This is a genomic window from Pseudomonas sp. HOU2 (assembly GCF_040729435.1).
Taxonomy (GTDB): Bacteria; Pseudomonadota; Gammaproteobacteria; order Pseudomonadales; family Pseudomonadaceae; genus Aquipseudomonas.
On sequence record NZ_CP160398.1, the window covers coordinates 4,649,902 to 4,761,444 of the forward strand.

The 111,543-nt window shown below is 60.5% G+C and carries 113 protein-coding genes and 2 tRNA genes (2 of these 115 cut by a window edge); 64 read left to right on the forward strand and 51 right to left on the reverse strand.

The window, feature by feature from the left end; translation table 11 throughout:
- Positions 1-817, reverse strand: the 5' portion of a protein-coding gene (locus ABV589_RS20920) for a hypothetical protein (protein WP_367083382.1). Its footprint begins 743 nt before the window's first position; the window shows 817 of its 1,560 coding nt (coding positions 1-817); the start codon lies at positions 815-817; the stop codon falls past the left edge of the window.
- A gap of 11 nt (positions 818-828) precedes the next feature.
- Positions 829-2,325 (reverse strand): MBOAT family protein, encoded by a 1,497-nt coding sequence (locus tag ABV589_RS20925; protein ID WP_367083384.1) that lies wholly within the window; start codon positions 2,323-2,325, stop codon positions 829-831.
- A 282-nt stretch (positions 2,326-2,607) separates the two neighbouring features.
- Here ABV589_RS20925 and ABV589_RS20930 point away from each other — a divergent pair, with 282 nt between their 5' ends.
- From ABV589_RS20930 to recX, 37 genes are all read left to right on the forward strand, one after another.
- Positions 2,608-2,820 carry a hypothetical protein gene (locus ABV589_RS20930; protein ID WP_367083385.1) on the forward strand — a complete coding sequence of 71 codons (213 nt, stop codon included), beginning with the start codon at positions 2,608-2,610 and terminating at the stop codon, positions 2,818-2,820.
- A 2-nt stretch (positions 2,821-2,822) separates the two neighbouring features.
- Positions 2,823-3,989 (forward strand): phage tail protein, encoded by a 1,167-nt coding sequence (locus ABV589_RS20935; protein ID WP_367083387.1) that lies wholly within the window; start codon positions 2,823-2,825, stop codon positions 3,987-3,989.
- Positions 3,989-4,495 (forward strand): phage major tail tube protein, encoded by a 507-nt coding sequence (locus ABV589_RS20940; RefSeq protein WP_007964324.1) that lies wholly within the window; start codon positions 3,989-3,991, stop codon positions 4,493-4,495. The genes ABV589_RS20935 and ABV589_RS20940 overlap by 1 nt, the downstream gene beginning before the upstream one ends.
- A 151-nt stretch (positions 4,496-4,646) precedes the next feature.
- Positions 4,647-5,228: a phage tail assembly protein gene (locus ABV589_RS20945; RefSeq protein ID WP_367083389.1), complete on the forward strand. Its 582-nt coding sequence runs from the start codon at positions 4,647-4,649 to the stop codon at positions 5,226-5,228.
- Between the two features lie 128 nt (positions 5,229-5,356).
- Positions 5,357-7,831, forward strand: a complete 2,475-nt coding sequence (locus ABV589_RS20950; RefSeq protein ID WP_367083391.1) for a phage tail tape measure protein — start codon at positions 5,357-5,359, stop codon at positions 7,829-7,831.
- A complete protein-coding gene (locus ABV589_RS20955; RefSeq protein WP_007964328.1) occupies positions 7,828-8,211 on the forward strand; it encodes a phage tail protein in 384 nt (127 codons plus the stop codon). Before ABV589_RS20950 ends, ABV589_RS20955 begins: the two co-directional genes overlap by 4 nt.
- Positions 8,204-8,416 (forward strand): tail protein X, encoded by a 213-nt coding sequence (locus tag ABV589_RS20960; RefSeq protein WP_007964330.1) that lies wholly within the window; start codon positions 8,204-8,206, stop codon positions 8,414-8,416. The genes ABV589_RS20955 and ABV589_RS20960 overlap by 8 nt, the downstream gene beginning before the upstream one ends.
- Before the next feature lie 9 nt (positions 8,417-8,425).
- On the forward strand, positions 8,426-9,454 hold the full coding sequence (locus tag ABV589_RS20965; RefSeq protein ID WP_367083393.1) for a phage late control D family protein: 1,029 nt from the start codon (positions 8,426-8,428) through the stop codon (positions 9,452-9,454).
- Between the two features lie 159 nt (positions 9,455-9,613).
- Positions 9,614-10,198, forward strand: a complete 585-nt coding sequence (locus tag ABV589_RS20970; RefSeq protein ID WP_367083394.1) for a hypothetical protein — start codon at positions 9,614-9,616, stop codon at positions 10,196-10,198.
- Positions 10,195-10,374, forward strand: coding sequence for a DUF2635 domain-containing protein (locus tag ABV589_RS20975; RefSeq protein ID WP_027611066.1), 180 nt, complete (start codon positions 10,195-10,197; stop codon positions 10,372-10,374). The genes ABV589_RS20970 and ABV589_RS20975 overlap by 4 nt, the downstream gene beginning before the upstream one ends.
- Positions 10,374-11,870, forward strand: coding sequence for a phage tail sheath subtilisin-like domain-containing protein (locus ABV589_RS20980; protein WP_367083396.1), 1,497 nt, complete (start codon positions 10,374-10,376; stop codon positions 11,868-11,870). The genes ABV589_RS20975 and ABV589_RS20980 overlap by 1 nt, the downstream gene beginning before the upstream one ends.
- A 67-nt stretch (positions 11,871-11,937) precedes the next feature.
- Positions 11,938-12,285: a phage tail tube protein gene (locus ABV589_RS20985; protein WP_007964335.1), complete on the forward strand. Its 348-nt coding sequence runs from the start codon at positions 11,938-11,940 to the stop codon at positions 12,283-12,285.
- On the forward strand, positions 12,282-12,578 hold the full coding sequence (locus ABV589_RS20990; protein WP_003222226.1) for a phage tail assembly protein: 297 nt from the start codon (positions 12,282-12,284) through the stop codon (positions 12,576-12,578). Before ABV589_RS20985 ends, ABV589_RS20990 begins: the two co-directional genes overlap by 4 nt.
- Positions 12,579-12,708: 130 nt before the next feature.
- Positions 12,709-14,607 carry a phage tail protein gene (locus ABV589_RS20995; RefSeq protein WP_367083399.1) on the forward strand — a complete coding sequence of 633 codons (1,899 nt, stop codon included), beginning with the start codon at positions 12,709-12,711 and terminating at the stop codon, positions 14,605-14,607.
- A complete protein-coding gene (locus ABV589_RS21000; RefSeq protein ID WP_367083401.1) occupies positions 14,594-15,829 on the forward strand; it encodes a DNA circularization N-terminal domain-containing protein in 1,236 nt (411 codons plus the stop codon). Before ABV589_RS20995 ends, ABV589_RS21000 begins: the two co-directional genes overlap by 14 nt.
- A gap of 3 nt (positions 15,830-15,832) precedes the next feature.
- Entirely contained in the window at positions 15,833-16,876 is a 1,044-nt protein-coding gene (locus ABV589_RS21005; protein WP_367083403.1) for a phage baseplate assembly protein, read from the forward strand.
- A 159-nt stretch (positions 16,877-17,035) separates the two neighbouring features.
- On the forward strand, positions 17,036-17,545 hold the full coding sequence (locus tag ABV589_RS21010) for a phage baseplate assembly protein V (protein ID WP_007964341.1): 510 nt from the start codon (positions 17,036-17,038) through the stop codon (positions 17,543-17,545).
- On the forward strand, positions 17,545-17,943 hold the full coding sequence (locus ABV589_RS21015; RefSeq protein ID WP_007964342.1) for a phage GP46 family protein: 399 nt from the start codon (positions 17,545-17,547) through the stop codon (positions 17,941-17,943). Before ABV589_RS21010 ends, ABV589_RS21015 begins: the two co-directional genes overlap by 1 nt.
- On the forward strand, positions 17,933-18,979 hold the full coding sequence (locus ABV589_RS21020; RefSeq protein WP_367083404.1) for a baseplate J/gp47 family protein: 1,047 nt from the start codon (positions 17,933-17,935) through the stop codon (positions 18,977-18,979). Before ABV589_RS21015 ends, ABV589_RS21020 begins: the two co-directional genes overlap by 11 nt.
- Positions 18,967-19,566, forward strand: coding sequence for a putative phage tail protein (locus ABV589_RS21025; RefSeq protein WP_007964344.1), 600 nt, complete (start codon positions 18,967-18,969; stop codon positions 19,564-19,566). The genes ABV589_RS21020 and ABV589_RS21025 overlap by 13 nt, the downstream gene beginning before the upstream one ends.
- A 14-nt stretch (positions 19,567-19,580) precedes the next feature.
- Positions 19,581-20,459 (forward strand): phage tail protein, encoded by an 879-nt coding sequence (locus ABV589_RS21030; RefSeq protein WP_367083406.1) that lies wholly within the window; start codon positions 19,581-19,583, stop codon positions 20,457-20,459.
- A gap of 17 nt (positions 20,460-20,476) precedes the next feature.
- Positions 20,477-20,896: a tail fiber assembly protein gene (locus ABV589_RS21035; RefSeq protein ID WP_367083408.1), complete on the forward strand. Its 420-nt coding sequence runs from the start codon at positions 20,477-20,479 to the stop codon at positions 20,894-20,896.
- Between the two features lie 71 nt (positions 20,897-20,967).
- A complete protein-coding gene (locus ABV589_RS21040) occupies positions 20,968-22,119 on the forward strand; it encodes a phage tail protein (protein WP_367083410.1) in 1,152 nt (383 codons plus the stop codon).
- Positions 22,116-22,631 (forward strand): phage tail protein, encoded by a 516-nt coding sequence (locus ABV589_RS21045; RefSeq protein ID WP_367083411.1) that lies wholly within the window; start codon positions 22,116-22,118, stop codon positions 22,629-22,631. The genes ABV589_RS21040 and ABV589_RS21045 overlap by 4 nt, the downstream gene beginning before the upstream one ends.
- A 136-nt stretch (positions 22,632-22,767) precedes the next feature.
- The gene (locus tag ABV589_RS21050) at positions 22,768-23,865 is read left to right on the forward strand and encodes a phage tail protein (RefSeq protein ID WP_367083413.1); all 1,098 of its coding nucleotides are present in this window, start codon (positions 22,768-22,770) and stop codon (positions 23,863-23,865) included.
- 7 nt (positions 23,866-23,872) lie between these two features.
- Positions 23,873-24,439: a tail fiber assembly protein gene (locus ABV589_RS21055; RefSeq protein WP_367083414.1), complete on the forward strand. Its 567-nt coding sequence runs from the start codon at positions 23,873-23,875 to the stop codon at positions 24,437-24,439.
- Positions 24,440-24,461: 22 nt separating this feature from the next.
- On the forward strand, positions 24,462-25,388 hold the full coding sequence (locus ABV589_RS21060; protein WP_367083416.1) for a hypothetical protein: 927 nt from the start codon (positions 24,462-24,464) through the stop codon (positions 25,386-25,388).
- On the forward strand, positions 25,388-25,861 hold the full coding sequence (locus ABV589_RS21065) for a phage tail assembly chaperone (RefSeq protein WP_367083418.1): 474 nt from the start codon (positions 25,388-25,390) through the stop codon (positions 25,859-25,861). The genes ABV589_RS21060 and ABV589_RS21065 overlap by 1 nt, the downstream gene beginning before the upstream one ends.
- Entirely contained in the window at positions 25,861-26,748 is an 888-nt protein-coding gene (locus tag ABV589_RS21070) for a phage tail protein (protein ID WP_367083419.1), read from the forward strand. Before ABV589_RS21065 ends, ABV589_RS21070 begins: the two co-directional genes overlap by 1 nt.
- Positions 26,749-27,195, forward strand: coding sequence for a phage tail assembly chaperone (locus ABV589_RS21075; RefSeq protein WP_367083421.1), 447 nt, complete (start codon positions 26,749-26,751; stop codon positions 27,193-27,195).
- Positions 27,196-27,213: 18 nt separating this feature from the next.
- Positions 27,214-28,374, forward strand: a complete 1,161-nt coding sequence (locus ABV589_RS21080) for a hypothetical protein (RefSeq protein WP_367083423.1) — start codon at positions 27,214-27,216, stop codon at positions 28,372-28,374.
- Positions 28,374-28,628: a hypothetical protein gene (locus ABV589_RS21085; RefSeq protein ID WP_367083424.1), complete on the forward strand. Its 255-nt coding sequence runs from the start codon at positions 28,374-28,376 to the stop codon at positions 28,626-28,628. Before ABV589_RS21080 ends, ABV589_RS21085 begins: the two co-directional genes overlap by 1 nt.
- 33 nt (positions 28,629-28,661) lie before the next feature.
- On the forward strand, positions 28,662-29,228 hold the full coding sequence (locus ABV589_RS21090; RefSeq protein ID WP_027611082.1) for a glycoside hydrolase family 19 protein: 567 nt from the start codon (positions 28,662-28,664) through the stop codon (positions 29,226-29,228).
- A complete protein-coding gene (locus ABV589_RS21095; RefSeq protein WP_367083426.1) occupies positions 29,207-29,725 on the forward strand; it encodes a lysis system i-spanin subunit Rz in 519 nt (172 codons plus the stop codon). The genes ABV589_RS21090 and ABV589_RS21095 overlap by 22 nt, the downstream gene beginning before the upstream one ends.
- A 68-nt stretch (positions 29,726-29,793) precedes the next feature.
- Positions 29,794-30,294 carry a CinA family protein gene (locus ABV589_RS21100; RefSeq protein ID WP_367083428.1) on the forward strand — a complete coding sequence of 167 codons (501 nt, stop codon included), beginning with the start codon at positions 29,794-29,796 and terminating at the stop codon, positions 30,292-30,294.
- An 83-nt stretch (positions 30,295-30,377) separates the two neighbouring features.
- Entirely contained in the window at positions 30,378-31,436 is a 1,059-nt protein-coding gene (gene recA / locus ABV589_RS21105; RefSeq protein ID WP_003222269.1) for a recombinase RecA, read from the forward strand.
- Positions 31,437-31,444: 8 nt separating this feature from the next.
- The gene (recX, locus tag ABV589_RS21110; RefSeq protein ID WP_003222270.1) at positions 31,445-31,915 is read left to right on the forward strand and encodes a recombination regulator RecX; all 471 of its coding nucleotides are present in this window, start codon (positions 31,445-31,447) and stop codon (positions 31,913-31,915) included.
- Positions 31,916-31,970: 55 nt separating this feature from the next.
- Here recX and ABV589_RS21115 read toward each other — a convergent pair whose 3' ends face one another.
- Entirely contained in the window at positions 31,971-33,089 is a 1,119-nt protein-coding gene (locus ABV589_RS21115; RefSeq protein WP_367083430.1) for a TIGR00730 family Rossman fold protein, read from the reverse strand.
- Between the two features lie 352 nt (positions 33,090-33,441).
- Here ABV589_RS21115 and ABV589_RS21120 point away from each other — a divergent pair, with 352 nt between their 5' ends.
- Positions 33,442-33,636 carry a hypothetical protein gene (locus ABV589_RS21120; protein WP_007964369.1) on the forward strand — a complete coding sequence of 65 codons (195 nt, stop codon included), beginning with the start codon at positions 33,442-33,444 and terminating at the stop codon, positions 33,634-33,636.
- On the opposite strand, the gene ABV589_RS21125 is transcribed toward ABV589_RS21120, so the two are convergent.
- Positions 33,637-34,062, reverse strand: coding sequence for a PA3611 family quorum-sensing-regulated virulence factor (locus tag ABV589_RS21125; RefSeq protein WP_007964371.1), 426 nt, complete (start codon positions 34,060-34,062; stop codon positions 33,637-33,639).
- 189 nt (positions 34,063-34,251) lie between these two features.
- Here ABV589_RS21125 and ABV589_RS21130 point away from each other — a divergent pair, with 189 nt between their 5' ends.
- From ABV589_RS21130 to ABV589_RS21140, 3 genes are all read left to right on the forward strand, one after another.
- The gene (locus ABV589_RS21130) at positions 34,252-34,998 is read left to right on the forward strand and encodes a tRNA-uridine aminocarboxypropyltransferase (RefSeq protein ID WP_367083432.1); all 747 of its coding nucleotides are present in this window, start codon (positions 34,252-34,254) and stop codon (positions 34,996-34,998) included.
- A gap of 225 nt (positions 34,999-35,223) precedes the next feature.
- Positions 35,224-35,874, forward strand: a complete 651-nt coding sequence (gene erdR, locus ABV589_RS21135; protein WP_367083434.1) for a response regulator transcription factor ErdR — start codon at positions 35,224-35,226, stop codon at positions 35,872-35,874.
- A gap of 74 nt (positions 35,875-35,948) precedes the next feature.
- The gene (locus tag ABV589_RS21140) at positions 35,949-36,311 is read left to right on the forward strand and encodes a diacylglycerol kinase (RefSeq protein WP_003222276.1); all 363 of its coding nucleotides are present in this window, start codon (positions 35,949-35,951) and stop codon (positions 36,309-36,311) included.
- Here ABV589_RS21140 and ABV589_RS21145 read toward each other — a convergent pair.
- Positions 36,308-37,234, reverse strand: a complete 927-nt coding sequence (locus tag ABV589_RS21145) for a LysR family transcriptional regulator (RefSeq protein ID WP_007964377.1) — start codon at positions 37,232-37,234, stop codon at positions 36,308-36,310. The genes ABV589_RS21140 and ABV589_RS21145 overlap by 4 nt on opposite strands.
- 133 nt (positions 37,235-37,367) lie before the next feature.
- Here ABV589_RS21145 and fpr point away from each other — a divergent pair, with 133 nt between their 5' ends.
- Positions 37,368-38,147 (forward strand): ferredoxin-NADP reductase, encoded by a 780-nt coding sequence (gene fpr / locus ABV589_RS21150; RefSeq protein WP_007908723.1) that lies wholly within the window; start codon positions 37,368-37,370, stop codon positions 38,145-38,147.
- Positions 38,148-38,324: 177 nt separating this feature from the next.
- On the opposite strand, the gene tsaA is transcribed toward fpr, so the two are convergent.
- The 5 genes from tsaA to rimO form a co-directional block, all read right to left on the reverse strand.
- Positions 38,325-39,023 carry a tRNA (N6-threonylcarbamoyladenosine(37)-N6)-methyltransferase TrmO gene (tsaA, locus tag ABV589_RS21155; RefSeq protein WP_367083437.1) on the reverse strand — a complete coding sequence of 233 codons (699 nt, stop codon included), beginning with the start codon at positions 39,021-39,023 and terminating at the stop codon, positions 38,325-38,327.
- A gap of 204 nt (positions 39,024-39,227) precedes the next feature.
- Entirely contained in the window at positions 39,228-39,695 is a 468-nt protein-coding gene (locus ABV589_RS21160) for a DUF1456 family protein (protein WP_007964379.1), read from the reverse strand.
- A gap of 73 nt (positions 39,696-39,768) precedes the next feature.
- Positions 39,769-40,479, reverse strand: a complete 711-nt coding sequence (locus tag ABV589_RS21165; protein WP_367083439.1) for an rRNA pseudouridine synthase — start codon at positions 40,477-40,479, stop codon at positions 39,769-39,771.
- 189 nt (positions 40,480-40,668) lie between these two features.
- A complete protein-coding gene (locus tag ABV589_RS21170) occupies positions 40,669-41,142 on the reverse strand; it encodes a GNAT family N-acetyltransferase (protein ID WP_367083441.1) in 474 nt (157 codons plus the stop codon).
- 204 nt (positions 41,143-41,346) lie between these two features.
- A complete protein-coding gene (gene rimO, locus ABV589_RS21175) occupies positions 41,347-42,684 on the reverse strand; it encodes a 30S ribosomal protein S12 methylthiotransferase RimO (RefSeq protein ID WP_007964382.1) in 1,338 nt (445 codons plus the stop codon).
- Between the two features lie 289 nt (positions 42,685-42,973).
- On the opposite strand from rimO, the gene ABV589_RS21180 reads away from it, so the two are divergent.
- Complete coding sequence (locus tag ABV589_RS21180) at positions 42,974-44,875, forward strand: potassium transporter Kup (protein WP_007964383.1); 1,902 nt, start codon at positions 42,974-42,976, stop codon at positions 44,873-44,875.
- Positions 44,876-45,037: 162 nt separating this feature from the next.
- Here the strand turns inward: ABV589_RS21180 and ABV589_RS21185 are convergent, their stop codons facing one another.
- From ABV589_RS21185 to ABV589_RS21205, 5 genes are all read right to left on the reverse strand, one after another.
- A complete protein-coding gene (locus ABV589_RS21185; RefSeq protein ID WP_367083444.1) occupies positions 45,038-45,349 on the reverse strand; it encodes a DUF3077 domain-containing protein in 312 nt (103 codons plus the stop codon).
- 749 nt (positions 45,350-46,098) lie between these two features.
- Positions 46,099-47,391 carry an AcvB/VirJ family lysyl-phosphatidylglycerol hydrolase gene (locus ABV589_RS21190; RefSeq protein ID WP_007964390.1) on the reverse strand — a complete coding sequence of 431 codons (1,293 nt, stop codon included), beginning with the start codon at positions 47,389-47,391 and terminating at the stop codon, positions 46,099-46,101.
- Positions 47,391-50,030 carry a bifunctional lysylphosphatidylglycerol flippase/synthetase MprF gene (mprF, locus tag ABV589_RS21195; protein ID WP_007964392.1) on the reverse strand — a complete coding sequence of 880 codons (2,640 nt, stop codon included), beginning with the start codon at positions 50,028-50,030 and terminating at the stop codon, positions 47,391-47,393. Before mprF ends, ABV589_RS21190 begins: the two co-directional genes overlap by 1 nt.
- Positions 50,031-50,309: 279 nt before the next feature.
- Positions 50,310-50,386, reverse strand: a tRNA-Met gene (locus ABV589_RS21200).
- 220 nt (positions 50,387-50,606) lie between these two features.
- A tRNA-Met gene (locus ABV589_RS21205) sits at positions 50,607-50,683 on the reverse strand.
- Between the two features lie 280 nt (positions 50,684-50,963).
- Here ABV589_RS21205 and dinB point away from each other — a divergent pair.
- The gene (dinB, locus tag ABV589_RS21210; RefSeq protein WP_367083447.1) at positions 50,964-52,025 is read left to right on the forward strand and encodes a DNA polymerase IV; all 1,062 of its coding nucleotides are present in this window, start codon (positions 50,964-50,966) and stop codon (positions 52,023-52,025) included.
- Between the two features lie 109 nt (positions 52,026-52,134).
- Here dinB and ABV589_RS21215 read toward each other — a convergent pair whose 3' ends face one another.
- The 4 genes from ABV589_RS21215 to ABV589_RS21230 all read right to left on the reverse strand — a co-directional run bounded on the left by ABV589_RS21215 (position 52,135) and on the right by ABV589_RS21230 (position 56,907).
- The gene (locus ABV589_RS21215) at positions 52,135-53,088 is read right to left on the reverse strand and encodes a hypothetical protein (protein ID WP_367083449.1); all 954 of its coding nucleotides are present in this window, start codon (positions 53,086-53,088) and stop codon (positions 52,135-52,137) included.
- A 17-nt stretch (positions 53,089-53,105) separates the two neighbouring features.
- The gene (locus ABV589_RS21220; RefSeq protein ID WP_367083451.1) at positions 53,106-54,821 is read right to left on the reverse strand and encodes a proline--tRNA ligase; all 1,716 of its coding nucleotides are present in this window, start codon (positions 54,819-54,821) and stop codon (positions 53,106-53,108) included.
- A gap of 129 nt (positions 54,822-54,950) precedes the next feature.
- A complete protein-coding gene (locus ABV589_RS21225; protein ID WP_367083453.1) occupies positions 54,951-56,510 on the reverse strand; it encodes an AmpG family muropeptide MFS transporter in 1,560 nt (519 codons plus the stop codon).
- A gap of 43 nt (positions 56,511-56,553) precedes the next feature.
- Positions 56,554-56,907, reverse strand: a complete 354-nt coding sequence (locus ABV589_RS21230; protein WP_367083455.1) for an MGMT family protein — start codon at positions 56,905-56,907, stop codon at positions 56,554-56,556.
- A 165-nt stretch (positions 56,908-57,072) separates the two neighbouring features.
- On the opposite strand from ABV589_RS21230, the gene ABV589_RS21235 reads away from it, so the two are divergent.
- On the forward strand, positions 57,073-58,080 hold the full coding sequence (locus ABV589_RS21235) for a DUF481 domain-containing protein (RefSeq protein WP_367083457.1): 1,008 nt from the start codon (positions 57,073-57,075) through the stop codon (positions 58,078-58,080).
- 142 nt (positions 58,081-58,222) lie between these two features.
- Here the strand turns inward: ABV589_RS21235 and ABV589_RS21240 are convergent, their stop codons facing one another.
- Positions 58,223-58,432 (reverse strand): cold-shock protein, encoded by a 210-nt coding sequence (locus ABV589_RS21240; RefSeq protein ID WP_002554837.1) that lies wholly within the window; start codon positions 58,430-58,432, stop codon positions 58,223-58,225.
- Positions 58,433-58,785: 353 nt separating this feature from the next.
- On the opposite strand from ABV589_RS21240, the gene dcd reads away from it, so the two are divergent.
- Both dcd and ABV589_RS21250 read left to right on the forward strand, forming a co-directional pair.
- Complete coding sequence (gene dcd / locus ABV589_RS21245; protein ID WP_003222308.1) at positions 58,786-59,352, forward strand: dCTP deaminase; 567 nt, start codon at positions 58,786-58,788, stop codon at positions 59,350-59,352.
- 103 nt (positions 59,353-59,455) lie between these two features.
- Positions 59,456-59,662 (forward strand): hypothetical protein, encoded by a 207-nt coding sequence (locus tag ABV589_RS21250; protein WP_003222309.1) that lies wholly within the window; start codon positions 59,456-59,458, stop codon positions 59,660-59,662.
- 45 nt (positions 59,663-59,707) lie between these two features.
- Here the strand turns inward: ABV589_RS21250 and pdeM are convergent, their stop codons facing one another.
- The 10 genes from pdeM to ABV589_RS21300 form a co-directional block, all read right to left on the reverse strand.
- Positions 59,708-60,364 carry a ligase-associated DNA damage response endonuclease PdeM gene (gene pdeM, locus ABV589_RS21255; protein WP_367083461.1) on the reverse strand — a complete coding sequence of 219 codons (657 nt, stop codon included), beginning with the start codon at positions 60,362-60,364 and terminating at the stop codon, positions 59,708-59,710.
- Entirely contained in the window at positions 60,361-62,850 is a 2,490-nt protein-coding gene (locus ABV589_RS21260) for a ligase-associated DNA damage response DEXH box helicase (RefSeq protein ID WP_367083463.1), read from the reverse strand. Before ABV589_RS21260 ends, pdeM begins: the two co-directional genes overlap by 4 nt.
- Positions 62,851-63,019: 169 nt before the next feature.
- Positions 63,020-63,784: an ATP-binding cassette domain-containing protein gene (locus ABV589_RS21265; protein ID WP_329698346.1), complete on the reverse strand. Its 765-nt coding sequence runs from the start codon at positions 63,782-63,784 to the stop codon at positions 63,020-63,022.
- Positions 63,785-63,797: 13 nt separating this feature from the next.
- Entirely contained in the window at positions 63,798-64,916 is a 1,119-nt protein-coding gene (locus tag ABV589_RS21270; protein ID WP_367083465.1) for a succinylglutamate desuccinylase/aspartoacylase family protein, read from the reverse strand.
- An 11-nt stretch (positions 64,917-64,927) separates the two neighbouring features.
- Positions 64,928-65,638 (reverse strand): ABC transporter permease, encoded by a 711-nt coding sequence (locus ABV589_RS21275; protein WP_367083466.1) that lies wholly within the window; start codon positions 65,636-65,638, stop codon positions 64,928-64,930.
- The gene (locus ABV589_RS21280; protein ID WP_003222319.1) at positions 65,635-66,363 is read right to left on the reverse strand and encodes an ABC transporter permease; all 729 of its coding nucleotides are present in this window, start codon (positions 66,361-66,363) and stop codon (positions 65,635-65,637) included. The genes ABV589_RS21275 and ABV589_RS21280 overlap by 4 nt, the downstream gene beginning before the upstream one ends.
- A gap of 57 nt (positions 66,364-66,420) precedes the next feature.
- Positions 66,421-67,203, reverse strand: a complete 783-nt coding sequence (locus ABV589_RS21285; protein WP_003222321.1) for a transporter substrate-binding domain-containing protein — start codon at positions 67,201-67,203, stop codon at positions 66,421-66,423.
- Positions 67,204-67,590: 387 nt separating this feature from the next.
- Positions 67,591-69,279 (reverse strand): ATP-dependent DNA ligase, encoded by a 1,689-nt coding sequence (locus tag ABV589_RS21290; protein WP_367083467.1) that lies wholly within the window; start codon positions 69,277-69,279, stop codon positions 67,591-67,593.
- Positions 69,276-70,310, reverse strand: coding sequence for a ligase-associated DNA damage response exonuclease (locus ABV589_RS21295; RefSeq protein WP_367083469.1), 1,035 nt, complete (start codon positions 70,308-70,310; stop codon positions 69,276-69,278). Before ABV589_RS21295 ends, ABV589_RS21290 begins: the two co-directional genes overlap by 4 nt.
- A gap of 266 nt (positions 70,311-70,576) precedes the next feature.
- Positions 70,577-73,027, reverse strand: a complete 2,451-nt coding sequence (locus ABV589_RS21300; protein ID WP_367083470.1) for a penicillin acylase family protein — start codon at positions 73,025-73,027, stop codon at positions 70,577-70,579.
- 446 nt (positions 73,028-73,473) lie between these two features.
- Here ABV589_RS21300 and ABV589_RS21305 point away from each other — a divergent pair, with 446 nt between their 5' ends.
- Entirely contained in the window at positions 73,474-74,031 is a 558-nt protein-coding gene (locus ABV589_RS21305; protein ID WP_367083471.1) for a cysteine hydrolase family protein, read from the forward strand.
- 192 nt (positions 74,032-74,223) lie between these two features.
- Here the strand turns inward: ABV589_RS21305 and ABV589_RS21310 are convergent, their stop codons facing one another.
- The 4 genes from ABV589_RS21310 to ABV589_RS21325 form a co-directional block, all read right to left on the reverse strand.
- Complete coding sequence (locus tag ABV589_RS21310; protein WP_003198420.1) at positions 74,224-74,427, reverse strand: SEC-C metal-binding domain-containing protein; 204 nt, start codon at positions 74,425-74,427, stop codon at positions 74,224-74,226.
- Positions 74,424-74,918, reverse strand: coding sequence for an LEA type 2 family protein (locus ABV589_RS21315; RefSeq protein WP_367083473.1), 495 nt, complete (start codon positions 74,916-74,918; stop codon positions 74,424-74,426). Before ABV589_RS21315 ends, ABV589_RS21310 begins: the two co-directional genes overlap by 4 nt.
- A 112-nt stretch (positions 74,919-75,030) precedes the next feature.
- On the reverse strand, positions 75,031-75,507 hold the full coding sequence (locus ABV589_RS21320) for a YchJ family protein (RefSeq protein ID WP_367083475.1): 477 nt from the start codon (positions 75,505-75,507) through the stop codon (positions 75,031-75,033).
- A gap of 4 nt (positions 75,508-75,511) precedes the next feature.
- Positions 75,512-76,009, reverse strand: a complete 498-nt coding sequence (locus tag ABV589_RS21325; RefSeq protein WP_367083477.1) for a DUF6231 family protein — start codon at positions 76,007-76,009, stop codon at positions 75,512-75,514.
- Positions 76,010-76,206: 197 nt separating this feature from the next.
- Between ABV589_RS21325 and ABV589_RS21330 the strand changes: the two genes are divergently transcribed.
- The 4 genes from ABV589_RS21330 to ABV589_RS21345 all read left to right on the forward strand — a co-directional run bounded on the left by ABV589_RS21330 (position 76,207) and on the right by ABV589_RS21345 (position 78,904).
- The gene (locus ABV589_RS21330; RefSeq protein WP_007961897.1) at positions 76,207-76,902 is read left to right on the forward strand and encodes an OmpA family protein; all 696 of its coding nucleotides are present in this window, start codon (positions 76,207-76,209) and stop codon (positions 76,900-76,902) included.
- Between the two features lie 90 nt (positions 76,903-76,992).
- Entirely contained in the window at positions 76,993-77,715 is a 723-nt protein-coding gene (locus ABV589_RS21335; protein ID WP_108590261.1) for an OmpA family protein, read from the forward strand.
- A gap of 162 nt (positions 77,716-77,877) precedes the next feature.
- Positions 77,878-78,153 carry a DUF1145 domain-containing protein gene (locus ABV589_RS21340; RefSeq protein WP_007961894.1) on the forward strand — a complete coding sequence of 92 codons (276 nt, stop codon included), beginning with the start codon at positions 77,878-77,880 and terminating at the stop codon, positions 78,151-78,153.
- Positions 78,146-78,904, forward strand: coding sequence for a collagen-like protein (locus tag ABV589_RS21345; RefSeq protein WP_367083480.1), 759 nt, complete (start codon positions 78,146-78,148; stop codon positions 78,902-78,904). The genes ABV589_RS21340 and ABV589_RS21345 overlap by 8 nt, the downstream gene beginning before the upstream one ends.
- 1,202 nt (positions 78,905-80,106) lie before the next feature.
- Here the strand turns inward: ABV589_RS21345 and ABV589_RS21350 are convergent.
- Positions 80,107-80,571, reverse strand: coding sequence for a DUF2269 family protein (locus ABV589_RS21350; RefSeq protein WP_367083482.1), 465 nt, complete (start codon positions 80,569-80,571; stop codon positions 80,107-80,109).
- Positions 80,572-80,670: 99 nt separating this feature from the next.
- Between ABV589_RS21350 and dinG the strand changes: the two genes are divergently transcribed.
- The 5 genes from dinG to pdxH all read left to right on the forward strand — a co-directional run bounded on the left by dinG (position 80,671) and on the right by pdxH (position 88,510).
- Entirely contained in the window at positions 80,671-82,815 is a 2,145-nt protein-coding gene (dinG, locus tag ABV589_RS21355; protein ID WP_007968875.1) for an ATP-dependent DNA helicase DinG, read from the forward strand.
- A gap of 94 nt (positions 82,816-82,909) precedes the next feature.
- Complete coding sequence (locus ABV589_RS21360; protein WP_367083484.1) at positions 82,910-85,252, forward strand: beta-galactosidase; 2,343 nt, start codon at positions 82,910-82,912, stop codon at positions 85,250-85,252.
- 190 nt (positions 85,253-85,442) lie between these two features.
- Positions 85,443-86,588, forward strand: a complete 1,146-nt coding sequence (locus ABV589_RS21365) for a serine hydrolase domain-containing protein (protein ID WP_098967554.1) — start codon at positions 85,443-85,445, stop codon at positions 86,586-86,588.
- 113 nt (positions 86,589-86,701) lie between these two features.
- Entirely contained in the window at positions 86,702-87,838 is a 1,137-nt protein-coding gene (locus ABV589_RS21370; protein ID WP_367083486.1) for an OmpA family protein, read from the forward strand.
- A 24-nt stretch (positions 87,839-87,862) separates the two neighbouring features.
- The gene (gene pdxH / locus ABV589_RS21375; RefSeq protein ID WP_367083488.1) at positions 87,863-88,510 is read left to right on the forward strand and encodes a pyridoxamine 5'-phosphate oxidase; all 648 of its coding nucleotides are present in this window, start codon (positions 87,863-87,865) and stop codon (positions 88,508-88,510) included.
- Positions 88,511-88,515: 5 nt separating this feature from the next.
- On the opposite strand, the gene ABV589_RS21380 is transcribed toward pdxH, so the two are convergent.
- Positions 88,516-88,752: a hypothetical protein gene (locus ABV589_RS21380; protein ID WP_367083490.1), complete on the reverse strand. Its 237-nt coding sequence runs from the start codon at positions 88,750-88,752 to the stop codon at positions 88,516-88,518.
- 167 nt (positions 88,753-88,919) lie between these two features.
- Between ABV589_RS21380 and ABV589_RS21385 the strand changes: the two genes are divergently transcribed.
- Positions 88,920-89,384 carry a glycine zipper 2TM domain-containing protein gene (locus tag ABV589_RS21385; RefSeq protein WP_007969461.1) on the forward strand — a complete coding sequence of 155 codons (465 nt, stop codon included), beginning with the start codon at positions 88,920-88,922 and terminating at the stop codon, positions 89,382-89,384.
- Between the two features lie 75 nt (positions 89,385-89,459).
- Here the strand turns inward: ABV589_RS21385 and ABV589_RS21390 are convergent, their stop codons facing one another.
- Complete coding sequence (locus tag ABV589_RS21390) at positions 89,460-89,711, reverse strand: pyocin S6 family toxin immunity protein (RefSeq protein WP_367083492.1); 252 nt, start codon at positions 89,709-89,711, stop codon at positions 89,460-89,462.
- Between the two features lie 11 nt (positions 89,712-89,722).
- Positions 89,723-90,916, reverse strand: a complete 1,194-nt coding sequence (locus tag ABV589_RS21395; RefSeq protein WP_367083493.1) for an S-type pyocin domain-containing protein — start codon at positions 90,914-90,916, stop codon at positions 89,723-89,725.
- 331 nt (positions 90,917-91,247) lie between these two features.
- Here ABV589_RS21395 and ABV589_RS21400 point away from each other — a divergent pair, with 331 nt between their 5' ends.
- Entirely contained in the window at positions 91,248-92,348 is a 1,101-nt protein-coding gene (locus tag ABV589_RS21400; protein ID WP_367083495.1) for a PLP-dependent cysteine synthase family protein, read from the forward strand.
- A gap of 133 nt (positions 92,349-92,481) precedes the next feature.
- Here ABV589_RS21400 and ABV589_RS21405 read toward each other — a convergent pair whose 3' ends face one another.
- From ABV589_RS21405 to ABV589_RS21415, 3 genes are all read right to left on the reverse strand, one after another.
- Positions 92,482-94,095, reverse strand: coding sequence for an NAD(P)/FAD-dependent oxidoreductase (locus tag ABV589_RS21405; protein WP_135295099.1), 1,614 nt, complete (start codon positions 94,093-94,095; stop codon positions 92,482-92,484).
- 97 nt (positions 94,096-94,192) lie between these two features.
- On the reverse strand, positions 94,193-94,846 hold the full coding sequence (locus ABV589_RS21410; RefSeq protein ID WP_367083497.1) for a hypothetical protein: 654 nt from the start codon (positions 94,844-94,846) through the stop codon (positions 94,193-94,195).
- A 59-nt stretch (positions 94,847-94,905) separates the two neighbouring features.
- Positions 94,906-95,505, reverse strand: a complete 600-nt coding sequence (locus ABV589_RS21415) for a short chain dehydrogenase (protein WP_367083498.1) — start codon at positions 95,503-95,505, stop codon at positions 94,906-94,908.
- Between the two features lie 103 nt (positions 95,506-95,608).
- Between ABV589_RS21415 and ABV589_RS21420 the strand changes: the two genes are divergently transcribed.
- Positions 95,609-96,523, forward strand: a complete 915-nt coding sequence (locus ABV589_RS21420; RefSeq protein ID WP_108590247.1) for a LysR family transcriptional regulator — start codon at positions 95,609-95,611, stop codon at positions 96,521-96,523.
- Between the two features lie 145 nt (positions 96,524-96,668).
- Here ABV589_RS21420 and ABV589_RS21425 read toward each other — a convergent pair whose 3' ends face one another.
- From ABV589_RS21425 to ABV589_RS21440, 4 genes are read right to left on the reverse strand one after another with little or no spacing between them, the layout of a single operon-like run.
- Entirely contained in the window at positions 96,669-97,145 is a 477-nt protein-coding gene (locus tag ABV589_RS21425) for a DoxX family protein (protein WP_367083500.1), read from the reverse strand.
- A complete protein-coding gene (locus tag ABV589_RS21430; protein ID WP_367083502.1) occupies positions 97,142-97,897 on the reverse strand; it encodes a DNA-binding domain-containing protein in 756 nt (251 codons plus the stop codon). Before ABV589_RS21430 ends, ABV589_RS21425 begins: the two co-directional genes overlap by 4 nt.
- The gene (locus ABV589_RS21435; protein WP_367083504.1) at positions 97,894-98,781 is read right to left on the reverse strand and encodes a DUF692 domain-containing protein; all 888 of its coding nucleotides are present in this window, start codon (positions 98,779-98,781) and stop codon (positions 97,894-97,896) included. The genes ABV589_RS21430 and ABV589_RS21435 overlap by 4 nt, the downstream gene beginning before the upstream one ends.
- 25 nt (positions 98,782-98,806) lie before the next feature.
- The gene (locus tag ABV589_RS21440; protein WP_007969475.1) at positions 98,807-99,115 is read right to left on the reverse strand and encodes a DUF2282 domain-containing protein; all 309 of its coding nucleotides are present in this window, start codon (positions 99,113-99,115) and stop codon (positions 98,807-98,809) included.
- Positions 99,116-99,328: 213 nt separating this feature from the next.
- On the opposite strand from ABV589_RS21440, the gene ABV589_RS21445 reads away from it, so the two are divergent.
- Both ABV589_RS21445 and ABV589_RS21450 read left to right on the forward strand, forming a co-directional pair.
- On the forward strand, positions 99,329-101,032 hold the full coding sequence (locus ABV589_RS21445) for a DUF2599 domain-containing protein (protein ID WP_367083505.1): 1,704 nt from the start codon (positions 99,329-99,331) through the stop codon (positions 101,030-101,032).
- Between the two features lie 34 nt (positions 101,033-101,066).
- Positions 101,067-102,305: a DUF2599 domain-containing protein gene (locus ABV589_RS21450; protein ID WP_367083506.1), complete on the forward strand. Its 1,239-nt coding sequence runs from the start codon at positions 101,067-101,069 to the stop codon at positions 102,303-102,305.
- A gap of 174 nt (positions 102,306-102,479) precedes the next feature.
- Here the strand turns inward: ABV589_RS21450 and ABV589_RS21455 are convergent, their stop codons facing one another.
- The 5 genes from ABV589_RS21455 to ABV589_RS21475 all read right to left on the reverse strand — a co-directional run bounded on the left by ABV589_RS21455 (position 102,480) and on the right by ABV589_RS21475 (position 107,480).
- On the reverse strand, positions 102,480-103,181 hold the full coding sequence (locus ABV589_RS21455; RefSeq protein WP_367083507.1) for an ABC transporter ATP-binding protein: 702 nt from the start codon (positions 103,179-103,181) through the stop codon (positions 102,480-102,482).
- Positions 103,182-103,949: a high-affinity branched-chain amino acid ABC transporter ATP-binding protein LivG gene (gene livG / locus ABV589_RS21460; RefSeq protein WP_007969480.1), complete on the reverse strand. Its 768-nt coding sequence runs from the start codon at positions 103,947-103,949 to the stop codon at positions 103,182-103,184.
- The gene (locus tag ABV589_RS21465) at positions 103,946-105,202 is read right to left on the reverse strand and encodes a high-affinity branched-chain amino acid ABC transporter permease LivM (protein ID WP_007969481.1); all 1,257 of its coding nucleotides are present in this window, start codon (positions 105,200-105,202) and stop codon (positions 103,946-103,948) included. The genes livG and ABV589_RS21465 overlap by 4 nt, the downstream gene beginning before the upstream one ends.
- Positions 105,199-106,122, reverse strand: a complete 924-nt coding sequence (gene livH, locus ABV589_RS21470; protein ID WP_027614381.1) for a high-affinity branched-chain amino acid ABC transporter permease LivH — start codon at positions 106,120-106,122, stop codon at positions 105,199-105,201. Before livH ends, ABV589_RS21465 begins: the two co-directional genes overlap by 4 nt.
- A 230-nt stretch (positions 106,123-106,352) precedes the next feature.
- Complete coding sequence (locus ABV589_RS21475; protein ID WP_367083509.1) at positions 106,353-107,480, reverse strand: branched-chain amino acid ABC transporter substrate-binding protein; 1,128 nt, start codon at positions 107,478-107,480, stop codon at positions 106,353-106,355.
- Positions 107,481-107,831: 351 nt separating this feature from the next.
- Between ABV589_RS21475 and ABV589_RS21480 the strand changes: the two genes are divergently transcribed.
- The gene (locus tag ABV589_RS21480; protein ID WP_367083511.1) at positions 107,832-108,152 is read left to right on the forward strand and encodes a DUF2288 domain-containing protein; all 321 of its coding nucleotides are present in this window, start codon (positions 107,832-107,834) and stop codon (positions 108,150-108,152) included.
- A 304-nt stretch (positions 108,153-108,456) separates the two neighbouring features.
- On the opposite strand, the gene ABV589_RS21485 is transcribed toward ABV589_RS21480, so the two are convergent.
- Positions 108,457-110,655, reverse strand: coding sequence for a hypothetical protein (locus ABV589_RS21485; RefSeq protein WP_367083513.1), 2,199 nt, complete (start codon positions 110,653-110,655; stop codon positions 108,457-108,459).
- A gap of 197 nt (positions 110,656-110,852) precedes the next feature.
- Here ABV589_RS21485 and ABV589_RS21490 point away from each other — a divergent pair, with 197 nt between their 5' ends.
- Positions 110,853-111,543 carry the 5' portion of an NAD(P)-dependent oxidoreductase gene (locus ABV589_RS21490; protein ID WP_367083514.1) on the forward strand. It continues 206 nt past the right edge of the window, so the window shows 691 of its 897 coding nt (coding positions 1-691); it begins with the start codon at positions 110,853-110,855; the stop codon falls past the right edge of the window.

Below are 111,543 nucleotides of genomic sequence, written 5' to 3' on the forward strand. Positions count from 1 at the left end.
CGCCTTTGGTCAGTGTTTTTTTGCTGTCGAAATCAATCGTCGTCGTCGTGATCGCTAGTGTCGAGGCACTGATAACGGGTTCTTCATCATCCAGGCTAGCGCTCAAACGAAGAAAATTGGCCAGGTCTCCACCTTTTCTCAGCGGTGTCTCAACGATGGCGTACGCCGTCGGCGATGGCCACACAATGGTTGGGTCGGATATGGCTATAGTTTGCGCAAATGCGCGGAATCCGACGGCAGCGCCGACAGCGTTCCAGTGGGTGTCCGTTTTGTAGTAGAGAGCATGTGGCAGTGTGTTTTTTGCTTCAAGCAACGGAGCACGTAAATCGACGAAACGATTCCCGGAGTCCTGCGAGATCAAGGCATCGGTTGGATTATGCGGAGCAGGTCGGGCCCACTCGGGTAAGTGTTCGGGATAGATCGTGCCTTTGTTGGGACCGATCATGAGCCGAAAGACTTTGACGCCCTTACCTGTCAAATAAGCATCCCAGGCGGACATCGCAGCTCCGATCTGCTTGCCGAGCGCCAGATCTGTTTCGGATGCAGCGCGTCGGTCTTCGGACAGTGTACTGAGGTACATGTCTCCAAGGTATAACCAGCCGTCTTTTCCGATGATGACCTGTTGCGGGTCAGTGCTTATGCCTAAAGGGTAAAGAACGGCAGCTGCCCATCTGGGAGCGAAATCCATGTTATAGAGGAATGCCTTGCTCTTCCAATTGATAGCACCACGATTGGGCGCCTCAAAGATATTGATTGCGGGTATGGAGAGAAGCACCAACAAGTTGAGCGCAATAAAAAAGATTACTTTAGGTTTCATGATTGTTGGCATCAAAAATTAAAGTAAAGGAAAACGGTGCTGGTAGCGGCCAACGAGAAGCACATTGCGATCGAAAACAGAGCCGCACCATACAATGTTCTCCATCTTCCGATGGTCCCGTTTGCCATTTCCATTGAGTTTTTCCGGCTGATCAGCACGAACGCAAGCATGATCGCTACATAGGTCGGTATAAGGCCAATCGAGCCGGTCGGCAGATAGCGGATCAGGACGTCGGACAGCCAGCCTCCCCAAGCCAGCTCGTGGGTGGATAAAGCGGCAATTTGTTGGCCGGCAGCAGATTTGAAGTCGACCATTCCGCTGAGTACTCGCATGGCATCGTCCAGAGTCTTGGCCCGGAAGAAGACCCAGGTGATGTTGACGAACATAAACGTCACGATCCAGGCGAGTGCAGTGGGCATAGGGCAGCGCAGCTGTTTCCAGAATCTGTGGATGACCAGCGCTGCGCCGTGCAGAGCTCCCCAAATGACAAACATCCAGGTTGCGCCATGCCATAGGCCACCCAGTAGGAAAGTGGCGAACAGGTTTATGTACGTGCGGAACTCACCGGAGCGGTTGCCCCCGAGCGGTATATACAGGTAATCGCGTAAAAAACTGCTGAGCGTGATGTGCCAGCGGCGCCAGAAGTCCTGGATGTCGAGGGCTTTGTAGGGGGAGTTGAAGTTTATTGGCAGCCATATATTGAAAAGTAACGAGGCACCGATCGCCATGTCGCAATATCCGCTGAAATCAAAATACAGCTGAAATGTATAAGACAGGCTGGCCGCCCACGCTGAATAAAAGTCGAGAGCATGGTTGCCATCAAAACCGGCAGTGGCCCACACCGCAAAACTATCGGCAATGACAACTTTCTTGAAGAGCCCTATTGAAAATATAAATAACCCCTTGATGATGTTTGAGTATCTGATGCTCAGGGTCCAGCGAGACGCGAATTGCGGCATTATTTGTCGGTGATGAACAATCGGGCCGGCAATGAGGTGGGGGAAAAAAGTGACGAAAAGTGAGTAGTTAAGAAGATCGTACTCTGCAGTCTCTCCTCGGTAACTGTCCACCAGATATACAATTTGTGTGAAGGTGAAAAAGCTGATCGCCAAAGGCAGTAATATGTGCGGCAGAGGATAATCTGTGCCCAGTACGGTATTGATATTGCTGAGTAGAAAGTCCGTGTACTTGAAGTACCCGAGCAACAGTAGGTTGGCCGCAATGCCTGTGGTTAATACGACTTTTCTGTTGATTGCGTGATGTGGTTTTCTATTTTCCTGGGCTGGCAGGTAGGCTTGAGCGAGCCCGGTGCCAATGGCGAAGTTCATGAAAATCGATCCCAATATCAAAGGCAGATACTGGATATCCCAATACGCATAGAAAAACAGGCTTGCGGCTACCAGCCAGACCTTTCCGGCAATAATCAGGCGCCGATGGTTCAGCCAAAAATAAACGAAAAATGAAATAGGCAAGAAAAGAAGTATAAATTGCCATGAACTGAAAATCATGTTTTGAAAAGGCCATTTTGGGCTAGATGACCTAGCCAGGTTTTTTATGATGTCGAATCAGCTTCAAATATCGCTGGCAATTTAACCGAATTATCTTGGGTGGAGCAAATCGCGTCGACACCAAGCAGTCGTCAACATTTGAATGAGGCGTGTAATACAGCGCGTCTGATCTGCAACAAATAAGCAGCAGCGCCCACGTACTCTGGGCCATCCCTTTATCCAATAGCCCCTGACAGCCCCTTCCTCAAACAAGGGGCTTTTTTGTATCTGGAGAAAACCGAAATGGCACACCGCCAAACTTACACCGTGCTCATTCCATTTCCTACCGGAAATGGACACTGGTCGAGCGCCGGCCAGCAACTTGACCTGCTCGACGTGGAGGCCAGTGCTTTGTTCACTGCCGGTCGCCTTGCGCTGAGCGACAACAACGGGGTCGATCAGTCGACCGCAATGACTAACCAGGCCAAAAAGGCCGCTGCCAAGAAGGCTGACTGAACATGGCTGAGGTTTTGAACTTCGAGCACAACGGCATTACCGTCAATGCCACCGAATCCCCCGAGGCCATGGGTGGCCTGGGTGACAACGTCATCGGTCTGGTCGGCACCGCGCCGAAAGCCGATCCGCTGATTCCGCGCAACGCACCGTTCCGCATCAACAGCTTCACCACCCACGCGCTGCTCGATCCGACCGGCGCTGAAGAGGGCACGCTGTACCACGCGGTTTACCAGATCCTCAAAGTGGTCAAGGTGCCGGTGTACGTGGTGATCGTCGAAGCGGGCGCGACTCCGGCCGACACCGTTAACGCAGTGATCGGCGGTGTTGATCCAACCACCGGCCGCAAGCTCGGTCTGGCGGCACTGGGCAGTGTCCCGGAAGACCTGACCATCATCGGCGCGCCAGGGTTCACCGGCACCAAAGCGGTGGCCAGCGAGTTCGCCTCGTTCGGCAAGCGCATCAAGGCCCGTGTGGTGCTGGACGGCAAGGACGCCTCGGTCGCTGATCAAGTGACCTTCAGCCAGGAACTGGGCGGTGCCGACCTCGGTTTTGACCGTTGCCTGGTGGTGCACAACATGCCGGCCGTGTACTCGAAAGCGGCGAAGAAAAACGTCTTCCTCGCGCCGTCGAGCCTGGCGATTGCCGCACTGGCCAAGGTCAAGCAGTGGGAGAGCCCGGGCAACCAGGTGACCTACGCCGAAGACGTGTCTCGGGTCGTTGAATACAACATTCTCGACACTTCCACCGAAGGCGATCTGCTCAACCGCTACGGCGTGAGCTACTACGCCCGCACCGTGCTCGGCGGTTTCTCGCTGCTGGGTAACCGCTCGATCACCGGCAAGTTCATCAGCTACGTCGGCCTCGAAGATGCGATCAGCCGCAAGCTGGTCAAGGCCGGCCAGAAAGCCATGGCCAAGAACCTGACCAAGTCATTCATGGATCAGGAGGTCAAGCGCATCAACGACTGGCTGCAGACCCTGGTCGCCGACGAAACCATTCCTGGCGGCAGCGTCTACCTGCACCCGGAACTCAACAGCGTCGAGAAGTACAAGAACGGCACTTGGTACGTGGTCATCGACTACGGCCGCTACGCGCCGAACGAACACATGGTTTATCAACTCAACGCCCGCGATGAAATCATCGAGCAGTTCCTGGAGGACGTTCTCTAATGTTTACCAACCGCGTAAGACAGGCCATCGCGGCCACCCTGCAAGGCCTGCCGTTGTCGGCGACCGTCGAGGAGTTCACTCCGCCGAAGATCGACTTCGACATGGAAAACATGACGGGCGGGCGCTTCATCGTTGAGGAAATGGCCAAGAGCGCCAAGCCGCTGAATGCTCAGATCAAGCTGCAAGGCACCGGTGCTGAAGTGTTGCTGGCGATGGGTGTAAAACTGGGCGACGACATCCTGCTGAACGTGCGTGAAGCCGGTCAGGATCAGGACGGCAACACCTGGTTCACCTACCACACCATCGGCGGCAAGCTCAAAACCATGGGTGAAGACGCGATCAAGATGGGCGGCAAAGCCCTGACCACGCTGGACTTCTCCTGCCGCACCTACAACCGCCTGGAAAACGGCGTACCGGTGATCGACATCGACGTGCGCACCCAGAAATTCGTGCTCAACGGTGTAGACATCCTCGGTGATGCGCGCCGTGCGGTGCTGATGCCGTAACCCCGTTTTACAGGCAATCATAAAACCCTGTGGGAGCGAGCTTGCTCGCGAAGGCGCCAGGTCAGTGGACATCAATGCTGAATGTCAGGCCGCTTTCGCGAGCAAGCTCGCTCCCACAGTGGATCTAAAAGAATCACCAAGGAATTCATACATGTCGTGGATGCCACCCCAGCATGACCTGCTGTCGCCGATCACCGGCGACGACGGCACGCAGATCGAACAGATCCAGCTCAAGCCGCTGTTCTACGCCGCGCAGAAAGCAGCGCTGGAACGCGCCGGCGATGATGAGGACGATCAGTTCTTCGAACTGGCGCTGCTCGCCACCGGCCTGTCGGTCAAGGAACTCGACCAGCTGAAACGCCCGGACTACGTGAGCATCGCCCAGTATGTGCACGAGATGTCGACCCGTCCGGCGTCGTACTTTCTGGAGCAGGTCGAGGACGCGGAAAAGTCCGACGATCCTGACCAGGTGCAGCTGCTGCAACCGCTCGCCGTGACTGGCCGCACCGTGACCTCGCTGTCGCTGGAAATGCCCGCACTGCGCGCCACCAAAGTGATGAAGAAACTGAAAACGGCCAAGGAACGCGCCGAGTTCATCACCGCGCATTGTACCGGTCTGATGATCCCTGATCTGGCCCAGCTGAGCGTCCCTGACTGGACCCAATTGCAGGTGCGCATCGACGATTTTTTAAACCAGCCGGCGGCCTACTTTCGGAACGCGACATCGAAGTAATCCTCGATATCGTCCCGCTCATTTACCCGGTAAGTGAGGCGGAGATTCTGGAGTGGGACGCCGAAAAGGCGTTGCGCCGCTACGACATAGCGATCACTCGCCTTGGCGTGAAACAGGAGTAGAGCGGCATGGCAGACATATCGTTTTCGCTGATGTACGCCGCGCAAACCGGCGGCGCGGGTTCCGGTTTGTCGGCAGGCGGATCGGCCACAGACAGCCTGATCAAACCACTGTCCGAACTGAAAGAGGCGCTGCTCACGGCCAGCCTGGACATCCGCAGTCTGGTGCGTGAACAGATCAAACTCGGCGCCGTTGTCCTGGGGCTGAACACGGCCCTGGCATCGTTCAAGGTGCCAATGGTAACTGCCGCACCGGCGGCTGGCGGCGAGAGCAAGTCAAAGCTCAAGGCTGAGATTGAACAACGCTCGCCTCCGGCCTACCTGCAATCGGCCATGGCCCTGGAAACCGCCATGGCCCAGATCAAGCAGGTTCAAGGCCTGGGTGGCGACCTCGACACGCTGTCGAAAGCCAACCTTGAACTGGCCACCGACAAACGAGTTGCCGGCAGTGGGGCGACGGTCGTGGATCTGGTGCAGGTCGAAGTCGCGGCTGGCCGATCCGGGATTGGCGCGGGTCTCAAGGGCGCCGACAAGGAACAGGTGCTGCTGGACTTTGCCCAGGATGCAGCGGTCAATGCGTCGGCGTTCGGCATCAGCCTGAAGTCGGCCGGTGAAATGCTGTCGGCCTGGCAATTGTCGATGAAACTGGATCGCACTCAAGGTCAGCTGCTGGCCGATGCGACTCAGCATCTGGGCAACAGCGGACTGAACGCGACGGCTGCCGACATCGGCTCGGTCGTGCAGCAATCCGGCGAGTCGGCCGTTGCAGTGGGGATCCTGCCCGAGCAGTTGGCGGCGCTGTCAGCCGCGTTGCTCAACGCTGATGTCGACAAGGCCGGTGCCGGCGCGGCGGTGAAAAGTATCAGCGCAGCCCTGGGCAAAGGCACCCAAGGCTCGGCGGCCGAGCAGTCGGCGTGGAAGGCGTTGGGCCTTGATCCCGGCAAGTTGACTGAAAACGTACCGGACAACCTTGTCAAAGCGTTGGCGGCATTGAAGCAACAACCGGCAGAGCAGCAAACGGAGCTGGTCAAGACACTTTTCGGTGGCGACGACGGTGTTCGCAAACTGCTGGCGAAACCCGAAGACCTGCAAAAAGCATTTTCGCTGGTCGCGCCGGCCAAACTGGAAGGAACGTCGACGCTTGTGCCGTCGCAAGCGACCCAGGGCAGCCTCGCATCGCCATTCAACGGTGAAGGGGGCGTGCGCCAGTGGATGGGCAAGCCCGGGGAGGCTCAGACGCCGCTTTCATTGCTCAAGCCTGATGATCCACTGACGCCGGCTTACAGCGGCGCGATTGAACGCAGCGCCGAGCCTGCGGGCAAAGACCCGCAGCGAAGCTGGAACGCGTTCGATGCCAGTCTCAATCGTTTGATCACGGCATTGGCGCCGGATGCGACCGGCACGCTGGACTCGCTGACGAATATGACCAATGGCGTGGCCGATATGGCTGAAGCCCATCCCAAGACCTCGACGGCATTGGCCCTTGCGGGCGTTGGACTGTCGGCCATCGTGGTGGCGGTGATGGCCAAGGCATTCGGCAATTTCACCGACAAACTGCTCAAGGGCGTCGCTTCAAAATTGCCGCTCGGTCTTGGCGGTTTGATTGCCGATATTGAAGACCCGAAAGCCAGGAAAACGTCTGCCGGAAATAGCGCGGGCCATGACTGCTGCTGCAAACCGCTAGGCGGCGGGACAGGCGACAAACTCAAGCCTCGCCGGTCAAGCACCAAGCCTCGAGTCAGACGTGAACAAACCGGTCGAGGCGGGAAAAGCCCCCGCACAGTACCCCCTCGGCCACTACGGATCAGTGCACCGCCGGCGTCGCCGGCACGACCCGTTCTGCCCCGCCTGTCCGCCACGTCCTGGCCGGCAAGCATGACCGCATTTGCAGGGTCATCAGCCGTCAGTCCTGCCCCGGCCGCTTCACTGTCCGGTTCTTACGCCAAGGCAGGCAGACTGCTTGCCAAACGGGCACCGCCGCTGCGGTTGCTCAGTGCCGGATATGAAATGGTCACCGGCGTCATGAAGGGCGATACGCGTACCGTCGTGTCGTCCGGTGCCTCGTTCGCCGGGTCTTCTGCTGGGGCCGCCGTCGGTGCAGCACTTGGCACGTTGATTTTGCCCGGTGTGGGCACGGCAATTGGCGGGTGGCTCGGAAGCATGGCGGGGGGCGCGATCGGTGAATCCCTGGGCGACAAGCTAGGGACACAAGTCGATCGACTCGGCTCACCTGCACAGGTCAGCAAAGACCTTATCGCGACTTCGGCGATTTCCACGATCCCCGGGGCACTTGCCACCCCAGCCGCCAACCAGCCGGTCACGTTCAACTCAACCATTAACATCAATGGTCAGGACCAGACCAGCGCCCAGACACTGGCCAATCTGGTGGTGCAAACCACCATGGGGCAGTTGGGCCAGATCATGCCGACCAATTCCCTCGCCACACGACGTGACGCAGCCCTGACCGATGGAGTCGCCACATGAAACAACAAATGGCCCTGGGCAGTTTCATCTTTGGCCTGTCACGCGGCTTTGCCTACAGCAGTTTTCTGCGCAAGTCCGACGGCGGCTGGACGGAACTGCAGATTCTCACCAGCAAACCCAAGTCCCATCAAATTGGCCAGAAACCCGAAACCCTGACCATCACCGGTAAATCAATGTACGCGGTGGCCATGGATCGGCTGGATGAGCTGCGGGCGCTGCAAGCCCTTCGTGTGCCGCTACCTCTGATTGATGGCATCGGCCGTAATTGGGGCCTGTGGCGAATCACCATGGTTCAGGAAACCCAGACCTGCATCATCGATGATGGTACGGCAATGGTGGTCGACTGGACCCTTGAACTGGCGGAGTTCAACAATGCGTAAGGTACGAAGCATGGCCGGCGATTCGGTGAATCTGTTGCTCTACCGCGAAACCGGTCGCAGCGATGACAGCGCCGAAGAAGCCCTGTGGAAACTCAACCCGACCTTGGCCGAACGTGGTCCGATTCTCCCGGCAGGTGTCTGGGTGACACTGCCGGAACTCGACAGCAAACCCGCCGCGATCAAACCGGTTCTGGCCTGGGACTAAGGAGGTTGCATGACACAGGGATTCACCCCGGCGATCGAAATCTACGGGGCCAACAAAGACTTGCTGAATCAGCGTCTGATCAGTTGGGAGCACGTTGATGCTGCCGGGATGGAGTCCGATCAACTGACACTGGTGATCGACCTGGAAGGCCTCGAAGGCTTGCCGACCCTGGGCGGAACCATCGGCCTGCGGGTGGGTTATCTGGAATCCGGGCTGGTCGAAAAGGGCCAATTCAAGGTAACCAGACTGACACCAACGCTGTTCCCGCTGCGCCTGACGCTGGTCGCTACGGCCGCGCCCTTCAGCGGCAAGGACGAAACCGGATTCAAGGAACGGCGTACGGCCAGTCATGGCCCCACCACCCTTGGCGCACTGTTTCGCGAACTGGTCTCGCGGCACGATTTTTCGCCGCGCGTCGATCCTGAACTGGCGCTGATCCGGATTGCTCATGTCGACCAGTCGAACGAAACCGACATGAGCTTCATCACGCGACTGGCAAAGAAGTACGACGCGGTGGCCAAACCGTTCAACAACCTCTACGTGCTGGCTAAACCGGCGCAGCTGAAAAACCTCTCGGGCCAGGTGATACCGGACGTCAGGCTGTCGGTGACCAGCAACAATCGACCGGGTGATCACGCCTTTATCAGCGCGACACTGGAAGAGACTGCCCGCACCCAGAATCAGGGTTGCAAGACCTGCTTTTGGGACGGTGCTCTTGGCAAGCTGCAGGAGGTAATCACCGGTTCCGCACCCTACAAGGTCATTCGCCAGAAACAGGCGAGTGAAGAAGAAGCCAGGGCCATCGGCGAAGCCGAAGTGCGCAAGATGCTGCGCGAGAAATACAAGCTGAAGGTCACTTGCCCGGGCGATCCGCTACTGGCTGCCGAAGGCCTGTTGGTACTCGATGACACCTGGCCAGACTTCATGCGCGGTCGCTGGTCGATCGAAAAAGTCACCGCCAGCGGCAAGCGCGAGGAAAGCTATCGCTGCCTGATCGAAGCAACCGGCCTCGATCACAAGGCGGACGCCAAAGCCTGATCTCACAGCCCGCGAGTTCCCTGCAGGAGTGAGCCTGCTCGCGATGGCGGTGTGTCAGGCACATTGATTGTGAATGTGCCATCGCCATTGCGAGCAGGCTCACTCCTACAGTGGATTCGCGGTGTTTTCTGCACCTCATCTCAATTCTGGAACACCACCATGAAGATCACCCCGATCCTCACGCAACTGCGTGGGCAATGCCCAAGCCTTGCCAATCACATTGCGGTGGGTGTCGATCTGGCGTTGCTGCAAGGCACTGCCGATCTGCCGACACCCTCGGCCCATGTGCTGCCGCTGGCCGATGTCGCCAGCAACAGCACCGCACAAAACCTCACCGCCCAACCGATCCGCGACCGCTTCGAAATCGTCCTGGCGCTCGACGCCAGCGACAGCACAAAAGCGCTGGATCTGTTGCACGACCTGCGCGCCGAACTGTGGCGCGCGCTGGTGGGGTTCAAGCCGGGCACCGACTACAGCGCCATCGTCTATGACGGCGGCGAGATGGTCTCGATCAACAGCAGCCGCGCCTTCTATCGGCTGCGCTTTTTTGCCGAGTTCCAGCTCGGCCGCAATCTGCCCAGTCAGCCTGCGGAGAGTTGGCACGAACGTGAACTGGACGGTTTGTCGTCCTTTACCGGGGTCACCGTGCGGGTCGATGCGATCGACCCCGCCGACCCCAATCTGAAACACCCGGGCCCTGACGGGCGCGTGGAACTGACTTTCTCTGGAGACGTAACCCCATGAGCAATCGCATCACCGTACTGCCGGCCGCTGGCCGTGCCGTACCTGACCCGGAAGCGGGCGATCTGCTGCCCAAAGAAGGCCGTGAAGTGCTGGACAGCGCCTGGTGGCGCCGACGTCTGGCCGACGGCGATATCACCCTCAAAACCGTAAAAGTCAAAGCACAGGGAGCCAAATAATGGCGATCGGATTCAGCAACATCCCCGCGGACATTCGTGTACCGCTGTTCTATGCCGAAATGGACAACTCGGCCGCCAATAGCGCGACTTCGGCCATGCGCCGTCTGATCGTCGCTCAGGTCAACGACAACATCGCCCCGAGCGAAGTCGGCAAACTGGTGCTGGTCTCCAGTGTTGCGCTGGCAAAAAGCATCGGTGGTCAGGGCTCGATGCTCGCCTCGATGTACGAGACCTTCCGCAAGGCCGACCCGATCGGCGAGATCTGGTGCCTGCCGCTGCACAACGCTGAAGGCGCCATCGCCAAAGGCGTGCTGACCCTGACCGGCACCGCGACTCAGGCCGGCGTGCTCAACCTGTACGTCGCTGGTGTGCGGGTGCAGGCCACCGTGGTCAACGGTGCCACCGCTGCTCAGGCGGCTACCGCTCTGGCGCAGAAAATCAACGCCACCGCCGATCTGCCGGTGAGCGCTGCGGCTGCCGAAGGTGTGGTCACCCTGAACGCCAAGTGGACCGGCGACAGCGGTAACGACATCAGCCTGCAGTTCAATCGTCTGGGCAAGAGCAATGGCGAAGAAACCCCGGCCGGCCTGACCACCGCAGTCACCGCCATGACCGGCGGCGCCGGTGTGCCGGACCAGGTCGCAGCCGTGGCTGCACTGGGCGACGAGCCGTTCGAGTTCATCGCGCTGCCGTGGTCGGATCTGTCGACCCTCAACACCTGGCAAGCGGTGATGGATGACAGCACCGGTCGCTGGTCCTGGGCCAAGCAATTGTTCGGTCACGTTTACAGCGCCAAGCGCGGCACCGTCGGCACACTGGTTGCTGCTGGCCAGGCACGCAACGACCAGCACATGACCATTCAGGCGCTGGAGCCGGGCGTACCGCAACCGTTCTGGGTACAAGCTGCCGCACTGGCTGCGCGCACCGCGGTGTTCATCTCCGCCGATGCCAGCCGTCCGACTCAAAGCGGCAGCCTGCCGGGCGTCGACCCTGCACCGGCCAGCGAGCGTTTCACCCTGACCGAGCGTCAGTCGCTGCTCAACTACGGCATCGCCACCGCGTACTACGAAGGCGGTTACGTGCGCATCCAGCGTTCGATCACCACCTACCAGAAGAACGCTTACGGGCAGGCCGACAACTCCTACCTGGACAGCGAAACCATGCACCAGTCGGCGTTCATCGTGCGTCGTCTGCAAAGCGTGATCACCAGCAAATACGGTCGCCACAAACTGGGTTCCGACGGCACCCGTTTCGGCGCCGGCCAGCCGATCGTGACGCCAGCGACCATTCGCGGCGAGCTGATCGCGCAGTACGCCAAGCTGGAACTGGAAGGCCACGTGGAGAACGCCGAGCTGTTCGCCGAGCACCTGATCGTCGAGCGTGACGTGCAGGACCCGAGCCGCGTGAACGTGCTGTTCCCGCCGGATTACATCAACGGTCTGCGCGTGTTCGCACTGCTCAACCAATTCCGTCTGCAATACGACGACGCGGCCTGATAAGCGCGTTTGGCCGTAAGCATTCAGCCCACCTCGGTGGGCTTTTTTATTTGAAGGGAGTAACACCATGGGTCAAGTGATTGCAGGCACCTGCTACGTCAAAGTCGACGGTGCACAACTGACTATCAACGGCGGCTGCGAAGCCCCGCTGATGGCCGTCAAACGCGAAACCGTCGTACCGGGTTTCTACAAGGAAACCGATGTCGCGCCGTCGTTCAAAGTGACCGCGCTGCACACCGCCGACTTCCCGCTGAAGAAGCTGATCGAAGGCACCGACATCACCGTCACCTGCGAATTCAGCAACGGCAAGGTCTACGTGCTGGCCGGTGCCTACCTGGTCGAAGAGCCGGTTTCCAAGGGCGATGACGCCACCATCGAACTGAAATTCGAAGGCATCAAGGGGACCTGGCAATGAGCGGCGCCGTGAAGCTTCAGGTTGCGATCGAAGCTCACGGCGAGCCCCTGACCGAACTCGTCCTGCGCCGTCCGACGGTGCAGGAAGTGCGAGCGATCAAGGCGCTGCCGTACAAGATCGACAAGAGCGAAGAAGTCAGCCTCGACATGGACGTGGCGGCCAAATACATCGCCGTGTGCGCCGGTATTCCACCGTCGTCGGTCAACCAGCTCGATCTGGCTGACCTCAACGCGCTGAGCTGGGCCGTTGCGAGTTTTTTCATGAGTGCGGCGTCGGAGCCATCACCGACCTGATCGCAGTCGCCTATGACCTGGCCTGGTTCTGGAAGGTTGACCCCGAACAGATGATGGCCAGGCCACTGGATGTGCTCCGCGAATCGCTGGAGCACGCGCAACGGATCAATGCGATGCAGCAGGTGCAGTGATGGCAGACGAAGAAAAGAAAGTGCAAACACCGGTGCTGATCACGGGCATCGATGAACTGTCGCCCAAACTCGGCGCCCTGCGAGTAAAGGTCGAGAGCTTCAAGAAAAATCTCGAACAGACCGGCCTCGGCAAACTGGACATCAGCGGTCTGTTCAAGGGCGGCAGCGTGATCACGCCGTTCGTGGACGGGATCAAATCGGCGGCGGCGTTTCAGGGCAAATTGACGGAAGTCAGCGAGACGGCGAAAACCGTGGATCTGCCCGCCGCGCCGAAAGCCGCTGCGCAGAACATGAACGTGTTCAGTGCGTCGATGGAAAAGGTTTCCGCCGCTGTCGACGCGGCGCTGGTGCCGGCAGTCGGTGCGTTGGTCGTCGGGCTTGAGCCAATGCTGACTCAGTTCGGCAGCCTGCTTGCCGACAACCCGAAACTGGTGGAAGGCCTGGCTGCGGGGGCCATTGCCTTCTCGGCGATGCAAACCGCGGTCACCGGCGCCACGCAAGTGTTCGATGTCATGAGCATGGTGCTCAAGACCAATCCGATCATGCTGATCGCCATGGGCATCGCGGTGGCGGCCGGTTTGATCTATGCCAACTGGACGCCGATCAGCGCGTTCTTCAAAGGCATGTGGGAGGGCGTGAAAAACATTGGTGCGAGTGCGATGGCGACGTTGCGCTCGGTCCTTGACTGGCGACCACTCGATGCACTGGCGGCGCTGTGGTCACCGGTTGCGGGATTTTTCTCGGGCATCTGGGAAGAGGTCAAAGCCGTCACTGCGCCGGTCATCGACTTCTTCAAATCGGTGTTCTCGTGGACGCCCGCCGGCATGATCCTGGAAAACTGGGCACCGCTGACGGGGCTGTTTTCGGCGATCTGGGAACTGCTCAAGGCCTTGAGTGTGCCGGTGATGACGTTCCTCAGAAACCTGTTCGATTTCTCGCCGATGCAGATGATCAACAGTGCGTGGGGCGGCGTTGTCAGGTTCTTCGAGCCGATGTTCGATGGCCTGCGAAAAGCTGCGCAGCCGGCTAAAGAGTTTCTGGTGTCGTTGTTCGATTTCTCACCCATGCAGATGATCACCAGCGCCTGGGGCGGTGTTGTTGCGTACTTCCAGCCGCTGTGGACGACGCTGCAATCGGCTGTGCAAAGCACCCGGGATACATTGCGGGCATTGTTCGATTATTTCCCGATGGAAATGATCACCAGCGCCTGGGGTGGTGTCGTCGGGTACTTCGAACCGATCTGGACGGCACTGCAAACATCAGTGCAGCGGGTCAAAGGCTTTTTCACCAGCCTGTTCGAGTGGTCGCCGCTGGAGCAGATTGCGCAGTACTGGCAGCCGGTCGGGGAAGTCTTTTCGGCGCTGTGGGATGTTGTGCTGGCGGCGTCTGCACCGGTCGTGGACTTTCTGCACACCCTGTTCGAATGGAAACCTCTGGACCAGATCATCGAGAGCTGGGGGCCGATTGTCGGGTGGTTCGGCGAGTTGTGGCAAAAGTTGCAAACCGTCATTGCGCCGATCAAGGAGCTGTTCGACGGAGGTTTCGCCGGGTTGATCGCCAAGGTCACCGGCAAGGTCGAAACGCTGACCCAGGCGCAGCGCCAGACCAATGCCGAAGGCAAGGGTGAGCTGGCGCCGGCGTTCTTTGGCGCGAGTCCCGCGCCTGCTGGAAACGGGGCGTTGCAGGGCGGATCGCTGCCACAAACCTCCAGCGCCCTGATCCAGCAAAGCGCCGCCAACAACCGCACGCAACTCGAAGGCGGCCTGACCGTGCGCTTCGAAAATGCACCGCCGGGGCTGCGCACCGATCAACCACAAACCAATCAACCGGGCCTGGCGCTGTCTTCGCGCATCGGCTATCGCTCGCTGTCGGCAGGAGGTTCCAATGAACTGGCGTGACCGCTTGTTGCCGGCATCGTTTCGCGGTGTCGGGTTCTGGATCGATCAGGCGAAAACCCCGGTCGGTCGCAAAGGTCAGTTGCACGAATACCCGCAACGTGACCTGCCGTATTTCGAGGATCTCGGCCAGCAGGCCAAGACCCACGACATCACGGCGTTCATCATCGGCGCCGATTGCCTGGAGCAGCGCGACAAGCTGCTCAAGGCCCTGGAGGCGGGCAGTGGTGAACTGGTGCATCCATGGCTCGGACGCTTGCAGGTCAAGGTCGGCGAATGCGACATGACCCACACCCGCCAGGACGGCGGGCTGGTGACGTTCAGTCTGAAGTTTTACCCGGACCGGCCGTTGCCGTTTCCGACCGCCACGGTCAGTACGCAAAAAGTTCTGTTGGCCAAGGCTGACACTCTGTTGGGTTCTGCGGTGGCGCGCTTCGAGCAGGCGATGACGTTGATCAAGGCTGCGCGGATCGGCATTGCCAATCTGCGCAACAGCCTGACCGGGGTCTATGAGGTGATCAAGGAGCAGCTCAAACCGCTGATCGAGCAGTACAAGCAGATCACTGAACTGGTCAAGGCCGTCAAGGAATTGCCCAAGGAAGTGGCTGCGGAGTTCAAGGGCTTGCTCGGCGATATCAAGGAACTCAAGGCATTCGCGAAGGAGGGCTACCGTGGCGTGATTGCCGACGTGTCCCAACAACTCGAAGCCATTCGCAAGGCCGATGCGCCGAAGATCACCACCGGCAAGGACACCAACGCGGCGGCGCAAGCCATGGCTGATCTGGTGCAGGACACCATGCTGGTGAAAGTGGCGCAGTGGGTCGCGTCGATGCCGGTGGCGACTCCGACGGTGAAGCTGTCGTCGACACCTTCGGTGGCGCATCAGGCGGATCAACCGGTGACTCGTCAGGAGGTGCCGGTGACCGACGAAATGAAAGCGCTGCAGCAGGCGGTCGGGGTGGCAATCGACCCGATGCTGGACAAGGCCGATCCCAAACATCACCAGGCAATCAACGATGTGAAGGAAGCGCTGATTGCGCATCTCAAGGCAGTGGCGTCATCCGGTGTGCGCCAGGTCACCAAATCGTTTCAGGAAAGCCTGCCGGCGCTGGTGGTGGCCTACAAGCAATTTGCCGACGCCACACGGGTGACTCAAGTGACGCAGAGCAACGCGATGAACCATCCGGGCTTTTCTCCCAACGATGTAAAAGTGTCCAGGGAGTGAGCCATGAGCGAGATGGATAACCATGTCACGCTGACCGTCAACAACATGGAATACGGCGGCTGGAAAAGCGTGGAAATCACCGCCGATCTGGAGCGCCAGTTCCGCACCTTCAAACTCGACATCACCTGGCAGTGGCCGGGGCAGACGGTGGATCAACGGATCAAGCCGGGTGACCCGTGCGAAGTGAAAATCGGCCAGGATCTGGTGCTCACCGGCTACGTGTTCAAGGCGCCGATCAGTTACGACGGACGCCGGATCAGCCTGAGCATCGAGGGTAGCTCCAAGACTCAGGATCTGGTCGATTGCGCAGCCACCAACCGGCCGAACCAATGGCAGGAGCAACCGCTGCTGAGCATCGTCCAGGCTCTGGCGGCGGAATACTCGCTGTACGTGGTCAACGAAATTCCGGAGACCGCGCGGCTCGCCAAACACACCATCGTGCCGGGCGAAACGGTGTTCCAGTCGATCGATCGTCTGCTCTCGCTGTTCCGGGTGTTTTCCACTGATGACGAGCAAGGCCGTCTGGTTCTGGCCAAGCCCGGTAGTGGTGGTCGGGCCAGTGACGCGCTGGAGTTGGGCAAGAACATTCTGTCGGCGAACGCGCCGATGGATCAAAGCCAGGTGTTTTCTGAATACCGAGTGATCGGTCAGCAGAAAGGCTCGGACAAGAAGAGCGGGGCGGCCGTCAGCGAGGTTCAATCCAGCGCGGCTGATCTGAGCTTCAAGCGCCGCCGCACCACGATCATCAACGAGGGCACCGCACTGACGTTCGAGTTGGCCCAGCAACGCGCCCAATGGGAAAGCGCCACCCGCATGGGCCGGGCGCAGACCACGACCTATCAGGTGCAGGGCTGGCGTCAGTCCAATGGCGATCTGTGGCGCCACAACACGCTGGTGAAGGTCACGGATCCGGTGCTCGGCTTTGACGGCGACATGCTGATCTCCAAAGTGACGTATTCGCTCTCGGCGCAGGGCTCGGTGACCACGCTGCAAGTGGCGCCACCGCATACCTTCGATCCTGATCCCACACCCCCGAAAAAAACCTGAGCCTGACACCCAACCCGACTGGCACCACCTGTTCCTGTGGGAGCGGGCTTGCCCGCGATAGCGGTGGTTACCGCAAACACTTCTTTGCCTGACACGCCGCCATCGCGGGCAAGCCCGCTCCCACAGGTTTTGTGTTGGCAAAGTATCGAGGATCAATTCATGAGCCTACTGACACGCCTGCTGGCGCGCGGCACTGTCGTGCTCGCCAACTCGGCATCCAAGCTGCAATCGCTGCAAATGCGCCTCACCGCTGGCGAAGTGAACGACGACCTGGAGCACTTCGAACCCTACGGTTTCACCAGCAACCCGCTGGCCGGCGCCGAAGGCATCGTCACTTTTCTCGGCGGTGACCGTTCCCACGCCATCGCTCTGGTGGTCGCCGACCGCCGCTATCGCTTGCAGTCGCTGGCCTCTGGCGAGGTGGCGATCTACACCGACGAGGGCGACAAGATTCACTTCAAGCGCGGGCGGATCATCGACATCGAAACCGCCACGTTGAACATCCGCGCCAGCAGCGCGGTGAACTTCGACACGCCGGTGATCAACCAGACCGGCAAGATCGTATCCACCGGCGACCAACTCGCCGGCGGCATCAGCCAGATCAAACACGTGCACGTCGGCGTGCAGGCCGGTAGCGGCCAGACCGGTGCGCCGGCAGGAGGCAAATAATGCTTGTCAGCCAGAATCTCCATGCCGCACTGACCCGCGCCGTGCTCATCAGCCTGTTCACTTGGCGCCGCGCCGCCGATGACGACGCCCTCGATGACGAGGAGCGCTTCGGCTGGTGGGGCGACAGCTTTCCCACCGTCGCCGACGACCGCATCGGTTCGCGGCTGTGGCTATTGCGTCGGGTCAAGCTGACCCGGCAGACCCAGATGGACGCCGAGTTCTATGCCCGCGAAGCCTTGCAATGGCTGATCGACGACGGCCACTGCAGCGCCATCGACATCATCAGCGAACGCCTCGACGCCCAGCGCCTGAACCTGCGCACGGTCCTGACCCTGGCCGACGGCGAACGTCTGGACATCAACCCCGATAACAGTTGGCAGGTGATCTATGCCGTTTGAAACCCCTTCGCTGCCGGTGCTGATCAAGCGCACCCAAAGCGACCTGGCCGGCGATTCGCTGCGCCAGTCCGATGCGCAAGTGCTGGCCCGCACCCTCGGTGGCGCCGCCTATGGCCTGTACGGTTATCTCGACTGGATTGCCGAGCAGATCCTGCCGGACAAGGCCGACGAGTCGACCCTTGAGCGCATCGCCGCCCTGCGCCTGAACCAGCCGCGCAAACCGGCGCAAGTCGCCACCGGCAGCGTCAGTTTTACCGCCACTGCCGGCGCGGTGCTCGACGTCGACACGCTGCTGCAAGCAAGCGATGGCCGCACTTACAAAGTCACCGCCGCACGCACCACCGTCAATGGCAGCAATACCACCACCATCGCCGCGCTCGACGCTGGCAGCCTGGGCAATGCCGACGCCGGTCTGGCGCTGAACCCGGTGCAGCCGATCGCAGGCGTCGTCGGCAACAGTTTTGTGGTGCTCGCGCCCGGCCTCAGTGGCGGTGTGGCGCGGGAAAGTCTGGAGTCGTTGCGCTCGCGGGTGATCCGTTCCTATCGCGTGATACCCCACGGCGGTTCGGCCAGCGACTACGAGACCTGGGCGCTGGAAGTGCCGGGCGTGACGCGCGCCTGGTGCCGCGGTGGCTTCCTTGGTCCGGGCACGGTGACGGTGTTCATCATGCGTGACGAAGACCCGCAACCGGTGCCCAACGACGAACAACTGGCGGAGGTTCAGGAGTACATCGAACCGCTGCGCCCGGTGACCGCGGAAGTACACGTGCAGCGGCCGATTCAGGTGCCGGTGGTGTATCGCTTCAAGAGCGTCAATCCGGACACCAGCGCTGTGCGCGCCGCCGTCGAAGCGCAACTGCGCGACTTGCACAACCGCGAGGCCGATCTCGGTGTGCCGCTGCTGATCAGCCATATCCGCGAAGCCATCAGCAGCGCCGGCGGTGAATACGATCACACGCTGACCGCGCCGGCCGCTGACGTGCCTGCCGGACAAAGCGAACTGCTGACCTTCGGAGGCTGCGTATGGGGGGCATAAGAACCGCCGCGCAATATCAGGCGCAGCTGCGCGCGTTGCTGCCCAGCGGCCCGGCGTGGGACCCGGAACGCGTCCCGGAACTTGAGGAAGTGCTGCAAGGCGTCGCCGTCGAACTGGCGCGCCTCGATGCCCGCGCCGCCGACCTGCTCAACGAGATGGATCCGGCGGGCGTCAGCGAACTGGTGCCGGACTGGGAACGGGTGATGGAACTGCCCGACCCGTGCCTGGGCGCCACTCCGCTGTTCGACGACCGCCGCCTCGCCGTACGCCGCCGCTTGCTCGCGGTCGGCAGTCAGGCTGTCGGTTACTACCTCGACATCGCCAAAAGCCAGGGCTACCCCAACGCCAGCATCACCGAACACGAAGCCCCACGCATGGGCCGCTCGCGTTTCGGCGCAGCGCACTGGGGCACCTGGGAAGCGCAGTTCATGTGGACGCTCAACACCGGTGGCCGGCTGCTGCTCGGTCGGCGCTATGGCGCGAGCTACTGGGGCGAGCGCTTTGGCGTGAATCCGGGCTCGGCGCTGGAGTGCTTGATCCATCGCAGTGCGCCGGCGCATACCAAGGTGCACATCAATTATGACTAGGGAGGAATGACGGGATGGATTATCCGAAAAGCATGCCCGGTGTCGGTCTGGTCAACAGCCGTTTTGTCGATGAAAACCCGATCACCGGAACCCCCGGATCGTTGATTCCCGCGGAGTGGGGCAACGCCCTGACCGAGGAGGTTTTGACGGTTATCAAAGCTGCCGGGATCGAACCCACCGAGGGGCTCAACACGCAATTGCTGGAGGCGCTGCGCGGCAAGAAACTGTATGAAACGCCACCGCAGTTCGATGTCAGTCAGAAGGTTGCGACGACAGAATTTGTTCAGCGCGCGCTGGGCAGTCTGGCAGGGCAGACCAACTATGTAGGGGATGTCACGCTGACGGCTGCTGATGTGGGCAAGCTTTCAGTCTTCACTGGCCCCTGTACGGTGACTCTGCCTGATTGGTCCAGTGTTTCTCCTGGTGGACTGGTCAGGATTCTGAGCAGCACCGGTAGTTTGACGGTAAAGGCTCGTAGTGGTGAAAGTCTGAGCACCATCAATGGGGTACCCACTACCTCCTTGTCATTTGCAGGAGGGTGTTTCGTAACCTTCAGGCGACTGCTATTGGGTGGGGGGTGGGGGCTGGACTCCGGCGATGGCGCGCTCAAATATTCGCCGATGTTCACCGCTTCACTGGGTACAAGCGGGGGCTACCAACGTCTTCCCAGCGGCCTGATTTTGCAATGGGGCCTTGCCACCGGTGGTGCATTGAGTGAAACCATCACCTACCCGATTGCCTTTCCGAACTCGGTGCTTTTTCTGTCCGGCAGCGATATCTCACCGGGATTCGCGGATATACGTTTTTCTTTTTACAGACTCTCGCTGAGCCAGTTCCAGCGCTTCTCCAATATCGATCCTGGTGGCTGGAACTGGTTCGCCATGGGCTTTTGAAATCGGAGGTGAACACCATGAAATACATTGATTTCGATGCCCAGGGCGAACTTCTTGGGCGATACGACTCGGCTATCCACCTGCAGATTCCTGTCAGCGCGGTGGAAATCTCCGAAGAACTGTTCCTGCGCACGATTGAAGAGCGTGACGGCATCTGGCGATACACCGACGGCAAGGTCGCCAAACATTCTTTGCCGAACGCCTCGCAAGTGGTTGATGGCGAGCGAAGAGCTGCCGCTCTGGCGCGCCGGGATGAGTTGTTGGCCGAAGCCGATCAGCAAACCGTCGGCATGGCGGACGCCTACATCGCGGGCCTGCTCGACGCAGACGATATGCAGCGATTCAAGGCATTCGCCACCTACAAACTGGCGCTGAACAAGATCGACAAGCAGCCGGGCTATCCGCAAAACGTGGTCTGGCCTGTGCTGCCCGCCTGAGGCCTGTTCCGGTCGGAAGCCTGAAAACCTGTCTAAAAAATCCATCACTCTGAATAACGGGAGGTCCGTCCGTGGACTATCCAAAAAGTGTGCCCAGCGCCGGTCTGGTGAACGGCAAGTTTATTGATGAAAACCCGCTGACCGGGACGCCGGGGTCACTGATCCCGGCAGACTGGGGCAACGGGGTTACGCAGGAAATTCTCAACGTGATCAAGGCCGGGGATCTGACTCCGGACGAGAAGAAATACGATCAGTTGTTGCAGGCGATTCAGAGCGTTTCGGCCAAGGGCTGGAATCTGGATTCGGCGTTACCGATCGGGTCTTTGCCGACCGCTACCGTTGCTACGGCAGACGGGCGACTGCCGATCACACCAGCAGCAGTTGCCACCAGTGGCGGGCGAGTCTCGATTCCGGCCGGCGTGCTGATCAGCCTCGGTCAGGAAGTGGTGGCCGGGCAGTTGGCTCGTCCGCGCACATTTACGACACAAGCCTGGAGCAGTGCCGATCTGTTGCCTAACTCTAATTACTTTCTGCGTGCGCAAGTAGTTGCCGGTGTGCTGACCTTTTACACGCAGCGCGGCATTATCTATGACGCTACGCCCGACGGCTTGAAGGGCACGATCAATGGTGCGGCGGGAGGCGGTTTTCAGTCGACGCCGCTGGATATTTGTCTGGCATGGGTGGTGACAGCAGGCCCTGGCTCGGTGCCGATTGTCCGACCGATTTATAATCGCGGTCGCTTGTCGTGGACGCAAACAATCAGCGGTAATGGCGTGGTGTACCTGCCACTTGACCCGCATGCCCGTGCCGCGCGGCTGGTGGTGGGCAATGCGACGCCGCATCCGACGCTCGTCACAGCCGTGAATTTTGCTACACCCGGGTGGCTGGGTGCCAACTACTGTTTTCTCAATCCTAAGGCTGCCGCGTCGAGCAATTGGGATGGTTGGGCCATTGCGGGTGAGACGGTACGGGTTATTACCAACAACGAGGTGAGTGACACAACCGTGTCGACACTGACCGCCAGCTTCGACCACAGCATGTTGCGTTCCCTGTGGCAGACCTATCAAGCCGAACACGCTTTTGGTGCCGATAACGGTTCAAGTGACGAATTGCTGTTCAGCATGGGCATCAAAAATCTCCTCCCAAGCGACTACGCCAACGGTGTTGCCATCAATTTTTCAGCGGCGGTGAATATCAATCTTTCCTGGGAGCTGATCCGATGATCATCATTCAAGAACTGCATCAGTTCGAGGAGGGCCTGCGCCCGGCCCAGCCATCCATTGCCCATGATTGGGATGGAGAAAAATGGCAGCTGAATGCGTCCAGAGTTGCCGAACTGGAACTTCAGGAAGCCGAACAGTTGTGCTCCAAGGTCGACGCGGCCGCCGACAGTGCTCGCACCGTTTTGGCCGGCGACCCGCTCAAAGCCATGGAGTACGCACAAGCGGCCGCCGACGCACAGGCCTATCAAGACGCCGGTTATCCGAAAAAAGAGGTGCCGCTGTCGGTTGCTGCGTGGGTAGTCAAAGGTCGTACTGCCAAACAGGCAGCCGAGCAAATCCTGAGCAAGGCCGACCAACTTACCGATCATCTGCTGACCCTGCGCACCTTGCGCCTGAAGGCCAAAAACCAGATCCGCGCGCATGCGGCCAAAGGCAATCTCGATCTGGCGCGAAGTGCGAGCGATGACGCGTTGGCGGCGATTCGTGAGCTGGTCAGCAGCCAGAATCTCTAGTCGCAACGCCTTCGTTCTGCATTACCCAAGCTCACTTCACCGTGGGCTTTTTATTTTCAGAAAACAGACCGCTGCAGGCTCGCACTCGCGATCGCTGCGACGCGGTTCATTTGTATTTCAGAGGAACGAAAAACCTATGGATTATCCAAAAAGCGTCCCCAGCGTCGGCCTGGTCGATGGCCGCTTTGTCGATGAAAACCCGGTGGCAGGCACGCCGGGTTCGTTGATTCCGGCGGTGTGGGGCAACAGCGTGACTCAGGAGATCCTGAGTGTGATTAACGGTGGCGGGCTGGTGGCTTCTGAAGCCGATGCCGGTCAGTTGTACAAGGCGATTCAGTCGATCATCGGCAAAGCCAGCCCGATGCGCTCGCAGATCACTCGTATTTCTGCTTCCAAGCTGCTTGAAGCGCAGGAATTGGGGGTTGTTCTGATTGATGGCAGCGCGGCGGCGATGAGCGTCACGCTTCCTGCTGCGGATGCCGGGCTGGGTGTTCGCGACGTGATTGTTCGCCGTGTGGACAACACAGTTAACCGATTGGTAATCCAGGCATCAGGCGGCGACCGGATTCGTTTTCATACACACCTGTCGGCGAGCGGCTATCCGTTTCTGGTGCTGATGGGCAGTGGTGACTGGTGGCAGTTGCGCAGTGACGGGGCGGGTAGTTGGTGGCCGGTCGGTCGTTTCGACAGTACCCCTCTGGGCCAGACTTCCTTCGAAACCACAGTGGCGCTCAATCCCGGCGGTTATGGCCTGCTCAACGGCTACTTTTTCAAACGTGCGGAATGGCCTTGGTTATGGGACTTCGCTCAGGCTTCAGGAGCTCTGACGACAGAAGCGGCGCGATGGAATCGAGAAGGTGCGTGGACCAGTGGCGATGGTGCGTCGACCTTTCGAATTCCGGAAGTTCGCGGCGAATTTCTGCGAGCGCTCGATGAAACCCGGGGCGTGGATACAGGACGAGTCGTCGGCAGTTTGCAGAACCATGCACTGCAAAGTCACAACCACTACTTGCCCACGAGTACAGGGTCTTCCAATCGGCCGGCGCCAGCTATTCCGGATCCTGTCTGGAATGTTTCAAGCGACGTCAATTTCTATCCAACCAGCGGAACCATCGCGACCACTTACCCCAATCCCGCGTTCGACTCCGATACCTACATCGGCACCATCGGGAATTTTTCGACGGAAACCCGGCCGCGAAACATCGCTTATCCCGCGCGTATCAAACTGATCTGAGGTGCACATGTTCAATTACTTAATAGATGACGCTGGCGCGTTGACCGGCCCGGTAGAATTTTTACCCGTGCCAGGTATCGGCCTGCAACTGCCGGGCAATGCTGTCACGTTGAGCATCGAACTCGCTCCGGCGCCCAGTGGATATGCGTGGGCGTATGACAATGGCTCATTGCAGCAGCGAATAGATTTACGCGGTGATGTCTATCGCACCGACACGGGGATTCGAGAGACCTGGACAGCATTAGGTGATTTGCCTGAAGGCTTCACCACGCAGCCGTGGCCCGGTGGATTTCATTCGTGGATCGATGGTGTCTGGAAAATCGATGAAGCAGCTGCATTGAAGGACCGGAAGCAAGTCACTCTGACCAAGCGCGATGAACTTCTTCGCGACGCCGTCCTGCGCATCGCGCCGCTGCAATACGCCGAGGATATTGGCGATGCCAGCCGTGACGAACAACTGCTGCTGATCGAATGGAAGCTCTACAGCGTCGAGCTGAACCGTATCGAAAAGCAGGCCGGTTTCCCCGAGGAAATTACCTGGCCGGTCGCTCCCGGCGCAGCCGTAGCCAACTGATTTCAGCACAGGGAGCAGTGCAATGGATTATCCAAAAAGTATTCCCGGCGTTGGCCTGGTCAACGGCGGCTTCGTCGATGAAAACCCGATCGCCGGCTCACCGGGATCGTTGATTCCGGCCGCGTGGGGCAACAGCGTCACCCAGGAAATTCTCAACGCGATCAAGGCTGCCGGGCTGACGCCTGATGAAGCCAGAACCGACCAGTTGGCAACGGCCATTGGCGCGTTGGTCGACTTCAGCAAACTGAAAAACACCCCGACCACGCTGGCCGGTTACGGCATCACCGATGCGGTGGGGCGGTTGTTGGCGGTGCGGCAGATCGAGACGGTCGGGATCACGGTTTACAAGCCCAATCCGAGGGCCAAACGGATTCGCGTGCGGTTGGTGGGGGCGGGTGGTTCGGGTGGTGGTTGTGCACCGGTTACAGCGGGTTATCACAGTATTGGAGGTGGCGGTGGTGGTGGCGCCTACGTCGAGAGCTTATATGACGTGACAGCAGAAATGATGGCCGGCGTTCCTGTGTCACTGGGGGCCGGGGGCGCTTCACGTAATTCGATGGGGCAGGCCGGCGGAGGCGCTTCTTTTGGCAGTTACATGAGCGCATCTGGTGGCATGGGCGGGCAAATACTGACCTTTCCTGTGACAGCCACGGCAGTTGGCTTCGTTCAGGGGGGCGCTGGAGGACAAGCCGTGACGGGCGGCAATCTCGCTAATGCACGTGGAATAGGCGGTGGCTATGCCATGTACAACGCCAATTGGGGCGTATTGGCTGGTGGCGGTGGCGCGAGTCCGTTTGATGGCGGTGGCCCGTTGATGGGCCTCAGTGGCGCTGGCACTTCAGGAAACAGAGGGTCAGGTGGTAGTGGTTCATGTTCGACCAGTGCCTCCGCGTCAGTCCTCAGCGGCGTCGGCGGCAACGCCTTCTGTGAAATCTGGGAGTACGAGTGATGGCCCGTTATGCACGAGTGGAAAACGGTGTCGTGGTCGAACTGATCGACACCGGCGACTACGCGATCACCCAGCTGTTTGCTCCCGCTTTCGTCGAGACGATGGTGCAGGTGCCGGAGGGTATGCAGATCGTAATCGGCGCGCCCATCGGCGAACTGCGCCAGGAGATTGCGCCGTCGTCGGTGACGATCAGTCCGGTCATTACCCCTGAAACAGTCCCCGATGAGCAAGATCCTCTGGCGGCAGCGCGGCTCTGGCGCCAGTCCAGTCTGTCGGCCACCGAATGGTGGGTGACGCGGCATCGTGACGAGCAGGAGCTGGGGCGCGGGACGACGCTCAAGGCGGCGCAGTATCTGAAATTGCTGGAGTACCGCCAGGCGCTGCGCGACTGGCCGGGTTCAAGTCTTTTTCCTTCGACAGTTTCCCGGCCTTTGGCCCCGACTTGGCTCACTTGCAGAGCAGGAGAAAAATAATGGATTACCCAAATAGTGTTCCCAGCGCCGGGCTGGTGGACGGCAAGTTTGTCGATGAGGACCCGCTAAACGGCTCGCCGGGTTCATTGATTCCGGCAAGTTGGGGCAACGGCGTTACCCAAGAGATTCTCGGCGTAGTGCGGGCCGGTGGACTGACGCCGAGTGAGGCGTCGAATACTCAATTGCTCGGCGCCCTGCGCAGCAATCAATTGTTCCAGACGGCTGCGCCATTCGATGTCAGTCGTTCGGCGGCAACGTCCGAGTTCGTTCAGCGCGCTCTGGGTAACTATGCCGGAGCGCGTGGCGTGTCTGCCGCGACGCAACTGACGGCGGCGGATGCGGGATGGGCGATCGGTCTGGGAGGAAACTCGGCGTACACCGTGACGCTACCGGATATCACTACGGTTCCCAACGGTGCAGCGATCACCTTTCACTGCCGCAGTAATGCCGCGATTACCATCGCCTGCACGAGCGGTAGTCAAATAAGCCCGCAGGGCGCCTATCTGACGTCGATTGTGATGAACAGCGGCGAGAGCGCCAACGTTGTCAGGGAGAACGGCATCTGGGTGGTTCACGGGACCGCCAGTCTGAAATATGCCGCGCTGTTTTCCGGACTGGTGAATAACCCCGGATATCAGAAACACGCCAGTGGAAATATCGATCAGTGGGGCTCGGGACTGTCGAATGCCGCCGGCATCGTCAACGTGACATTCCCGGTTCCATTCCCGAGGGGCTATTTCTCTCTTGTGGCCACCCATGCGGGAGGCGATGTAGCAATGGTCGCATTGATTGCCGTCAGCCAAGTGGGTTGCACGCTGAAAATTCGCGATGCGTCCGGCGCTCTGGCCGGCAATTGCACCGTAAATTATTTTGTAAAGGGCTATTGAATGAACACCTTCAATGTTTTGTTCAGCGCCCGCACTTTGGGCGCATATGTGCCGGGTATCAATTCGACGGACATTCCCGACGACGTTATCGAAATTCCCCAGGGCTACTGGATCTCGCTGCTGCAGCAAATGGCTGTCACCCCGAAAGTGATCGGTGTGCGAGCGGATAACGGCTATCCGATCCTGGTCGATCCACCGCCTCCTTCACCCGATGAAGCGGCTGATATCGAGCGCTCATGGCGTACGGCGCAACTGTCTGCCACCGACGGTCTGGTAGCACGTGACCGCGATGAACTCGAGGACGGTGGCGGCACTACATTGACCACTGAGCAATACGCCGAACTGCAAACCTATCGCCGTGAGTTGCGAGACTGGCCGCAAGGTTCGTTTTTTCCCTTCAACGAGCACCGGCCGGTAGCGCCGAGGTGGCTGGCTGCTGTGCTGTAACTCATCAGGGAAATTGAAATGGATTATCCAAAAAGCGTTCCCAGCGTCGGGCTGGTGAACGGCAAGTTCGTCAATGAAGACGCCGTCGCCGGCCTGCCCGGATCGCTGATCCCGGCAACCTGGGGCAACAGCGTCACCGATGAACTGTTGAATGTCGTCAAATCTGCGGGTCTTGAACCCAGCGAAACCGATGCCACGCAACTGTTGCAGGCGCTGAAAAAAATCAGTCAGGCCGGTGAAGACAAGCATGCTGCAGACATCGGGGCGGCCAATCTGTACATGGCCAATTACGTGCCCGCCATCGCTACATTGAAGGACGGTCTGGCGTTGCGCTTTACCGCTGGCAATGCCAATACCGGGGCGAGTACGTTTGCGCCGAACGGGTTGCTGCCCAAGCCGCTGGTGAGTCTGGCGCTGAGTGCGTTGCGACCTGCCGAGGTTGTCGCCGGCAGTGTGTGTTCGGTGGTGTACAGCGCGGCGCTGGACAGTTGGGTACTGGTGTATGCCAGCGGTGGCGGTGCGGCGAGTGGACGGTTATTGGGAGTGAAGACGTTTACCTCGTCCGGTACATATGTGCCGACGGTGGGGATGAAGAATGTGTTGGTGAAAATTGTCGGCGGAGGTGGCGGGAGCGCAGGGATTGCCGCGACGAATGCCAGTCAGATCACCGTCTCGGGAGGTGGCGCTTCAGGCAGTTATGCTGAAGCCTGGATCCCTTCCTCAAGTGTCGGCGCTAGCCAGATCGTGACAGTGGGCGCAGCAGGTGCTGGCGGCGCAATCGGTGCTAGTGCAGGGCCCGGTGGAACGAGTTCAATCGGATCCTTGGTCTCCGCACCAGGTGGTGGCGGCGCACCAAACGTCGGTGTGATTGGACTTGCTGATTTTGGCTTGTTTGTCGGTGGTTTCCCCAGCACTGCGGCCACTGGCGCAAATATTGTCAGCAGCGCAGGGGCTGCGGGCAGTCCCGGAATCAACGTCAACGGTTCGATTCTTGCCGGGCATGGAGCGCTTTCACCCTTGGGCGCGGGCGGATTTGGCAGCAGCGTTGCGGCAGCTGTGGCTGCACCCGGCTCGGGTTATGGTTCCGGCGCGGGCGGCATCGCCAATGCCATGAATCAACCGGGCAGACCCGGCGGTGCCGGAGCCCGTGGCGTTGTGATCATCTACGAGTACGCCTGATGAAAACCTACGCACGCATCGTCAACAACACCGTAGTCGAACTGTTCTCGACTGACGGCAACATGGCCGAGATGTTCCACCCGGATCTGATCTGGGTCGATATCACCGACATTACTCCGCTACCGCAAATTGACTGGAGCGCCAACTTCGGCACTCTCGGCTGGGTGTTCACGGCCCCCGAAGTCGCGGCACCGTACAACACCCTGACAACTCTGGCAAAAAAATGGCTGGGGGGCGTTGTCCGTCAACCATGATTCAATCGGAGCATCCAGGGAGGATTACGCATTATGCAAATAACCGAAGACAACCTTAAAATCATCATGCCCAACGCCCGCAGCCAAGCGGGCGTTTTTGTTTCTGCACTGAACAACGCAATGACTCGGCGCCATATCGACTCGCCAAAACGCATCGCTGCGTTCCTGGCGCAAGTCGGTCATGAGTCGGGGCAGTTGCAGTACGTGCGTGAACTGGGCAACAACCAGTACCTGAGCAAATACGACACCGGCACGCTGGCGCTGCGTCTGGGCAATACGCCCGAGGCCGACGGCGACGGGCAGAAGTACCGCGGTCGCGGGCTGATCCAGATTACCGGGCGCAGCAACTATCGTCAGTGCAGCCTTGGCCTGTTCGGCGATGAGCGTCTGCTGTCCTTGCCGGAGTTGCTCGAGCAGCCGCAATGGGCGGCCGAATCCGCTGCGTGGTTCTGGGAACAGAACGGCCTGAACGATCTGGCTGATCGCGACCAGTTCAACAGCATCACCCGCCGAATCAACGGTGGGTTGAATGGCTTGCAGGATCGGCTGGATATCTGGGCGCGGGCGAGGGCGGTGTTATGTCCATCTCCTGGCGCCTGATCAGCATTTTGTTGCTGGCTGCGGCAGCCGCCGCGCTGGCCTGGCAGTTTCAGGACTGGCGTTACGGGCGGCAACTGGCCGAGCAGGCCCGGCTGCACGCCGACACCCTCAATCAACTGACTTCGGCCGCCGCCACCGCGCAGCAGGCCGAGCAGGACAAACGTCTGGCGCTGGAGCAACGGCTCGCGACCAGTGAACAGACCCACTATCGAGCACTCAGTGATGCCCAACGTGATCAGGATCGCCTGCGCGATCGTCTTGCCACTGCTGATCTGCGCCTGTCAGTCCTCATCGACGCCGGCGATGCTGCCCAAGGCTGCGGGGTGCCAGCCACCGCCGGCGCCGGCGGCGTGGATCATGCAGCCGTACGCGCCCGACTTGACCCGGCGCATGCTCAACGAGTTATCGCCATCACCGACACCGGCGACCGCGGACTGATTGCCCTGCAGGCCTGTCAGGCCTATGTCAGAGCGCTGGCGCCCGAACATTTTGAATGAGTCTGTGTATTGAAAGCGCAACCGGGTCGTGTACGGTGGTAGTCATTCCACCCGATCCGGAGCGCACCGTGAAAGAGATCACTCAACTGGCTGCCGAGCTTGGCCGACGTTTGCAGTTGCTCAACGCCCACGTCACCACGGCCGAGTCCTGTACCGGTGGCGGGATTGCTGAGGCAATCACGCGGATTCCCGGGAGCTCAGCGTGGTTCGAGGCCGGTTACGTGACCTACTCCAACCGGCAGAAGACTAAGCAACTGAATGTGCCCGCCGAATTGTTCGGCACGGTGGGTGCGGTCAGTCGCGAAGTCGTCGAGTCGATGGTGCGGGGGGCGCAGAAGCACAGCCTGGCGCGGTTTGCCGTGGCAGTCAGTGGCGTGGCCGGGCCCGACGGCGGTACACCGAACAAACCGGTGGGCACCGTATGGCTGGCCTGGGGAGTGGGCGATGCGGTTTCCAGCGAGGTTCAGCACTTCCCCGGCAACCGCGACGAGGTGCGCCGACAAACGGTGAAGGCCGCGCTAGAGGGGCTGTTGCGACTAGCGGCACGAGAAATCGAAAATCAGGGGTAGGCGATCCGCGAACGCTGTGGAATAATACTGGCTACTTATACAGGTGTTGGCCGTCAGGCCTTATTGATTACGTGAGGACTTTAATGGACGACAACAAGAAGAAAGCCTTGGCTGCGGCCCTGGGTCAGATCGAACGTCAATTCGGCAAGGGTGCCGTAATGCGTATGGGCGATCAGGACCGTCAGGCGATCCCGGCCATTTCCACCGGCTCTCTGGGTCTGGACATCGCACTCGGCATCGGCGGTCTGCCAAAAGGCCGTATCGTTGAAATCTACGGTCCTGAATCTTCCGGTAAAACCACACTGACACTGTCCGTGATCGCCCAGGCGCAAAAAGCCGGCGCGACCTGCGCTTTCGTCGACGCCGAACACGCCCTCGACCCTGAGTATGCTGGCAAACTCGGCGTCAACGTCGACGACCTGCTGGTTTCCCAGCCGGACACTGGCGAACAGGCACTGGAAATCACCGACATGCTGGTGCGCTCCAACGCCGTTGACGTGATCATCGTCGACTCCGTAGCCGCTCTGGTACCGAAGGCTGAAATCGAAGGCGAAATGGGTGACATGCACGTGGGCCTGCAAGCCCGTCTGATGTCCCAGGCGCTGCGTAAAATCACCGGTAACATCAAGAACGCCAACTGCCTGGTGATCTTCATCAACCAGATCCGCATGAAGATCGGCGTGATGTTCGGCAGCCCGGAAACCACCACCGGTGGTAACGCGCTGAAGTTCTACGCCTCGGTCCGTCTCGACATCCGCCGTACCGGCGCGGTGAAGGAAGGCGACGAAGTGGTCGGCAGCGAAACCCGGGTCAAGGTTGTGAAGAACAAGGTGGCTTCGCCGTTCCGTCAGGCCGAGTTCCAGATTCTTTACGGCAAGGGCATCTACCTCAATGGCGAGATGATCGACCTGGGCGTGCTGCACGGCTTCGTCGAGAAATCCGGCGCCTGGTACGCCTATGAAGGCACCAAGATCGGTCAGGGCAAGGCCAACTCGGCCAAGTTCCTGGCAGACAACCCGGAAGTCGCTGCCAAGCTCGAGAAGCAGCTGCGTGACAAACTGCTGTCGCCAGCGGTGATCGCGGACTCCAAGGCCTCTGCGGTCAAAGAGACCGAAGACGACCTGGCTGACGCTGATATCTGATAACCGCGATGACCACCGCCGTACTCGATACCCTCGTCGCGGTGCGGCGAACCGCCATGGACCTGCTCGCTCGACGCGAGCACGGTCGAGTCGAGCTGACGCGTAAACTGCGTCAGCGCGGCGCCGAGGCGGAAATGATCGAAACAGCCCTCGACCGGTTGACGGAAGAGGGGCTGCTTTCCGAAGCCCGTTACCTTGAAAGCTTTGTTTCCTACCGTGCCCGTTCCGGTTACGGCCCTTTGCGTATTCGTGAAGAGTTGGGCCAGCGTGGTTTGCAACGCGCCGATATCGAACTCGCCCTGCGTGAAAGCGGTATCGACTGGCAGGAGCAGCTTCGGGAGACGTGGCAGCGCAAGTTCTCCGGGCATTTGCCGATTGATGCCAAGGAACGCGCCAAACAAGGCCGCTTTCTAGCCTATCGGGGCTTTTCGATGGAGATGATCAACCGCTTGTTCAGCGGCAGAGGGATGGACGATTAAGTCGGTTGAACAAAAACGGCCCGCTATGAAAATAGCGGGCCGTTTTTTTTTGCCTTCAGATTACCTTTGATGGCTCACGGGCACGTTGAGTGGTCTGCGGTTTGCTGTGAGCCCAGTTTTCCGGGAGGTTGATGTAATCCACCAGTTCCCTGAGTCGGCCATGGTTCCGGGCATTGAACGCGAAGGCCAGCCGCACCAGATGGCTATACTGCGCTTCGTCGTGTTCCTCGCCGCTGTAGGCGTGTTGATGGAACTGGTCGCTCAGGCACAGATCGGCAAAGGCTTGCTGCATATGTTCCAGTGCCTGCTCGCTGAGCTTGTGATGCATACGAATCACGAACTGACGCTTGAGCCAGCGGCTGGAGTGGAAGTTGCTGTAGAACTGGTTGATCTGCTGCACCGCCTCGTCGACGCTGTAGACCAGTCGCATCAGTTGCAGGTCGGTGGGCAGGATGTAGTGGTTTTCTTCGAGCTGCTGACGAATGAAATCCAGGGCGCCTTGCCAGAACGTTCCCCCCGGTACATCCAGCAACACCACGGGCACCAACGGACTTTTACCGGTCTGGATCAGTGTCAGCACTTCCAGTGCTTCGTCCAGGGTGCCGAACCCGCCAGGGCACAGCACCAGCGCATCGGCTTCCTTGACGAAGAACAGTTTGCGGGTGAAGAAGAAATGGAATGGCAGCAGGTTGCCGGTGCCGTCTACCGTCGGGTTGGCATGTTGCTCGAAGGGCAGGGTGATGTTGAACCCGAGACTGTGATCGCGCCCGGCGCCTTCGTGCGCGGCAGCCATGATCCCGCCACCCGCACCGGTGATGACCATCATGTCTGATCGGGTCAGGGCCGCGCCGAGTTCACGGGCCATTGCATACAGGGGGTGCTCGACCGGCGTGCGCGCCGAGCCGAATACCGTGACTTTGCGTCGTCCCTTGAATTGTTCCAGCACCCGGAACGCCTGCTCCAGTTCGCGCAGGGCTTGCAGGGTGATCTTGGCGTTCCAGCGGTTGTGATCTTCCTGGGCCATGCGCAGCACGGTCAGGATCATGTCGCGGTAAATCGGCAGGTTCGGGCTGTCGGGAGAAACCTGAGTGAGTTGTTCTTCGACCCTGCTGATGAGGTCGGGGAGTTGTTCCTGAAAATGCCGGCTGAGCAGGTCATTCGGTTGGTAAGGCATTCAACGTCTCCTTCTGCACAGAGCGGTGGCTCTGACGTGCGGCGTCAGTGCCGCGCTGCAAAAACACACACGATCGGCAGTTCCTTTGCTGCCGTGAACAGATGATCGGGAATACTTTGAATCTAGACCCTTGCACGCAATTGCGCTGACTTCATCATTGCCATGCAGACTCGCTCCAGGCAACCGCTCATTGTTCTTTGCCGCAATGAATTCACCGCTCGTCCGAACGTCCACCGTAGAGCAATCGCTCTGATTTACTGACTTACAGGCACCGTACGACAGTTTTGCGACAACGTCTGTACGCAAGGTGCACGCTTTTCAAGGATTCGCGGGTGGCAAGGAGGCGGGATAGATGGCCAGAGTGGTTCTGGAGATCGATACGCAGCTGTATCGGATGTTGAAAGCATCGGCCGAGACCAATCAAGTGAGTCTCGAAGAGGAGTGCTGCCGTCGGCTGGCAGGGGGAGAGCGACGCTCTCGTTATTTGCAGGCCCTGGTGGCCGAATTGCGCGCCGAGGATGAACAACGGCGCGCCAACACCGGATGATTACTTCTTCTTCGCCGGGGCCGCTTTCGGGCAGTCGGAATCCTGGTAGCTGGCCGAACCGATGGCCTTGTTGGTTTTATATTCACTGAAGTCGTAACGCATGACCGCGCCTTTGGCCATCAGCTTGCGGTACGACGGGTTATTGCACACCGAAGCACCCAGCTGGAAATACACCGCTTTTGGATCAGCGCGCATCTTTTCGGCGTGGCTTGCCTGCACGCTCAGGTGGTTGATCAGGGTGATGCCTTCAACGGTGTAGCCCTGATCGAGAATGTCTTCGTTGATCGCCCGTGGTGTGCCGACGCTGCTTTGTTCAGCGATGTTGCGCAGTTCGCGATTCAGATTCTGCTCTTTCAGGGACGCAGCCTGTGCGCTGAAGGACAACGCCAATGCGATGGCCGCGGTAGGAACGATAAGGCGCAGCATGAAACTCTCCTGATTCAGTGACTGGTGGTTCGACCAGCCCCGTGGCTGTGCGTTCAGTGGCGGCGAATTATAGGGGAGCCGGTCTGGACGGTACAGGCTTGTGCCCGTTGCTCTGATAAACTGGCGATCTTTATTGCCTTGCCGAGTGTTGTTCGTGTCGAGTTTTCCTGCCTCCGGGCGCTGTCTGCAATGAATCACGCCCCCAACGCCGTCGCCCGCCTGCGCGACCAGCGCGAAGATGAAGGTATCAAGCCGATTCAGGCTCGGGGTTTTCGCTCCGAGCGTTGCCGCGACTGTCGGGTGATCATCAGCCATTGCCTGTGTGCCTGGCGCCCGACGGTCGACACCCGTTCCGGTGTGTGCCTGATCATGACCGGCAAGGAAGTGTTCAAGCCGAGCAACACGGGCTGGCTGATCGCCGATGTGGTGCGCGACAACCATGCATTCATCTGGTCGCGCACCGAGCCGGACGAACAGATGCTGGCGCTGCTCAACGATCCGCAATGGCAGCCGTATCTGGTGTTTCCGGGCGAATACGTCGAGCCGTCGCGGGTAACCAACACCGTCGTACTCGATAGCAGCAAGCGGCCGCTGTTCATTCTGCTGGACGCGACCTGGACCGAGGCGCGCAAGATCTTCCGCAAGAGTCCGTATTTCGACCGCTTGCCGATTCTCAGCCTGCTGCCCGACAGACTCTCGCGCTATCGCCTGCGCCGTTCCACCCGCAGCGAGCATTTGTGCACCGCCGAAGTAGCGGCGCTGTGTCTGGAACTGGCAGGCGACAGCGACGCCGCGTCGGCACTGGACGCCTATTTCGATGTATTCAGCCAGCATTATCTGGGCGCCAAACAGCAGCTGGAACTCAACGAGTCGACGCCGGCCCATGCCGAGTTGCTGCCCTATATACGAAAGCCGCAAGCGGTGTTGGCCCCATAGTGGCCCATACTTCACCCAGCGGCGGCCGTGCTGCTTGACCACCCCGGCTTCGCTGGGCATGCTTGGCGCCGATTGGGGTGCGGCCAAGGTTTGAAACGCCGTATTTGCTGTTGATTGGCGTTGAACGTGCCCCTGTGGATATCGCTTCAAAAGCGGCATCTTGAGTTGCTTTGGCCAGACCGGAATGCGCCGCGTCTGCCATCAAAAAACAGGATCATTTGAAAAATGGCCACATACGACATCCTGATTGCCGATGATCACCCTCTGTTTCGCAGCGCACTGCATCAGGCAGTGACCCTGGGTCTTGGCCCGGACGTTCGACTGGTGGAGGTGGCGAGCATCGCCGAGCTGGAAGCACGCCTGACCGAAAAATCCGACTGGGATCTGGTCTTGCTGGACCTGAATATGCCCGGCGCGTTTGGCTTTTCCGGGTTGGTCATGCTGCGCGGTCAATATCCGCAGATTCCGGTGGTGATGGTCTCGGCGCAGGAAGAAGCCTCGGTCATGGTCAAGTCCCGCGAGTTTGGCGCCAGTGGCTTCATTCCCAAGTCCAGCGACCTCAGCGTGATTCAGCAAGCCGTGCGCAAAGTGCTCGATGGCGATGTGTTCTGGCCCCCACAGGCGTTCGAAGCCGTCAGTGTCTCCGATGAAGCCAAAGCCGCCAGCGACGGTCTCGCCAGCCTGACGCCGCAGCAGTTCCGCGTGTTGACCATGGTCTGTGAAGGCTTGCTGAACAAGCAGATCGCCTATGAGTTGAACGTGTCCGAGGCGACCATCAAGGCCCACGTCACAGCAATTTTTCGCAAGCTGAACGTGCGCACCCGGACACAAGCGGCATTACTTCTGCAACAACTTGAGTCAATTCCGAGCCAATAATGGCGGTCGTCTTCACGCTTTTTTGACTTTTGTTGCTCTAGCTTTCCCACTCCTTTCTGGTTGGTTTTTACGTTATGTCACCTTTCAAGGGCCAGACCGGCCTGAAACGCATCCTCAACGCTTCCGGTTACTCGCTGGACGGCCTGCGCGCAGCCTTCACCGGCGAAGCAGCGTTCCGCCAATTGGTGCTGCTCAATGTGGTGCTGATTCCGTTGACGTTCTTCCTGAATGTCAGTCGCGTTGAACAGGCGCTGCTGATCGCCGTGTGCCTGCTGGCGTTGATCGTCGAGCTGCTGAATTCGGCGGTGGAAGCGGCCATTGACCGCATTTCCCTGGAATTGCACCCGCTGTCGAAGAACGCCAAGGACATGGGCAGCGCCGCGCAATTCGTGGCCCTGAGCATGATTGCTCTGGTGTGGGCGGTGATTCTGCTTTAAGCGATGCTTGGCAAGACGATCTCGTCGCTGCGCTGCACCCCGGCGGTGAAAGCGCGGCACAGGTCGAGAAACTCGCGCATGGCCGAGGTCTGGTATTTCTGCTTGTGCCAGATGAAGTAAAACTGCCGGGCCAGATCCAGATCCGGGGTTTCCACCGCCACCAGACTGCCACGGCGGAACGCATCACGCAGCGCCAGCCGTGAAATGCAGCCAATCCCCAATCCTGATTCCACCGCGCGTTTGATCGCTTCGGTGTGCTCCAGCTCCAGACGGATATTCAGCGCACTGCGATGGTGACGCATGGCCTGGTCGAAGGTCAGGCGCGTGCCTGACCCTTGTTCACGCAGAATCCACGCTTCGTGGGTCAGCTCTTCCATGGTCGCACTGCCGCGTTTGGCCAGCGGATGTTGCGGCGCACAGAACACCACCAGCTCATCCTCGACCCAGCTCTGCACTTCAATGTCCGGGTGGCTGCAGTCGCCTTCGATTAGACCCAGATCAATTTCATAGTGGGCCACTTGATGCACGATATTGGCGGTGTTCTGCACATGCAGTTTCACCTGGCTTTCCGGATGGCGCTGCATGAAGCCGCCGATCAACAGGGTCGCCAGATAATTGCCGATAGTCAGGGTGGCGCCCACTGACAGTGAGCCGAAACCGGATTTGCCGTTGAGCAGGTCTTCGATTTCCTTGGACTGGTCGAGCAGGGCCACCGCTTGCGGCAACAGCTGTTTGCCGAGGGCGTTGAGGCTCAGCCGTTTGCCGGCGCGATCGAACAGCTGGCAGCTGGACTGGCGCTCCAGTTCGGTAATAGAGGTGCTCGCCGCCGATTGCGAGAGGTTGAGCAGACCCGCAGCACGGGATACGCTTTCCTGCTGGGCGACGGCGACGAAGACTTGCAGTTGACGAAGAGTAAATCGCATATCGATATAACCGATAACCCTTATCTTAATAATCCAGTTAACAGATATTGTCGTCGCTATTAGAATGCGTTGCAATTGCGCACTGTCGGCCGCAAAGCCGAGCGCAGACCCAATATCCAGGAGTCCCACGTACATGAGCAACATGAACCACGAGCGTGTCCTCAGTGTTCATCACTGGAACGACACTCTGTTCAGCTTCAAGTGCACCCGTGATCCGGGCCTGCGCTTTGAGAACGGTCAGTTCGTGATGATCGGCCTGCAACAGCCCAACGGCCGCCCGCTTATGCGCGCTTACTCGATCGCCAGCCCGAACTGGGAAGAGCATCTGGAGTTCTTCAGCATCAAGGTGCAGGACGGTCCGCTGACCTCCCAACTGCAGCACCTGAAGGAAGGCGACGAGATCATCATCTCGAAGAAGCCTACCGGCACTCTGGTACTGGACGACCTGAATCCGGGCAAGCATCTGTACCTGCTGAGCACCGGCACCGGTCTTGCGCCATTCATGAGCGTGATCCAGGACCCGGAAACCTACGAGCGCTTTGAGAAAGTGATCCTGGTGCACGGCGTGCGCTACGTCAACGAAGTCGCCTACCGCGAATTCATCACCGAGCACCTGCCGCAGAACGAGTTCTTCGGCGAAGCGCTGCGTGACAAGCTGATCTACTACCCGACCGTGACTCGCGAGCCGTTCGAGAACCAGGGCCGTCTGACCGACCTGATGCGCAGCGGCAAGCTGTTCAGCGACATCGGCCTGCCACCGATCAACCCGCAGGACGACCGCGCGATGATCTGCGGCAGCCCGAGCATGCTCGACGAGACCAGCGAAGTGCTCGACAGCTTCGGCCTGAAGATCTCGGCGCGGATGCGCGAGCCGGGTGACTACTTGATCGAGCGTGCGTTCGTCGAGAAGTAAGCACCACGAAACAGCCCCCATTGCCCGCGAAGGCAATGGGGGCTTTTTTATGCCCGAAATATTTCCCTCATGCCTGCCACAATCCATGTAGGAGCTGCCGCAGGCTGCGATCTTTTGATTTTTCTTTTTAAGATCAAAAGATCGCAGCCTTCGGCAGCTCCTACATGGGGCACTGTTTCAAGTTGTGGCGGGGATCACTTCCAGCACGCAAATCTGCTCCGGCGTCGGGTAATGCCAACGCACGTCCAGATCCCAGAACTGCGCGCCGTACTCGCGCTCTGGCGCCGGCGTCTGATACGCCGGGCGCGGATCCTGGGCCAGACACTGCTCGATCAACTCGACCAAAGGCTCGCCAAGGCGCTGAGCATGCCCGTGCGCCTGTTGCAGCGCGGCCTCCGTCCACTGCACGTCGATCAGGTGCGGCGCAGCGCTGGCGATGCTGTTGGAGGCGTCAGCGATGATATCGGCGTAAGGCACATAAGGTTTGATGTCGAGAATCGGCGTGCCGTCGAGCAGATCGATCCCGGAAATGAACAGCCGATTGGCCTCGACCTTGTCCAGCTTCACCACCGACTGCCCGATGCCATTGGGCCGATGCGTCGCACGGGTGGCGAACACGCCCATCGACTTATTACCGCCCAGCCGTGGCGGGCGCACTTTCAGGCGCGGCTTTTCTTCCAGCGCCTGATGAAACAGGAATAACAGCCAGACATGGCTGACCTGCTCCAGCCCCTGCACGGCATCCCCCTGATCGAACGGCGCCACCAGTTCCAGCACGCCACGGGCGGCGGGGGCCAGTTGCGGCTGGCGCGGGATGGCGAACTTCTCCTTGAAGCAGGAGCGTACGAAGCCGATAGGGGAGACGGTGTAGGTCATGGTCTGGAGTCGAGGCGGGAACAGGGTGGCGATGATAACCCGGGAGGGGTTCAGGGCGGGTGTTGACCGGGCCGGCGCCTTCGCGGGCGAGCCCGCTCCCACGGGGATTTCAGTTGAAATCAGATTTTGTGTTCGTCACAAAACCTGTGGGAGCGTGGCTTGCCCGCGAAGGCCGCGCCGCCGATTCAGAGCTTGCGCTGCAGATCAGCCGCGAACGCGCAGGGTCAGGCCCTTGAGGAAGTTGCGCAGCAACTGGTCGCCGCACGGACGGTAGTTGGTGTGGCCGACCTTGCGGAACAACGCGCTCAGCTCAGGCTTGGACACCGGGAACTCGGCAGCCTTGAGGATCGCGTGCATGTCGTCTTCCTTGAGTTCAAAGGCCACGCGCAGCTTTTTCAGGATGATGTTGTTGGTCACCGGCACTTCGATCGGTTGCGGCGGACGGCTTTCGTCCTTGCCGCGCTTGAACACCACCAGACCGTCGAGGAAGTGTGCGATGACTTCGTCCGGGCAGCGCACGAAACCCTCTTCGTCTTCTTCTTTCTTGTCGAGCCAGGTGATCACGTCGGCGAGGGTCACGTCCATGCCGCCGAGTTTGATGATCTCGACAACTTTCTTGTCGCTGATGTCGAGCATGTAGCGCACGCTGCGCAATACGTCGTTATGAACCATGAGGGTAATCCTGATATTTCGTTGTGGGCAACGCGCAGGCGCGTTGCCGGAGTGTGTGGCGGCAACAGAGGCGTCAGAACTTCTCTTTGCCGGACAGGTAGCGCCATTGGCCCACCGGAACCTTGCCGATCGATACACCGCCGATGCGGATGCGACGGATGCCGACGACCTTCAGGCCAACCGCTTCGCAAAACTGGGCGATGATCCCGGGCTGCGGGTTCTTCATGGCGAAGCGCAGACGGTTTTCGTTCTGCCAGCTGGCCTTGACCGGCGGCAGTTCCTTGCCCTTGTGGGTAAGGCCGTGCTGCAGGCGGTTGAGGCCGTGGGCAACCATGTCGCCCTCGACCTCGACCACGTATTCCTGCTCGATCTTGGCCGCATCGGCAGTCAGTTTGCGCAGCACTTTCCAGTCCTGCGTAAACACCAGCAGGCCGCTGGCCTTGGGCTGCAGATCGGCGCTGGCGGTCAGGCGCAGAAAATGCCCGCGCAACGGACGTTTGCCGTAGCGGTGTTCTTCGCTGAGAGTGTCGGCGCCGAGTGTCTGCATGGCGTCTTCAGTGCTCATGCCGGCCGGCACGTTGAGCAGGATGGTCACCGGCTCTGGCGCGGTGGCCTTGGCGTCCTTGTCGAGTTCGACTTTCTGCTCGCCGACCTTGAATTGCGGTTCGTCGATCACTTCGCCGTCCACGGTGACCCAGCCGCCCTCGATGAACAGCTCGGCCTCCCGGCGGGAGCAACCGACCAGTTCGATGAGGCGTTTGGAGAGGCGAATCGGGTCAGTCATGACAGGGCCGTAACAAAAAAGGGGTGGGCATTGTACCTGCCTGGCGCCGGTTAAGCCCGGTTCCATTTGCAGGGTGTTCGCAATTCCTGTGGGAGCTGGCTTGCCAGCGATGGCATCACCTCGGTGCTTCTGTCAGACCGAGTCGCCTGCATCGCTGGCAAGCCAGCCCCCACAGGGTTCTACGATGTGTCAGGCATGGCTGGAGCGCTGCTGCCTCTGGCGCAAGCGCATATGCAGCAGCGGATACGGCTGGCCCATGCCATCCACCTCCGAGCGGCCGATCACTTCAAAACCCTGCTTGAAATAAAAACCCAGCGCCTGCGGGTTCTGTTCGTTGACGTCGAGTTCATCGGCATTCAGGTGCTGCATGGCGTAGTTGAGCAGTTTCTTGCCCAAACCCTGGCCGCGATGCTCGGGATCGATGAACAGCATCTCGATCTTGCCTGCCGCCACGCCGGCGAACCCGGTGATACGCTGGTTGGCGTCCTTGGTGCAGATCAGCATCACTGCATCCAGGTAACGCGTGAGCACCAGATTGCGCAGCAATTCGATGTAGCTGTCCGGCAGAAAATCATGGGTCGCGCGAACCGAGGCCTCCCAGACCCGGGTCAGTTCCTGATAGTCGCTGAGTTTCGGCGTGTGAATGACCGAATGCTGACGCATGCCCGGCTGCCTCTTTTCAAATGGATGAGCGGGATTCCTTCCCACTGCAAACGATAGACGCAAAAAAGCCCCGCATCTCGTAAAAAAGAGCGGGGCTTTTGATATCAGCGCAATCCCTGCAGGAGCTGTCGAGTGAAACGAGGCTGCGAGCTTTCCAAGAGCAAAAGATCGCAGCCTGCGGCAGCTCCTACAGGTGCGCGGTGTTTAGATCTGCTCAGCCCACAGGTCGTATTCGTCGGCGTCAGTCACCTTGCACCAGACCTTGTCGCCCGGCTTGAGGTTGCTGCCGTTGTCGATGAACACGTTGCCGTCGATTTCCGGGGCATCGAAGAAGCAGCGGCCAACCGCGCCTTGCTCGTCGACTTCGTCCACCAGCACTTCGATCTCGCGGCCGATGCGCATCTGCAGGCGTGCCGAGCTGATCGCCTGCTGGTGCGCCATGAAGCGCTCCCAACGATCCTGCTTGACGTCGTCCGGAACGATTTCCAAGTCCAGATCATTGGCCGGCGCGCCTTCCACCGGCGAGTACTGGAAGCAACCGACGCGGTCGAGCTGGGCTTCGGTCAGCCAGTTCAGCAGGTACTGGAAGTCTTCTTCGGTTTCGCCCGGGAAGCCGACGATGAAGGTCGAGCGGATGATCAGATCCGGGCAGATCTCGCGCCAGTTCTTGATCCGCGCCAGGGTCTTGTCTTCGAACGCCGGGCGTTTCATCGACTTCAGGACTTTCGGGCTGGCGTGCTGGAACGGGATGTCCAGGTACGGCAGGATCTTGCCGGCGGCCATCAGCGGGATCAGCTCGTCAACGTGCGGGTACGGGTAAACGTAGTGCAGACGAACCCAGACGCCCAAGGTGCTCAGTGCTTCGCAGAGTTCGGTCATGCGGGTTTTCACCGGCGCGCCGTTCCAGAAACCGGTGCGGTATTTCACGTCGACGCCGTAGGCGCTGGTGTCTTGCGAAATCACCAGCAGCTCTTTGACGCCGGACTTGACCAGACGCTGGGCTTCGTCGAGCACGTCGCCCACCGGACGGCTGACCAGTTTGCCGCGCATCGACGGGATGATGCAGAAGCTGCAGCTGTGGTTGCAGCCTTCGGAAATTTTCAAGTACGCGTAGTGCCGCGGGGTCAGCTTGATGCCTTGCGGCGGCACCAGGTCGATCAGCGGGTTGTGATCCTGACGCGGCGGCACCACTTCGTGGACGGCGTTGACCACTTGCTCGTACTGCTGCGGACCGGTGACGGACAGCACGCTCGGGTGCACGTCGCGGATATTGCCTTCTTCCACGCCCATGCAACCGGTGACGATGACCTTGCCGTTTTCCTTGATCGCTTCACCGATCACTTCCAGCGACTCAGCCTTGGCCGAGTCGATGAAACCGCAGGTATTGACCACGACCACGTCGGCGTCCTGATAGGTGGACACCACGTCATAGCCTTCCATGCGCAGCTGGGTCAGGATGCGCTCGGAGTCGACCAGTGCTTTCGGGCAACCCAGAGATACAAAGCCAACCTTTGGATTGGCCGGCGCAGGAGTGGTGGACATGTCTAACCTCGGTGTTTTGTGACGTCGCTTGCCGTGTGGGAAAACCGACGGATGGGCGCTTAGGGTGCGCCTCTGATCAAAAAGTGCGCAATTCTAGCGATGAGCAACGCACTTGACCAGCTTTATGCAGGGAAATACGACGAGTGCTGCGCTATGCTTCGCGCCGTTGAGCTTTACCAATTTTTTACAGTCAACAAAACGTCTGTAACAACAGGTAAAACAGCGCATGCTGCACCACAAAGCATAGTGCTTCATTCAAAGAAGCCGGTTTGAGAATCAGGAGTGTTGGATGGGTCAGGCAAGTAGTCAGGCGGCGGGCGCCGAGCATTCGGCTGCAAAACCGCTGAGCATGCTGGTCGCGGCAGTCGGAGTGGTTTACGGCGACATCGGCACGAGCCCGTTGTACACCCTCAAAGAAGTGTTTTCCGGCGGCTATGGCGTGCCCGTCAATCACGATGGGGTGCTGGGCATTCTGTCGTTGATCTTCTGGTCGCTGATCTGGGTCGTTTCGATCAAATACATGATGTTCGTCCTGCGCGCCGACAACCAGGGCGAAGGCGGCATCATGGCGCTCACCGCACTGGCACGGCGTGCGGCGGGGGGGCGCAAGAAGTTGCGTTCATTGCTGGTGGTTTGCGGACTGATCGGCGCGGCGCTGTTTTACGGCGACAGCATGATCACCCCGGCGATTTCCGTGTTGTCGGCGATCGAAGGTCTGGGCCTGGCATTCGATGGCATCGACCACTGGGTGGTGCCGCTGTCGCTGGTGGTGCTGGTCGGCTTGTTTCTGATCCAGAGCCACGGTACGGCGCGGATCGGCATTCTGTTCGGGCCGATCATGGTCACCTGGTTCCTGGTGCTCGGCGCCCTCGGCGTGTACGGCATCAGCCATTACCCGGAAGTGCTGCACGCGATGAATCCGGTCTGGGCCGTGCGCTTTTTCATGGTTCACACCGGCATGGGCGTGGCGATCCTCGGCGCCGTGGTGCTGGCGCTGACCGGTGCTGAAGCGCTGTACGCCGACATGGGCCACTTCGGGCGCAAGCCGATTGCCCGTGCGTGGTTCCTGCTGGTGCTGCCGGCGCTGGTGCTGAACTACTTCGGTCAGGGGGCGCTGCTGCTGGAAAACCCGGAAGCGGCACGTAACCCGTTCTACCTGCTGGCACCGAGCTGGGCGCTGATTCCGCTGGTGGGGCTGTCGACCCTGGCCACGGTGATCGCCTCGCAAGCGGTGATTTCCGGTGCGTTTTCCCTGACCCGTCAGGCGATCCAGCTCGGCTATATTCCGCGCATGTACATCCAGCACACCTCCAGCGATGAACAAGGTCAGATCTACATCGGCGCGGTGAACTGGTCGCTGATGGTCGGCGTAGTGCTGCTGGTACTCGGCTTCGAATCTTCTGGCGCGCTGGCCTCGGCTTACGGCGTGGCGGTAACCGGCACCATGCTGATGACCACCATTCTGGTCTCGGCCGTGATGCTGCTGCTGTGGAAATGGCCGCCGATCCTCGCGGTGCCGGTGCTGATCGGTTTCCTGCTGGTGGACGGTCTGTACTTCGCCGCCAACGTGCCGAAAATCGTCCAGGGCGGTGCGTTCCCGGTGATCGCCGGTATCGCCCTGTTCGTGCTGATGACCACTTGGAAGCGCGGCAAGCAATTGCTGGTCGAGCGCCTCGACGAAGGCGCGCTGCCGCTGCCGATCTTCATTAGCAGCATCCGCGTGCAACCGCCGCACCGTGTACAGGGTACTGCGGTGTTCCTCACCGCGCGCTCCGACGCCGTCCCGCATGCGCTGTTGCACAACCTGCTGCACAACCAGGTGTTGCACGAGCAAGTGGTGCTGCTGACCGTGGTCTACGAAGACATCCCGCGTGTGCCGCCATCGCGTCGATTCGAAGTCGAGGCCCACGGCGAAGGCTTCTTCCGCGTCATCCTGCACTTCGGCTTCACCGACGAGCCGGACGTGCCGCAGGCGCTGAAGCTGTGTCATCTGGATGAGCTGGACTTCAGCCCGATGCGCACCACCTACTTCCTCAGCCGCGAAACGGTGATCGCCTCGAAACTCGAAGGCATGGCTCGCTGGCGCGAGGCGCTGTTTGCGTTCATGTTGAAGAATGCCAACGGCAACCTGCGGTTCTTCAATCTGCCGCTGAACCGGGTGATTGAACTGGGGACGCAGGTGGAGATGTAGGTCCTGCCTTGAATGAAAAGCCCCCGCCAGCCAAAAGGCTGACGGGGGCTTTTTTGTGGGCGGCAACTTCAGATCAAAAGATCGCAGCCTTCGGCAGCTCCTACAGGTTTCGCATTCCATGTAGGAGCTGCCGAAGGCTGCGATCTTTTGATCTTTAAACCTCTACAGGCTTTCAGGTATCTCTGTTTCAGACTCGGTCTTCGTGCGCGCAGGTCGCGGCATCAGTGTCTGGATCACGTCATCAAGCAAAGCCTTGCCCATCAGCGTCAGGTAGTGCGCAGCCCAGGCGTGGCGGTCGGTGTCTCTGGTGAAGGCAGCGTCTTCGGTGAATGATTTGGCGAGGGACAGCAGGTCGGAGGATTGGGACAGTGCATCGAGGATCGGGATGCCAGAGCGGACATTGAAGAACGCTTGATCCGAGTGGTAGAGGAAGGGGGTGCAGCCGATGGTTTTAAGATCAGATGGATTGTTCATTGTCAGTTCCCTTGATTTCGAGAGCTGCCGCATCCGATACCAAGCGAATGGGTGGCAGCTGTGCGCAGGTTGGTAAACCGGGGAATCAAGGAAACCGGCACGCTCGAAAGCGTCCCACACACAGCTGCCATAACACAGGGGCTCGGACGGGATAACGCCTGAGTCGTGTCGGGTGCGCTGTTGCGCCTTATTCCACCGGGTTACCAAGCCCGATCGCTGAATGGGTCAGCGACGTCCGGAGAGTATCCCGTCAAAAAACAGCGCAATAGAACGGCACAGCGTCCAAATACGAGTTTCGGAGTTTGCCTACAAGGTCTGTGGGCGTCATCTGATATTGCGAAACTGGAAGTAAACGATACTAAACGTCTGACACGAACTAGCGTGTGCAAATGAGCGAGGCATGTATGACGGCATCATCGGAACAAGAAAAGCATGATGATCTCGAGAATCTTCGAATTGAAGCCGAAGCAATGGAACGACTGATCAACCTCGACCCGGCTCAAGCGATCAGCCATTACGATATGCGGGCAAGATACGCTTGCCGGGGCTAATGATTACTTGAGTCCCGCGCAATTCCCCTGTGGGAGCGAGCTTGCTCGCGAAGGCGTAGTGTCAGTCGGCGAATCTGTTGACTGACCCGCCGCATTCGCGAGCAAGCTCGCTCCCACAGGGGATTTTGGTGGAGGCTGGAATGTAAAAAGCCCCCGCAACCGTGAGGCTGCGAGGGCTTTCCGTTTTGCCGGATCAGATCACTCTGCCGGCTGATCCTTGCTCTGACGTTTCTCGATCAAGTCCACCAGACGCTTGGCCAGCGCCGGGTAGTTCTCGTCGAAGTGGTGGCCGCCAGGCAGTTTCACCGCTTCGCCGACTGCCGTCTTGTCGGTGCAGCCGCTTTCGTCGGTTTCTTCGGCGCCGTAGATGCACACCACTTTGGCGGCGGGCAGCTTGGCCATTTCCGGGCCAGTGGCGGCTTCTTTGCCGGCGTTGCCGAGCCAGCCTTCGACTTCGATTTCGAAGCTGCCGGTGCGGGCGAAGGCCAGCAGGATGATGGCGTCGACGCGCTGTTGCTCGGTGTCCGGCAGGCGGTTGTAGATCGCCGGCAGGACGTCGGCACCGAACGAGTAACCGGTCAGGATGAAGCGTTTGGTGCCCCATTTCTGCCGGTAGTGCTGCATCAGTTCGGTCAGGTCCAGCGCGCTTTGCTCAGGGCTCTTGTGCTGCCAGTAGTAGCGCAAGGTGTCGATGCCGACCACCGGGTAACCGATCTTGGCCATCTCGCCGGCCACGTCGCGGTCGAGGTCGCGCCAGCCGCCGTCACCGGAGAGGAACAGGGTCACGGTGTCTTTGGCCTGACCGGCCGGCACTTCCACCACCGGGATCGCCAGACCGCCGTTGGCCTTGTCGCCGCCGACGAGGATCTTGCGCAGCTCGTTGTTCAGCACTTGCGGCAGGTTGATGTCGTAGTCGCTGATGCTGGTTTCGGCGTTCGGTTGATCGCGCACGAAACCGGCGCTGGTGTCGTCCGGATTGTCGTTCCATGCCACCAGCCAGTGGCCATGAGCGGCGGATTTCGGCAGCAGGTGGGTGCAACCGGGTTTTTCCAAGGCCAGGTCGACCGAGATCGCCTGGGCCTTGTCATCTTTCTGCTCGGACAACCAGCGCCAGGCCAGTACCGCGCCAGGGCCGATACCGCTGACCAGCGTGGCCGGGCCATTCAGTTCGCGCAGGCCGGTTTGCAGGGCGCGGCTCTGTTGCAGGCAGTCCTTGGGCAGAATCACCTGAACGATCTGCGCCGAGGCGCTGCGGCTCAGGGTGCTCAGTTGGTTGTCGGTCAGCTTCTGGTCGTCATTGACCGCGACCAGCACCTGCGCCTTGGGCTGGGTGCCGGGAATGACGCGGGTCATGACCGTGCCGTCGGCGGCCGTGAGTGGTTGCAGAGTCGGTTGCGGTGCCGGGCGTTTGAGGTACCAGTAACCGCCGCCGGCAATCACGGCCAGCACGATCAGTGCGGCCAGGATGTACTTCAGGGAGCGTTGAATCATCAGCGTTTCACCAATCCAGTCAAGCCGCCCGCGATCAGGGCAGCAGTATCGGCCAGCGCCACCAGCGGATCGAGTCCGGCGGGCACTGCCATATAACGGGGTTCCCAGTCAGGCTGGAACTTGTCTTTGAAGCGGCGCAAGCCTTGGAAGTTGTACAACTGCTCACCACGGCGGAAGACCATCGAGCCCAGACGCTGGGTCAGCGGTGCACCACGCCGGGGTTGCAACCCCGACAACGGCACCATGCCCAGGCTGAAGCGCGCGTATCCGTGACTCTTATAGTGTTGAATCAAACCGACCATCAGGAATTCCATGGTCAGCTTGGGGGCGTCCGGGTGCGAGCGCATCAGGTCGAGACTGGCCAGGTCATGGCTGAAAGTCTCGAGCAGGTTGGCGAACGCCACCGGGCGGCCTTCGAAGCGAATCACCGCAATGCGGAAATGTTTCAGGTAATCGTCGCTGAACCGACCGAGGGAGAAACCTTTCTCGCGCACGTTCTTGCCGGTCAGCCACGCATCGGAAATCACTTTCAACTCATCCATCGGCGCCTGGCCCGGTTCATGGATTTCCAGCGACAGACCATCGCGGGTACCACGGTTCCAGGTGTAGCGCAGGTCTTTCATCTCTTTGCCTTTGGCCTCCAGGTCAAAGCGCTGCAGATCGACCCGGGCTTCTTCGCCGAGCTTGATCGCGGTCAGGCCGATGTCCATGTAGTACGGCAGGTTTTCCGCACGTACCTGATAGAACACCGGACGGGCGTGATGGATGTCGCACAGGTCGCGGAACTGCCAGATCATCTCGGCGCGTTGCTGGCCGGGGCCGATCGGATCGTACAGTGCTACCAGGCTACGGCCACGGCGGGCGTACATCAGGAAGGCTTCGTCGTTCTGGTGAAACAGCAACGCCTTGTCACCGGTCAGTGCGAGGCCACCATCGGGTTGCGACGAAGCCATCAGGATTTTCGCCGCGCGATCCAGTTCGTCCGGGGTCGGCAGGTGGATCACCGGGCGCGCGGTACGCAGCAGCCAGGTCAGCGCGATCACCAGCAACAACACGGCGGCGCCGAGCAGCGAACGCAAGCCGCGCGGGGCGTCTGCGTCGAGGGTGAACTGCCACCACAGTTGATGGCTGTAAGGCACGTCCTGATAGGCGAACAGCAGCAACCAGGTCGAAGCGCCCAGGACGCAGAGGCTGGCCACCAGATACAGCGGCGAGAAGGGCAGTTCGGTCAGGCGACTCGGGCGATAGAACGAACGGCGGAACACCCCCAGCAGCGCAGCGGTGAGGGTCATCAGCGTGGCTTCTTCCCAGTCGAAGCCTTTGAGCAGCGAGAGCAGCGCGCCGACCAGCAACAGAATGGTGGTCAACATCCACGCGGCTGACAGGCGACGGCGCAGGCCCTGCGCCAGCATCAGACACAGCACGCCGATCAGACTGGCGCCGAAGTGCGAGGCGTCGACCAGGCGATGCGGGATCAGAAAACCGATGTGTTCCAGACGCGTGTCGATCTCCGGGGTGGCGCCGGAAAACAGCAGTACCACACCGGACAGGAACACCAGCACCGCCAGAATCGGTGCGGCCAGACCGGATGCGGCGCGCATGGTCTGGGTCTGGAACAGGCGCTGGCCTTCGTTGATCAGCAAAAACAGGCAGGCCACCAGCAGCGGCAGCACCACATAGATCAGCCGATAGAGCAGCAGGGCGGCGGCCAGCGGCGCGGCACCAAGGGTGTCGGCAAACGCGGCGAGCAGGATCGCTTCGAAGACCCCGACACCCCCCGGCACATGGCTGAGGACGCCGGCGGCCAGGGCCAGCAGGTACACCAGCAGGAAAGCGCCGAACGGCGGGGCTTCCGGCAGCAGCAGATACAGCACGGTGGCCGCTGCGGCGACGTCGAGGGCGGTGATGATCAGTTGCAGGAAGGTCAGGCGTCGGCCCGGCAGGCGCAGCGTCCGGCGACCGGCCCTGACCAGCAGGTTGTCGCGGTACGGCTGCTCCGGCAGGCGTCGGCGATAGATGCCGATCGCCAGAATCGCGCCCAGACCCAGCACCACCATGGCAATCGTGCCGAGCAGGCCTTCTGACAGGCCCAGTGCGGCGGAGGCGGCGGGCAGGTCGCTCAGGGTCGCGAGAGCCGCCAGCGGAGGCAGGGCGCACCCCAGCGACAGGCTGGCGAACAGGGTCATGTGCGCGACTTCCGACGCCCCCAGACCATGGCGTGCATATAAACGGTAGCGCACCGAGCCGCCGGACAGCAGCGACAAGCCGATGGCGTTGCCAATCGCAAACGCGGTGAAACCGCCCAGCGCCAGAGTGCGCGGCGGCAGTGTCACGCCGGCATAGCGGCTGGCCGACCATTCATAGCCCAGCAAGATGATGAAGCCGACCACCGTCGCAGCCACTGCGCCGAGCAGGGCCGGTTTTGGCACCGCCAGGATCGAGTCGTGCAATGCGTAGAGATCGAGCTCGCTCAGCAGGTGGCGACAGGCAATCAGCGCAATGGCAAACAGCAGCAACGTGACCGCCAGTCCGATCGGCTGGCGATATTTGCTCAACCGATCCAGCAAGCGCAGGCGCTCGGGTTTGATCGGATGTTCTGCTGTGACGGTGTCTTGTGAATCAGACGAGTTGGCGCGCATCAATCACCTCTTGGATTGTGCGCGACAGGATGGAGGTATCCAGCCAAGTTACCAATCCCTGTAGAAAAAAATAATCACAAAATACTACGCCTCTCATCCGGGATCGGCGAGTGCGGGTCATGGATTGCAGACGTCTTGCCTGCGACTCAAGCATAGTCGCAACTTGGCGGGTCTGATGATCCTGAGCGTTTCACTGCAGCGTGACAGATCATTGTTGCGAAAGGACTTTTTCCACAGATACAAAAAAGGCCACTCTTTCGAGCAGCCTTTTTTGATGTTTGGTTGCGGGAGCCGGATTTGAACCGACGACCTTCGGGTTATGAGCCCGACGAGCTACCAGACTGCTCCATCCCGCGTCTGTGTGGCGGCATTCTACAGGCGAACGGCGGGGTGTCAACCGCTAATCCCGTAAAGGGTCAAATAAGTGTGAATTTGCGTCAAACGGTCGCAGCCCGGCGGTAAGTTTCGGAAATGCAACGAATTCCTGTTCGTGCGGCTGCGCGTGATACAGCACGTCAGTTGAAAAACAGGCGCGCACAAAAAAGGCCACTCTTTCGAGTAGCCTTTTTTGATGTTTGGTTGCGGGAGCCGGATTTGAACCGACGACCTTCGGGTTATGAGCCCGACGAGCTACCAGACTGCTCCATCCCGCGTCTGTGTGTCGGCATTCTACAGAGGATCGCCGGGGTGTCAACCTTGAATCTGGATAAATCTGTTCCTGTTCAATCGCTTAGCGCTTTTTGCAGTGCAGGAGAAGAGCGCGCAGGGCAGGTGGGGCAAGGCTTTCAGCTCTATCGGTCGGTGATTCTCGATTGAGAAAATAAATTCATGGTTGTTTTCCTACAACCTGAAAAGAACCTTCAGACCACTGGTGCTATATACAGGTGCGAGTGAGATACTGCGTTTCCGGCTCGCCATGTTTCCTTTTCTGTCATGACCCAGCGAAAAATCATCCACGTCGACTGTGACTGTTTCTACGCCGCCATCGAGATGCGCGACGACCCGAACCTGGCCGGCAAGCCCCTGGCGGTGGGCGGGTCGGCGGATCGGCGTGGGGTGATTGCGACCTGCAACTATGAAGCGCGGGCGTATGGCGTACGTTCGGCAATGTCGTCCGGGCATGCCTTGAAGCTGTGCCCCGAACTGACCATCGTCAAGCCGCGCATGGAGGCTTATCGCGAAGCCTCGAAAGAAATCCATACGATCTTTCGAGATTACACCGACCTGATCGAGCCACTGTCGCTGGATGAGGCTTATCTCGACGTCTCCGACAGCGCGCATTTTGGCGGCAGCGCCACGCGCATCGCCCAGGATATTCGGCGGCGGGTGTCCAATCAGTTGCACATCACCGTTTCGGCGGGTGTCGCGCCGAACAAGTTTCTGGCCAAGATCGCCAGCGACTGGAGGAAGCCCAACGGGTTGTTCGTGATTACCCCGGATCAGGTCGAGGATTTTGTCAGTGGCTTGCCGGTGAGCAAGTTGCACGGCGTCGGCAAAGTCACTGCCGACAAACTGGGCAAGCTCGGCATCGTCGATTGCCTGCAACTGCGCGAGTGGGACAAGCTGGCGCTGGTGCGCGAATTCGGCAGTTTCGGTGAGCGACTGTGGAGTCTGGCCCGTGGGATCGATGATCGGTTGGTGCACAACGACAGCCGCCGTCAGTCAATCAGCGTGGAAAATACCTACGACGTCGATCTGCCGGATCTGCGCAGTTGCCTCGACAAACTGCCGGAGCTGCTGGAAACCCTGAAAACCCGCATGGAGCGGATCGACAGCAGCTATCGCCCGGGCAAGCCGTTCGTCAAAGTGAAGTTCCATGACTTTACCCAGACCACACTGGAGCAGGCCGGGGCAGGGCGCGATCTGGGCAGTTATCAGTTGATGCTGACGCAGGCGTTCAATCGCGGCGGGAAACCGGTGCGGTTGTTGGGGGTGGGGGTCAGGCTGGAGGATTTGCGCGGCGGGTTTGAGCAGATGGAGCTGTTTGAGCGTTGAATCGTTAAAGCAAAAGATCGTCCGAACGCGGCCCGAGCCTGCGGCAGCTCCTACAGGGGAATGCATTCCAAAGTAGGAGCTGCCGCAGGCTGCGATCTTTTAATAAAGCTTAATTCGGTCCTGGATCCGCGACCAGGCGCCCCGCATCCTTGGTCAGCGACTTGAGAAAATCCGCCTGCAACTCAGGATCGTTACGCGTCAGTTCAATGAGGCTTTGTTCCAGCTCGCTGGCCTCTTCCTCCAGACCCAGTTCCGACAGACGCTTGACCCGGTGGACCCACTGGCTCACTTCGTCGTCTTCCAGGTCGTCGTAAATCAACCCGTGCGCTTCGAGCAACTTGCTGCGCAAATGGCTGCTGATCGCCAGGGATGAGTCGCTGTGCACGTCATCCTTGCCGTCCTCGACGCTGATCTGCAGTTTGCCGATATGGTTGAGGTCATTTTCGGCGAACGGACTGTCCAGCAGGTTCAGGCGCAGCACGCCGTTGCGGTCGGTGGTCATGTCGAAGGTCTGCTTGCCGGCCTTGACCTGCACCGGGCGCTCGCTCCACGGCAGGCTCGAATACTCCATGCGCTTGTCGCGCTGGACTTCATCGATACCGGCCAGGTTCTGTTGCGCACGACCGTGAGACTGCACGTTCATGAACGGGTTGACCCCGGCAATGCCGTAGTTCAGCCAGTCCTTGGTCACGCTGTCCGGCAGATTGCCCAGGGCGAACACGTTGACCACGTTGGCGCCGACACCGGCAACCACGGCCACCGCACCCAGCGGGATCTCGTAGATTTCGCGCCAGGGCTGGTAGGGCGTGTAGCGGTCGTAACGACGGGTGACCTCGAACTCGGTGACCTCGAAGGTCTTCTGTTCGTTGATCTTCACACGACGTTGCGGCAGCTCCAGCACCTTGGGCTCACCGACATCGATCTGCAGGCTGTGATCGAGCAGTTTGCGCTCGACCCGCTCTTCGTGCTCGCTGCGCTGTGACATCTGATTGGCACAGCCGCTGACCAGCAGGGCGCCGCACAAGGCGGCGCCACCGAGGCCCAAGGTGTTTCGCTTGAACATGAGGTCTCTATCTGGATTCAGCGGCGGATACGGGCCTGAAGGAAGGACAGCACATCGGCGACCGGCAGCGCTTGCGCTTCGGCCTCGGTGCGGCTCTTGTATTCCAGGTTGCCTTCGGCGAGACCGCGGTCACTGACCACGATCCGGTGAGGAATGCCGATCAGCTCCATGTCCGCGAACTTGATGCCCGGGCTGGTTTTCTTGTCGCGATCGTCCAGCAGCACTTCGAAACCGGCCGCCGTCAGTTCTGCGTACAGCTTGTCAGTGGCTTCGCGCACCTGCTCGGTTTCATAACGCAGCGGTACCAGAGCGATCTGGAACGGTGCCAGGGTGTCGCTCCAGATGATGCCTTTTTCGTCGTTGTTCTGCTCGATGGCGGCAGCGACCACGCGGGATACGCCGATACCGTAGCAACCCATTTCCAGGGTGACCGGCTTGCCGTTCTCGCCCAGCACTTCGCACTTCATCGCCTTGCTGTACTTGTTGCCCAGCTGGAAGATGTGCCCGACTTCGATGCCGCGCTTGATTTCCAGGGTGCCTTTGCCGTCCGGGCTTGGGTCACCGGCCACGACGTTACGCAGGTCAGCCACGGCCGGAACCGGCAGGTCGCGTTCCCAGTTCACGCCGAAGTAGTGCTTGTCGTCGATGTTCGCACCGATGCCGAAGTCGCTCATCAGTTCGACCGAGCGGTCGATGATGATCGGCAGCGGCAGGTTCAGCGGGCCGAGCGAACCGGCGCCGGCGCCAATGGCGTCACGCAGTTCGGCATCGGAAGCCATGACCAGCGGGCTGGCCACGCCTGGCTGATTGGCAGCCTTGATTTCGTTGAGCTCATGGTCGCCACGGATGATCAGGGCAATCAGCTTGCCTGGCTCTTCGGCGTGGACGATCAGGGTCTTGATGGTCTTTTCAATCGGCAGATTGAATTTTTCCACCAGCGCGGCAATGGTCTTGGTGTCTGGAGTGTCGACCAGGCGCAGCTCTTCGGCCGGCGCCGGACGCGAGGTTTCGCGTGGCACGGCTTCGGCTTTCTCGATGTTCGCCGCGTAGTCGGAGCCGTTGCTGAAGACGATGTCGTCTTCGCCGGACTCGGCCAGTACGTGGAACTCGTGGGAGCCGGCGCCACCGATCGAACCGTTGTCGGCTTCAACCGGACGGAATTTCAGGCCCAGACGGCTGAACACGTTGCAGTACGCCTGATGCATGCGGTCATAGGTGACCTGCAGCGAAGCCTGATCGGCGTGGAACGAGTAGGCGTCCTTCATGATGAATTCGCGACCGCGCATCAAACCGAAGCGTGGGCGGATTTCGTCACGGAATTTGGTCTGGATCTGGTACAGGTTGATCGGCAGCTGTTTGTAGCTGCTCAACTCGTTGCGCATCAGATCGGTGATCACTTCTTCGTGGGTCGGGCCCGCGCAGAAGTCGCGACCGTGGCGGTCTTTGATGCGCAGCAACTCAGGGCCGTATTCTTCCCAGCGTCCCGATTCCTGCCACAGCTCGGCCGGTTGGGTGCTCGGCATCAACACTTCAAGAGAGCCGGCAGCGTTCATCTCTTCGCGAACGATGGCTTCAACCTTGCGCATTACCCGCAAGCCCATCGGCAGCCAGGTGTACAGGCCCGAAGCGAGTTTGCGGATCATGCCGGCGCGCAGCATCAGCTGGTGGCTGATGACGACCGCATCGGAAGGCGTTTCTTTCTGTGTGGCGAGCAAAAATTGACTGGTGCGCATGGTTGGCCGTTGTCGGTTGCTATGACTGGAAATGACGGAGCAGTGTACCGGCGAGATTTGCCGACGTACAGGATTGCGCTCGGCGGTGAGGCGCAACGGCGGGAATCCTCCCGCCGCAGCTGAAATGTCCTACGACTCTTCGACGACGGAGGTTGGTGCAGGCTCTGGCGTTGGCGTCGGGCCCGCACGGCGATTTTCCTGGAACCAGTGCAGGGCGATCAACACCAGGGTCGGCACGCCGAGCAGTGCGGTGATCATGAAGAAGCTGTGGTAGCCGAACTTCTCGACCATCACCCCTGAATAGCCGCCCATCAGGCGTGGCAGCAACAGCATGATCGAACTGAGCAGGGCGTACTGGGTAGCCGAGAACTTCAGGTTGGTCAGGCTCGACAGGTAGGCGACGAACGCCGAGGTCGCCAGGCCGGAGCTGAAGTTGTCGAGGGAAATGGTCACCACCAGCATCTTCAGGTTCGGCCCCATATCGGCGAGCATCACGAACAGCAGATTGGTTGCCGCCGAAGCCGCGCCACCGATGAACAGGATCGGCAGGATGCCGAAGCGCACGATCAGCAGGCCGCCCATGCCGGCACCGACGAGGGTCATGATCAGGCCAAAGATCTTGCTGACGCTGGCGATCTGGTCCTTGGTGAAGCCCTGGTCGATGTAGAACACGTTGGCCATCACGCCCATCACCGTGTCGGACATCCGATAGGTCGCGATCAGTCCGAGTAGCAGCAACGCCTGCCAGCGGTAGCGCAGGATGAAATCGTTGACCGGGGTCAGCACTGGCGCCAGGCCGCGACGGCCCATGGTCGACAGGCACAGACCGGTGAGTAGGGTGTAGAGAATGGCGCGCAGGAAGGCGCGGTCTTCGAGCAGCAGGTCGAGCGGACTCATGTTGCCGAACAACACGCTGGCGAAATCGGTGTTGTAGAGCTGGGTAAACATCGCCGGAACTGACACCAACAGCACGATCAGTACGAATACCGAGGCCAGTTGATGCACGAAGCTGTAGCGACCGGCCTGCAGTTGCGTGCGCAGTGGCACCGGCGGCTCGCGCATCAGCAGCGAAGTCAGCAGGGCAGGGACCATCAACACGCCGAACAGGGCGTAGGTGCCGGTCCAGGCCGAATGTTGATAGTTGAAGCCGGTGGAGCCGAAGCCTTCGGCGAAGAACAGTGCGCCCGCCGTGGCCAACAGGGCGGCGACGCGATAGCCGGACATGTAACTGGCCGCCAGCGCAGCCTGCCGGCTGTCGTCGGCGATTTCCAGGCGATAGGCGTCGACCGCGATGTCTTGGGTGGCGGAGGCGAAAGCGACGATAACGGCAATCGCAATCAGCCAGGACAGGTGTTTCTGCGGGTCACAGAAGCCCATGCCGATCAGGCCCAGAATCACCAGGGTTTGCGAGAGCACCAGCCACGAACGGCGGCGGCCCAACTTGCCCAATAAAGGCAGGCGCCATTGGTCGAGCAGCGGTGACCAGACCCATTTGAAGGCGTAGGCCAGGCCGATCAGGCTGGCGTAGCCGATGGTTTCACGGGCAACGCCGGCCTCACGCAGCCAGACGGAAAGCGTCGAAAACACCAGCATGTACGGCAGGCCGGCAGCAAAACCGAGCAACAACAGCACGAGCGTCGAGGGACTGGCATAGGCGGCGAGCGCGGCGCGCCAGGTTTTACGGGGCATGGGCTGAAGTCTGCCTCAAGATTGCGAAAACAAAGCGCGCACTCTAACCGCTGTGCTCTACCGGACGCCAGCCATGGCGCTGAATATCCACACGATTGTTCAGGACGGTGACGCCTTCAGAGCGTAATCGTGCCCGTTGTTCGTCCCCCGAGGGGCTGCCCAGCGGCAGGCTGATCCGACCGCCGGCACCCAGTACCCGGTGCCACGGCAGTTTGGTATCGCTGGGTAATTGGCTCAGGGTCCGACCGACCCAGCGGGCGGCGCGCCCCAGACCTGCGAGTTCAGCCAACTGACCATAGCTGACCACCTTGCCTTCAGGTACCTGGGCAAGGGTCGAATAAAGCGCCGTGCGTCGGATTTGCGCCTCGCTTTCATCGGGGTGGTTCGGCTCTTTCACCTGCGCGATTCCTGAATATCAGTCGTGTGGATGGGCTTAAGCGTAATCGCTCGTTGGCCAGATGAGAAATGAACTCAATGGAAATCGCCCGGTCAGTCCTTGTCAGGGTCTTATTCCCACGGATAATGCCGACCTTTTTCGCAAACTTGAGCCCTCGATCCGCTTATGTTGTCCAGAACCTTGCTGTGCCTTGCTGTCTTCAGTGCCTCCACGCCGCTGCTTGCCGATACCGTCTGGTTGAAAAACGGTGACAAGTTGAGCGGCAAGATTTCCGTTTTCGATGGCGGCAAATTGCTGATCCAGACCCAGTATGCAGGTGCGGTCAGCATCGACTGGAAAGAGGTCAAGACTCTGCAAAGCGATCAGGAACTCCTGGTCAAACAGGACGCCTACAACGGTGAAAAAGCCAAGTCGCTGACCGCTGCCGATGACGGCAAGGTCACCCTGGCCAACGGCGAAGCGCCGAAAACCGTCGAGCTGGCGAGCATTCAGCAGATTATCAAGCCGAAACCGGTGGTCGAGGATCTGGTGTGGAAGGGTAACGTTGGCCTGGCCCTGGATTATCAGCGTGCGGAAAAGGATACCGACGACTACGACATCGACTTCAAGACCACCGCGCGTCATGGCCGCTGGCGGCACACCGCCGAGGGCGAATACAACCGCGAAGTGCAGGACGAGCAGGTCACCACCAATAACTGGCGTGCCGAATACGCACTCGACCGCTTCCTGACTGACAAGTGGTTCTGGCAGGGTCGCCTGAACTACAAGCGTGACTACGTTGAAGAGCTGTCGCGTCAGCGTGTGGTCGGTACCGGTCCGGGTTACCAGTTCTGGGATGACGAACTGGGCGCATTCTCGCTCGGCTCGCTGCTCAACCGCACCGATTACGAGTACAGCGATGGCGGCAAGGACAACTTCTACTCGGTCGCCATGAAGTGGGATTACAACCGTTATCTGATCGGCAAGAAAGTCGAGTTCTTCACCAATGGCGAACTGGGCAAGCCGCTGTCTGACGTAGCCAACTACGCGCTGGATGCCGAGATGGGCTTGCGCTACAAGGTCACCGACTGGGCGTCGCTCAACCTCAAGGCCGAACGCGACATCATCAGTGGTACCAAGGACGCAGATTTGAACAAGACCCGCTATACCGCAGGGTTTGGCGTGGCCTGGTAAAGCAGAAGCAAAAGATCGCAGCCTGCGGCAGCTCCTACAGGAGGGCTGTCGAAGGCTGCGATTTTTTTTGCGCTTGAAAAACACGCGCCCACAAAAAAGCCCCGCTTTTGAGGGCGGGGCTCTTTTCTAAAGAAGCTACAAGTTAGATAACTTGTACTTCTTCAGCTTGCATGCCTTTCTGACCGCGGGTAGCGATGAAAGAAACCTGTTGGCCTTCTTTCAGGCTTTTGAAGCCGTCGGATTGGATAGCTTTGAAGTGAACGAACAGGTCGTCACCGGATTGTGGAGTGATGAAGCCGAAGCCTTTTTCATCGTTGAACCACTTAACGGTACCGGTTTGGCGATTAGACATGGTGTAACTCCTTGAACAAAGATAACTGCGACTCAGGAAGAACCCTGGCCGAGACTGAGTGCAAAGAGCAGGAAAAATTCTTGTAGATGGTTGGATCGAAATTCAACATATCGTGTAGAGATTCTCAGTGACACAAGCAACACAGTGGCGCCACCTTAACCCTTTTTCCGGAACGTGCCAATGTTTCTTGCGAAGGTTTCTCTGTTTTAGGGATCGACGGTGTGACGGTTCGTCGCCAGGGCCTGTATTTCCAGAGTGTTCGGCGAGAATTGCAGCGCGGACTTTGAACCCGGCGGCGCGCCCGGTAAGATGCCGGACAGATTTTTTCCACCTCGCTATTCAGGACACCCGCCATGAGCATCAAATCGGACAAGTGGATTCGCCGCATGGCGCAGGAACACGGCATGATCGAGCCTTTCGTCGAGCGCCAGGTGCGCGGCAGCGACGACAGCCGTGTGATCTCCTACGGTGTGTCGAGCTACGGCTACGATGTGCGCTGCACCAACCATTTCAAGGTGTTCACCAACATCAATTCGGCGATCGTCGATCCGAAGAACTTCGACGCCGGCAGCTTCGTCGACATTCACAGCGACGTCTGCATCATTCCGCCGAACTCCTTCGCCCTCGCCAGCACCGTCGAATACTTCCGCATTCCGCGCAACGTATTGACCATCTGCCTGGGTAAAAGCACCTACGCGCGCTGCGGCATCATCGTCAACGTGACCCCGCTCGAGCCTGAGTGGGAAGGTCACGTGACGCTGGAGTTCTCTAACACCACCAACCTGCCGGCGAAAATCTACGCCAACGAGGGCGTGGCGCAGATGCTGTTCCTCGAATCCGACGAGCAATGCGAAGTTTCGTACAAGGATCGCGGCGGCAAATATCAGGGCCAGCGTGGCGTGACCCTGCCGCGTACCTGATCCATCCGGCAGTTCGCGGGAATTCTTTGGCGGGCAGACACTCTATGGGGTGTACTGCCCGTTTTTGCTTCTGGCAAAGCGGGCCTTCGCCGAGGAGGGTTCCATGAAGATCGATCCGCATATCACCGCCGAACTGGCAAGGCTTGAGCCCAATCAGGTTGGCGTTTTGGCCTGGTCCTTGCTGGCCCACCCGCTGAACATGGCCGGCGGGATTCCCGGTCAGCCTGATCCCGACACCCCCAACGAACAACCGACCGAACCGGGCGAGCCAACGCTGCCGGACGAGCCACCACCCGCGCCAGTGGCCTGAGCCGCTACCCATGAATGGCCAGTCAGCTGAGGTTTGCCAAAGACCTCAGCTGACTGGCCATATTTCCTCGTCGCCGATGACGAAAATCCTGCAGGCGTGGTCTTTCTCCACCGGATAGCCGCCGGTAAACGCGCCAAACGCCGGCAACAGGCTCAAACGTTCGCCCAGCCGGAAACACGCCAGGCGCAGACTCTGCCGCCCCTTGCCGTTAAGCCGATAGACCGGGTGCACGTGCCCGGCCAGCACATGCCGTTCGGGGTGCGGGTCGGGTTCGTGTTGCAGGGCAAACGGCCCGAGCAGCATCGGCTCAGGCACTACCCTGATATGCAACGACAGGGGCGGGTCCCCGGCACGTTTGTCGTGGTTGCCGCGAATCAGCGTCATCGGCAGATCCGCGTGCCGTGCGCGCCATTCGGCCAAGGCATTCAGCGTGCCCGCCGCATGCGAACCGGGGCCGTGCAGAAAGTCGCCGAGGAAAATCAGCTGCCGACAGGGCAGTTTCGCCAGCAAGCGGTCGAGCACTTCGATATTCGCCGTCGTGGTGCCTTGCGGCACTGGCTGGCCGAGGCTGCGATAGGCAGCAGCCTTGCCGAAATGCACATCGGCGATCAACAGCGCTTGCTGCGCCGGCCAGTACAGGGCCTTTTCCGGCAGCAGCCAAAGTTCTTCGCCGGCCAGCCGTACCGGATAGGCTGCACTCATGAGGCTTGACCCTTGTCGGCGGATTTCTCCAGATCGCCGACCATGCGTCGGATGCGGTCGGCGAGTTTTTCCGAACTCATGCTTTCGCGCATGCGCTCTACCAGCAGCGGAAAGCCCAGCGGTGTAGGACGTTTGATCAGGCGCATGTCCAGTTTCATCCGGTTGATCCGCTCCAATGTCTGTTCCAGACGACGAATATCCAGTTCTTCCCGCAGGACTTCCTCCCCGGCCTGGGCCAGCAGCAGGTTGTCGGCGTCGTATTGCTTGAACACCTCGAAGAACAACCCGCTGGAGGCTTGCACCTGGCGGGTACTTTTCGGCGCGCCGGGATAGCCGGCGAACACCAGCCCGGCAATCCGGGCGATTTCGCGAAAGCGCCGCAACGCCAGCTCACCGGCATTGAGGCTGGCCAGCACGTCGCGCAACAGATGCTCGGGGCTGAGCAGTGCCGCATCGAATTGCCCGGCCCAATCGACCGGCGTGGCGCTGAGCAACTCCAGCCCATAATCATTGACCGCAATCGAGAACGTCAGCGGCTGGCGCTGACTCACACGCCACGCCAACAGGCTGGCGAGCCCCAGATGCACTTGGCGCCCGGCAAACGGGTAGAGGAAAAGGTGCCAGCCCTCGCGGGATTTCAGCACTTCGGCCAACAGGCTTTCGGAAGTGGGCAGACCCGACCAGCGCGCCTGGGTTTGCAGCAACGGTTGCAGCGCGTGCATTTCCGGGCCGACGAAGTCACCGCGCGCTGCCGCCGTGAAGCGGCTGACCACGGCGGCGGCCAGTTCGTTGGAAAGCGGCATACGCCCACCATTCCAGCGCGGCACGGCGGCTTTTTTCGCGGTGCTGCGTTTGACGTACGCGGTCATGTTTTCCACCCGCACCAATTCCAGCAGACGCCCGGCGAACAGGAAACCGTCGCCCGGTTTCAGCCGCGCGATAAAACCTTCCTCGACACTGCCCAACTGCTTGCCGCCGCCACCCTTGCTCCAGAATTTCAGGTTGATACTGGCGTCGCTGACGATGGTGCCGATGCTCATGCGATGCCGGCGGGCGAGTCGTGCGTCGGGGACGCGCCAGACGCCGTGTTCATCCGGTTCGACCCGGCGGTAATCCGGATAGGCCGTCAGCGACATCCCGCCATGACGTACGAAAGCCAGCGCCCAAGCCCAATCCGCCAGCGTGAGGTCACGATAGGCCCAGGCACCACGGACTTCTTCGTACAGCTCTTCGGGAATAAAGCCACCGCCCAGCGCCATGCTGACCAGATGCTGCACCAACACATCGAGCGGTTTGTGCGGCGACAGACGCGGTTCGATGAGTCGTTGCGCCACGGCGTCGCCTGCGGCAGCGGCTTCGATCAGTTCCAGGCTGTGGGTCGGCACCAGCGTCACTCGCGAGGTGCGCCCAGGCGCGTGACCGGAGCGCCCGGCCCGTTGCATCAACCGCGCCACGCCTTTCGCCGAGCCGATTTGCAGCACCCGTTCCACCGGCAGAAAGTCCACGCCCAGATCCAGGCTCGACGTGCAGACCACGGCTTTCAACTGCCCGTCCTTCAACGCTTGCTCGACCCAGTCGCGGGTCTCGCGGGACAGTGAGCTGTGGTGCAACGCGATCAGCCCGGCCCAGTCCGGCCGCGCCTCGAGCAGCGCCTGATACCAGATTTCCGATTGTGCGCGGGTATTGGTGAACACCAGGCTGCTGGCGCAGACGTCCAGTTCGGCAACAACCTGCGGCAGCATCTTCAGACCGATGTGCCCGGCCCACGGAAAACGCTCGATGGCCGGTGGGATCAAGGTGTCGACCTTGAGTGATTTTTCGCTCTGGCCCTGCACGCTGATGCCGCCACCCTGTGGGATCAGCACCTGTTCGGCGTGGGCTTGATTACCGAGGGTGGCGGACACGCCCCAGACGATCAGCTCGGGTTGCCAGTGGCGCAGGCGGGCGAGGGCCAGTTGCAGCTGTACGCCGCGTTTGTTGCCGAGCAATTCATGCCATTCATCGACGACGATCATGCGCAGGCTCGACAGCGCGGTTTTCGCATCGGCACGGGCCAGCAGCAGGGTCAGGCTTTCCGGGGTGGTGATCAGCGTGGTCGGCAGGCGTCGGCCCTGACGCGCACGTTCGGCGCTGCTGGTGTCGCCGGTGCGCAGGCCGATGCTCCATGGAATCTGTAAATCAGTGACCGGCGCTTGCAAGGCGCGCGCGGTGTCGGCGGCGAGGGCGCGCATCGGCGTGATCCACAGCACGGTCATCGGTTCGCTCTGGGGTTTGCGTTTGCTGGTCGTGGCTGCGGGCGCGGCTGAACGGGCGAAGCGATTGAGCGCGGCGAACCACACTGCATAGGTTTTACCGGCGCCGGTGCTGGCGTGGAGCAACCCCGACTGACCTTGTTTGACGGCGGCCCACACCTGCTTTTGAAAGGCGAACGGCTTCCAGTTGCGTGCGCTGAACCAGGTTTTTGCGAGGTCGGGGAGTTTCGCCATGCCGGCTGCGCGCTCTGAAGGTGTTCCTTCAGTGACCGCGCCGGCATGCGAAAGGTTTAATCACACCGCAATCCCCCAATGTAGGAGCTGCCGCAGGCTGCGATCTTTTGATTTGCCTTTCAAGATCAAAAGATCGCAGCCTGCGGCAGCTCCTACAGGGGATCCTCGGTTACTTGAGGTTACCGCTGAGGAATTGCTTCAGCCGTTCGCTGCGCGGATTGCCCAGCACTTCTTCCGGCGCGCCTTCTTCCTCCACCAGGCCTTGATGCAGGAACAGCACCTGGCTGGAGACTTTGCGGGCGAAGCTCATTTCATGGGTCACCATGATCATCGTCCGGCCTTCCTCGGCCAGCCCCTGAATCACCCGCAGCACCTCACCCACCAGCTCCGGGTCGAGTGCCGAGGTCGGTTCGTCGAACAGCATCACTTCCGGCTCCATCGCCAGCGCCCGGGCAATCGCCACGCGCTGTTGCTGGCCGCCGGAGAGAAACGCCGGATACTGGTCGGCCACCCGTGCCGGCAGGCCGACCTTGTCCAGGTAGCGGCGGGCGCGGTCTTCGGCTTCCTGCTTGCTGCAACCCAGCACCCGGCGCGGGGCCATGGTGATGTTTTCCAGCACGGTCATGTGGCTCCACAGGTTGAAGTGCTGAAAGACCATCGCCAGGCGCGTGCGCAGGCGTTGCAGTTCATTCGGATCGGCGACGTGCATGCCGTGGCGGTCGGTGACCATGCGGATCGCCTGGCCGTCGAGGCTCATGGCGCCATCGTTGGGTTGTTCGAGGAAGTTGATGCAGCGCAAAAAGGTGCTCTTACCCGAGCCGCTGGCGCCGATCAGGCTGATCACGTCGCCGGTCTTGGCCTTGAGCGAAACGCCTTTGAGTACCTGATGGTCGCCATAGCTTTTGTGCAGACCTTCAACAGTCAATTTGTACATGGGACAGACATCCTCAAGGCGAAAGTAGGTAGCCGCTGCGATAGGCTTCGGCGCCCGCCACGTGGGCGATTACCATGCCGGCAGTGGCCATGCGCCGCAGCGAGCGGGCGTACAGCAGGCCGGCGGCAGTGCAATGAATGGGGGTGACCCGGTCGTGGATCGGATCGATGATTTCGGCAATCTGTTGTCCGGCTTGCAGGTATTGCCCGGCCGTGGCGGTGTACACCAGCAAGCCGCCTACCGGCGTGGTCACCGGTTCGACACCGGCCAGCGGCGTGGCCGGGAAGGGCAGGGGCGGCTGCGGCTTGGTCTCGCCGACGATCGCATCGAACTGGATCAGGTAATCGATCAAGGCCTGGCAGTCACGGCTGGCCATTGGGTGATTGACGTCACCCTGGCCGCGCAACTCCACGGTCACCGAAAAACTGCCCAGCGGAATCTCGAAGTGTTCGCCGAAGCGTTCCTGCAGTTGCCACCACAGCAGGGTGAAGCATTCGTCGAACGACTGGCCGCCGGAATCGGTGGCCAGCAGACTGGCCTGAGCTTCGATGTAACGCGCCAGCGGCTCGACCTGCGGCCACGCTTCGGGCGTGGTGTAGAGGTGAACCACGGATTCGAAGTCGCAATGCAGGTCCAGCACCATGTCGGCGTCGCACGCCAGCCGTTGCAGGGTGAGGCGCTGGGATTGCAGTTGCGTGGCGGGCGTTTGACGGGCGAGGGCGTTGCGCAGGCTGGCGCGGATCAGCTCAAGGTTGCGCTGCGGGTCGTCGCTCAGCTTGCCCTCGATGTCGTTGCCGATTTCTTCGCTGAGGTCGACGAACCAGCGATTGAAATTCTGCCCGCTCTCCATCTCGTAGCGGCCCAGCGGCACGTCCATCAGCACTTGTTCGAGGCCGACCGGGTTGGCCACCGGCACCAGCACAATCTGGCTGCGCAGGCGCCCGGCGGCTTCCAGCTCCGCCAGCCGCTGCTTGAGGTGCCAGGCGACGAGCATGCCGGGCATTTCGTCGGCATGCAGCGAGGACTGGATGTAGATCTTGCCTTGGGCCTGCTCCGGGCCGAAGTGGAAACTGTGGACCTGTCGAGCGGTCCCCGGCACCGGGGCCAACAGGTCATGGATCTGGTGTCGCATTACAGGTTTTCCTAGTGGGTCGGCCCGAGGAAGGCCAGCCATCGGCGTTCGGCAAGGCGGAACAGGCCGACCAGCGCAAAGGTAATGGTCAGGTAGATCAGCGCGGCGATGCCGAACGACTGAAAGGTCAGGTAGGTCGCCGAGTTGGCGTCCCGCGCCACTTTCAGGATGTCGGGGATGGTCGCGGTGAAGGCCACGGTGGTCGAGTGCAGCATCAGGATCACTTCGTTGCTGTAATACGGCAACGACCGGCGCAGCGCCGAAGGCATGATCACATAGGCGTACAGCTTCCAGCCGGTCAGCCCGTAGGCCTTGGCCGCTTCGACTTCACCGTGATTCATGCTGCGGATCGCCCCGGCGAAAATCTCCGTGGTGTAGGCGCAGGTGTTCAGGGCGAACGCGAGGATCGTGCAGTTCATCGCATCGCGAAAGAAACTGTCGAGCAACGGCTGCGCACGCACGGCGGCCAGGCTGTAAATCCCGGTGTAGCAGATCAGCAACTGGATGTAGAGCGGCGTGCCACGGAACAGGTAGGTGTAGAACTGCACCGGCCAGCGCACATAGAAATGCGGCGAGACCCGGGCAATCGACAGCGGGATCGACACCAGAAAACCGATGAAGATCGAGGCGCTGAGCAGCCACATGGTCATCGCCAGACCGGTGATATTGTTGCCGTCGGTATAAAGGAAGGGTTTCCAGTATTCCTGCAGGAGTTCGATCATCGTACGGCCTCCCGGGCACCGGCGGCGTAACGCCGTTCGAGCCAGCGCAGGATGACGTTCGAAGCACTGGTGATCAGCAGATAGATCAAGGCGGCGAGTACCAGGAAGTAGAACAGTTGATAGGTGCTTTTACCGGCGTCCTGCGCGGCTTTGACCAGATCCGCCAGACCGATGATCGACACCAGCGCGGTGGCCTTGAGCATCACCATCCAGTTGTTGCCGATGCCTGGCAGGGCGAAGCGCATCATTTGCGGGAACACCACGAAGCGAAAACGCTGGCCGCGCTTGAGGCCATAGGCGGTGGCCGCTTCGACCTGACCGCGCGGTACGGCGAGAATCGCCCCACGGAAGGTTTCGGTGAAATACGCGCCATAGATGAAGCCCAGGGTGATCACCCCGGCGGTGAAAGAGTCGATTTCGATGTAGTCCCATTCCATGACATCGGTCAGGGCAGTCAGCCAGGTTTGCAGGCTGTAGAAGATCAACAGCATCAGCACCAGATCCGGCACCCCGCGAATCAGCGTGGTGTAGAGCTGGGCAGGCAGGCGCAGCAGTTTGGATTTCGACAGTTTGGCACTGGCGCCCAAGAGGCCGAGCAACACGGCCACCAGCAGCGACAACGCCGACAATTTGATGGTCATCCAGGTGCCTTCCAACAGCAACGGACCGAAGCCCTTGAGGCTGAAGGCGGAGAGCCCCAGATTTTGTAAGAGGTTTTCGAACATAAATCAGCAACCTGAGCGGATGGAAAAGGCGCCCATCGACTGATGGGCGCCAGGGCATTATTTACCGCTGTACAGATTCAGATCGCCAAAGTGTTTCTTTTGAATCTCGGCGTATTTGCCGTCATCGTGTAACGCTTTGATACCTTTATCTAAAAGCGCCTTCAGCTCTTTGTTACCTTTCTTAATACCGACAGCGGTTTTGGCTGGCAGCAATTCGCTGTCGACCGGCTTGCTGACTTCGTAGTTGGCGCCATCCGGCGACTTCAAAAAGCCCAGTTCGGCTTGCAGCATGTCCTGAATCGAGGCGTCGAGACGGCCGTTTTTCAGGTCGGCGTAGACCTGATCCTGGTTGGCATACGCCTGGATTTTCACCCCGGCCTTCTCCAGCACAGCCTTGGCGTAGGCTTCCTGGATGGTGCCTTGCTCGTAACCCACGGACTTGCCCTTGAGGGAAGCGACGTCATCGCTAAGGCCGGAGCCCTTCTTGAACACGTAGGAAGTCGGGCCGGAGAACAGCTCGCTGGAGAAGTCGATCGCCTTTTCACGGGCCGGGGTCACGGTCATCGACGAGATCACACCGTCGAATTTGTTGGCGTTGAGGCCCGGAATCATGCCGTCGAAGTCGCTTTCAACCCATTTGCACTTGACCTTCAGCTCGGCGCAGATCGCGTTGCCCAGGTCGATGTCGAAGCCCACCAGGCTGCCGTCAGCCGCTTTCGACTCGAACGGTGCGTAGGAAGGATCAACGCCAAAACGCAGCTCTTTGTATTCCTTGGCCAGCGCGGAGCCGGCAGCCATGCACAACGCCAGTGCAGAAAGGGTCAGCAATGCTTTTTTCATTATTCAATCCCTAAGAACCAATATGAGCGCTTGTGGCGCAGAATTATTGTTACTGCAACGCGTACGACCTATAGAAAGTAGCAATTTCCGAACCAGAGTCCCGAACAAGTGTTTTAAAAGGTTGGGGGAGGGGGGAGGGAGAGGGATTGGTGCACGGGAATGGGCGGCGGTTGAAGGCTGCACCATATTGGGTCGATGCAGGCATTTTTAAGTAATGTGACGAGCTATTGTGGCGAGGGAGCTTGCTCCCGCTGGAGGGCGAAGCACTCCCCAGGATTTTCAGACAGACCGCATTTTTTGCGACTGCTGCGCAGTCGAGCGGGAGCAAGCTCCCTCGCCACAGGGGGTTCACTCAGTTAATTGTGATCAGTGTCCCGGGAAACCGGGTCAGGCCAGCAAATCCTGCAACGTCGCCAGACTGTCCGCCTCATCCACCGTTTTATCCTGCCGCCAGCGCAGCATGCGCGGGAAACGCACGGCGATCCCGCTCTTGTGCCGTCGCGACAGGGCGATACCTTCGAAACCCAGTTCGAACACCAGACTCGGTTTGACGCTACTGACCGGGCCGAATTTTTCCACGGTGGTCTTGCGCACAATGCTGTCGACCTGGCGCATCTCTTCGTCGGTCAGCCCCGAATAGGCCTTGGCGAACGGCACCAGCGCGCGTTGGCTGGACTCCGGCGGGCCGTCCCACACGGCGAAGGTGTAATCGCTGTACAGACTGGCGCGCCGACCATGTCCGCGCTGGGCATAGATCAACACCGCATCGACGCTGAACGGATCGACCTTCCACTTCCACCACACGCCCATGTCCTTGGTCCGGCCTACGCCATACAGCGCGTCACGGGCCTTGAGCATCATGCCCTCGACACCGAGGCGCCGTGAGGCTTCACGCTGTTGGGCGAGATCGAACCAGTCGCTGCCGGTCAGAATCGGCGAGGCCAGTAACACCGGGTTGTTACCGCGGGCGATCACTTGTTCCAGTTGCGCCCGCCGTTCGGCCTGCGGACGGTTACGCCAGTCCTCGCCCTGCCATTCCAGCAAGTCGTAGGCGAGCACCACCACCGGCACCTCTTCGAGGATTTTCCTGTCGAGGGTCTTGCGCCCGATGCGTTGCTGCAGCAGGGCGAAGGGTTGCACCGCCGGTGGTTCTGTCGATTGCGGATCGAAGGCGTCTGCGGTGCTCGGATGGGTGCTTTTCCAGACCACGATTTCGCCGTCGATTACCGTGCCGTCCGGTAACGCGTGGACCAGTGTGTCGAACTCGGGGAAACGCTCGGTCACCAGTTCTTCACCCCGCGACCAGACCCACAGCCGACCCTCGCGCTTGACCACCTGCGCGCGGATGCCATCCCACTTCCATTCCACCTGCCAGTTGCTCGCCGGCCCCAGCAGCCCTTCAAATTCCTCGACCGGTTGCGACAAGGCATGCGCGAGGAAAAACGGGTAGGGCTGGCCGCCACGTTGCGCATGTTCGTCGGCGGACTCCGGCGCGATCAGTTTCAAATAGCTCGCGGCATTCGGCCGGTTCGACAGGTCGGTGTACCCCACCAGGCGCTGCGCCACGCGTTTGCTGTCGAGGCCGGCCATCGACGCCAGAGCGCGGGTGACCAGCAGTTTCGACACGCCGACGCGGAAACTGCCGGTGATCAGCTTGATGCACAGCATCAGGCTCGGCCGATCCAGTTGCGCCCATAGCGCGGGCAGGTGGCGGGCGAGGTACTCCGGGGTTTCACCGCGCAGCGGCAGCAGCTTGTCTTCGATCCATTCGGCAAGGCCGGCTTCGGAGCTGTGTGAATTTTCCGGCAGCACCAGGGAAATCGTTTCCGCCAAATCGCCGACGGATTGATAACTTTCCTCGAACAGCCACGGTTGCAGCCCCGAGACCTCGACGGCCAGTTCGCGCAGGATCCGCACTGGCACCAGTTGGCGTGGGCGCCCGCCGGACAGAAAGTACACCGCCCACGCCGCATCCTGCGGTGCAGCCTGGGCGAAATAGGCTTGCATGGCGGCCAGTTTGGCGTTGCTGGACGTGGTGGCGTCGAGTTCGGCATACAACTCGGCGAAGGCTTTCATGCTTGCACCTCGGCGATCACAGGTTCGGCGGCGATGTTTTCCTCTTCATCGTCGCCGTATTCGGTGTTGAACCCCTGCGCATCCAGACCCTTTTCCCGCAGATGCCGCACCAGCACGCCGATCGAACCGTGGGTGACCATCACGCGTTCGGCGCCGGTCTGTTCGATGGCCCAGAGCAGGCCGGGCCAGTCGGCGTGATCCGACAACACGAAACCGCGATCCACACCGCGCCGCCGGCGGGTGCCGCGCAAACGCATCCAGCCGCTGGCAAACGCATCGCTGAAATCACCGAAGCGGCGCATCCAGGTACTGCCGCCCGCCGAGGGCGGGGCGATCACCAACGCCTGGCGCATGATCGGGTCGGACTTCTTCACATCACCGGCGTAGATCGTCGGCGGCAGGTACACACCGGCCTCGCGGTAAACCCGATTCAGCGGCTCGACTGCACCGTGGCTGAGGATCGGGCCGAGGCTGGCGTCGATGCCGTGCAGAATCCGCTGAGCCTTGCCGAATGAATAACAGAACAGCACGCTGGCCTTGCCCGCCGCAATGTTCGCCTGCCACCACTGGTTGATCTCGTTGAACACCTGCGCCTGTGGCTGCCAGCGATAGATTGGCAGGCCGAAAGTCGATTCGGTGATGAAGGTGTGGCAGCGCACCGGTTCGAACGGCGCGCAGGTGCCATCAGGTTCGATCTTGTAATCGCCGGATGCGACCCAGACCTCACCGCCGTATTCCAGACGCACCTGGGCCGAACCGAGCACGTGCCCGGCAGGGTGGAAACTCAAGGTCACGCCGTGGTGGGTCAGTCGCTGGCCGTAGGCGAGGGTTTGCAGGTTGATGTCCTGACCCAGACGCGCACGCAAAATCCCTTCGCTGGCGCTGCTGGCAAGGTAATGCTGGTTGCCGCCACGGGCATGATCGCCGTGGGCATGAGTGATCACCGAGCGCTCGACCGGGCGCCACGGATCAATATAGAAATCCCCGGCAGGGCAATACAAACCTTCGGGGCGGGCGATAACAAGGTCCATGTCGTTACCAGAATGGAGGGCTTGTTAGCTATGAGGTTGGCGCGAGTCCGGAAGTTCTATCGATTTTAGAAAGCCCCCTCACCCCAGCCCTCTCCCGGAGGGAGAGGGAGCCGACCGAGGTGTCTGGCCAGCTACATCGACCTGAAAGTCCGCGTCGATTATGGATTCGGTGCGGCACGTTCAGGTCGGTGTATTGCGAAAGAACAACTCCGTCAGTCCCCTCTCCCTTGGGAGAGGGTTAGGGTGAGGGGCTTTTGATGTTTGCCTTACTTGCCCGGGGTCAGGGTCAAACGCGTCTTGCCATACACCCGGTCAAAGTTCTGCGGCTGCAGCGGCAAGCCGATGTACTGGCCCTTGAGCCAGGCGTCGATGCCGTTGAGGTAGTTCGGGCTGGCGGGGTTGCCGGACTGGCCGGTGCCGTTCTGCCCCATCAGCGGCTCGCTCTGGCTGAAGTCGACGATGAAACGCATCGACGGCGCACGGGTGGTGTTGAAGTCCTGACCCCAGGTAAACGCCGAGGTATTGAGCGTGGTGTGATCGCCACCGGCTGCCAGCGGGCCGCGAACGGTCTGGCCGTTGGCGTTTTTCCACGTGTAGCTGTGCAGTTTGCCCCACTGCCAGGCCTTGTGATCGCCACCCAACTGACTGTCGCCAGCGTTGATCGCGGCCGCCAGACTGCGCGCCAGAATCTGCGCTTTGTCTTCTTTCTGCGGGGTGCGAAGGTCATCCCAGAACGGGCTGTCTTCGCGCCCGAGCAGGTGATCGGCCTGCGCCGCGTAGGACAAGTCGCCATTGGCAACAAAGGCTTTCCACGCCGGGCTGGACTCGGGGCCAAGTTCGTCGAGGAAGATCTGCTTCATGCTTTCTTGCAGGAACAGTTCATAGATCGCCGCATCCGCCGAGGTCGGGCTGAGCTTGCCGTCAAACGCCATCAACCGCGTGAAGGCTTCGCGCGCCTTGCTGCGATCGGCTTCCGGCAGGGCGTCGATCGCCTGTTTCAGCGGCTGCTTCATGCCCGGCGCTTCAAACATTTTCTTCAGCTTGGCAGCGAAGGTGGTGGTCTGGTCGTACTGCATGGCGATCACGCTGCGACCGTCCTGTTTGCCGCTGTTGGCCAGTTCCGCCAAGCGCTCACCGCGCTCCGGCGCCGCCCACGAGTTGGACAACTGCATGCCGTAGCCGTGAGGAATGACCCGCTGGTTGGCGGTGCCGAGCCAGCCCTGGGTCGGGTCCTGATCGTACGGGTGCAACATCGGGTCGGCGTAACCGTCCCAGTCGTAACGACCCTCCCAGCCCGGCGATGGCAGCAGGCCTTCGCCTTCGCGACGGTTGGGGAAACGTCCGGTGACTTGCCAGCCAATATTGCTGGCGTCGGCGAACACCATGTTCAGGGCGATGGCGCGGATCTCGCGGCTGGCGTCTGACGCGCGTTCAACGTTCTGCGCGCGGGTCAGATCGAAAAATGCGTCCAGCGATTTGTCATCGGTGAAGCTCGGGGTCTGCAGGGCCAGGCCGAAACCGTTGCCTTGCGCCGCAGCCTGGGCACTGTTGAGCAGCGCGCCGTGGCGGGTTTCATACACGGCTTCGCGAATCGGCCGCTGGCCTTTGACGAAATAGGTTTCGTTGCGCACGCCCAGCGGCTGCCATTTGCCGTTGACCTCATAGGTCAGGCTGCTGCCCTGACGGCGGATTTTTTCCAGGAACAGGTCCTGATTGTCGCCGAGCACGCTGGTGGCGCTCCACGCGACTTTGCCGTTGAAGCCACCGAGGACCATCGGCAAACCGGCGACGGTGACACCGGCGGCCTGATATTTCGGCGCGCGGATCTGCACGAAAGTCCACAGCGACGGCGCTGCCAGTGGGCCATGGGCATCGCTGGCGAGAATGCTCTTGCCGCTGCGGCTGCGTTGCGGGGCGATGGCCCAGTTGTTCGAGGTGCTGGCGCCCAGCAGATTCACCGCCGCCAGTTGCTGGCTGGCGTTGCTCAGTTCCGTCAGGCCGGGGATCTGCCCGTTGAGCTTGAGGCCTTGCAGCTTGTCGGCTTCGGCCAGTGGCAGGTTTTCATCCGGTGCGGACGGGGTCAGCCAGGCGAGTTTGTCGCTGGTCACGGTCTGCGCCAGCACCAGTGAGGAAATCTCTTCCGGCAGGTTGGCCGACTGGCTGAAGTTCAGCAGCGCGAACATCAGCGCCGAATCTTCCGGTTTCCAGTATTCCGGCTTGTAGCCGCTGCTGGCGAGATCGCCCGGCAGTTTATCGGCGTAGCGGAACAGGTAGGCGTTGACGCCCCGCGCATAGACTTCGAAGAAGCGCTTGAGGCGTGGCGAGGAGGCCTTGTACAGCTCGTCGGCGCTCTTCTTCAGGTTGACCGCGCGCATGTAGCGGTCGGCGTCGAGCATCGAAGCACCGGACATTTCCGCCAGTCGGCCCTGGGCCAGCAGGCGCAGGGTGACCATCTGGTTGATGCGGTCGCTGGCATGCACGTAACCGAGGGTGAACAGCGCGTCGTGGAAGCTGTTGCTTTCGATCAACGGCATGCCCATGGCATTGCGTCGCACCGAAACGTTCTGCGCCAGGCCCTTGAGCGGTTGCACGCCGGAGGTGGGCGGCAGGGTGTCCTGCGCGTTCCAGGTCTGGCAACCGGACAGGCTCAAGACACCGGTCACTGCTGCGGCAACGCCGAACCGGGGAAGAAAATGTGTAAGGGCTGGCGAGGCCATGGCAAAGCTCCTGCGGGGGTGTAGAGGCTGGGGGCGCAATAAAGCCGCTACGTTAGTGAGCAGGCGGTGGCCGCGCAAGCGGGGCGAGTGGTTATTTCTGTATTTGTCTGACCAACAGCAAATCTGCAGAGATAACAGTGTTTTTGTGGCGAGGGAGCTTGCTCCCGCTCGGCTGCGCAGCAGTCGTTATCCAGACTGCGCATTTTTCTGATAGATCGCGGCGACCCGTTTGGGAGCGCTTCGCACTCCAGCGGGAGCAAGCTCCCTCGCCACAACAACGATCCATCCAGATATCAGGATTTCGGTGGGGTGATCTTCTGCACCAAGACATACGCGTTCACCGTCGCCGGGCGATCCTTGATCGGGTTGAATCAGAGCTTGCTCACCCCGTGGCGGTGATGCTGAAGTGCGGGAAATTCACTGACCCCGCATGAGAAAAAAACGCCATGGAGCTTCAGGCCAACGCTGCACTGATCATCATCGACCAGCAACAAGGCATTCTGCAGCCGCGCCTGGGCAGGCGGAACAATCCACAGGCCGAAGAACGCATGCTCGATTTACTGAGGGCGTGGCGCAGTAGCGGACGGCCGGTGATTCATGTGCAGCATCTGTCGCGCGAACCGGGTTCGGTGTTCTGGCCCGGGCAGTCAGGAGTTGAATTTCAGCAGAGATTCTTGCCGCAGGACGGCGAATGGCTGATCCAGAAACAGGTGCCGGATGCGTTTTGTGCCACGGGGTTGGAAGGGCAGTTGCGTGAGGCGGGGATCGGGCAATTGATCATTGTTGGTGTAGCGACCAACAACTCGGTGGAATCCACAGCGCGCACGGCGGGCAATCTGGGATTTGACGCCTGGGTGGCGGAGGACGCCTGTTTTACCTTCGACAAGGCCGATTACTTCGGCACACCGCGTTCAGCCGAAGAGGTGCACGGGATGTCGCTGGGGAATTTGCACGGGGAGTATGCGACGGTGGTCAGTGCTGCGCGGATTCTGGCAGTCGCCTGAGGAACCTGTGGGAGCTGGCTTGCAAGCGATAGCGGAGCGTCAGGCTACATCAATGCTGGATGTGCCGGCCTCATCGCTGGCAAGCCAGCTCCCACAGTGATTGCATTCCAGCTGGAGGAATGCGCTCGAATGTAGGAGTGAGCCTGCTCGCGATGGCGATGGTTCAGGCGAAGAAGGTCTTCACCGGAAACATCAAGCGCCGTGGCACTTCTTGAATTTCTTGCCGTTGCCGCATGGGCAAGGGTCGTTGCGGCCGACGTCTTTCAGGGCGTTGCGCACCGGTTCCTGGTGGGCGTGGCCGCAGTTCGGGCCGTGGACATGACCATGGTCGTGATCGTGATGATGGTCATGATCGTGGTTGCAGTCAGGGCCATGGACATGAGGTTGCTGAGTCATCGGTTGTGCTCCGGAATTAAATCGGCGGGGATTATCACGCCATTGCGCTCCAGGTGCACGTAGTGGGCGATGAATAAACCGGTTTCCATTTCGCCCTGCAGCCGATAGGGAATCTGCTGATTGGGACTTTTCAGCATTTTCACCACGTCTTTTACCCGAGGCCACAGGTTGGTGCGGATCGGTATCCGGTAGAACCCGCTGCTTTTCGGCCCCACAGTGATCCAGTGTTCATGTTCGCCTTCGGCCAGCAGCATATCGGCCAGATGAATGCGATATTCCATGCCGCGCACGGTCAGGTCGCTGTCGTTGGGGTTGTCGATACGAAAGTGCAGGATGAATTTCTGTTCGAGCAATTTGGCCCGTACCACCTCGACTTTCACCAGGTGCACGGCGGGGTCGACGCTGTCGTCGCTGAACCAGGAGGCGCAACCGCCGAGGTTCAGGATCAGCATCAATATGAAGAACTGAAATGTGCGCCAACGACCGAGCATGTTTGAACTCCCTTTGCAGCCAGTCTAGACGCTAAAAAGATCGCAGCCTGCGGCAGCTCCTACATGCGTTGCGTTCCCTGTAGGAGCTGCCGCAGGCTGCGATCTTTTGATCCTACGCGCCGAAATACCCCGCACAGCACTTCTTGAACTTCTGCCCGCTGGCACACGGACACGCATCGTTGCGCCCCAGCTTCAATTGCACGGTCGGGTCGATGAAGTACCAGCGCCCGGCGTTCTGCACGAACGAGGAACGCTCGCGGTGGCTGTGTTCGCCCTGGCTGTCGTGCCAGCGCGCGGTGAAGGTGACGAACGCATGTTCGGGCTGGCCGCCGAACACTTCCGAGCTTTCGACCTCAAGGCCGAGCCAGGTGCTCTGCGCGCTCCAGGCGCTGATCGCCTGGCGATCCAGACCGGCCTGCTGGGCGGGCAGGGTGGTGGCCACCAGATAATCGATCAGCCCCAGCACGTAGGCGCTGTAGCGTGAACGCATCAGCGCTTCGGCGCACGGCGCCGGGTGGCCTTCGTGATAGTGGCCGCAGCAGGCCTCCAGCAGGTTGCCGCTGCCGCACGGGCAAATGGCTGTACTCATTGCATTACCACCAGTATTTGCCGAAGTTTTCCGGATTGGCCCAGAACCGCGAGTTGAGCCAGTCGGGGACTTGTTTGTAGTCAAGCAGATCATAGGTGAACAGGGTCAGTACCTGATCGTCACGCTGAAAGCGTTCGCTGGCTTGCAGCGCCAGTGAGTAGAAATCGGTTTCCTGCCAGCCGCTGGCCGGCAGATCCGCCAGCACGGCGATTCGGCTGGCGTTGAGGTTGCGGATCCCGCCCAGCAGGTTCAGGCCGTCGCGCTTGGGCAGATGTTCCAGACAATCGACCACCAGCGCCAGATCGAAGCGCCGCGCCGCGAGTTCGGCGGGCAATGCACCGGGTGCGGCGTGGGCCACGCAGGTGTCCGGATGTGCCTGCTTGAAAGCGGCGAGCGCCGGAAATTCGCTGGCGCCGATCAGCAGCACACGCGCCGGGGCATAGCGATCCAGTAAAGCGGCCAGCGCCTGTTGCGGCGTGCGCGGAGAAATGGCGACGTTCATCGAAGCTCCTCAATCAGATCGCCAAGACTAGCGCGCCAGACGGATCCGGCCTAGACCCCGATTTGTCGCGCGTGGCAAAAGTACCAAATCCCTGTGAACACGGTCCCAAATGACGCTGGCCTATTGCTGGCGGAGATTAAAACTCCGGTCTTTACTCCGTGAATCGGTTCTAAGCCGATCCCTCAGGAGAAAACCAGATGAGCATAGTTCGGACAGCATTACCTTTGATTCTGCTAACCAGTGTGTTGACTGGTTGCGCAGGTTTGCAGAAAACCGACTGGCCGACCTGTGCGGCGGTCGGTGGTGTGGTCGGTGCGGGCCTCGGTGCGACGGAGAGTTCGGCGTGGGCCGGCTACGGCGCCCTGTTGGTCGGCGGTACGGCAGCAGCCTATTGCTGGGTGCACGGCGATGGCGACGAAGACGGCGATGGTGTGCCGGACAGTCGCGACAAGTGCCCGCACACGCCTAAAGGCGTGCAGGTCGATGCTGACGGCTGCCCTCCACCAGCCCCGGCGCCAGTGGTAGAAGAGGCCGTCGTGGTCAAGGAAGAAACCATCGTCATCCGCGATGTGCACTTCCAGTTCGACAAAGCCACCCTGACCGGTGCCGATAAACAGGTTCTGGACAAAGTCGCCACGCGCCTGAAACAAGAGTCGTCCACGGCGCAACTGACCGTGACCGGCCACACCGACAGCGTCGGCAGCGATGCCTACAACAAGAAACTGTCGGATCGTCGCGCGCACTCGGTGGTGGAATACCTGATCTCCCAAGGTGTGCCGCGTGCCAGCTTCGTTTCGGTATCGGGCATGGGTGAAAGCCAGCCAGTGGCGGATAACAAAACCGCCGATGGCCGCGCACAGAACCGTCGCACCGAAATCAAAATCGTCCGCTAGTCCCTCTCGCATCCGCGGCTTGTGCAGTCGCGGATGCGGGTCTTTACTCCTGTGTAACCGGTATGGGCCGGTGACACAGGAGCTTTCACAATGACTGTTTTCTCAAGGTCCGTCTTGCCGGTGCTGCTGCTGGGCAGCCTGCTCACCGGTTGCGCCACTCATAGCGATGGCGATGCCCCCCTCAATCAACGTACGTGGCCGATCTGCAGCCTGATCGGCGGGCTGGTCGGTGGCGGTCTTGGCGCCATTGAAAGTGGCGGCTGGGCCGGTGGCGGTGCGGCGCTGGGGATTCTGACTGGCGGGCTAATCTGTTATGCCCAGGATGGCGATGAAGACGGCGATGGCGTGTTCGACCGCCGCGACCGTTGCCCTGACACCCCGGCCAATACTCCGGTCGATCATCGTGGCTGTCCGCTGCCGCAATATCCGGTCACTGCAAAAGCCCCCGAGCCTGCGCCGCAAACCGAAGTCATCACCCTCAGCGATGCCGGCAATGTGTTGTTCGATTTCGACAAGTCGGATCTGACCCCGGCTGCCAAGGCTCAGCTCGATACGCTGATGGACAAGTTGCGCAATGCCGACGTGGTGAGCATCAAGGTCATCGGCCATACCGACAGCAAAGGTTCGGATGCCTATAACCAGGCGTTGTCGGAACGACGCGCCAGCAGCGTGGCGGCGTACCTGCTAAGTCAGGGCCTGGCGCCGGACAAACTGACCAGTGAAGGACGCGGCGAGAGCGAGCCGGTGGCTGACAACGCGACCGACGAGGGACGGGCGAAAAACCGTCGGGTGGAGTTGCATATCAATCGCTAGGACTTGTCTGTAGTCCGCAGGCTAGAGCTGCCGGTCGACGATCGTCGTCGAACCGGCAGCGATCCGACGACTGACAAAAGTTTTTTCTTTTGCCCCTCTGGCTTATCCCCCGCGTAAGCCGTTACTGTGCGCCCAAAGAATAATTCCGACACGGGGGAGCGTATGAAGGTTTTCTGGGGGCTGGGGCGTTTGCTGACCCTGCTGTTCTGGTGCGTGGTGGTGGTCAATCTGCTGCTGCCGTTTGTGCATCCGCTGCATCTGCTGGTCAATCTGGCCGGCGGCCTGTTGCTGGCGCTGCATGTTCTGGAACTGCTGTTCTCGCGCCTCAAGGGGCGTCCCAATCCGTGGCGCGACCGTCTGCGCATCCTGCTGTTCGGCGTATTCCACCTGCAAACCATCCCGGCCCCGGCCGCTCCGGAGGCTTCTTCCCATGCGTAAACTTTGCCTGCTCGCTGCACTCATCAGTCCCCTGGCCTGCGCCCAGGTGGTCAGCGTCGAAACCAATTCCCTGATGCGTTTGCCCAACACCGCCAGCACTTTGCAGCTGGAACGGCTGGAAGTGGCGGATTACGGCACCTTGCTGATTCCTTCCAACGTGACTGAGCTGACTGTCGGCGAATTGCGCCTGGGCCACGAAGCGCGCATTGCGATCGTCCCGAGTGAACAGGCGCTGGACATGAAAGTCAGCCGTGCGCAGTTGTCCGAAGGCAGCCTGATCACTGCACGCGGGGCGCCGGGCACCTATGAAAAAGCTGCCCGCGCCGGACGCAATCTGAATTTGCAGTTCAAGGCGCTGGACGCGCCAAAACTGTTTGTCGACGCCCGCGGCGGCACCGGCGCGCCGGGTTTTGTCGGCCTGGATGGCGGCAACGGTGAAGACCCGGGCTGCACCTGGGGCGCGGCCGGTCACGGTTTTGATGGTAGTAATGGCAGCGACGGCCAGCCGGGTGCACCGGGTGCGTTGGTGCGTCTTGAAGTGCCGCGCGAGTTTCCGGCTGAACTGATCAAGGTCAACGTCGCTGGCGGCGCCGGTGGCCCAGCAGGTGTTGGCGGCAAGGCCGGCCAAGGCGGCAAGTCCAAGGGCTGCCTGGTGTACCGCGCCGATGGCGGCAAAAACGGCAAGGCCGGGGCTGATGGTCAGCCAGGGCCTGCGGGTGCGGCGGGGGCTGTGACCGTGCAGCGCCTCTAAAGCACCGCACAATTCACAACTGTGGCGAGGGAGCTTGCTCCCGCTGGGTCGCGTAGCGGCCCCACCCCGGATACCGCGCTCCATCAGATTGAACGCGTCGTCTGATTTGGGGCTGCTGCGCAGCCCAGCGGGAGCAAGCTCCCTCGCCACAAAAATGCTTGTGGTCAGTGGCTTAGAACATCGGCCGCGCCGCCGTGATCGCCACCAGAACGGATCGCCAGCTTGGGCCTGCGGGTGCGGCGGGGGCTGTGGCTGTGCAGCGCCTCTAAATAACAGCGCTACTCACAATTGTGGCGAGGGAGCTTGCTCCCGCTGGGTCGCGTAGCGGCCCCACCCCGGATACCGCGTTTCGTCAGATTGAACGCGCCAGCTGATTTGGGGCTGCTGCGCAGCCCAGCGGGAGCAAGCTCCCTCGCCACAAATAGTGCAGGTCGTCAGTGGGTCAGAACATCGGCCGCGCCGCCGCGATCGCCAGCCTGGGCCTGCGGGTGCGGCGGGGGCTGTGGCTGTGCAGCGCCTCTAAATAACAGCGCTACTCACAATTGTGGCGAGGGAGCTTGCTCCCGCTGGGTCGCGTAGCGGCCCCACCCCGGATACCGCGCTCCATCAGATTGAACGCGTCCGTTGATTTGGGGCTGCTGCGCAGCCCGGCGGGAGCAAGCTCCCTCGCCACAAATAGTGCAGGTCGTCAGTGGGTCAGAACATCGGCCGCGCCGCCGCGATCGCCAGCCTGGGCCTGCGGGTGCGGCGGGGGCTGTGGCTGTGCAGCGCCTCTAAATAACAGCGCTACTCACAATTGTGGCGAGGGAGCTTGCTCCCGCTGGGTCGCGTAGCGGCCCCACCCCGGATACCGCGTTTCTTCAGATTGAACGCGCCAGCTGATTTGGGGCTGCTGCGCAGCCCGGCGGGAGCAAGCTCCCTCGCCACAAATAGTGCAGGTCGTCAGTGGGTCAGAACATCGGCCGCGCCGCCGCGATCGTCAGCCTGGGCCGGAGGGTACGGCGGGGGCTGTGGCTGTGCAGCGCCTCTAAATAACAGCGCTACTCACAACTGTGGCGAGGGAGCTTGCTCCCGCTGGGTCGCGTAGCGGCCCCACCCCGGATACCGCGCTCCATCAGATTGAACGCGTCGTCTGATTTGGGGCTGCTGCGCAGCCCAGCGGGAGCAAGCTCCCTCGCCACAAAAAGTGCAGGTTGTGTGGATCAGAACATCGGCCGCGCCGCGGCAATCGCCACCAGCACCAAACCGACAATCAAGTTGATCCCCACCACCCGGCGAATCCGCCCCAGTACCGCCGCACCCGCCGGCCAGTCCTTGTCTTCCATCGTTTTACGCAACTCCGGCAGCATCAAACCCTGAATCCGGATAAACAGCGCCGTCATCACCACATACAGTCCCATCATCACCTGCACGTACTTCGGCGCGGTCTCGAAACCGACCTGTTGCAGATGCAGCATGCCGACACCGCTGATCGGCAGCAGGATCACCGCGACCCAGACCCAGCGGAAAAAACCTTGAAACACTTCCACCCACAAGGTCAGGCGGGCGGGGCCGTCGAGCGCCTTCACCGCCGCCGGGCGCAGGACCATCCAGGCGAAAAACATGCCGCCGACCCAGACCAGGGCGGACAGGACATGCAGTGGATACACGAGGCTAAAAGGTGTCATTGGGGCACTCCGTTCTGCGCGGGACTGATTAGCGGGGTATGATAGCCGCCATCCGAAACCACTGAAAATTTATCCAGCGTTTTTTGCGCCCGACAATCAATGATCAGCACTGAACTCAAAACCACGATCCAGGGCGCCTATTCGCGTTTTCTTGAAGCCAAGAGCCTCAAGCCGCGTTACGGCCAGCGCCTGATGATCGCCGAAGTCGCCAAAGTCCTCGGGGATATCGACACCGACGACGAAGGCCGGCGCAGTGGCGACCCCGCGATTGTCGCGGTGGAAGCCGGCACCGGTACCGGCAAGACCGTGGCCTACAGCCTGGCCGCGATTCCAACGGCGAAGCTGGCCGGCAAACGCCTGGTGATCGCCACCGCGACCGTGGCTCTGCAAGAGCAGATCGTCTACAAGGATTTGCCCGACCTGATGCGCAACAGCGGGCTGAACTTCAGTTTCGCGCTGGCCAAGGGCCGTGGTCGCTACATGTGCCTGTCCAAGCTCGACATGCTGCTGCAGGAAGGCCACGCGCAAACCGCCACCGCCCAGTTGTTCGAAGAAGAAGGTTTCAAGATCGAGGTCGACGAAGCCAGTCAGAAGCTGTTCACCAGCATGATCGAGAAACTCGCCGGCAATAAATGGGACGGCGACCGCGACAGCTGGCCCAACGCCCTGGAAGACGCCGACTGGGCACGGCTGACCACCGATCACAGCCAGTGCACCAATCGCCACTGCCCCAACTTCGGCCAGTGCGCCTTCTACAAGGCGCGCGAAGGCATGGGCAAGGTCGACGTGATCGTCACCAACCACGACATGGTACTGGCTGACCTCGCCCTCGGCGGCGGTGCGGTACTGCCGGATCCACGCGACACCATTTACGTATTCGACGAAGGCCATCACCTCCCGGACAAGGCCATCGGCCACTTCGCCCACTACACGCGTCTGCGTTCCACTGCCGACTGGCTGGAAACCACCGCCAAGAACCTCACCAAACTGCTGGCCCAGCATCCGTTGCCGGGGGATCTCGGCAAGCTGATCGAGCAAGTGCCCGAGCTGGCGCGGGAGATCAAGACCCAGCAGCAGTTCATGTTCACCGCGTGCGAGCAGATTGCCGATTTCAAACCCGGCGAAGACGTCGAAGGTCGCGAGCGGCCACGCCATCGTTTCGTCGGCGGGGTGATTCCCGAGCACATGCGCGAAATGGGCATCGAGCTGAAAAAGGGCTACTCGCGGCTCAACGATCTGTTCACCCGCCTGACCGACCTGCTCAAGGAAGGCATGGACGGCGAGGTCAACATCGGCATCGCCAGCAATCAGGCCGAAGAATGGTATCCGCTGTTCGGCAGCCTGTTGTCGCGGGCGTCGGGCAACTGGGAGTTGTGGACTGCGTTCACCGCCGAAGACCCGGAAGACAGCCCGCCGATGGCGCGTTGGCTGACCCTGGCCGAAAGCGGTTCGCTGTTCGACATCGAGGTCAACGCCAGCCCGATTCTTGCTGCCGAAACCCTGCGCCGCAGCCTGTGGAACGTGGCCTACGGCTGCCTGGTGACGTCGGCAACGCTGACTGCACTGGGCACTTTCGACCGTTTCCGCATGCGCGCCGGTCTGCCGAAGAAAGCTGTCACCGCCGTGGTGCCGAGCCCGTTCCATCACGCCGATGCCGGTGTGCTGCGGGTGCCGGATCTGAAGGCTGATCCACGCGACGCCGCTGCTCACACCGCGGCGATCATCCGTGAGTTGCCGGATCTGGTCGAAGGCTCGCGCGGCACGCTGGTGCTGTTCTCTTCGCGCAAACAGATGCAGGACGTGTTCGACGGCCTCGACCGTGACTGGCGCAAGCAGGTGTTCATTCAAGGCAACCTGTCGAAACAGGAAACCCTGAACAAGCACAAGGCGCGGGTCGATGGCGGCGATTCCAGCGTGCTGTTCGGCCTCGCCAGTTTCGCCGAAGGCGTGGACTTGCCGGGCGCCTACTGCGAGCACGTGGTGATCGCCAAGATCCCGTTCTCGGTGCCGGACGATCCGGTCGAGGCGGCGCTGTCGGAGTGGATCGAGGCCCGGGGCGGCAATCCGTTCATGGAAATCTCGGTGCCCGATGCCTCCTTGAAGCTGGTCCAGGCCTGCGGGCGTCTACTGCGCACTGAAGAAGACCGCGGCACCATCACTTTGCTCGATCGGCGCCTGGTCACCCAGCGCTACGGCAAGGCGATCCTCAATGCGTTGCCGCCATTCCGTCGTGAAATATCCTGAGACAACGGTGGGCAGTTTTGCCCGCCGCGCTGTCTATCTCTCTGCCATGCTTTTCCATTGGCCTTAGTTGGTCGTTAGGGAGAACTCCGTTCTTATGATTCGCCGTTCGTTGCCTGCCGTATTCGCCTTGATTTTCGCTGCCCCGTTACTGGCGGCGCCTGCGGGTCAGCAGACCCTGTTCAACTTCGTTCGCCCCGCCGACGTGGTGAAAGTCGTCACCGAAAACACTGACCTGCCACAAGCCAACGCCGAGCAGACCCCGGAAGGTGAAGTGCTGCGCCGGGTGACGTTCAACCCGGTAGCCCGCCCAACCTTGCGCCTGACCCCGCAGACCGGCGCCTGGGACTGGTCGCAGTCGGGCATGATGAGCCTGCGTCTGCAGAGCGCGATGAACTGGGCCGTGACGGTCTACGTGCAAATCCAGAGCAACAACGGCCAGACCCTGACCAGCCGCGTCGACCTGCCGGCCGGCCCCGCGCAAACCCTGCTGGTGCCATTGGTGGCGACTTCGCCGCTAAGCCAGGGCATGAAGGCCGGGCCGCCGATGCCGATGACCGTCGATGGCCAGCGGATTCTGCTGGCCAGCAGTAGCGGTGAACTGGATCGCAGCCAAGTGGTGTCAGTGAGCCTGTGGATGGATCAGCCGAAAGCCGCGCAGAGCCTGCTGCTCGAACGTTTCGGCGTGCAGGATGGCGATGCCGTGACCCAGGCTGTCTACGGCAATCTGGTGGACGCTTACGGCCAATCGACCCGCAGCAAATGGCCGGAAAAAATCAGCAACGATGAACAACTGAAATCCGCCGCCGCCAAGGAACAGCAACAGCTGAAAACCTGGCTGGCCGAGCGCGAAAAGTCCTCGCTGGACAAGTTCGGCGGCTGGAACAAAGGCCCGGCGTTCAAGGCCAGCGGCTTTTTCCGCACCGAAAAACGTGACGGCCGCTGGTACCTGGTGACCCCTGAAGGGCATCCGTTTTATTCGCTGGGGGTCAACACCGTCAGCCCGCAGGTCAACCAGACCTACGTGGCCGGGCGTGAGTGGATGTTCGAATCCCTGCCCAAGCCTGACGAACCACTTGCCAGTCATTTCGGCGAAGGCGACAACCGTGGCGGCAACGGCGCCGATCAGGGCCGCGGCTATGGCAACGGGCGCTGGTACGATTTCTATGGTGCCAACCTGCAACGCCTGTATGGCGAACCTTGCGCAGCACCGGCGCAAACCGAACCGGCGAACGCCGCTCCATGCAAAGCCACGGTCGATGAACAGAAGTGGGCTGCGCACACTCTCGATCGCTTGCAGGCCTGGGGCTTCAACACGGTCGGCAACTGGAGCGCCGACTCGCTCGCCGAGGCCGATCGGGTGCCGTACACCTTGCCGCTGTCGATCGTCGGCGATTACACCAGCATCAGCACCGGCAGCGACTGGTGGGGCGGCATGCCTGACCCGTTCGACCCGCGTTTCGCCATGGCCACCGAACGTGCCGTGGCCATCGCCGCCCGCGATCACCGCGATGATCCATGGCTGATCGGTTACTACGCCGACAACGAATTGGCCTGGGCCGGTCCGGGCGATGATCCGCAGTCGCGCTACGCCCTGGCCTACGGCACATTGAAAATGACCACCGACGTACCGGCCAAGCGCGCATTCCTCAAGCAGCTGCGCGACAAGTACCGCAACCAGGAAGGCCTGTCGAAAGCGTGGGGCATTGATCTGCCGGCGTGGGAATTGATGGAAGACCCGGGTTTCGTGCCACCGATGCCGAATCCAGAACACCCGGAAATCGAAAACGACTTCAAATACTTCCAGAAAGTGTTCGCCGACACCTACTTCAAAACCATCTCCGATTCGCTGAAATGGCACGCGCCGAATCAGTTGCTGCTCGGTGGCCGTTTCGCCACCAGCACCCCGGAAGCGGTGGCCTCCTGCGCGCAGTATTGCGATGTGCTGAGCTTCAACATGTACACGCTGAAACCGCAGGACGGCTACGACTTCGCCGCCCTGCGTGCCCTCGACAAACCGGTGCTGATCACCGAATTCAACTTCGGCTCCAGTGATCGTGGCCCGTTCTGGGGTGGCGTGACGCAACTGGCGAAGGAAGAAGACCGTGGCCCGGCTTACGCCAACTTCCTCAAGCAGGCACTGAGCGAGCCGTCGATTGTCGGCGTGCACTGGTTCCAGTACCTGGATCAACCGGTGACCGGGCGTCTGCTCGATGGCGAGAACGGGCACTTTGGTCTGGTGGGGATTACCGATCTGCCGTATCAGGGTTTTGTCGAGGCGGTGCGCAAGAGCAATTTGCAGGCGGTTGATCAGTTGGGCAAGGAGGCTGAGAAAGCTGCCGCCGCTGTTGGTCATGAGGCCGAAGGCGGGCGCAAGGGTGAAGCCGGCAAAGGCCCGGGGGCCGGGCATGCGGGCGGGCATTCGGGGAATGGTCACTGAGGTTTGATGCCTTAAAGATCGCAGCCTTCGGCAGCTCCTACAAAGTTACATTTCCTGTAGGAGCTGCCGCAGGCTGCGATCTTTTGATTTTGCCTTGAAATGACCACCCGACCCGCAGCTGTTCCCAAATCCCTCAAGGGCTGGAACAATGCGGGCCACTTTGTAGAGCGTTTTCGCGGGGGAGTTGCGGGTGCAGATTCAGGGACATTACGAGCTTCAGTTCGAGGCAGTGCGCGAGGCATTCGCGGCACTGTTCGACGATCCCCAGGAACGCGGCGCAGCCCTGTGCATCAAGGTCGGCGGAGAAACCGTCCTCGACCTCTGGTCCGGTACGGCCGACAAGGACGGCACCGAAGCCTGGCACAGCGACACCATCGCCAACCTGTTTTCCTGCACCAAGACCTTTACCGCCGTTACCGCACTGCAATTGGTGGCCGAAGGCAAACTGCAACTGGATGCGCCGGTTGCCCGCTACTGGCCGGAATTTGCGGCCGCCGGCAAAGAATCCGTCACCCTGCGCCAATTGCTCTGCCATCAGGCCGGTCTGCCGGCCCTGCGCGAGTTGCTGGCGCCCGCGGCCCTCTACGAATGGCAAACCATGGTCGACGCCCTCGCGGCCGAAGCGCCGTGGTGGACGCCGGGTACCGGCCATGGTTATGCCGCCATCACCTATGGCTGGCTGGTCGGCGAGTTGCTGCGTCGCGCTGACGGCCGCGGGCCGGGCGAGTCGATCGTCGCCCGTGTCGCCAAGCCGCTGGGGCTGGATTTCCACGTCGGCCTGGCGGACGAAGAATTCCACCGCGTGGCGCATATCGCACGGGGCAAGGGCAACGTCGGTGACGCTGCTGCCCAACGCTTGTTGCAGGTGACCATGCGCGAACCGACCGCCATGACCACTCGCGCCTTCACCAATCCGCCGTCGGTGCTCACCAGCACCAACAAACCGGAATGGCGGCGCATGCAGCAGCCGGCCGCCAACGGGCATGGCAACGCACGCAGTCTGGCCGGCTTCTACGCAGGCCTGCTCGATGGCAGCCTGCTCGAAAGCGAAATGCTTGAAGAACTGACCCGCGAACACAGCTACGGCGAGGACAAGACCCTGCTGACCCGTACCCGTTTCGGCCTGGGCTGCATGCTCGATCAGCCGGACATGGCGAATGCCACTTACGGCCTCGGCCCACGTGCATTCGGTCATCCGGGTGCGGGTGGTTCAGTGGGGTTTGCTGATCCTGAGCACGATGTCGCGTTCGGTTTTGTGACAAATACCCTTGGGCCGTACGTCTTGATGGATCCGCGCGCACAGCAACTGGCGCGGGTACTTGCCACTTGTCTGTAAAGCTTTACATGAGGTTCCAGAGTTGGAACCAGATCCGGTTTTTCGATTCAAAGCGTCAGTTTATCCGGGCAAAAGAGCTCTGATTTTTCATTACTTCACTTTGTGGATTTTCAATGTCATCCAAAAAAACTCTCGCCCTGGCCCTGTGTGTTGCGATCACCGGTTGCGCACAGACTCCTAAAAACGATGCGGACGGCGGCAGCTGGTGGCCGTTCGGATCCTCCGACAAAGTGGCGGCCAAAGAGCCGGCCCCAGCCCCGGCTCCTGTCGCAACCCCGGCGCCGCTCAAGCCTGCCGCTACCGCACCAGTTGCCAAGACTGAAAGCAGCAGCCACTGGTACTGGCCGTTCGGCGGTTCCGATGATTCGACCGCCAAGGCCGATGTGAAACCCGAGGTAAAACCCGAAGCCAAACCGGCGGCAGTGGCCAAGGCCGATGCCGACACCGGCACCAAGTGGTGGTGGCCGTTCGGCGGCAAGGATCAATCGACTGCCAAAGTGGTGCCGATGCCTGACCCGAAAGTCACCCAGGCCTGGCTGGATGACTACGAGCCACGTCTGCGTGCAGCGATCAAGGACAGCAATCTGCAACTCGAACGCCGTGACAACGTGCTGGTGGTGATCGCGCCGGTTGAAGGCTCGTTCAACCCGAAACGTCCAGCGATGCTGCTGCCAGTGACCCTCAGCCCGTTCACCAATGTCGCGAAAATCCTCGAAGCTGACCCGAAAACCGCAGTCCTGGTACTCGGTCACAGCGACAACACCGGTGCCGCGCCGGCCAACGTCAAACTCAGCCAAGAGCGCGCCCAGTCCGTGGCAGCGATCTTCCGCCTGAGCGGCTTGCAGCGTGATCGCCTGATGCTGCGCGGCATGGGCGGCGATGCCCCGCGTGCCGCCAACGACAGCGCCGAAGGTCGTGCCCTGAACCGTCGCGTCGAACTGCTGGTGACCCCGCAGAACACCATGGTTGCGCTGCTGAGCAAGTACAACATGCCAGCGCCGGCACCAACCACGATGCTTGCCGCACAGGACGTCAAGCCTGCAGCCAAACCGGTCACCCCGGCGCCGGCCGCTTCGAAGGCCGCCGTACCTGCAACCAAAAAGGCTCCGGCGAAGAAAGCCGCCGCCAAGGCACCTGCGAAGAAAGCAGCGACCAAGGCACCGGCAAAAACCCCTGCCAAGAAAACCGCTCCGGCCAAAGCCGCGGCAACTGACAAGAAAGTCGCCGCCAGCGATACTTCCAAGCAGTGATCCGCTAACGAAAAGGAATGCGCCATGACCCAGGCTCTGGCAGATATGCGTCGTGATTACACCCGGGACGGTCTGACCGAGGCGCAAGCCCCGGCCGAACCGTTTGCGCTGTTCCACCAATGGTTTGCCGACGCGGTGAAAACCGAACAGGCGCCAGTGGAAGCCAACGCCATGACCCTGGCTACGGTCGATGCGGCCGGTCGCCCGCATTGTCGCATTCTGCTGCTCAAGGGCCTGGACGCGCAGGGCTTCACCTTTTTCACCAACTACGACAGCGCCAAGGGCCAGCATCTGGCGGCGAATCCTTTCGCGGCCATGACGTTTTTCTGGCCAACCCTGGAGCGCCAGGTGCGCATCGAAGGGCGGGTGGTCAAAGTCACCCCGCAAGAGTCCGACGCGTATTATCAGGTGCGTCCGCTGGGCAGTCGGCTCGGCGCCTGGGCCTCACCGCAAAGCCGGGTGATCAGCGGGCGTGGCGAGCTGGAAGATCTGCTCAAGGCTACCGAGCAGCGCTTCAGCGATACACAGCCGGATTGCCCGGAACACTGGGGCGGTTATCGCTTGCTACCCGAGCGCATCGAGTTCTGGCAAGGCCGTCCAAGTCGTCTGCACGATCGCCTGAACTATCGTCAGCAGGGCGCCAACTGGATTCTTGAACGTCTGGCGCCTTAAGCAGTCTACCGAGCGTGATAGCCTGCCGCAGCGGCCGCAAGCCACTGCGGCAGGTCCCGGCGTTTGATCTTCCGCGCGCGGGCCTCGGCCAGCCGTTCCAGCATGAAGGCGCGTTTGCCTTCATCCTTGCCCGCCAGGGACAGCGCCAGATCACGATCCATCCAGCGTCTGATCCGCACGTACAGCCATCCGTGGAAGTACAGACCGGCGACGGTGGTGACGAAAATGATCAGGTAATCCATGGAAATCCTTGGGTTTGGCCCGGCAGGTTGGGTGATTTGACGCTACTGTTGGGTGGGCAGCAGGTGCCTGTACCGGGCCTGAATAAAATCAAGTTTATCCGGGCTGTGTCGTGACAGGCGTCAAGCAGCGGGGTTTAATGAGCAAATGTACTTTTGGAGTTGATGCTATGCGTAAGTCTGTTCTGCTGGTTGCTTCCTTTTCCACGATGGCGATGTTGCTGACCGGCTGCCAGTCGAGCCTGACCGGTGACTCCTATTCCCGTGACGAAGCGCGTCGTGTGCAGACGATTCGCATGGGCACCATCGAATCCCTGCGTCCGGTGAAAATCGAAGGCACCAAGACCCCGATCGGCGGCGCTGCTGGCGCAGTGGTTGGCGGTGTCGGCGGCAGCGCCATCGGTGGCGGCAAGGGCAGCATCGTTGCGGCGGTCATCGGCGCCGTGGCCGGTGGCCTGATCGGTTCGGCCACCGAAGAAGGCCTGACCCGTACCCAGGGCGTGGAAATCACCGTGCGCGAAGACGACGGCAGCATGCGCGCCTACGTGCAACAGGTTCAGGAAAACGAAGTGTTCCGTGTTGGTGAGCGCGTGCGCATCTCCACCGTCGGTGGCACCAGCCGCGTTTCGCACTAAGCGGAAACGAGCGGTAAAAGAAAAACCCCGATCAGGTGACTGGTCGGGGTTTTTTGTTTGTTTCAATTCGCCCGCTCAATGCTGGGCACAGGTGCCCATGAAATACTCCAGCCCCTTCGGGAAGCTGACGTTCAGAAGGACTTCCAATGCACTTACTTGATCCGGGCTCAATAACAACTCCCCAGGCTCCATTTCGTTAAGCGGCTTGGATTCAATGAGCTGAGCGACTTTTTCATTCATTTCGCTATCGTTGATATCCATTTCAAACTGTAGCGAGCTGTCTTGGATTTCGTCAGGATAAAATCCGGTTATTGAAAGGTAACGCATGTTTTAGTCCCTTAATTTCTAGAGGTTCTTCTATCCGGCTCGGCGGGCCCGGTTTGTTCACCAGTAATATGATTGAACTCACCCAAATGAGTGGTTCCCAATTTGTCGTATTTTTCTACAGCATTGCTTTTGTAATCCCATTCATAGATCCGACCTTTGCGGTCTACCCAGCGTGCTCGCCGCTTTCCTCCACCCTGAACCGATGACTTGGACTTCACTCTCACTGCATCAGGAAACGCAGGTAGCGTCTTTGGGTGGTCGTAGTAGGCATGGTCGCGAGCTCGACTGAGCACAATGTAAACCGGCTTAACCCCAGAATCCGCCGGAAACACCAGAATGAAATCCCGATACTCCGGCGGATAAACCGGGTTCACCAGAATCCCGTTCGCCGCTTTCGTCGGTGGGTACACCCAAATATGCGGTGCCTGCGGAGCGGCCTCCAGCGCGGGGATGCCGAGGATGTCGGAGCCGTCCACGGCGGGCGTCCAGATCAGTTCGATGCCTTCGCCGAGGTCTGCGACAAAGCGGTTATCACGTGCGGTGAACTGCGCGACATCGACCATTTCCCAGTCGCGATTCTTGCCGGTGTAGAAGCCATAACCCTTGAGGCTGCCGTCGGCCTGTTGTTCGACATGTAGGCGCACGCGGGTTCGAGCCTGTTTGAGGGCGAGCAACTGGTCTTCGGTGTAGAGGGCGCTGTCGCCCAGGTTCGATGGCATGAGCAACGCCACCAGCCCGACCAAAGGGGTCACAACGGCGGCGGAAGCGATGGCGGGCAATGCCTTGAACACCTCACCCGCAAGGGCGAAGGTGCCCAGGCCTGCCGGGATGGCAGTGCCGCTGATTTTCTTGAGTGGAACGCCGCCGCTGTCATCGGCTTCACGGCCGCCGAGCAGGACCAGATCTCCGTAATCTTTCAGGCTGTCGGTCGGCACCATCCCCGAAGGATTCGCGTAATCGATGATCGCGTCCGGCAACTTGCAGGACTTGGCGAACACGCACCCGGCGCGTACGGGATCAGGCTTTTTCGCCGCAACCTCTCGGCTGCGCTCGAAGGCCTCCTGCCGCGCCAGCATGGCGTCGTAAGCGTTCTGCCGGGCGTCGCGCTCGGCCAGTTCAGTGGCCGTCATGTAGCGCCAGGTGACGTGATGACCGTCGCCCGCCGGCGGGTTGGGGACCCGGGGAATGTCCTTGTTGCGAGCCACTGAGCGTCCTTTCGTTCATCCATCGACAGGCCCTCGAAAGGGCTGTGCGACGTTAACGAAGCGGACAAATGCTGGCTGTAGGACGGATCTTTGATTAAGTGCGGATTGTTCGCTATTTGTCTGTCAGGGGGGCGAGCAGGCCGCTTCAGTTCAAAGAACGGGGAGATGGGTTCTGCGCAATTACTGCAAAAGCCTGATACTTATTTGCCCCAAAACCTGGCAGTTGGTGGATGAATTGAGCCTCAGCTGTATCTGTGAGCCTTGCCGGTTTTTTCCTATGCTGGGGGACTGAGCCTGTGACAAGGCTACTCCTGCCCGACTCAACGAGAGCATGACCATGAGCGACAACCGACAGTGGGCCCGTGAAGCCATCCGCATCATCGAAGCGGACTTCCAGCGCAGCGCCGACACCCATCTGATCCCCTTGCCGCTGCCGGGTTTTGCGGGCATCGAGTTGTATTTCAAGGATGAGTCGAGCCATCCCACCGGCAGCCTCAAGCATCGCCTGGCGCGGTCGCTGTTCCTGTATGCGTTGTGTAACGGCTGGCTCAAACCCGGCGCACCGGTGATCGAGGCGTCCAGCGGTTCGACGGCGATTTCCGAGGCGTACTTTGCGCGCATGCTCGGTTTGCCGTTTATTGCGGTGATGCCGGCGACCACCTCGAAAGAGAAGATTGCGCAGATCGCCTTCTACGGTGGCCAGAGCCATCTGGTGAAGGATCCGACGCAGATTTACGCCGAATCCGAACGTCTGGCCCGCGAGCATGGCGGGCACTTCATCGACCAGTTCACCTACGCCGAGCGGGCCACCGACTGGCGGGCGAACAACAACATCGCCGAGTCGATCTTTCAGCAGATGCGTTTCGAGAAGCACCCGGAACCGAGCTGGCTGATTTCCAGCCCCGGCACCGGCGGCACCACCGCGACCCTGGGTCGTTACGTGCGTTATCGCCAGCATTGCACCCGCGTGTTGTGCGCCGATGCCGAGCGCTCGGTGTTTTTCGATTACTACCAGACGGGCGACGCCAGTCTGCGTCTGGACTGCGGTTCACGGATCGAAGGCATCGGCCGGCCACGGGTCGAGGCCTCATTTCTGCCGAAGGTGATCGATGCGATGGTCAAGGTGCCGGACGCCTTGTCGCTGGCGGCCATGCATTATCTGGCACAGCGTCTGGGCCGGCATGTCGGCGGGTCGAGCGGCACCAACCTGATCGGCGCGCTGATGGCGGCGCAACAGATGACAGCGGCAGGGGAGTCGGGGTCGATCGTGGCGATTCTGTGCGATGGCGGCGAGCGTTATGCCGACACCTATTACGATCAAGACTGGCTAAAGGCGCAGGGCTATGAGCTGGAGGGGTTGATTGCGGCGGTGGCGGCGAGTGCCGAACGGGGTGAGCCGCTGCCAACCACAGTGCTGCGCGCGAATATCTGATACACCGAAAACCACTGTGGGAGCTGGCTTGCCAGCGATAGCGGATTGTCAGTCAACATCAATGTCGAATCTGAGTCCGTCATCGCTGGCAAGCCAGCTCCCACAGGGTTGGGCGTTTTGCAGATTTGGCTGATCAGGCTTCCAGACCGAGAATGTCGCGCGCCACGGCCTCGGCAATCCGAATCCCGTCGACCCCCGCCGACAGAATCCCGCCGGCATAACCCGCGCCTTCACCGGCCGGGAACAGACCTTTGACGTTCATGCTCTGCAGCGACTCGTTACGCGTAATGCGCAGCGGCGACGAGGTGCGGGTTTCGATCCCGGTCAACACCGCGTCGTGCAGCGAGTAGCCGCGAATCTGCTTCTCGAACGCCGGCAACGCTTCACGAATCGCTTCGATGGCAAAGTCCGGCAGCGCCAGGGCCAAATCGCCCAGGGCCACTCCCGGTTTGTACGACGGCTCGACTTCGCCCAGTTCGGTCGACGGGGTGCCGTTGATGAAGTCGCCGACCAATTGCGCCGGGGCCTTGTAGTCGCTGCCGCCGAGGATGAACGCGTGGGATTCCAGACGCTCCTGCAACTCGATACCGGCCAGCGGGCCGCCCGGGTAATCGACTTCCGGGGTGATGCCGACGACGATCCCGGAGTTGGCGTTGCGCTCGTTACGCGAGTACTGGCTCATGCCGTTGGTGACCACGCGGTTCGGCTCGGAGGTCGCTGCAACCACGGTGCCGCCCGGGCACATGCAGAAGCTGTAGACCGAACGACCGTTCTTGGCGTGGTGCACCAGTTTGTAGTCGGCGGCGCCCAGCTTCGGGTGGCCGGCGTACTTGCCCAGCCGCGCACGGTCGATCAGCGATTGCGGGTGCTCGATGCGGAAACCCACCGAGAACGGCTTGGCTTCCATGAACACGCCACGGCTGTGGAGCATGCGGAAGGTGTCGCGGGCGCTGTGGCCGAGGGCCAGAACCACGTGTTTCGAATGCAGGGTTTCGCCGCTCGCCAGTTCGACGCCGACCAGTTGACCGTCTTCGATCAGCACGTCGGTGACGCGTTCCTGGAAGCGTACTTCGCCGCCCAGGGCGCGGATCTCTTCACGCATGGTCTCGACCATGCCGGTCAGACGGAACGTACCGATGTGCGGTTTGCTGACGTAGAGGATTTCTTCCGGCGCACCGGCCTTGACGAATTCGTGCAGGACTTTGCGACCGAGGAACTTCGGATCCTTGATCTGGCTGTACAGCTTGCCGTCGGAGAACGTGCCCGCGCCGCCTTCGCCGAACTGCACGTTGGACTCGGGGTTGAGCACGCTTTTACGCCACAGGCCCCAAGTGTCCTTGGTGCGCTGACGCACTTCGGTGCCGCGTTCGAGGATGATCGGCTTGAAGCCCATCTGCGCCAGCAACAGGCCGGCGAAAATCCCGCACGGGCCGAAACCGACCACGATCGGGCGCTGGCTCAGGTCGCTCGGCGCCTGACCAACGAATTTGTAGCTGACATCCGGCGCCACGTTGACGTTACGGTCGTCGGCGAACTTGCCCAGCACCTTGGCCTCGTCGCGCACGTTGAGGTCGATGGTGTAGATGAAGCACAGTTCGGAGGACTTTTTTCGCGCGTCGTAGCTGCGCTTGAACAAGGTGAAATCGAGCAAATCATCGCTGGCGATGCCCAGGCGCTGCACGATGGCGGCACGCAGGTCTTCTTCGGGATGGTCGATTGGCAGCTTGAGTTCGGTGATTCGTAACATGGCGAGGATCCGGATTCGCGGGGCGCACAACTGCGCCAGGGCGTTTGAAGGCCGCGATTATAAGCCGCAAAGGCCGGATCCGGTGAGGCTAAAACGCTCAGTCGTTACGCGATCCGCCGAAATACCCGCAACCACGCTCGACCTTGCCGTCGATGCGCAGTTCGGCGCTCATGTGCTGCACGCTGCCGGTGCTGCTGTCGACACAGCGTTGCGGCGCGACCCACAACTCGATGTGCTGGTTGTTGGCTTCACTGCTGAGGTTGAAGCGGCCGTCGCCCAATTGCTCTTCGACATAAGGCACCGCCAGTGCCGGCTGGCCTTCGCGGTCGATGACCATGCCCTTGCCGCTGACTTTGACGTTCCACTCGGGCCCGTGGCCGGCGGCACGCAGGATCAACAGCTTGAAATTCGGGTCATCGCAGGCGGTGCCGGAACGCTCGACGCGATACAGCTGGCCGAGGTCGAGGCGGTCGCCGACAAGCTTGCCGCGCACATCGGCAAACAGTTTGCCCTGCTGATCGGCGAGGGTCGCGGCCTCTTGCAGCACGCTGGTGCCGCCGATGTCGTTGACCACGTACTGACGCTGTTCGCCACACGGCTGGAACACCAGTTTGCCGTCGGCTGCCGTCAACTGCCCTTGCATCCGGGTCTGCCCGACGTGGGACGCGCTTTCACGCGGGCCATCGAGCAATTGGCAGGCGGCGAACAACGGCAGCAGGGCAACAACGATCAACGAACGGGCAACACGCATCTTCGGCTCTCCAGACAAGTGCCGCCACGTTACGCAGGCTGACCGTTGATCACAAGGGTTTAGCCCACGTGAAAGGTCTGACCGGTTTGCAGGCCTTCGACACTTTTCGCGTAGGCCAATGCCACATCGGCTGCCGGAACCGGCTTGTAGCCACGGAAGTACGGGGCATAGCTGCCCATGGCTTCCAGCAGCACGGTCGGGCTGATCGAGTTCACCCTCAGACCGCGCGGCAGTTCAATGGCAGCGGCTTTGACGAAGCTGTCCAGCGCACCGTTGACCAGTGCCGCCGAGGCGCCGGTACGGATCGGGTCGTGGCTGAGCACGCCGGTGGTGAAGGTGAACGAGGCACCGTCGTTGGCGTATTCGCGGCCGATCAGCAGCAGGTTGACCTGGCCCATCAGCTTGTCTTTCAGGCCCAGGGCAAAGCTGTCAGCGTTCATCTCGCCGAGTGGGGCGAAGGTCACGTTACCGGCGGCGCAGATCAGCGCGTCGAACTTGCCGGTCTGCTCGAACAGCTTGCGAATCGATGCGCTGTCGCTGATGTCCACCTGGAAGTCGCCGCTGCTGCGACCGATGCGAATCACGTCGTGACGCTGGCTCAGCTCTTTATCCACGGCTGAACCAATGGTGCCGGCGGCACCGATCAACAGAATCTTCATGGGCTGTTCCTCAATGAGTTGAATGAGGTTTCAGTCTAGAGTGGTTTTTTCTGTGGATAAGCGCACTAATAGGCAACCTTTGGTTTTCAAATGGAAACAATCCATGAGCGAAATGGATGATCTGGCGGCGTTCGCGGTGTTGATCGAGGCCGGCAGTTTTACCCTGGCGGCGCAGCAACTGGGTTGCAGCAAGGGCCAGTTGTCAAAACGCATCAGTCAGTTGGAAGCGCAGTTTTCCGTGGTGCTGCTGCAGCGCACGACGCGCCGTTTGAGCCTGACAGCGGCGGGCGCCGCATTGTTGCCGCAAGCCCAGGCGCTGGTGGTGCAGGTGGAGCGGGCACGTCAGGCGCTGGCGCGTTTGAAAGACGACATGGCCGGGCCGGTGCGGATGACAGTGCCGGTGTCACTGGGCGAAACGTTTTTCGATGGCTTGCTGCTGGAGTTCTCGCACAAGTATCCCGAAGTACAGATCGAGCTGGAACTGAACAACAACTATCGCGACCTGTCACGCGATGGGTTCGACCTGGCGATTCGCAGCGACGTGGCCAATGATGAGCGCCTGGTGGCCAAACCCTTGCTGGCGTGGCAGGAAATGACCTGCGCCAGCCCGGCCTATCTAGAACAGTTCGGCGAACCCCGAACCCCGCAGGATCTGGTCGAACACCGTTGCCTGCTCAACAGCCACTACAGTGGCCGCGAGGAATGGCTGTATCACCAGCAGCACGAATTGCTGCGGGTGCCGGTGTCGGGACCGTTCGCCAGCAACCATTACAACCTGCTGAAAAAGGCCGCGCTGGCCGGCGCCGGTATCGCACGGTTGCCGTCGTATCTGCTGCAAACGGAACTGGCTGACGGCCGGTTGCGCTGGCTGCTGCGCGATTTTCAGACACGGCGGATGCCGATGTACCTGGTGCACCCGTATCAGGGTGGATTGCCCAAGCGCACGCAGGTGTTGGCGGATTATCTGATTGGCTGGTTCAAGCGCAGTGGTGAGGCGCTGGATCGGCTGGCGCATTGACCACGATGTCTGTGATGCCTGTGATACCCGTGAAATCGGGGATACCCGTGATACACGTGTAGGAGCTGCCGAAGGCTGCGATCTTTTGATCTTGAAAATCAAAAGATCGCAGCCTTCGGCAGCTCCTACAGGGACATCAGGGACATCAGCGGTTCCAGTACCTGGCGATCAGGTGATCAATCGACAATCTGCCCGGCCCGGTCGCCATCAGGTACAGCAATACCGCCGCCCAGGTGCCGTGGGTCGGATAGGCATCGGGGTAGACGAACACCTCGATCACCAGCGTCATGCCCAGCAGCGCCAGCGCCGAAAAGCGTGTGGCGAAACCGATCAGGATCAGCACGGGGAAGAAGTGTTCGGCGAACGCCGCCAGGTGCGCGGCGATTTCCGGTGACAGCAGCGGCACGTGGTATTCGCTATGGAACAACGGGATCGTCGAGTCCGCCAAGCGCGGCCAGCCGAGCTGAAAGGTGCCGTCGATCAAGTCGATGGCCAACCCCTCGACCTTGGTCTGCCCGGACTTCCAGAACACCGCGGCAATCGAGAACCGCGCGATGAAGGCGATCAGGCTGTGGGGGATTTTTTCCATGAGTCCGATGGCACGAGTGATGAGGTTGTTCATGGCAATACCTTGTTCAGGTCGGTGATGGCGTTGTGGCCGATCAGCAGGGCGAGGGTCTGCGGCAGATCGAAGGACGGACTGTCTTGCGCCGCGTCCAGTAGCGCTCGGTGATGGAGCAGATGGCGGATGAACACGCTGGCGCCGTGATCGAGGGCAAAGACCTCGACCTCCAGACCGTTGCGCAGCACCAGTGCGTGTTGCCCTTGATGAATGTCGATGCCGGCCAGCGTCGCGTCTCCTTGATGCGCTGCCCAGATCGAAACCACCGCACAGGCTGAATCGAGCAGGTGCAGCGAGGGATGCAGGGTGATGTTCAGTTCGGCGAGTGTTTGCGGATCGGCCAGTGCAGCGCTGATCTGTTGCGCACTGACCGTCGCGGCATCGGCGGCGTGATAAGCGCGGGTGCGCAAGCGTTCGAGCCGTGCGACATCGGCCAGATACGGTACCTCGGCCGCCGGTTCGAATGCGTCAATGAAGTCCGCCAGTTCGCCGCCATATCGGCTCATCAGCGGACTGCGCGGTGGCTGCTGCTGGATGAAAATCCCGGCCATGGCGCGGAAGAATTCCTCGCCGACCAACTGCTGCACCACCGGATAACTGTCGGCCAGCGCGTTGATCAACGAACCTTGCACGTTATTGCGATACACCGAGAATCGGCTGGCAGGATCGGCACCGTTGGCGCTGCACAGGCCGGCGGGGCAGGGCAGGCGAGTGTCGAGCAGGGCGGCAGCGAAATCGGCTTGAATGCTCATGGCTGACCCCCTGCACGCAGCAACAACGCTTCGGCCTGCTGCGCCTCGGCCAGCAGCACATTGAACGCCGGAACCTGATTGTCCCGCTCGATCAAGGTTGCCACCGGGCCAACGCGTTCGAGCGCCTGTCGGTATAGCGCCCAGACCGCGTCATCAATCGGCGCGCCGTGATCATCGATCAGCAAGCGATCACCGAGGCTGTCGGCATCTTCGGCGAACCCGGCCAGATGGATCTCACCCACCGCGTGCAAGGGCAGCGCGTCGAGGTAGGCCAGTGGATCGCGTTGATGATTGATGCACGAGACGTAGACGTTGTTGACGTCGAGCAGCAGACCGCAGCCGCTGCGGCGAACCACCTCGGCGATGAACGCCGGTTCATCGAGGGTCGAGCGTTCGAAGCCGAGATAGGTCGCCGGATTTTCCAGCAGCATCGGACGCTTGAGGGTGTTTTGCACCTGGTCGATATGTGCGCAGACGCGGTGAAGCGTCGGCGTGTCATACGCCAGTGGCAGCAGGTCATTGAGGAACACCGGGCCGTGGCTCGACCAGGCCAGGTGTTCGGAAAAGGCTTGCGGTTGATAGCGCTCGATCAGCGTTTTCAAACGTTGCAGGTGCTGAACATCCAGTGGCCCTTCGGCCCCGATGGACAGCCCGACACCGTGCAGCGACAGCGGATACTGCTCGCGGATCAACCCGAGGAAATGATGAAACGGACCGCCGTCGACCATGTAGTTTTCGGCGTGGACTTCGAAGAAACCGAGGTCCGGTCGGGTGCCGAGCACTTCACGCAAGTGCCCGGTCTTGAGCCCCAGCCCGGCGCGGGGCGGGAGCCCGCAAAGGGCTGCCCGAGTGCGCGGTGGGACAGGTTCGCTGGTTGAGAACATGAGCGTCACTCGGGCAGGCAATGGATCAGGACTTGGCTTTGAAGGCTTCCATCTGACCGAAACCGGTCGGCGAGGTCTTGCTCTCGGTGGTGGTGCAGGTGCCTTTTGGCACGAACTTCCAAGAGTTGGCCTGGTAGTCCATCTTCGCTGTGCCGGCACAGGTAGTGCCCGCGCCTGCGGCGCAATCGTTGTGACCCTTCATGGCCACGCCGAAGCATTTTTCCATGTTGCTGTTGTCGGCGGCGTTGGCGCTGGAAACGGCAGTCATGCTCAGGGCGGAACCAAGAGCCAGAACCAGTGCAGCGGCGGACAGGGTGCGAGTGGTAGCAGTCATGATGTTTCTCCAGATTTGAGCTTGGGTTTTACAAGCGAAGTGCGCTTGCTTACCCCACTAGAGAAGGCTCATGGCGATGCGTTACAGCGCAGGCGAAATTTTTCAGAAAAAAATGCAAAACCCTGCGGCAGCTCCTACAGGGATTTCTTCGGTTCCGCGTCTATAGTCATTGCAACGGCCCTGTCACAGGCCGATTTACCAGGACGGTATCTCATGACGAAGGATCGCTCAGCCCGCGCTGCGCTATTGCGCACGACTTCCTCTTTTACGCTCGCCTGCACGCTGCCCTTGTTGTTCAGTACGGTTTGCGCGCAGACGCAAGTTGATCCGCTGGACACGCTCAAGCGCATCAACCACAACTACAACACCCTCAAGGACGCTTGCCAGGAACCCGATACCGGTGCTGCGCGCGGGCTGTATTACTGCAGCGGCGTGACCTTGCGCATGGTCAATGACGGGCCGTTCAATCCGTGGGATTACAGCCCTTACGCGATCAAGATTGGCGCGACGTCCTATTCGTGGATTCGCAAGGACTTGAGTACGCGGATTCTGATTCACCCGGCGGGTTTCATCCTGCGCACGCCTACCGATGCGGCGGCGTTGAAGCTGCCGGTCAAGGAACAGGGCTTCACCTGCATCTACGCCTTCGATGGCGGCACCGGACCGGAGCGCAAGTGGTACGGCTGCGGGTTCTTCGACAGCCGCGAACCGCCGCGCGCGGCCCAGGGCACGATGAACAATCGCAATGCCGCGCTGGCCTACGGCACCTGTGCCGAGGCGGGTGTCACCACCGCCGAGCAATGGACGCAGAAATACACCGGGCTGATGAAAGGGCCGATCCAGTACGGCCAGTGTTCATGGAACGCGGAAAAAACCAGCGACTGGCACGCGATGATCCGCGTGCACGAGTCGCGTCCGAATACCACCAACAAGGATCCCTTTGCCTTCAGTGCCCAGGTCAACGAGTTCATGTTGAAGAACGCCACCGCCACCAACGACGGCAGCGAAAACATGAAGTACATCGACGCCTTCATCTACAACGTCAGAAGCACGCAGAACTTCGCCACCCGCGGTGATCAGGCGCCGCCGAAGCCGGAGAACGGCCTGAACAGCGCGCGCAATTTCCAGAAGAAACTCCAGGCTCAGGGCTACAGCGTGCCGATCCTGCGGCTGGATTTCACCAAGCCTGCCGAACAGCGTTTCAGCTATGTCGCCGCCGATCAGGCGATCGCCGAAATGGTGGTGGGTGGCGCCCCGGCGCCCAGATACATTGCTGATGCCGTGTGGATCGAGCGTTACGACCCGGGCAGCAAGAAAAAAGAATGGTCGCTCAAGGTCACACCGACGGCCGAGGGCAAGGCGATACAGGCCAGCAATCAGGACGCCGTTTATCAGGAGTTGTCAGCCCTGCGTGGCGCCGACAGCCAGTGGCGCGATCACGAGAAATCAGCAGGGAGCATGCGTCAGCAATTGAGCTGTCTGGTACAGAACTACCCAGCCAAGACCGAGTGGAATCTGGAACCGTTCCGCCCCGTGGTCAGCCCGCAGGAAGCGGCTAAGGCCGGCTGCAATCCGGTGGCAGCCCCGGCGCCGCAATACATCGCTTCGGCCGACTGGATCAAGCGTTACGACCCCGGCACCCGCAAGGATGAATGGAGCCTGAGCATCGTGCCCACTGCGGCGGGGCGCGCCTTGCCCAATGACCAGCTCGGCGCCTTGTACGAGCAGTTGTTCGCGCTCAAGGGCGCGGACAGCAATTGGCGCGACAACGAAACGGCGGCCGGCAGTATGCGTCAGCAATTGGGCTGCGTGCTGGCCAACTATCGCAACAAGACGCCGTGGAATCTCGAGCCGTTCCGGCCGGCGCTATCGGATGCCGAGACCCGGGCCGCCGGTTGCAACCCGGTTCCGCGTTAAGTGTGTGTGTTGGCTAATCAAGGAGATGCAAGCCATGAACAAACGTCTGAACAGGATCGCCCCGTTGCTCGTATTGCCGCTGTTGGTGCATGCGGCATGGGCCAGTGCCGAGTCATGCGACGAGACGCTGCGGAAGGTTGAAAAGCTCTACAACAACACCGTCGACAGTTGCGGTCAGGACCCCGCGTCGGACTGCTCGGGGCTGTTAGTGCGCGGCACGCATCGGGCCGATCCGGCCAAGGGGCAAAAGTGGGACGTGTGGAACCCCAGCCCGAAAGCCGTGGAGCTGGGCACATTTGCCGCCTCGTTCATGCGCGCCGACGGCATCAGTTATGAAGACCCGGGCATGAGCACGCAGAACGGCTATCTGATTACGCCCCGGGATCTGGTGAAAGACCCCGAGACGCCAGTGCACGTCTATTGCGCGTTTCCCAACGATGCCTGGACCGACTTTCGCAATGATCGCGGCTGTGGCGACAACAAGAACACCGCCCCGACCGAAGCGGTCTGTCAGGCCATGAAACCACCGATCACCACACCGAACGCCTGGGTCGCGCACTTCACCCAGTACAACAACAATCGTCAGCAGGACCAGTTGCAGTGCGGTTTCAACATGCGCAATCCGATGAGCAGCAAGGAGCGGGTCGATGCCTTTCGCAATTTCATGGGCGCGCGCAAAGTCATCAACAGCCGTGAGTTTCAGACCCAGACCGAGCTGCGCCTGGGCAATCCGAAAACCGATGAACTGCCGATTCTGGCGTTCTTCTACAGCGATCAGCGTGGTCTGAACGACGCGTTGGCCAACCAGAAGGACTACAAGGCCAAGACCGGCAAGGATCGCAACATCATCAAGATCGACTTCCCGAAAACCCCGGTGGGCAAGGCCTCTTTCTCGTGCATCCAGACCTCGACGCCGACAGAACCGAAATTCTGCGACAAGTACATCGAGTCCAGCACCTGGGTACAACGTCCCGATCCGAAACTGGGGCCGAACACCTGGTCGCTCTCGGTAGTACCGACCGCGTGTGGTCGGGCGATCAAGGACGACCAGACCGACCGGATGTTTGCCGAGCTGTACAACAAGCATAAGGACGATGCGCAATGGCGCGAGTACAGCGTCAATGGCGGTTCGTTGCGGCGGCAGATGGTTTGCCATCTGGCGGCAACCTACGAGGGCAAGCCAGTACGCAACAAACCTGAGTGGAACCTTGAACCGGCGCGTCCGTATGTCGATCAGGCCACCGCCGTAGCTCAACACTGCAACCCGTACTGACGGCACTTCCCTGTAGGAGCTGCCGCAGGCTCGGGCCGCGATCGGACGATCTTTTGACTTTGCCTTTTAAAAGCTAGATCAAAAGATCGCAGCCTGCGGCAGCTCCTACAGGTGGGATGTGTGAGGTATAAAAAAACGGCCCGAAGGCCGTTTTTTTTGGTTCAGTGAAAAACCTCAACCGCCGAGGTACGCCTCGCGCACTTTCGGGTCGGTCAGCAGTGCTTCACCGGTGCCTTGCATGACCACGCGGCCGTTCTCCAGAACGTACGCACGGTCAGCGATTTTCAGCGCCTGGTTGGCGTTCTGCTCGACCAGGAACACCGTTACACCGTCCCTGCGCAGCTGTTCGATGATGTCGAAGATCTGCTGGATGATGATTGGTGCCAGGCCCAGCGACGGCTCGTCGAGCAGCAGCAGTTTCGGCTTGCTCATCAGCGCGCGGCCGATGGCGAGCATCTGCTGTTCGCCGCCGGACATGGTGCCGCCGCGCTGGTTGAAGCGTTCTTTCAGGCGCGGGAACAGGCCGAGGACCTTGTCCATCTGCTCCTGATAGTCGCCCTTGTCGGTGAAGAAACCGCCCATGGACAGGTTCTCTTCAACGGTTAGACGGGCAAACACCCGACGACCTTCCGGCACCACCGCGATGCTCTTGCGCATGATCTGCGACGAGTCCTGGCCGACCAGTTCCTCACCCATGTAGCGGATGCTGCCGCTGTGCGCCTGCGGCGAACCGCAGAGCGTCATCAGCAGCGTGGACTTGCCGGCACCGTTGGCGCCGATCAGGGTCACGATCTCGCCCTGACGGACTTCGACGTTGACGCTGTGCAGGGCCTGGATCTTGCCGTAGAAGGTGGAAACGTTTTCGAACTGCAGCATTTACGCTTCCCCCAGGTAGGCTTTGATCACTTCAGGATTGTCGCGGATCTGTTCCGGCGTACCGTCAGCCAGCGGTGTGCCCTGGTTGATCACGACGATGTGGTCGGAAATGCTCATGACCAGCTTCATGTCGTGTTCGATCAACAGCACGGTGACGTTGTGCTCTTCACGCAGCACGCTGATCAGCGCCTTGAGGTCTTCGGTTTCCTTCGGGTTCAGACCGGCGGCCGGTTCGTCGAGCATGAGAATCCGCGGGCGGGTCATCATGCAGCGGGCGATTTCCAGACGCCGTTGCTGACCGTAGGCCAGGGTGCCGGCGGTACGGTTGGCGAACTCTTTCAGGTTGACCTTTTCCAGCCAGTATTCGGCATATTCCATGGCCTCGCGTTCGCTCTTGCGGAACGCCGGGGTCTTGAACAGGCCGGACAGGAAGTTGGTGTTCAGGTGACGGTGCTGGGCGATCAACAGGTTCTCGACCGCCGTCATGTCCTTGAACAACCGCACGTTCTGGAAGGTGCGCACCACGCCCTTAAGGGCAATCTTGTGCCCCGGCAGGCCCTGGATCGGTTCGCCGTCGAGCAGAATGCTGCCGCCCGATGGCTGGTAGAAACCGGTCAGGCAGTTGAACACGGTGGTCTTGCCCGCGCCGTTCGGCCCGATCAGTGCCACCACCTGTTTTTCCTTGACGGTCAGGGCCACGCCATTGACCGCGAGCAAACCGCCGAAGCGCATGCTCAGATTTTCAACCTTCAGAATCTCGCGGCTCATTTTCGCAACTCCATGTGTGGGCGTTGCATCGGCAGCAGACCTTGTGGACGCCAGATCATCATCAACACCATCAGCGCACCGAACATCAACATCCGGTATTCGCTGAACTCACGCATCATTTCCGGCAACAGGATCATCACCACGGCCGCGAGAATCACGCCCAGCTGCGAGCCCATGCCACCCAGCACGACGATGGCGAGGATGATCGCCGACTCGATGAAGGTGAACGATTCCGGCGTCACCAGACCCTGACGGGCGGCGAAGAAGCTCCCGGCGAAACCGGCGAAGCTCGCACCCAGGGTGAACGCCGACAGCTTGATGATCGTCGGATTCAGGCCCAGTGCACGGCAGGCGATTTCGTCTTCACGCAGCGCTTCCCACGCACGGCCGATCGGCATGCGCAGCAGGCGGTTGATGATGAACAGTGCCGCCAGCGCCAGCAACAGGGCAACCAGGTAGAGGAAGATCACCTTGTTGATCGAGTTGTATTCGAGGCCGAAATATTCGTGGAAGGTTTGCATGCCTTCCGCCGCTTTGCGTTCGAAGGTCAGACCGAAGAACGTCGGTTTCTCGATGTTGCTGATGCCGTTCGGGCCGCCGGTGATATCGGTCAGGTTGCGCAGGAACAACCGGATGATCTCGCCGAAACCGAGGGTCACGATCGCCAGATAGTCACCGCGCAGACGCAACACCGGGAAGCCCAGCAGGAAGCCGAACGTCGCCGCCATCAGGCCGGCAATCGGCAGGCAGATCCAGAAGCTCAGGCCGTAGTAGTGCGACAGCAGCGCGTAGCTGTAGGCGCCGACGGCGTAGAAGCCGACGTAACCCAGGTCGAGCAGACCGGCCAGACCGACGACGATGTTCAGGCCAAGGCCGAGCATCACGTAGATCAGGATCAGCGTGGCAATGTCCACTGCACCACGGGAGCCGAAGAACGGCCACACCAGTGCACCGAGGATCAGCGCAATGATGATGTAGCGTTGCGTGGTCGGCAGGGTCAGGAAGTTGCTGGCCTTGGCCGGGATCAACGGCAGCCCCGGCGAGGATTTCCAGGCCTTGCTGATCTGCTGGTTGAACAGCACGCGCAGGAACATCAGCACCGAGCACACGGCGATGGTCGCCAGAATGGCCGGGCTGGTGCCGTGCACTTCGAGGTTGATGCCGACGATGGTCAGTTTCAGACCGAGTACCGGGTAGGCCACGGCCCACACCAGCAAGGCACTGAACAGTGCCTGTTTAAGATTCCTAGTCATACTTTCTCAACCTCCGGACGGCCCAGAATGCCGGTCGGACGGAACAACAGCACCAGAACCAACAAGCCGAAAGCCACGACGTCCTTGTACTGGTCGCCGAAGATATCGGCGCCAAAGGCTTCCGCCACCCCGAGCACCAGCCCACCGAGCATCGCGCCGGGGATGCTGCCGATCCCGCCCAGTACCGCAGCGGTGAAGGCCTTGAGGCCGACGAGGAAACCGGCGTTGGGGTTGATCACGCCGTACTGCATGCTCAGCAGCACAGCAGCGACGGCTGCCAGCGCGGCACCAATGACGAAGGTCAGGGCGATGATGTTGTTGGTGTTGATGCCCAGCAGGTTGGCCATCTTGATGTCTTCGGCACAGGCGCGGCAGGCACGACCCAGGCGAGAACGGGAGATGAACAGCGTGAGGCCGAGCATGGCGACCAGAGTCACCACGAACACCACGATTTGCATGTAGGAAATCAGCACTTCATGTGCGCCACCTGGCCCGATGGAGAAGTTGCCGGGGATCAGGTTGGGGATGGATTTGTCCTTGGAGTCTTGCGCGAGCAGAACCGTGTTCTGCAGGAAGATCGACATACCGATCGCGGAAATCAGCGGGATCAGACGGTTGCTGCCGCGCAGGGGGCGGTAGGCGATCCGTTCGATGCTGTAACCGTAGGAACTGGTGACGACGATGCTCGCGATGAACGCGGCGGTCATCAACAGCGGGACGTTGTCGATTCCCATCATGGCCAGCCCGGCGATGGCGATGAACGCCACGTAGGAACCGATCATGTACACCTCGCCGTGGGCGAAGTTGATCATTCCAATGATGCCGTAAACCATCGTATAGCCGATGGCGATCAGGGCATACGTGCTGCCAATGGTCAGGCCATTAACCAGCTGTTGGAAGAAGTGATAGATGTCAGGCATTACAACGCTCCTAAAAACCTGATACGCATTTCACTGGTGGAGTCATTTTCCCGCCCGGCCCCGTGGATCTTTATCCACTTCGAATCCGGGTTTTGCCAGCGAACCGCTGATGACGGTTTTGAGATTTTCAGGTGGGGAGACTGGCGGATCACGCCAGCGCGGCCCATACATTCGTAAAACAAAGCCCACGGCACGCCGTGGGCTTTATTGGCAGTCAGTCAGGGCGCGCCTTACTGAGGCGAAACTTCAGTTTTAGGTTTGCCGAAGTGCCACTCGTAAACCACGAATTTGAAGTCCTTCAGGTCGCCCTTGGCGTCGAAGCTCAGGTCGCCGGTAGGGGTCTTGAAGGTGCCGGCGTGAATGGCTTCGGCCACTTTGGCAGGGTCTTCGGATTTGGCAGCGGCGATACCGCCGGCAATCACTTCAACCGCCGAGTAGGAAGGGAACACGAACGGGCCGCTCGGGTCTTCTTTCTTGGCCTTGAAGGCATCAGCCAGGGCGACGTTGGCCGGATCCTGGTCGAAGGATTTCGGCAGGGTCACCAGCAGGCCTTCGGAAGCGTCCTTGGCGATCTGCGAAATGGAGTCGTTACCCACGCCTTCCGGCCCCATGAACTTGGCTTTCAGGCCTTTTTCCTGGGATTGACGCAGGATCAGACCCAGCTCCGGGTGGTAGCCGCCGTAGTAGACGAAGTCGACGTTGGCTTGCTTGAGCTTGGAGATGATCGAGGAGAAGTCCTTGTCGCCGGCGTTGACGCCTTCGAACACGGCGACTTTCACGCCTTTCTTCTCCAGGGTCGCCTTGACTGCGGTGGCGATGCCTTCACCGTATTGCTGCTTGTCGTGCAGGACGGCAACGATTTTCGGCTTCACGTGGTCGGCGATGTAGTTACCGGCGGCAGGGCCCTGGGCGCTGTCCAGACCGATGGTGCGGAAGACCATTTTGTAACCACGGGCGGTGATGTCCGGGCTGGTGGCAGCCGGGGTGATCATCACGACGCCTTCGTCTTCGTAGATGTCCGAAGCAGGCTGGGTGGAGCTGGAGCACAGGTGACCGACCACGAACTTGACGCCGTCGTTGACGACCTTGTTCGCAACCGCTACCGCTTGTTTCGGATCGCACGCGTCATCGTATTCAACGGCTTCGAGTTTCTTGCCGTCGACGCCGCCCTTGGCGTTGATCTGCTCGATGGCCATTTTCGCGCCACTGAACTGCATGTCGCCGTATTGGGCTACCGGGCCGGTTTTAGGGCCGGCAATACCGATCTTGATGGTGTCAGCTGCGAACGAATGGCTGGCAACCCCGGCCAGAACCATAGCGGCAAACAGTTTGGAAATCTGCTTAGTAGCCTTAGTCATAGTGCTCCACTCTTACTGTTGTAATTTTTTTGAGTTCTGGCGCCGTAGCAGCAGAACCGGGTCAGATATCTTTGCGATACCCTCCGGAAATGCCCCCGGCAACTGTACCGGTACAGTGTAGAGCGCCGGTTGTTGGCCTGGGAAGCGGGCGCCGAGGGGCAAAACTTGGGGGTGTCGCATTTTTGAATGAAAAAGACAGAATTGCGGCGGGGCATTCGTGGGCATATATCCCAATCACCAGCATTCCTTGGCGTTCCTGCTCTTTTCGTTCGGTGAAGCCATTTGCAACCGGGTTTTTCTGCCGGACCACCGACGTTATCATTCGCGTCGATTTCTTTTCCGGACAGTCCCATGAATCAAGAACCTAGCACCCTCTATGCCAAGCTGCTTGGTGAAACCGCATCTATTACCTGGAAAGAGCTGGAGCCGTTCTTCGCCAAGGGTGCCCTATTGTGGGTCGACCCGGCCCTGGATTTGATCGCCGCCGCCGAGGCCGTGGCCGCGGACGATGGCGAGAAAGTCGCCGCCTGGCTGGCCGAAGACAAGGTCGCCAAGCTGTCTGAAACGCGGGCGCTGGATATTTTCGAGCGTGATCCGCAGCTGTGGGCGGTGGTGGTGAGTCCGTGGATTCTGATCCAGGAAAGGGCGGGCGATTCCAACGTTGCACCTTGATGGTGCGAATGGTTGACCGCGAAAAGTGTGTAGCCGAGTAGCGTGATGGCACGTTGCCGTAGAGAAAGGCCACAAGCGTGGGTGGCCTCACGGTGACGTAAACGTAACGGGAACAGTTTATTGAGCAGCCTGAGGGCTGCTTAATTGTTTCTGGATGTTGGTTTGACTGAAATCTTCGGGACATTTGCGGGCCTCATCGCTGGCAAGCCAGCTCCCACAGGTTTTGTGGTGTTCACAAATAGTTGTGTTCACGCAGATCCTGTGGGAGCTGGCTTGCCAGCGATAGGCGCTACTCGGTTGCGGATCAGACCGAGTAAGTCTTCCCGGTATGGTTATTCAGGGAAATAACCTTGGTCTTGCCGATCCGGTGACGGTAGATCTCGCGCAGGTACTTGATCGACTTCTTCACGCAATCGCGCGACAGGCGAATGTCGTTGATCGAGACGAACTTGTCTTTGTCGTTGATCAGCTCGCGGTACTTCTTCTCGTACATCGGTTTGATCGCGTACCAGTTGGTGTCGAGGATCTTCGCCGGATTTTCGAACTCGTTGAGCAAGTCGTCGATGCGGTCTTCGTCGAAGTCCTCATTAATGATGAAGTCGAGGATCGAGTTGTCCAGGGTTTCGTCGAAACGGTACGGGGTCTTGGCGAAGCAGCGCTTGATGAACGCCACGATCAGGGTCAGGAAGTCGTCCGACAGACACGGGCTCTTGGCGATCAGAGTGGTCAGCGACAGGTTGGCCGAGGCGCCGATCACCAGTGCATAGCGCTTGAGCGTGGTGTTGGGGAACAGGCTGTTGAGGTGCGTCTTCAACCGGTTCAGATCCATGTATGACAGCTTGTAGTCTTTGGGCAGCGAGACGATCGAGACTACCGACGAGCAGTTCTTGAAGAAGTGCAGGTCGTGCAACGCGGCGGCGTCGTAGCCGGAATTCTTGTACTGCTCCAGCGAGGCGCGATAGCGCTTGGATTCGATCGGCAGCAGGCTGATGCCTTCGATGGCCTGGGTGACCTTGTTGAAGTGCGGCAGATCGATCGAACGGAAGAACAGGTCGTCGATGTTCAGGCGCTGCGGCTCTTTGTCGAACACCTTGAACTTGTCGCTGCTCGGCGGCGGGGTTTCCGGTACCACTGATTCGGCGTAGGCAATCGCCACCGGGCCGGCCAGGCTCATGAACAAGTCGTTGGCATCGAGGCGAATGGTTTCGCCGATGTCGATGCCGGCGCGGCGGAAGTAGTTCTGGTCGTAGTCGGTGGTCACCGCCTGCGCCGTCAGAATGTTGAAGATTTGCTGCGAGATGTACTGGTTAGCGTGCTTCTCCATCGCATTGACATCAATGTTCTGGATGTTGCCGTCATCGCTCTCTTCGGCGTAACGCATGATGTCGTTGGAGATCAGCATCATCGCGTTCCATGGGCGGATACGGCCCATGACGCTGGCTTCGCTGCTGTCTTCATTGGCGAAGTTGTAGGAGAAATCCCATTCCTCCGACAGGTATTTGCACAGCAGGCGTCCGGCGTTGATGTGCAGCGCCTCGGACATTTCACTGCGGTGATCGGAAATGTTCGGCAGCACGCAGATGCCGCTGGTGAAGATCGGCTCGAACACGAACGAATGCCCGCTCTTGCCGTCATGCTCGTCCATCGGCTTGGTGTCGAACGTCTTGTTCATGTACGAGTGCTGCTGGGCCAGGCCGAACTCCGAAGCCATGCCCGAACCGGTACCGCCGCCGGCACTGAAGATCGAAAAGTACAGGCGCGACTGGTTGGCCTTGATGCCGCAGCTGTCGATCAGGTACGAGTGGATCATTTTCCAGTCGGGGCTGGAGAAGCGCTGGGTGTCCTTGTTGAGGATGATCTTCGCCAGATACTGACCGAGGATCGGCGCGTTACCGGCGCCACCGGCGTGGACTTCGGACAAGTCCATGATCTTCATTTTGCTGTAGTCGCGCAGGAAGCCGCTTTTCTCGCCCTTGCGCGAAAAACGGATGCGCCCGGCGATGTCCTTGTCGAGGTCGCCGAGCATCACCAGCGGTTCGACGAGGAACACCGGTTTGCTCGATTTGTTCGGGCCGATCCGCAGATTCTGCTTGATCCACTGCGCCGGGCTGTAGCCCTTGTCGGCCAGACGCCGGTCAGCGGCGCGGTCTTCGTTGTTGAATTCGTTGAGGTAGAACTTGCGCGCGTTGTACACCAGCTCCGCGACGTCGAGGGCGATGTTCGAGCCGCAGCGACCGAGGCCGATCAGGCACACCGAGGGAAATTCCTGGTCGTTGTGCTGCTCGTTGTCGCCTTCCAGGTGTGGCGGGCGCGGGAACACCAGATCACGCAGGCCATCGAGGTTGTCGAGGATGCGGTCGGTGTTGGTTTCGGTGTAGTACAGATATTGCTGAGTGCCCAGCGGGCGCGAAGGAGGCAATGGCTTCATCGGAGCCGGGCTGTTCGCCGCAGGGCTCAGGGTCAGATCGGATACCGCAGTGGCCGGATTGTTTTTAGAAGTCATTGTGCGCCATATACCTGGACAGGGTTGGCTCGGCGACCGTTGTCATCGAGCCTCACGGAAAGAGGATCTCGCGTCTTTGACTGCGCGTATTTGGCCCGGGCGTCAGGGGCTTGGCCTGATCGTCGCGCGGGGGAATCCTTTCCTGATCGTTCATGAATCGGCCATTATTCAGTGATCTTTAATCGAAAAGAGGCAAAATGATGTCAACGCTACCTTCGTTGGGCTTTGCCGGAATCGGCCTGATGGGCCTGCCGATGTGCCGTCGTCTGCTGGCGGCGGGTTATCCGCTGACCGTGTGGAACCGCAATCCGGCCAAGTGCGCGCCGCTGGTCGAAGCCGGCGCCCGGCAGGTGGCGAGCCCCGCTGAATTGTGTGAACACGCGGACATGGTGATGCTCTGTCTGGCCGACACGGCAGTGGTGCGCGAGGTGGTGTTTGGCGCCGGGGGTGTGGCTGAAGGTGCGAAAAACGGCCAGTTGCTGGTGGACTTTTCCAGCCTCGAACCGACGGCAACTCGCGAGATGGCGGCCGAGTTGGCAGGCAAGACCGGGATGAGCTGGCTCGATTCACCGGTGTCCGGCGGTGTGGTCGGTGCCGAGGCTGGCAGTCTGGCGATCATGGTCGGCGGCGAGGCGGGGGATCTGGATCGGGTGCGCCCGGTGCTGCTCAACCTCGGTCAACGGGTCACGCACATGGGCGGCATTGGCGCCGGGCAAGTGACCAAGGCCTGCAACCAGATGATCGTCGCCTGCAATGCGCTGGTGATTGCCGAAGTGGTGGCGCTGGCCGAACAGGCCGGAGTCGATGCGCGCTTGATCGCCGAGGCGCTGGCCGGTGGGTTTGCCGATTCGAAACCGTTGCAGATCCTCGCGCCGCAAATGGCCGAGA

Excerpts from the sequence above, each read along its gene's own strand:
- ABV589_RS21290 (WP_367083467.1), bottom strand. The coding sequence starts at position 69,279 with ATGAAAGCCTTCGCCGAGTTGTATGCCGAACTCGACGCCACCACGTCC.
- ABV589_RS21260 (WP_367083463.1), bottom strand. The coding sequence starts at position 62,850 with ATGGCGAAACTCCCCGACCTCGCAAAAACCTGGTTCAGCGCACGCAAC.
- ABV589_RS21420 (WP_108590247.1), top strand. The coding sequence starts at position 95,609 with ATGAGCGAAATGGATGATCTGGCGGCGTTCGCGGTGTTGATCGAGGCC.
- ABV589_RS21310 (WP_003198420.1), bottom strand. The coding sequence starts at position 74,427 with ATGACTCAGCAACCTCATGTCCATGGCCCTGACTGCAACCACGATCAT.
- ABV589_RS21265 (WP_329698346.1), bottom strand. The coding sequence starts at position 63,784 with ATGTACAAATTGACTGTTGAAGGTCTGCACAAAAGCTATGGCGACCAT.
- ABV589_RS21060 (WP_367083416.1), top strand. The coding sequence starts at position 24,462 with ATGGATTATCCAAAAAGTATTCCCGGCGTTGGCCTGGTCAACGGCGGC.
- ABV589_RS20970 (WP_367083394.1), top strand. The coding sequence starts at position 9,614 with ATGAAGATCACCCCGATCCTCACGCAACTGCGTGGGCAATGCCCAAGC.
- ABV589_RS21000 (WP_367083401.1), top strand. The coding sequence starts at position 14,594 with ATGAACTGGCGTGACCGCTTGTTGCCGGCATCGTTTCGCGGTGTCGGG.
- pdeM (WP_367083461.1), bottom strand. The coding sequence starts at position 60,364 with ATGAGTGCAGCCTATCCGGTACGGCTGGCCGGCGAAGAACTTTGGCTG.
- ABV589_RS21430 (WP_367083502.1), bottom strand. The coding sequence starts at position 97,897 with ATGAGCATTCAAGCCGATTTCGCTGCCGCCCTGCTCGACACTCGCCTG.
- dinB (WP_367083447.1), top strand. The coding sequence starts at position 50,964 with ATGACCCAGCGAAAAATCATCCACGTCGACTGTGACTGTTTCTACGCC.
- dinG (WP_007968875.1), top strand. The coding sequence starts at position 80,671 with ATGATCAGCACTGAACTCAAAACCACGATCCAGGGCGCCTATTCGCGT.
- ABV589_RS21160 (WP_007964379.1), bottom strand. The coding sequence starts at position 39,695 with ATGGTTCATAACGACGTATTGCGCAGCGTGCGCTACATGCTCGACATC.
- ABV589_RS21400 (WP_367083495.1), top strand. The coding sequence starts at position 91,248 with ATGACCATGAGCGACAACCGACAGTGGGCCCGTGAAGCCATCCGCATC.
- ABV589_RS21390 (WP_367083492.1), bottom strand. The coding sequence starts at position 89,711 with ATGCGTTACCTTTCAATAACCGGATTTTATCCTGACGAAATCCAAGAC.
- ABV589_RS21440 (WP_007969475.1), bottom strand. The coding sequence starts at position 99,115 with ATGACTGCTACCACTCGCACCCTGTCCGCCGCTGCACTGGTTCTGGCT.
- ABV589_RS21295 (WP_367083469.1), bottom strand. The coding sequence starts at position 70,310 with ATGGACCTTGTTATCGCCCGCCCCGAAGGTTTGTATTGCCCTGCCGGG.
- ABV589_RS21350 (WP_367083482.1), bottom strand. The coding sequence starts at position 80,571 with ATGACACCTTTTAGCCTCGTGTATCCACTGCATGTCCTGTCCGCCCTG.
- ABV589_RS21435 (WP_367083504.1), bottom strand. The coding sequence starts at position 98,781 with ATGTTCTCAACCAGCGAACCTGTCCCACCGCGCACTCGGGCAGCCCTT.
- ABV589_RS21025 (WP_007964344.1), top strand. The coding sequence starts at position 18,967 with ATGGGGGGCATAAGAACCGCCGCGCAATATCAGGCGCAGCTGCGCGCG.
- ABV589_RS21115 (WP_367083430.1), bottom strand. The coding sequence starts at position 33,089 with ATGCCTTACCAACCGAATGACCTGCTCAGCCGGCATTTTCAGGAACAA.
- ABV589_RS21005 (WP_367083403.1), top strand. The coding sequence starts at position 15,833 with ATGAGCGAGATGGATAACCATGTCACGCTGACCGTCAACAACATGGAA.
- ABV589_RS21225 (WP_367083453.1), bottom strand. The coding sequence starts at position 56,510 with ATGCCCCGTAAAACCTGGCGCGCCGCGCTCGCCGCCTATGCCAGTCCC.
- livG (WP_007969480.1), bottom strand. The coding sequence starts at position 103,949 with ATGAGCCGCGAGATTCTGAAGGTTGAAAATCTGAGCATGCGCTTCGGC.
- ABV589_RS21140 (WP_003222276.1), top strand. The coding sequence starts at position 35,949 with ATGTCACCTTTCAAGGGCCAGACCGGCCTGAAACGCATCCTCAACGCT.
- ABV589_RS20995 (WP_367083399.1), top strand. The coding sequence starts at position 12,709 with ATGGCAGACGAAGAAAAGAAAGTGCAAACACCGGTGCTGATCACGGGC.
- dcd (WP_003222308.1), top strand. The coding sequence starts at position 58,786 with ATGAGCATCAAATCGGACAAGTGGATTCGCCGCATGGCGCAGGAACAC.
- ABV589_RS21330 (WP_007961897.1), top strand. The coding sequence starts at position 76,207 with ATGAGCATAGTTCGGACAGCATTACCTTTGATTCTGCTAACCAGTGTG.
- ABV589_RS21095 (WP_367083426.1), top strand. The coding sequence starts at position 29,207 with ATGTCCATCTCCTGGCGCCTGATCAGCATTTTGTTGCTGGCTGCGGCA.
- ABV589_RS21270 (WP_367083465.1), bottom strand. The coding sequence starts at position 64,916 with ATGCGACACCAGATCCATGACCTGTTGGCCCCGGTGCCGGGGACCGCT.
- ABV589_RS21275 (WP_367083466.1), bottom strand. The coding sequence starts at position 65,638 with ATGATCGAACTCCTGCAGGAATACTGGAAACCCTTCCTTTATACCGAC.
- ABV589_RS21250 (WP_003222309.1), top strand. The coding sequence starts at position 59,456 with ATGAAGATCGATCCGCATATCACCGCCGAACTGGCAAGGCTTGAGCCC.
- ABV589_RS21280 (WP_003222319.1), bottom strand. The coding sequence starts at position 66,363 with ATGTTCGAAAACCTCTTACAAAATCTGGGGCTCTCCGCCTTCAGCCTC.
- recA (WP_003222269.1), top strand. The coding sequence starts at position 30,378 with ATGGACGACAACAAGAAGAAAGCCTTGGCTGCGGCCCTGGGTCAGATC.
- ABV589_RS21080 (WP_367083423.1), top strand. The coding sequence starts at position 27,214 with ATGGATTATCCAAAAAGCGTTCCCAGCGTCGGGCTGGTGAACGGCAAG.
- ABV589_RS20990 (WP_003222226.1), top strand. The coding sequence starts at position 12,282 with ATGAGCGGCGCCGTGAAGCTTCAGGTTGCGATCGAAGCTCACGGCGAG.
- ABV589_RS21325 (WP_367083477.1), bottom strand. The coding sequence starts at position 76,009 with ATGAACGTCGCCATTTCTCCGCGCACGCCGCAACAGGCGCTGGCCGCT.
- recX (WP_003222270.1), top strand. The coding sequence starts at position 31,445 with ATGACCACCGCCGTACTCGATACCCTCGTCGCGGTGCGGCGAACCGCC.
- ABV589_RS20925 (WP_367083384.1), bottom strand. The coding sequence starts at position 2,325 with ATGATTTTCAGTTCATGGCAATTTATACTTCTTTTCTTGCCTATTTCA.
- ABV589_RS21415 (WP_367083498.1), bottom strand. The coding sequence starts at position 95,505 with ATGAAGATTCTGTTGATCGGTGCCGCCGGCACCATTGGTTCAGCCGTG.
- mprF (WP_007964392.1), bottom strand. The coding sequence starts at position 50,030 with ATGCGCGCCAACTCGTCTGATTCACAAGACACCGTCACAGCAGAACAT.
- pdxH (WP_367083488.1), top strand. The coding sequence starts at position 87,863 with ATGACCCAGGCTCTGGCAGATATGCGTCGTGATTACACCCGGGACGGT.
- ABV589_RS21480 (WP_367083511.1), top strand. The coding sequence starts at position 107,832 with ATGAATCAAGAACCTAGCACCCTCTATGCCAAGCTGCTTGGTGAAACC.
- livH (WP_027614381.1), bottom strand. The coding sequence starts at position 106,122 with ATGCCTGACATCTATCACTTCTTCCAACAGCTGGTTAATGGCCTGACC.
- ABV589_RS21425 (WP_367083500.1), bottom strand. The coding sequence starts at position 97,145 with ATGAACAACCTCATCACTCGTGCCATCGGACTCATGGAAAAAATCCCC.
- ABV589_RS21215 (WP_367083449.1), bottom strand. The coding sequence starts at position 53,088 with ATGTTCAAGCGAAACACCTTGGGCCTCGGTGGCGCCGCCTTGTGCGGC.
- ABV589_RS21410 (WP_367083497.1), bottom strand. The coding sequence starts at position 94,846 with ATGCGTGTTGCCCGTTCGTTGATCGTTGTTGCCCTGCTGCCGTTGTTC.
- ABV589_RS20985 (WP_007964335.1), top strand. The coding sequence starts at position 11,938 with ATGGGTCAAGTGATTGCAGGCACCTGCTACGTCAAAGTCGACGGTGCA.
- ABV589_RS21145 (WP_007964377.1), bottom strand. The coding sequence starts at position 37,234 with ATGCGATTTACTCTTCGTCAACTGCAAGTCTTCGTCGCCGTCGCCCAG.
- ABV589_RS20960 (WP_007964330.1), top strand. The coding sequence starts at position 8,204 with ATGCGTAAGGTACGAAGCATGGCCGGCGATTCGGTGAATCTGTTGCTC.
- ABV589_RS21385 (WP_007969461.1), top strand. The coding sequence starts at position 88,920 with ATGCGTAAGTCTGTTCTGCTGGTTGCTTCCTTTTCCACGATGGCGATG.
- ABV589_RS20930 (WP_367083385.1), top strand. The coding sequence starts at position 2,608 with ATGGCACACCGCCAAACTTACACCGTGCTCATTCCATTTCCTACCGGA.
- ABV589_RS20945 (WP_367083389.1), top strand. The coding sequence starts at position 4,647 with ATGTCGTGGATGCCACCCCAGCATGACCTGCTGTCGCCGATCACCGGC.
- ABV589_RS21050 (WP_367083413.1), top strand. The coding sequence starts at position 22,768 with ATGGATTATCCAAAAAGCGTCCCCAGCGTCGGCCTGGTCGATGGCCGC.
- ABV589_RS21300 (WP_367083470.1), bottom strand. The coding sequence starts at position 73,027 with ATGGCCTCGCCAGCCCTTACACATTTTCTTCCCCGGTTCGGCGTTGCC.
- ABV589_RS21285 (WP_003222321.1), bottom strand. The coding sequence starts at position 67,203 with ATGAAAAAAGCATTGCTGACCCTTTCTGCACTGGCGTTGTGCATGGCT.
- ABV589_RS21485 (WP_367083513.1), bottom strand. The coding sequence starts at position 110,655 with ATGACTTCTAAAAACAATCCGGCCACTGCGGTATCCGATCTGACCCTG.
- ABV589_RS21185 (WP_367083444.1), bottom strand. The coding sequence starts at position 45,349 with ATGAACAATCCATCTGATCTTAAAACCATCGGCTGCACCCCCTTCCTC.
- rimO (WP_007964382.1), bottom strand. The coding sequence starts at position 42,684 with ATGTCCACCACTCCTGCGCCGGCCAATCCAAAGGTTGGCTTTGTATCT.
- ABV589_RS21305 (WP_367083471.1), top strand. The coding sequence starts at position 73,474 with ATGGAGCTTCAGGCCAACGCTGCACTGATCATCATCGACCAGCAACAA.
- ABV589_RS20940 (WP_007964324.1), top strand. The coding sequence starts at position 3,989 with ATGTTTACCAACCGCGTAAGACAGGCCATCGCGGCCACCCTGCAAGGC.
- ABV589_RS21320 (WP_367083475.1), bottom strand. The coding sequence starts at position 75,507 with ATGAGTACAGCCATTTGCCCGTGCGGCAGCGGCAACCTGCTGGAGGCC.
- ABV589_RS21035 (WP_367083408.1), top strand. The coding sequence starts at position 20,477 with ATGAAATACATTGATTTCGATGCCCAGGGCGAACTTCTTGGGCGATAC.
- ABV589_RS21405 (WP_135295099.1), bottom strand. The coding sequence starts at position 94,095 with ATGTTACGAATCACCGAACTCAAGCTGCCAATCGACCATCCCGAAGAA.
- ABV589_RS21345 (WP_367083480.1), top strand. The coding sequence starts at position 78,146 with ATGCGTAAACTTTGCCTGCTCGCTGCACTCATCAGTCCCCTGGCCTGC.
- ABV589_RS21220 (WP_367083451.1), bottom strand. The coding sequence starts at position 54,821 with ATGCGCACCAGTCAATTTTTGCTCGCCACACAGAAAGAAACGCCTTCC.
- ABV589_RS20980 (WP_367083396.1), top strand. The coding sequence starts at position 10,374 with ATGGCGATCGGATTCAGCAACATCCCCGCGGACATTCGTGTACCGCTG.
- ABV589_RS21170 (WP_367083441.1), bottom strand. The coding sequence starts at position 41,142 with ATGCGTCAGCATTCGGTCATTCACACGCCGAAACTCAGCGACTATCAG.
- ABV589_RS21445 (WP_367083505.1), top strand. The coding sequence starts at position 99,329 with ATGACGAAGGATCGCTCAGCCCGCGCTGCGCTATTGCGCACGACTTCC.
- ABV589_RS21030 (WP_367083406.1), top strand. The coding sequence starts at position 19,581 with ATGGATTATCCGAAAAGCATGCCCGGTGTCGGTCTGGTCAACAGCCGT.
- ABV589_RS20955 (WP_007964328.1), top strand. The coding sequence starts at position 7,828 with ATGAAACAACAAATGGCCCTGGGCAGTTTCATCTTTGGCCTGTCACGC.
- ABV589_RS21450 (WP_367083506.1), top strand. The coding sequence starts at position 101,067 with ATGAACAAACGTCTGAACAGGATCGCCCCGTTGCTCGTATTGCCGCTG.
- ABV589_RS21180 (WP_007964383.1), top strand. The coding sequence starts at position 42,974 with ATGGGTCAGGCAAGTAGTCAGGCGGCGGGCGCCGAGCATTCGGCTGCA.
- ABV589_RS21315 (WP_367083473.1), bottom strand. The coding sequence starts at position 74,918 with ATGCTCGGTCGTTGGCGCACATTTCAGTTCTTCATATTGATGCTGATC.
- ABV589_RS21120 (WP_007964369.1), top strand. The coding sequence starts at position 33,442 with ATGGCCAGAGTGGTTCTGGAGATCGATACGCAGCTGTATCGGATGTTG.
- ABV589_RS21360 (WP_367083484.1), top strand. The coding sequence starts at position 82,910 with ATGATTCGCCGTTCGTTGCCTGCCGTATTCGCCTTGATTTTCGCTGCC.
- ABV589_RS20950 (WP_367083391.1), top strand. The coding sequence starts at position 5,357 with ATGGCAGACATATCGTTTTCGCTGATGTACGCCGCGCAAACCGGCGGC.
- ABV589_RS21020 (WP_367083404.1), top strand. The coding sequence starts at position 17,933 with ATGCCGTTTGAAACCCCTTCGCTGCCGGTGCTGATCAAGCGCACCCAA.
- ABV589_RS21130 (WP_367083432.1), top strand. The coding sequence starts at position 34,252 with ATGAATCACGCCCCCAACGCCGTCGCCCGCCTGCGCGACCAGCGCGAA.
- ABV589_RS21455 (WP_367083507.1), bottom strand. The coding sequence starts at position 103,181 with ATGCTGCAGTTCGAAAACGTTTCCACCTTCTACGGCAAGATCCAGGCC.
- ABV589_RS20935 (WP_367083387.1), top strand. The coding sequence starts at position 2,823 with ATGGCTGAGGTTTTGAACTTCGAGCACAACGGCATTACCGTCAATGCC.
- ABV589_RS20975 (WP_027611066.1), top strand. The coding sequence starts at position 10,195 with ATGAGCAATCGCATCACCGTACTGCCGGCCGCTGGCCGTGCCGTACCT.
- ABV589_RS21045 (WP_367083411.1), top strand. The coding sequence starts at position 22,116 with ATGATCATCATTCAAGAACTGCATCAGTTCGAGGAGGGCCTGCGCCCG.
- ABV589_RS21015 (WP_007964342.1), top strand. The coding sequence starts at position 17,545 with ATGCTTGTCAGCCAGAATCTCCATGCCGCACTGACCCGCGCCGTGCTC.
- ABV589_RS20965 (WP_367083393.1), top strand. The coding sequence starts at position 8,426 with ATGACACAGGGATTCACCCCGGCGATCGAAATCTACGGGGCCAACAAA.
- ABV589_RS21165 (WP_367083439.1), bottom strand. The coding sequence starts at position 40,479 with ATGACTGACCCGATTCGCCTCTCCAAACGCCTCATCGAACTGGTCGGT.
- ABV589_RS21010 (WP_007964341.1), top strand. The coding sequence starts at position 17,036 with ATGAGCCTACTGACACGCCTGCTGGCGCGCGGCACTGTCGTGCTCGCC.
- ABV589_RS21335 (WP_108590261.1), top strand. The coding sequence starts at position 76,993 with ATGACTGTTTTCTCAAGGTCCGTCTTGCCGGTGCTGCTGCTGGGCAGC.
- ABV589_RS21380 (WP_367083490.1), bottom strand. The coding sequence starts at position 88,752 with ATGGATTACCTGATCATTTTCGTCACCACCGTCGCCGGTCTGTACTTC.
- ABV589_RS21125 (WP_007964371.1), bottom strand. The coding sequence starts at position 34,062 with ATGCTGCGCCTTATCGTTCCTACCGCGGCCATCGCATTGGCGTTGTCC.
- ABV589_RS21235 (WP_367083457.1), top strand. The coding sequence starts at position 57,073 with ATGTTGTCCAGAACCTTGCTGTGCCTTGCTGTCTTCAGTGCCTCCACG.
- ABV589_RS21075 (WP_367083421.1), top strand. The coding sequence starts at position 26,749 with ATGAACACCTTCAATGTTTTGTTCAGCGCCCGCACTTTGGGCGCATAT.
- ABV589_RS21065 (WP_367083418.1), top strand. The coding sequence starts at position 25,388 with ATGGCCCGTTATGCACGAGTGGAAAACGGTGTCGTGGTCGAACTGATC.
- ABV589_RS21340 (WP_007961894.1), top strand. The coding sequence starts at position 77,878 with ATGAAGGTTTTCTGGGGGCTGGGGCGTTTGCTGACCCTGCTGTTCTGG.
- fpr (WP_007908723.1), top strand. The coding sequence starts at position 37,368 with ATGAGCAACATGAACCACGAGCGTGTCCTCAGTGTTCATCACTGGAAC.
- tsaA (WP_367083437.1), bottom strand. The coding sequence starts at position 39,023 with ATGACCTACACCGTCTCCCCTATCGGCTTCGTACGCTCCTGCTTCAAG.
- ABV589_RS21070 (WP_367083419.1), top strand. The coding sequence starts at position 25,861 with ATGGATTACCCAAATAGTGTTCCCAGCGCCGGGCTGGTGGACGGCAAG.
- ABV589_RS21240 (WP_002554837.1), bottom strand. The coding sequence starts at position 58,432 with ATGTCTAATCGCCAAACCGGTACCGTTAAGTGGTTCAACGATGAAAAA.
- ABV589_RS21370 (WP_367083486.1), top strand. The coding sequence starts at position 86,702 with ATGTCATCCAAAAAAACTCTCGCCCTGGCCCTGTGTGTTGCGATCACC.
- erdR (WP_367083434.1), top strand. The coding sequence starts at position 35,224 with ATGGCCACATACGACATCCTGATTGCCGATGATCACCCTCTGTTTCGC.
- ABV589_RS21085 (WP_367083424.1), top strand. The coding sequence starts at position 28,374 with ATGAAAACCTACGCACGCATCGTCAACAACACCGTAGTCGAACTGTTC.
- ABV589_RS21055 (WP_367083414.1), top strand. The coding sequence starts at position 23,873 with ATGTTCAATTACTTAATAGATGACGCTGGCGCGTTGACCGGCCCGGTA.
- ABV589_RS21475 (WP_367083509.1), bottom strand. The coding sequence starts at position 107,480 with ATGACTAAGGCTACTAAGCAGATTTCCAAACTGTTTGCCGCTATGGTT.
- ABV589_RS21465 (WP_007969481.1), bottom strand. The coding sequence starts at position 105,202 with ATGACTAGGAATCTTAAACAGGCACTGTTCAGTGCCTTGCTGGTGTGG.
- ABV589_RS21090 (WP_027611082.1), top strand. The coding sequence starts at position 28,662 with ATGCAAATAACCGAAGACAACCTTAAAATCATCATGCCCAACGCCCGC.
- ABV589_RS21190 (WP_007964390.1), bottom strand. The coding sequence starts at position 47,391 with ATGATTCAACGCTCCCTGAAGTACATCCTGGCCGCACTGATCGTGCTG.